This window comes from Ciceribacter lividus (genome assembly GCF_003337715.1).
Classification (GTDB): domain Bacteria; phylum Pseudomonadota; class Alphaproteobacteria; order Rhizobiales; family Rhizobiaceae; genus Allorhizobium; species Allorhizobium lividum.
The window spans coordinates 280,066-392,501 of record NZ_QPIX01000002.1 but is presented as its reverse complement, the minus strand read 5'-3'; the positions used below and the strand labels follow the sequence as shown (position 1 = coordinate 392,501).

Annotated in this window: 110 protein-coding genes, 7 tRNA genes and 1 pseudogene (2 of these 118 only partly in view); 48 read left to right on the top strand and 70 right to left on the bottom strand. The window is 62.5% G+C overall.

All coding sequences use genetic code 11. The annotated features are described in order from the left end of the window. The 9 genes from rpoC to DFR48_RS05805 all read right to left on the bottom strand — a co-directional run. Positions 1-337, bottom strand: the 5' portion of a protein-coding gene (rpoC, locus tag DFR48_RS05845; protein WP_114362256.1) for a DNA-directed RNA polymerase subunit beta'. It extends 3,878 nt beyond the left edge of the window; 337 of the gene's 4,215 nt are visible here — the first part of the coding sequence; its start codon is at positions 335-337; its stop codon lies beyond the left edge, outside the window. Positions 338-534: 197 nt separating this feature from the next. Continuing rightward, positions 535-4,671, bottom strand: coding sequence for a DNA-directed RNA polymerase subunit beta (gene rpoB, locus DFR48_RS05840; protein WP_114362255.1), 4,137 nt, complete (start codon positions 4,669-4,671; stop codon positions 535-537). Between the two features lie 262 nt (positions 4,672-4,933). Next, entirely contained in the window at positions 4,934-5,311 is a 378-nt protein-coding gene (gene rplL / locus DFR48_RS05835; protein WP_114362254.1) for a 50S ribosomal protein L7/L12, read from the bottom strand. A gap of 58 nt (positions 5,312-5,369) precedes the next feature. Further along, a complete protein-coding gene (gene rplJ / locus DFR48_RS05830) occupies positions 5,370-5,888 on the bottom strand; it encodes a 50S ribosomal protein L10 (protein ID WP_112691119.1) in 519 nt (172 codons plus the stop codon). Positions 5,889-6,230: 342 nt separating this feature from the next. Next, complete coding sequence (gene rplA, locus DFR48_RS05825) at positions 6,231-6,929, bottom strand: 50S ribosomal protein L1 (RefSeq protein WP_112691120.1); 699 nt, start codon at positions 6,927-6,929, stop codon at positions 6,231-6,233. Positions 6,930-6,931: 2 nt separating this feature from the next. Then, positions 6,932-7,363, bottom strand: coding sequence for a 50S ribosomal protein L11 (rplK, locus tag DFR48_RS05820; protein WP_099057545.1), 432 nt, complete (start codon positions 7,361-7,363; stop codon positions 6,932-6,934). A 146-nt stretch (positions 7,364-7,509) separates the two neighbouring features. Next, positions 7,510-8,040, bottom strand: coding sequence for a transcription termination/antitermination protein NusG (gene nusG / locus DFR48_RS05815; RefSeq protein ID WP_112691121.1), 531 nt, complete (start codon positions 8,038-8,040; stop codon positions 7,510-7,512). A gap of 16 nt (positions 8,041-8,056) precedes the next feature. Beyond that, positions 8,057-8,257: a preprotein translocase subunit SecE gene (gene secE, locus DFR48_RS05810; protein ID WP_112691122.1), complete on the bottom strand. Its 201-nt coding sequence runs from the start codon at positions 8,255-8,257 to the stop codon at positions 8,057-8,059. Between the two features lie 184 nt (positions 8,258-8,441). Continuing rightward, positions 8,442-8,517, bottom strand: a tRNA-Trp gene (locus DFR48_RS05805). A gap of 132 nt (positions 8,518-8,649) precedes the next feature. Here DFR48_RS05805 and DFR48_RS21755 point away from each other — a divergent pair. Beyond that, positions 8,650-9,198, top strand: coding sequence for a hypothetical protein (locus DFR48_RS21755; protein WP_147273509.1), 549 nt, complete (start codon positions 8,650-8,652; stop codon positions 9,196-9,198). Here DFR48_RS21755 and DFR48_RS05800 read toward each other — a convergent pair. The 5 genes from DFR48_RS05800 to DFR48_RS05780 form a co-directional block, all read right to left on the bottom strand. After that, a complete protein-coding gene (locus DFR48_RS05800; RefSeq protein WP_114362330.1) occupies positions 9,149-10,021 on the bottom strand; it encodes a 3-deoxy-manno-octulosonate cytidylyltransferase in 873 nt (290 codons plus the stop codon). The genes DFR48_RS21755 and DFR48_RS05800 overlap by 50 nt on opposite strands. A 3-nt stretch (positions 10,022-10,024) precedes the next feature. Beyond that, on the bottom strand, positions 10,025-10,717 hold the full coding sequence (locus tag DFR48_RS05795; protein WP_114362253.1) for a glycosyltransferase family protein: 693 nt from the start codon (positions 10,715-10,717) through the stop codon (positions 10,025-10,027). Between the two features lie 388 nt (positions 10,718-11,105). Then, the gene (tuf, locus tag DFR48_RS05790) at positions 11,106-12,281 is read right to left on the bottom strand and encodes an elongation factor Tu (RefSeq protein WP_114362252.1); all 1,176 of its coding nucleotides are present in this window, start codon (positions 12,279-12,281) and stop codon (positions 11,106-11,108) included. Positions 12,282-12,503: 222 nt separating this feature from the next. Continuing rightward, positions 12,504-12,577, bottom strand: a tRNA-Gly gene (locus tag DFR48_RS05785). 22 nt (positions 12,578-12,599) lie between these two features. Next, positions 12,600-12,684, bottom strand: a tRNA-Tyr gene (locus DFR48_RS05780). A 205-nt stretch (positions 12,685-12,889) separates the two neighbouring features. Between DFR48_RS05780 and DFR48_RS05775 the strand changes: the two genes are divergently transcribed. Beyond that, on the top strand, positions 12,890-13,774 hold the full coding sequence (locus DFR48_RS05775) for a TrmH family RNA methyltransferase (RefSeq protein ID WP_114362251.1): 885 nt from the start codon (positions 12,890-12,892) through the stop codon (positions 13,772-13,774). A 109-nt stretch (positions 13,775-13,883) separates the two neighbouring features. On the opposite strand, the gene DFR48_RS05770 is transcribed toward DFR48_RS05775, so the two are convergent. The 3 genes from DFR48_RS05770 to DFR48_RS05760 form a co-directional block, all read right to left on the bottom strand. Continuing rightward, on the bottom strand, positions 13,884-14,699 hold the full coding sequence (locus DFR48_RS05770; RefSeq protein WP_114362250.1) for an oxidoreductase: 816 nt from the start codon (positions 14,697-14,699) through the stop codon (positions 13,884-13,886). Between the two features lie 96 nt (positions 14,700-14,795). Further along, positions 14,796-15,731 carry an alpha/beta fold hydrolase gene (locus tag DFR48_RS05765; protein ID WP_210205959.1) on the bottom strand — a complete coding sequence of 312 codons (936 nt, stop codon included), beginning with the start codon at positions 15,729-15,731 and terminating at the stop codon, positions 14,796-14,798. Positions 15,732-15,764: 33 nt separating this feature from the next. Next, complete coding sequence (locus DFR48_RS05760; RefSeq protein WP_114362249.1) at positions 15,765-16,538, bottom strand: SDR family NAD(P)-dependent oxidoreductase; 774 nt, start codon at positions 16,536-16,538, stop codon at positions 15,765-15,767. Positions 16,539-16,648: 110 nt separating this feature from the next. Between DFR48_RS05760 and DFR48_RS05755 the strand changes: the two genes are divergently transcribed. Continuing rightward, a complete protein-coding gene (locus DFR48_RS05755; protein WP_114362248.1) occupies positions 16,649-17,221 on the top strand; it encodes a TetR/AcrR family transcriptional regulator in 573 nt (190 codons plus the stop codon). Positions 17,222-17,417: 196 nt separating this feature from the next. On the opposite strand, the gene DFR48_RS05750 is transcribed toward DFR48_RS05755, so the two are convergent. Further along, positions 17,418-17,493 (bottom strand) — tRNA-Thr (locus DFR48_RS05750). Between the two features lie 172 nt (positions 17,494-17,665). Here DFR48_RS05750 and DFR48_RS05745 point away from each other — a divergent pair. Together DFR48_RS05745 and DFR48_RS05740 are read left to right on the top strand one after the other, a co-directional pair. Next, positions 17,666-18,439: an NAD kinase gene (locus DFR48_RS05745; RefSeq protein WP_114362247.1), complete on the top strand. Its 774-nt coding sequence runs from the start codon at positions 17,666-17,668 to the stop codon at positions 18,437-18,439. Between the two features lie 12 nt (positions 18,440-18,451). Beyond that, entirely contained in the window at positions 18,452-18,967 is a 516-nt protein-coding gene (locus DFR48_RS05740) for a hypothetical protein (RefSeq protein WP_114362246.1), read from the top strand. A 33-nt stretch (positions 18,968-19,000) separates the two neighbouring features. Here the strand turns inward: DFR48_RS05740 and DFR48_RS05735 are convergent, their stop codons facing one another. Further along, on the bottom strand, positions 19,001-19,654 hold the full coding sequence (locus DFR48_RS05735; RefSeq protein ID WP_114362245.1) for a TetR/AcrR family transcriptional regulator: 654 nt from the start codon (positions 19,652-19,654) through the stop codon (positions 19,001-19,003). A 158-nt stretch (positions 19,655-19,812) separates the two neighbouring features. On the opposite strand from DFR48_RS05735, the gene DFR48_RS05730 reads away from it, so the two are divergent. After that, complete coding sequence (locus tag DFR48_RS05730; RefSeq protein ID WP_114362244.1) at positions 19,813-21,024, top strand: multidrug effflux MFS transporter; 1,212 nt, start codon at positions 19,813-19,815, stop codon at positions 21,022-21,024. Positions 21,025-21,084: 60 nt separating this feature from the next. Here the strand turns inward: DFR48_RS05730 and prfB are convergent. The 3 genes from prfB to DFR48_RS05715 all read right to left on the bottom strand — a co-directional run bounded on the left by prfB (position 21,085) and on the right by DFR48_RS05715 (position 26,336). Next, positions 21,085-22,216, bottom strand: a protein-coding gene (prfB, locus tag DFR48_RS05725; RefSeq protein ID WP_114362243.1) for a peptide chain release factor 2 whose coding sequence is annotated in 2 segments (ribosomal slippage) — positions 21,085-22,146 and positions 22,148-22,216 — 1,131 coding nt in all. Because the reading frame shifts where the segments join, the coding sequence is not laid out codon by codon here. Positions 22,217-22,307: 91 nt separating this feature from the next. After that, complete coding sequence (locus DFR48_RS05720; RefSeq protein ID WP_114362328.1) at positions 22,308-24,767, bottom strand: penicillin-binding protein 1A; 2,460 nt, start codon at positions 24,765-24,767, stop codon at positions 22,308-22,310. A 276-nt stretch (positions 24,768-25,043) separates the two neighbouring features. After that, positions 25,044-26,336, bottom strand: coding sequence for an N-acetylmuramoyl-L-alanine amidase (locus DFR48_RS05715; protein ID WP_114362242.1), 1,293 nt, complete (start codon positions 26,334-26,336; stop codon positions 25,044-25,046). Between the two features lie 571 nt (positions 26,337-26,907). Here DFR48_RS05715 and DFR48_RS05710 point away from each other — a divergent pair. Next, positions 26,908-29,733, top strand: a complete 2,826-nt coding sequence (locus DFR48_RS05710; RefSeq protein ID WP_114362241.1) for an Rne/Rng family ribonuclease — start codon at positions 26,908-26,910, stop codon at positions 29,731-29,733. Positions 29,734-29,882: 149 nt separating this feature from the next. Here DFR48_RS05710 and DFR48_RS05705 read toward each other — a convergent pair whose 3' ends face one another. After that, positions 29,883-30,440: a GNAT family N-acetyltransferase gene (locus DFR48_RS05705; RefSeq protein WP_114362240.1), complete on the bottom strand. Its 558-nt coding sequence runs from the start codon at positions 30,438-30,440 to the stop codon at positions 29,883-29,885. A 100-nt stretch (positions 30,441-30,540) separates the two neighbouring features. Beyond that, entirely contained in the window at positions 30,541-31,707 is a 1,167-nt protein-coding gene (locus DFR48_RS05700; RefSeq protein WP_114362239.1) for a pyridoxal phosphate-dependent aminotransferase, read from the bottom strand. A gap of 200 nt (positions 31,708-31,907) precedes the next feature. Here DFR48_RS05700 and DFR48_RS05695 point away from each other — a divergent pair, with 200 nt between their 5' ends. The 5 genes from DFR48_RS05695 to aat all read left to right on the top strand — a co-directional run bounded on the left by DFR48_RS05695 (position 31,908) and on the right by aat (position 35,711). After that, positions 31,908-32,669 carry a DsbA family protein gene (locus DFR48_RS05695; protein WP_114362238.1) on the top strand — a complete coding sequence of 254 codons (762 nt, stop codon included), beginning with the start codon at positions 31,908-31,910 and terminating at the stop codon, positions 32,667-32,669. A 130-nt stretch (positions 32,670-32,799) separates the two neighbouring features. Then, positions 32,800-33,237 (top strand): type II 3-dehydroquinate dehydratase, encoded by a 438-nt coding sequence (gene aroQ, locus DFR48_RS05690; protein ID WP_112687240.1) that lies wholly within the window; start codon positions 32,800-32,802, stop codon positions 33,235-33,237. 21 nt (positions 33,238-33,258) lie between these two features. Continuing rightward, on the top strand, positions 33,259-33,729 hold the full coding sequence (gene accB, locus DFR48_RS05685) for an acetyl-CoA carboxylase biotin carboxyl carrier protein (protein ID WP_114362237.1): 471 nt from the start codon (positions 33,259-33,261) through the stop codon (positions 33,727-33,729). Between the two features lie 5 nt (positions 33,730-33,734). Then, the gene (accC, locus tag DFR48_RS05680) at positions 33,735-35,084 is read left to right on the top strand and encodes an acetyl-CoA carboxylase biotin carboxylase subunit (RefSeq protein WP_114362236.1); all 1,350 of its coding nucleotides are present in this window, start codon (positions 33,735-33,737) and stop codon (positions 35,082-35,084) included. Positions 35,085-35,093: 9 nt separating this feature from the next. After that, entirely contained in the window at positions 35,094-35,711 is a 618-nt protein-coding gene (gene aat, locus DFR48_RS05675) for a leucyl/phenylalanyl-tRNA--protein transferase (protein ID WP_114362235.1), read from the top strand. Positions 35,712-36,197: 486 nt separating this feature from the next. On the opposite strand, the pseudogene DFR48_RS05670 reads toward aat, so the two are convergent. The 3 genes and pseudogenes from DFR48_RS05670 to DFR48_RS05660 all read right to left on the bottom strand — a co-directional run. Next, a pseudogene (locus tag DFR48_RS05670) lies at positions 36,198-36,635 on the bottom strand (DUF2155 domain-containing protein); the annotation flags it as partial. 95 nt (positions 36,636-36,730) lie between these two features. Then, positions 36,731-37,129: an NADH:ubiquinone oxidoreductase subunit NDUFA12 gene (locus DFR48_RS05665; RefSeq protein ID WP_114362234.1), complete on the bottom strand. Its 399-nt coding sequence runs from the start codon at positions 37,127-37,129 to the stop codon at positions 36,731-36,733. Between the two features lie 105 nt (positions 37,130-37,234). Next, positions 37,235-37,702 (bottom strand): GNAT family N-acetyltransferase, encoded by a 468-nt coding sequence (locus DFR48_RS05660; protein WP_114362233.1) that lies wholly within the window; start codon positions 37,700-37,702, stop codon positions 37,235-37,237. Between the two features lie 58 nt (positions 37,703-37,760). Here DFR48_RS05660 and DFR48_RS05655 point away from each other — a divergent pair, with 58 nt between their 5' ends. Continuing rightward, positions 37,761-38,198, top strand: coding sequence for a hypothetical protein (locus DFR48_RS05655; protein WP_114362232.1), 438 nt, complete (start codon positions 37,761-37,763; stop codon positions 38,196-38,198). A gap of 6 nt (positions 38,199-38,204) precedes the next feature. Here the strand turns inward: DFR48_RS05655 and DFR48_RS05650 are convergent, their stop codons facing one another. The 3 genes from DFR48_RS05650 to DFR48_RS05640 form a co-directional block, all read right to left on the bottom strand. Then, complete coding sequence (locus tag DFR48_RS05650) at positions 38,205-38,702, bottom strand: GNAT family N-acetyltransferase (RefSeq protein ID WP_114362327.1); 498 nt, start codon at positions 38,700-38,702, stop codon at positions 38,205-38,207. An 8-nt stretch (positions 38,703-38,710) separates the two neighbouring features. Then, positions 38,711-40,213, bottom strand: coding sequence for an Asp-tRNA(Asn)/Glu-tRNA(Gln) amidotransferase subunit GatB (gene gatB, locus DFR48_RS05645; protein WP_114362231.1), 1,503 nt, complete (start codon positions 40,211-40,213; stop codon positions 38,711-38,713). 113 nt (positions 40,214-40,326) lie between these two features. Then, positions 40,327-40,836 (bottom strand): GNAT family N-acetyltransferase, encoded by a 510-nt coding sequence (locus tag DFR48_RS05640; protein WP_114362230.1) that lies wholly within the window; start codon positions 40,834-40,836, stop codon positions 40,327-40,329. 410 nt (positions 40,837-41,246) lie between these two features. Here DFR48_RS05640 and DFR48_RS05635 point away from each other — a divergent pair, with 410 nt between their 5' ends. Continuing rightward, positions 41,247-41,504 carry a YjhX family toxin gene (locus tag DFR48_RS05635; RefSeq protein WP_114362229.1) on the top strand — a complete coding sequence of 86 codons (258 nt, stop codon included), beginning with the start codon at positions 41,247-41,249 and terminating at the stop codon, positions 41,502-41,504. 127 nt (positions 41,505-41,631) lie between these two features. Here DFR48_RS05635 and DFR48_RS05630 read toward each other — a convergent pair whose 3' ends face one another. The 6 genes from DFR48_RS05630 to DFR48_RS05605 form a co-directional block, all read right to left on the bottom strand. Beyond that, the gene (locus tag DFR48_RS05630) at positions 41,632-42,684 is read right to left on the bottom strand and encodes an alpha/beta hydrolase family protein (RefSeq protein WP_114362228.1); all 1,053 of its coding nucleotides are present in this window, start codon (positions 42,682-42,684) and stop codon (positions 41,632-41,634) included. Between the two features lie 376 nt (positions 42,685-43,060). Then, positions 43,061-43,543, bottom strand: coding sequence for a GNAT family N-acetyltransferase (locus DFR48_RS05625; RefSeq protein ID WP_342634911.1), 483 nt, complete (start codon positions 43,541-43,543; stop codon positions 43,061-43,063). Further along, on the bottom strand, positions 43,537-45,015 hold the full coding sequence (gene gatA, locus DFR48_RS05620) for an Asp-tRNA(Asn)/Glu-tRNA(Gln) amidotransferase subunit GatA (RefSeq protein ID WP_114362226.1): 1,479 nt from the start codon (positions 45,013-45,015) through the stop codon (positions 43,537-43,539). Before gatA ends, DFR48_RS05625 begins: the two co-directional genes overlap by 7 nt. 92 nt (positions 45,016-45,107) lie before the next feature. Continuing rightward, positions 45,108-45,395, bottom strand: a complete 288-nt coding sequence (gatC, locus tag DFR48_RS05615; protein ID WP_114362225.1) for an Asp-tRNA(Asn)/Glu-tRNA(Gln) amidotransferase subunit GatC — start codon at positions 45,393-45,395, stop codon at positions 45,108-45,110. Continuing rightward, positions 45,371-45,985: a hypothetical protein gene (locus DFR48_RS05610; protein ID WP_210205957.1), complete on the bottom strand. Its 615-nt coding sequence runs from the start codon at positions 45,983-45,985 to the stop codon at positions 45,371-45,373. The genes gatC and DFR48_RS05610 overlap by 25 nt, the downstream gene beginning before the upstream one ends. Next, positions 45,982-46,686, bottom strand: a complete 705-nt coding sequence (locus DFR48_RS05605) for a metal-dependent hydrolase (RefSeq protein ID WP_114362224.1) — start codon at positions 46,684-46,686, stop codon at positions 45,982-45,984. Before DFR48_RS05605 ends, DFR48_RS05610 begins: the two co-directional genes overlap by 4 nt. Positions 46,687-46,906: 220 nt before the next feature. On the opposite strand from DFR48_RS05605, the gene DFR48_RS05600 reads away from it, so the two are divergent. Then, positions 46,907-47,203 (top strand): alkylphosphonate utilization protein, encoded by a 297-nt coding sequence (locus DFR48_RS05600; protein WP_114362223.1) that lies wholly within the window; start codon positions 46,907-46,909, stop codon positions 47,201-47,203. A 9-nt stretch (positions 47,204-47,212) separates the two neighbouring features. Next, a complete protein-coding gene (gene ruvX, locus DFR48_RS05595; RefSeq protein WP_114362222.1) occupies positions 47,213-47,710 on the top strand; it encodes a Holliday junction resolvase RuvX in 498 nt (165 codons plus the stop codon). Here ruvX and DFR48_RS05590 read toward each other — a convergent pair. The 3 genes from DFR48_RS05590 to DFR48_RS05585 all read right to left on the bottom strand — a co-directional run bounded on the left by DFR48_RS05590 (position 47,644) and on the right by DFR48_RS05585 (position 50,038). Next, complete coding sequence (locus DFR48_RS05590) at positions 47,644-47,979, bottom strand: DUF6105 family protein (RefSeq protein WP_114362221.1); 336 nt, start codon at positions 47,977-47,979, stop codon at positions 47,644-47,646. The two genes, ruvX and DFR48_RS05590, sit on opposite strands and share 67 nt — an antisense overlap. Then, entirely contained in the window at positions 47,976-48,146 is a 171-nt protein-coding gene (locus DFR48_RS21900) for a hypothetical protein (RefSeq protein ID WP_170141805.1), read from the bottom strand. Before DFR48_RS21900 ends, DFR48_RS05590 begins: the two co-directional genes overlap by 4 nt. Positions 48,147-48,385: 239 nt before the next feature. Further along, positions 48,386-50,038, bottom strand: coding sequence for an acyl-CoA dehydrogenase family protein (locus tag DFR48_RS05585; RefSeq protein ID WP_114362220.1), 1,653 nt, complete (start codon positions 50,036-50,038; stop codon positions 48,386-48,388). 124 nt (positions 50,039-50,162) lie between these two features. Between DFR48_RS05585 and DFR48_RS05580 the strand changes: the two genes are divergently transcribed. From DFR48_RS05580 to dprA, 4 genes are read left to right on the top strand one after another with little or no spacing between them, the layout of a single operon-like run. Further along, positions 50,163-51,119 (top strand): aspartate carbamoyltransferase catalytic subunit, encoded by a 957-nt coding sequence (locus DFR48_RS05580; RefSeq protein ID WP_114362219.1) that lies wholly within the window; start codon positions 50,163-50,165, stop codon positions 51,117-51,119. Then, positions 51,116-52,414, top strand: coding sequence for a dihydroorotase (locus tag DFR48_RS05575; RefSeq protein WP_114362218.1), 1,299 nt, complete (start codon positions 51,116-51,118; stop codon positions 52,412-52,414). Before DFR48_RS05580 ends, DFR48_RS05575 begins: the two co-directional genes overlap by 4 nt. A 21-nt stretch (positions 52,415-52,435) precedes the next feature. Then, positions 52,436-53,053, top strand: coding sequence for a glycerol-3-phosphate 1-O-acyltransferase PlsY (gene plsY, locus DFR48_RS05570; protein ID WP_114362217.1), 618 nt, complete (start codon positions 52,436-52,438; stop codon positions 53,051-53,053). Positions 53,054-53,057: 4 nt separating this feature from the next. Then, the gene (gene dprA / locus DFR48_RS05565) at positions 53,058-54,212 is read left to right on the top strand and encodes a DNA-processing protein DprA (RefSeq protein WP_114362216.1); all 1,155 of its coding nucleotides are present in this window, start codon (positions 53,058-53,060) and stop codon (positions 54,210-54,212) included. Here the strand turns inward: dprA and DFR48_RS05560 are convergent. Continuing rightward, positions 54,186-54,398, bottom strand: coding sequence for a hypothetical protein (locus tag DFR48_RS05560; protein WP_114362215.1), 213 nt, complete (start codon positions 54,396-54,398; stop codon positions 54,186-54,188). The genes dprA and DFR48_RS05560 overlap by 27 nt on opposite strands. 257 nt (positions 54,399-54,655) lie before the next feature. Between DFR48_RS05560 and topA the strand changes: the two genes are divergently transcribed. From topA to rpmG, 6 genes are all read left to right on the top strand, one after another. Further along, positions 54,656-57,316, top strand: a complete 2,661-nt coding sequence (topA, locus tag DFR48_RS05555) for a type I DNA topoisomerase (protein WP_114362214.1) — start codon at positions 54,656-54,658, stop codon at positions 57,314-57,316. 93 nt (positions 57,317-57,409) lie between these two features. Beyond that, on the top strand, positions 57,410-59,671 hold the full coding sequence (rnr, locus tag DFR48_RS05550; RefSeq protein WP_245415537.1) for a ribonuclease R: 2,262 nt from the start codon (positions 57,410-57,412) through the stop codon (positions 59,669-59,671). Positions 59,672-59,699: 28 nt separating this feature from the next. Then, a complete protein-coding gene (locus DFR48_RS05545) occupies positions 59,700-60,152 on the top strand; it encodes a DUF983 domain-containing protein (protein WP_114362212.1) in 453 nt (150 codons plus the stop codon). Beyond that, on the top strand, positions 60,149-60,838 hold the full coding sequence (locus DFR48_RS05540; protein WP_114362211.1) for an NUDIX hydrolase: 690 nt from the start codon (positions 60,149-60,151) through the stop codon (positions 60,836-60,838). Before DFR48_RS05545 ends, DFR48_RS05540 begins: the two co-directional genes overlap by 4 nt. Before the next feature lie 9 nt (positions 60,839-60,847). Next, on the top strand, positions 60,848-62,032 hold the full coding sequence (locus tag DFR48_RS05535; protein WP_114362210.1) for an MFS transporter: 1,185 nt from the start codon (positions 60,848-60,850) through the stop codon (positions 62,030-62,032). A 92-nt stretch (positions 62,033-62,124) separates the two neighbouring features. Beyond that, positions 62,125-62,292, top strand: coding sequence for a 50S ribosomal protein L33 (gene rpmG, locus DFR48_RS05530; RefSeq protein WP_112687186.1), 168 nt, complete (start codon positions 62,125-62,127; stop codon positions 62,290-62,292). A gap of 573 nt (positions 62,293-62,865) precedes the next feature. On the opposite strand, the gene DFR48_RS05525 is transcribed toward rpmG, so the two are convergent. Together DFR48_RS05525 and DFR48_RS05520 are read right to left on the bottom strand one after the other, a co-directional pair. Further along, positions 62,866-64,239, bottom strand: a complete 1,374-nt coding sequence (locus DFR48_RS05525; protein WP_114362209.1) for a PleD family two-component system response regulator — start codon at positions 64,237-64,239, stop codon at positions 62,866-62,868. Between the two features lie 18 nt (positions 64,240-64,257). Next, positions 64,258-64,629 (bottom strand): response regulator, encoded by a 372-nt coding sequence (locus DFR48_RS05520; RefSeq protein ID WP_112687182.1) that lies wholly within the window; start codon positions 64,627-64,629, stop codon positions 64,258-64,260. 123 nt (positions 64,630-64,752) lie between these two features. Here DFR48_RS05520 and DFR48_RS05515 point away from each other — a divergent pair, with 123 nt between their 5' ends. After that, on the top strand, positions 64,753-65,046 hold the full coding sequence (locus DFR48_RS05515) for a DUF3572 domain-containing protein (protein WP_112687180.1): 294 nt from the start codon (positions 64,753-64,755) through the stop codon (positions 65,044-65,046). A gap of 23 nt (positions 65,047-65,069) precedes the next feature. On the opposite strand, the gene DFR48_RS05510 is transcribed toward DFR48_RS05515, so the two are convergent. After that, positions 65,070-65,651, bottom strand: a complete 582-nt coding sequence (locus DFR48_RS05510; protein ID WP_114362208.1) for a GNAT family N-acetyltransferase — start codon at positions 65,649-65,651, stop codon at positions 65,070-65,072. Between the two features lie 72 nt (positions 65,652-65,723). Here DFR48_RS05510 and DFR48_RS05505 point away from each other — a divergent pair, with 72 nt between their 5' ends. Both DFR48_RS05505 and DFR48_RS05495 read left to right on the top strand, forming a co-directional pair. Further along, positions 65,724-67,007: a DNA polymerase IV gene (locus DFR48_RS05505; RefSeq protein WP_114362207.1), complete on the top strand. Its 1,284-nt coding sequence runs from the start codon at positions 65,724-65,726 to the stop codon at positions 67,005-67,007. Positions 67,008-67,284: 277 nt separating this feature from the next. Next, entirely contained in the window at positions 67,285-68,529 is a 1,245-nt protein-coding gene (locus DFR48_RS05495) for a L,D-transpeptidase family protein (protein WP_114362188.1), read from the top strand. 30 nt (positions 68,530-68,559) lie between these two features. On the opposite strand, the gene dnaE is transcribed toward DFR48_RS05495, so the two are convergent. From dnaE to DFR48_RS05360, 27 genes are all read right to left on the bottom strand, one after another. Beyond that, entirely contained in the window at positions 68,560-72,048 is a 3,489-nt protein-coding gene (dnaE, locus tag DFR48_RS05490) for a DNA polymerase III subunit alpha (protein ID WP_114362326.1), read from the bottom strand. A gap of 432 nt (positions 72,049-72,480) precedes the next feature. Next, positions 72,481-73,170 carry an ABC transporter ATP-binding protein gene (locus DFR48_RS05485; RefSeq protein WP_114362325.1) on the bottom strand — a complete coding sequence of 230 codons (690 nt, stop codon included), beginning with the start codon at positions 73,168-73,170 and terminating at the stop codon, positions 72,481-72,483. Positions 73,171-73,184: 14 nt separating this feature from the next. Continuing rightward, the gene (locus DFR48_RS05480; protein ID WP_112687168.1) at positions 73,185-74,492 is read right to left on the bottom strand and encodes a lipoprotein-releasing ABC transporter permease subunit; all 1,308 of its coding nucleotides are present in this window, start codon (positions 74,490-74,492) and stop codon (positions 73,185-73,187) included. Positions 74,493-74,512: 20 nt separating this feature from the next. Next, positions 74,513-75,835, bottom strand: coding sequence for a proline--tRNA ligase (gene proS / locus DFR48_RS05475; protein ID WP_114362187.1), 1,323 nt, complete (start codon positions 75,833-75,835; stop codon positions 74,513-74,515). Between the two features lie 544 nt (positions 75,836-76,379). Then, positions 76,380-76,649 carry a DUF1467 family protein gene (locus DFR48_RS05470; protein WP_114362185.1) on the bottom strand — a complete coding sequence of 90 codons (270 nt, stop codon included), beginning with the start codon at positions 76,647-76,649 and terminating at the stop codon, positions 76,380-76,382. A gap of 158 nt (positions 76,650-76,807) precedes the next feature. Then, entirely contained in the window at positions 76,808-77,212 is a 405-nt protein-coding gene (mce, locus tag DFR48_RS05465; protein WP_114362183.1) for a methylmalonyl-CoA epimerase, read from the bottom strand. Between the two features lie 73 nt (positions 77,213-77,285). Next, complete coding sequence (locus DFR48_RS05460) at positions 77,286-78,953, bottom strand: ribonuclease J (RefSeq protein WP_114362182.1); 1,668 nt, start codon at positions 78,951-78,953, stop codon at positions 77,286-77,288. 17 nt (positions 78,954-78,970) lie between these two features. Next, positions 78,971-79,738: a biotin--[acetyl-CoA-carboxylase] ligase gene (locus tag DFR48_RS05455; RefSeq protein WP_114362180.1), complete on the bottom strand. Its 768-nt coding sequence runs from the start codon at positions 79,736-79,738 to the stop codon at positions 78,971-78,973. Beyond that, a complete protein-coding gene (gene nuoN, locus DFR48_RS05450; protein ID WP_114362324.1) occupies positions 79,735-81,180 on the bottom strand; it encodes an NADH-quinone oxidoreductase subunit NuoN in 1,446 nt (481 codons plus the stop codon). Before nuoN ends, DFR48_RS05455 begins: the two co-directional genes overlap by 4 nt. Before the next feature lie 18 nt (positions 81,181-81,198). Beyond that, positions 81,199-82,710, bottom strand: a complete 1,512-nt coding sequence (locus DFR48_RS05445; RefSeq protein ID WP_114362179.1) for an NADH-quinone oxidoreductase subunit M — start codon at positions 82,708-82,710, stop codon at positions 81,199-81,201. Next, the gene (gene nuoL, locus DFR48_RS05440) at positions 82,710-84,704 is read right to left on the bottom strand and encodes an NADH-quinone oxidoreductase subunit L (protein ID WP_170141804.1); all 1,995 of its coding nucleotides are present in this window, start codon (positions 84,702-84,704) and stop codon (positions 82,710-82,712) included. Before nuoL ends, DFR48_RS05445 begins: the two co-directional genes overlap by 1 nt. Before the next feature lie 7 nt (positions 84,705-84,711). Continuing rightward, the gene (gene nuoK, locus DFR48_RS05435; protein WP_112687152.1) at positions 84,712-85,020 is read right to left on the bottom strand and encodes an NADH-quinone oxidoreductase subunit NuoK; all 309 of its coding nucleotides are present in this window, start codon (positions 85,018-85,020) and stop codon (positions 84,712-84,714) included. Between the two features lie 28 nt (positions 85,021-85,048). Next, complete coding sequence (locus DFR48_RS05430; RefSeq protein WP_114362177.1) at positions 85,049-85,663, bottom strand: NADH-quinone oxidoreductase subunit J; 615 nt, start codon at positions 85,661-85,663, stop codon at positions 85,049-85,051. A gap of 157 nt (positions 85,664-85,820) precedes the next feature. Then, positions 85,821-86,312, bottom strand: a complete 492-nt coding sequence (nuoI, locus tag DFR48_RS05425) for an NADH-quinone oxidoreductase subunit NuoI (protein ID WP_112687148.1) — start codon at positions 86,310-86,312, stop codon at positions 85,821-85,823. 39 nt (positions 86,313-86,351) lie between these two features. Continuing rightward, the gene (gene nuoH / locus DFR48_RS05420; RefSeq protein WP_114362175.1) at positions 86,352-87,395 is read right to left on the bottom strand and encodes an NADH-quinone oxidoreductase subunit NuoH; all 1,044 of its coding nucleotides are present in this window, start codon (positions 87,393-87,395) and stop codon (positions 86,352-86,354) included. 12 nt (positions 87,396-87,407) lie between these two features. Beyond that, positions 87,408-89,489, bottom strand: coding sequence for an NADH-quinone oxidoreductase subunit NuoG (gene nuoG / locus DFR48_RS05415; RefSeq protein ID WP_114362174.1), 2,082 nt, complete (start codon positions 89,487-89,489; stop codon positions 87,408-87,410). A gap of 15 nt (positions 89,490-89,504) precedes the next feature. Next, positions 89,505-89,972 carry a DUF3291 domain-containing protein gene (locus tag DFR48_RS05410; protein ID WP_114362172.1) on the bottom strand — a complete coding sequence of 156 codons (468 nt, stop codon included), beginning with the start codon at positions 89,970-89,972 and terminating at the stop codon, positions 89,505-89,507. Continuing rightward, positions 89,969-90,652 carry a 5' DNA nuclease gene (locus DFR48_RS05405; RefSeq protein ID WP_114362170.1) on the bottom strand — a complete coding sequence of 228 codons (684 nt, stop codon included), beginning with the start codon at positions 90,650-90,652 and terminating at the stop codon, positions 89,969-89,971. Before DFR48_RS05405 ends, DFR48_RS05410 begins: the two co-directional genes overlap by 4 nt. Before the next feature lie 13 nt (positions 90,653-90,665). Next, positions 90,666-91,970, bottom strand: a complete 1,305-nt coding sequence (gene nuoF, locus DFR48_RS05400) for an NADH-quinone oxidoreductase subunit NuoF (protein WP_114362168.1) — start codon at positions 91,968-91,970, stop codon at positions 90,666-90,668. Positions 91,971-91,981: 11 nt separating this feature from the next. Further along, entirely contained in the window at positions 91,982-92,953 is a 972-nt protein-coding gene (gene nuoE, locus DFR48_RS05395) for an NADH-quinone oxidoreductase subunit NuoE (protein WP_114362167.1), read from the bottom strand. Positions 92,954-92,971: 18 nt separating this feature from the next. Further along, positions 92,972-93,214: a hypothetical protein gene (locus tag DFR48_RS05390; RefSeq protein WP_114362165.1), complete on the bottom strand. Its 243-nt coding sequence runs from the start codon at positions 93,212-93,214 to the stop codon at positions 92,972-92,974. Then, complete coding sequence (locus DFR48_RS05385) at positions 93,214-94,404, bottom strand: NADH-quinone oxidoreductase subunit D (RefSeq protein WP_114362163.1); 1,191 nt, start codon at positions 94,402-94,404, stop codon at positions 93,214-93,216. Before DFR48_RS05385 ends, DFR48_RS05390 begins: the two co-directional genes overlap by 1 nt. 16 nt (positions 94,405-94,420) lie before the next feature. Beyond that, entirely contained in the window at positions 94,421-95,023 is a 603-nt protein-coding gene (locus DFR48_RS05380) for an NADH-quinone oxidoreductase subunit C (protein ID WP_114362162.1), read from the bottom strand. 17 nt (positions 95,024-95,040) lie between these two features. After that, positions 95,041-95,622, bottom strand: coding sequence for a NuoB/complex I 20 kDa subunit family protein (locus tag DFR48_RS05375; RefSeq protein ID WP_170141803.1), 582 nt, complete (start codon positions 95,620-95,622; stop codon positions 95,041-95,043). Next, on the bottom strand, positions 95,613-95,978 hold the full coding sequence (locus DFR48_RS05370; protein ID WP_114362322.1) for an NADH-quinone oxidoreductase subunit A: 366 nt from the start codon (positions 95,976-95,978) through the stop codon (positions 95,613-95,615). The genes DFR48_RS05375 and DFR48_RS05370 overlap by 10 nt, the downstream gene beginning before the upstream one ends. 234 nt (positions 95,979-96,212) lie before the next feature. After that, positions 96,213-96,289 (bottom strand) — tRNA-Asp (locus DFR48_RS05365). Positions 96,290-96,374: 85 nt separating this feature from the next. Continuing rightward, positions 96,375-96,451, bottom strand: a tRNA-Asp gene (locus tag DFR48_RS05360). 340 nt (positions 96,452-96,791) lie between these two features. Between DFR48_RS05360 and DFR48_RS05355 the strand changes: the two genes are divergently transcribed. The 19 genes from DFR48_RS05355 to DFR48_RS05265 all read left to right on the top strand — a co-directional run. Further along, a tRNA-Val gene (locus DFR48_RS05355) sits at positions 96,792-96,867 on the top strand. Positions 96,868-96,959: 92 nt separating this feature from the next. Further along, entirely contained in the window at positions 96,960-98,525 is a 1,566-nt protein-coding gene (locus DFR48_RS05350) for a site-specific integrase (protein ID WP_114362158.1), read from the top strand. Between the two features lie 103 nt (positions 98,526-98,628). After that, complete coding sequence (locus DFR48_RS05345; protein WP_114362157.1) at positions 98,629-99,861, top strand: phage portal protein; 1,233 nt, start codon at positions 98,629-98,631, stop codon at positions 99,859-99,861. Then, complete coding sequence (locus tag DFR48_RS05340; protein ID WP_114362155.1) at positions 99,858-100,265, top strand: gene transfer agent family protein; 408 nt, start codon at positions 99,858-99,860, stop codon at positions 100,263-100,265. Before DFR48_RS05345 ends, DFR48_RS05340 begins: the two co-directional genes overlap by 4 nt. Then, entirely contained in the window at positions 100,262-101,791 is a 1,530-nt protein-coding gene (locus DFR48_RS05335; RefSeq protein ID WP_114362153.1) for a phage major capsid protein, read from the top strand. The genes DFR48_RS05340 and DFR48_RS05335 overlap by 4 nt, the downstream gene beginning before the upstream one ends. A 3-nt stretch (positions 101,792-101,794) precedes the next feature. Further along, positions 101,795-102,397 carry a hypothetical protein gene (locus tag DFR48_RS05330; RefSeq protein WP_114362152.1) on the top strand — a complete coding sequence of 201 codons (603 nt, stop codon included), beginning with the start codon at positions 101,795-101,797 and terminating at the stop codon, positions 102,395-102,397. Beyond that, positions 102,394-102,759 carry an HNH endonuclease gene (locus tag DFR48_RS05325; RefSeq protein WP_114362151.1) on the top strand — a complete coding sequence of 122 codons (366 nt, stop codon included), beginning with the start codon at positions 102,394-102,396 and terminating at the stop codon, positions 102,757-102,759. Before DFR48_RS05330 ends, DFR48_RS05325 begins: the two co-directional genes overlap by 4 nt. Next, positions 102,746-103,669: a hypothetical protein gene (locus tag DFR48_RS05320; protein ID WP_114362149.1), complete on the top strand. Its 924-nt coding sequence runs from the start codon at positions 102,746-102,748 to the stop codon at positions 103,667-103,669. The genes DFR48_RS05325 and DFR48_RS05320 overlap by 14 nt, the downstream gene beginning before the upstream one ends. After that, on the top strand, positions 103,666-103,968 hold the full coding sequence (locus DFR48_RS05315) for a head-tail connector protein (protein ID WP_114362147.1): 303 nt from the start codon (positions 103,666-103,668) through the stop codon (positions 103,966-103,968). Before DFR48_RS05320 ends, DFR48_RS05315 begins: the two co-directional genes overlap by 4 nt. After that, positions 103,958-104,383 (top strand): HK97-gp10 family putative phage morphogenesis protein, encoded by a 426-nt coding sequence (locus tag DFR48_RS05310; RefSeq protein ID WP_114362146.1) that lies wholly within the window; start codon positions 103,958-103,960, stop codon positions 104,381-104,383. The genes DFR48_RS05315 and DFR48_RS05310 overlap by 11 nt, the downstream gene beginning before the upstream one ends. A gap of 3 nt (positions 104,384-104,386) precedes the next feature. Beyond that, positions 104,387-104,800, top strand: coding sequence for a DUF3168 domain-containing protein (locus DFR48_RS05305; RefSeq protein WP_114362145.1), 414 nt, complete (start codon positions 104,387-104,389; stop codon positions 104,798-104,800). Continuing rightward, positions 104,800-105,120, top strand: a complete 321-nt coding sequence (locus DFR48_RS05300) for a phage head closure protein (RefSeq protein WP_114362144.1) — start codon at positions 104,800-104,802, stop codon at positions 105,118-105,120. Before DFR48_RS05305 ends, DFR48_RS05300 begins: the two co-directional genes overlap by 1 nt. Further along, positions 105,117-105,530: a phage terminase small subunit P27 family gene (locus tag DFR48_RS05295; RefSeq protein ID WP_114362142.1), complete on the top strand. Its 414-nt coding sequence runs from the start codon at positions 105,117-105,119 to the stop codon at positions 105,528-105,530. The genes DFR48_RS05300 and DFR48_RS05295 overlap by 4 nt, the downstream gene beginning before the upstream one ends. Continuing rightward, entirely contained in the window at positions 105,523-107,163 is a 1,641-nt protein-coding gene (locus DFR48_RS05290) for a terminase large subunit (RefSeq protein WP_114362141.1), read from the top strand. Before DFR48_RS05295 ends, DFR48_RS05290 begins: the two co-directional genes overlap by 8 nt. Positions 107,164-107,174: 11 nt before the next feature. After that, positions 107,175-109,856, top strand: coding sequence for a D-alanyl-D-alanine carboxypeptidase family protein (locus DFR48_RS05285; protein ID WP_114362139.1), 2,682 nt, complete (start codon positions 107,175-107,177; stop codon positions 109,854-109,856). Between the two features lie 557 nt (positions 109,857-110,413). Further along, positions 110,414-111,091, top strand: coding sequence for a hypothetical protein (locus DFR48_RS05280; RefSeq protein ID WP_114362137.1), 678 nt, complete (start codon positions 110,414-110,416; stop codon positions 111,089-111,091). A gap of 126 nt (positions 111,092-111,217) precedes the next feature. Further along, the gene (locus DFR48_RS05275) at positions 111,218-111,460 is read left to right on the top strand and encodes a hypothetical protein (protein WP_114362136.1); all 243 of its coding nucleotides are present in this window, start codon (positions 111,218-111,220) and stop codon (positions 111,458-111,460) included. A gap of 68 nt (positions 111,461-111,528) precedes the next feature. Next, positions 111,529-112,047: a hypothetical protein gene (locus DFR48_RS05270; RefSeq protein WP_114362134.1), complete on the top strand. Its 519-nt coding sequence runs from the start codon at positions 111,529-111,531 to the stop codon at positions 112,045-112,047. Positions 112,048-112,156: 109 nt separating this feature from the next. Next, a protein-coding gene (locus tag DFR48_RS05265) for a hypothetical protein (RefSeq protein ID WP_114362132.1) crosses the window boundary here: on the top strand, positions 112,157-112,436 show its 5' portion. The gene runs 239 nt beyond the window's last position; 280 of the gene's 519 nt are visible here — the first part of the coding sequence; its start codon is at positions 112,157-112,159; its stop codon lies beyond the right edge, outside the window.

The window sequence follows — 112,436 nt, the reverse complement described above, 5'->3', positions numbered from 1 at the left end:
CAACGGGTGCAGCGAGCTCGATGTGGCCCATGCGCTCGCGGCGAACGCGCGACAGCGTGACTTCGACGCCGCACTTTTCGCAGATGATGCCCTTGTACTTCATGCGCTTGTACTTGCCGCACAGGCACTCGTAGTCCTTGATCGGTCCGAAGATGCGCGCGCAGAACAGGCCGTCACGCTCGGGCTTGAACGTGCGGTAGTTGATCGTTTCCGGCTTCTTGATCTCACCGTAGGACCAGGAAAGGATCTTTTCCGGCGACGCGATCGAGATGCGGATCGAATCGAAGTGCTGGGCCGGCACCTGCGGGTTGAAAAGGTTCATGACCTCTTGGTTCATGCCTGTCTCCTTGATGGGGCAAAAGAGCCCTCAATTGGGTCACGGCGGCGGCGAAATCCCGGGTTGCCGCACCGGACCCCTAAATGACAATAACCGCGAAATGCGGCGAAACTCCCCTACCCCGGCCAGATCCGGAACGGCTGTCCCGGGAGGGAATGGCGTGCGCGGCCTTCGCCACGCACGCCCTTGTCAACCTGTTACTCGGCGGCGTCCGGAAGCTGGCTCACATCCTCGGGGCCGACCTTCGAGTTCTCGAGTTCGACGGAGAGGCCGAGCGAGCGCATTTCCTTGACGAGAACGTTGAAGCTCTCGGGAATGCCCGCCTCGAAGGTGTCGTCGCCGCGCACGATCGCTTCGTAGACCTTGGTACGGCCCGCGACGTCGTCCGACTTGACGGTGAGCATTTCCTGCAGGGTGTATGCAGCACCGTAGGCTTCGAGCGCCCAGACTTCCATTTCCCCGAAACGCTGACCGCCGAACTGCGCCTTACCGCCCAGCGGCTGCTGAGTGACGAGCGAGTACGGACCAATCGAACGCGCGTGGATCTTGTCGTCGACCAGGTGGTTCAGCTTGATCATGTACATGTAGCCGACGGTGACCTTGCGGTCGAAGGCTTCACCGGTACGGCCATCGTACAGGACCGACTGACCCGACGGATGGAGACCAGCCTTGGTCAGCATCGAGGCAACATCGCTTTCGTGCGCGCCGTCGAAGACCGGCGTGGCGATCGAAACGCCCCGCTTGGCTTCCTCGGCGAGACGAACCAGCGACTCGTCGTCGAAGTTCTTGACCTCGTCATGGGCTTCCGACGCGTAGATATCGGTCAGCTCGTTGCGCAGCTCGGTGATGTCGAGATGCTTGCGATAGTCCTCGAGCATCTGCCCGATCTTCTTGCCCATGCCGGCGCAAGCCCAGGCAAGATGGGTTTCGAGGATCTGACCGACGTTCATACGGGACGGAACGCCGAGCGGGTTCAGAACGATGTCGACATGCGTACCGTCTTCGAGGAACGGCATGTCCTCGACCGGAACGATGCGCGAGACGACACCCTTGTTGCCGTGACGGCCGGCCATCTTGTCGCCCGGCTGGATCTTGCGCTTCACAGCGACGAAGACCTTGACCATCTTCATGACGCCCGGAGGCATTTCGTCGCCACGCTGGACCTTCTCGACCTTGTCCATGAAGCGCTGTTCGAGGCGCGACTTGGATTCGTCGTACTGGCCACGCAGAGCTTCGATCTCGCCCTGGACCTTCTCGTTCTCGACGGCGAACATCCACCACTGCGAACGCGGGTATTCCGAGACGACGGCGTTGGAGAGCTCGACGCCCTTCTTGAAGCCCTTCGGACCGGCGATCGACATCTGGCCACGCAGCATGTCGAGCAGACGACCGTAGACGTTGCGATCGAGGATCGCCTGTTCGTCGTCGCGGTCCTTCGCGAGACGCTCGATTTCCTCGCGCTCGATCGCCATCGCGCGCTCGTCCTTCTCAACGCCGTGGCGGTTGAAGACGCGAACTTCGACGACGGTGCCGAACGTGCCCGGAGGCATGCGCATGGAGGTATCGCGGACGTCGGACGCCTTCTCACCGAAGATGGCGCGCAGGAGCTTTTCTTCCGGCGTCATCGGGCTTTCGCCCTTCGGCGTGATCTTGCCGACCAGGATATCGCCCGGCTGAACCTCTGCACCGATGTAGACGATACCGGCTTCGTCGAGGTTGCGCAGCGCTTCTTCCGAAACGTTCGGAATATCGCGGGTGATTTCTTCCGGACCCAGCTTGGTGTCGCGGGCCATGACCTCGAACTCTTCGATGTGGATCGAGGTGAAGACGTCTTCGCTCACGATGCGCTCGGACATGAGGATCGAGTCCTCATAGTTGTAGCCGTTCCAGGGCATGAACGCGACGAGCGCGTTGCGGCCGAGCGCCAGGTCGCCGAGATCGGTCGACGGACCGTCCGCGATGATGTCACCCTTGTTGAGCACGTCACCGACGGTGACCAGCGGACGCTGGTTGACGCAGGTGTTCTGGTTCGAACGCTGGAACTTCATCAGGCGGTAGATATCGACGCCAGACTTCGACGGATCGAGGTCTTCCGTTGCGCGGATAACGATACGGGTCGCATCGACCTGGTCGACCACGCCGCCGCGGCGAGCCGCGATCGCAGCACCGGAGTCGCGGGCGACGATCGGCTCCATGCCGGTGCCGACGAACGGTGCTTCCGCCCGCAGAAGCGGCACGGCCTGACGCTGCATGTTCGAGCCCATGAGAGCGCGGTTGGCGTCGTCGTTTTCCAGGAACGGAATGAGCGCGGCCGCGACCGAGACGAGCTGCTTCGGCGAGACGTCCATCAGGTTGATGGTGTCGCGCGGCGCGAGCATGACTTCGCCGGCATGACGGCAGACGACGAATTCTTCGACGAAGGCGCCGTCGGCGGTCATCTCGGAATTCGCCTGGGCGACGTAGTACTTCGCCTCTTCCATGGCCGACAGGTACACGACCTCGTTGGTCACCTTGCCGTCGACGATCTTGCGGTACGGGCTTTCGATGAAGCCGTACTTGTTGACCCGGGCGAAGGTGGCGAGCGAGTTGATCAGACCGATGTTCGGGCCTTCCGGCGTTTCGATCGGGCAGATACGGCCGTAGTGCGTCGGATGAACGTCGCGGACTTCGAAGCCGGCACGCTCACGGGTCAGACCACCCGGTCCAAGAGCCGAAAGACGGCGCTTGTGGGTGATTTCCGAAAGCGGGTTCACCTGGTCCATGAACTGCGACAGCTGCGAGGAGCCGAAGAACTCGCGAACGGCGGCAGCCGCCGGCTTCGCGTTGATCAGATCCTGCGGCATCACCGTGTCGATTTCGATCGAGGACATGCGTTCCTTGATCGCACGCTCCATGCGGAGCAGGCCGAGACGGTACTGGTTCTCCATCAGTTCGCCGACGGAGCGAACGCGACGGTTGCCGAGGTTGTCGATGTCGTCGATCTCGCCCTTGCCGTCACGCAGCTCGACGAGCATCTTGACGACCGCCAGGATGTCGTCCTTGCGCAGGACGCGCACGGTGTCCGGGCAGTCGAGGTCGAGACGCATGTTCATCTTCACGCGACCGACGGCCGACAGGTCGTAGCGCTCGGCGTCGAAGAACAGCGACTGGAACATGGCTTCGGCCGATTCCATGGTCGGCGGTTCACCCGGACGCATGACGCGGTAGATGTCGAACAGGGCGTCCTGACGGTTCTCGTTCTTGTCCGCGGAAAGCGTGTTGCGGATGTAGGCGCCGACATTGATGTGGTCGATGCCGAGAACCGGGATCTCGTCGAAACCGGAGTCCAGGATCACCTGCAGCGACTTCTCGTCGATCTCGTCACCGGCTTCGAGATAGATCTCGCCGGTCGCCATGTTGACCATGTCTTCGGCGAGGTAGTTGCCGTAGAGATCGTCGTCGGTGGCCTTGAGGGCCTTGAGGCCCTTTTCCTGCATCTGGCGCAGCAGACGCGGGGTAAGCTTCTTGCCCGCCTCGACGACCACTTCGCCGGTATCGGCGTCGATCATGTCGGAGATGGCCTTGGCACCTTTCAGCGCTTCCGGGCTGAAGGGAACGCGCCAGCCGCCGGCGTCACGCTGATAGACGGACTTCGAGTAGAAGGTCGACAGGATTTCTTCGCCGTCCATGCCGAGCGCCATCAGCAGCGACGTCACGGGGATCTTGCGGCGACGGTCGATGCGCGCATGAACGATGTCCTTGGCGTCGAACTCGATGTCGAGCCAGGAACCGCGATACGGAATCACGCGGGCGGCGAACAGCAGCTTGCCGGAGGAATGGCTCTTGCCCTTGTCGTGATCGAAGAACACGCCCGGAGAACGGTGCATCTGGGACACGATGACGCGCTCGGTACCGTTGACGATGAAGGTACCGTTGTTGGTCATGAGCGGCATATCGCCCATGTAGACCGACTGTTCCTTGATGTCCTTGATCGAACGGGCGCCGGTGTCCTCGTCGATATCGAACACGATGAGACGCAGCGTCACCTTCAGCGGCGCGGCGTAGGTCAGGTCACGCTGGCGGCATTCGTCGACGTCGAACTTCGGCGGTTCGAATTCGTAGGACACGAATTCGAGCATCGAAGCGCCCGAGAAGTCGGTGATCGGGAAGACGGACTTGAAAACGGCTTGAAGTCCCTCGTCGGGACGCCCCCCTTGGGGTTCGTCGACCATGAGGAACTGGTCATAGGAAGCCTTCTGAACCTCGATGAGGTTCGGCATTTCCGCCACTTCTGGAATTTTTCCAAAAAACTTGCGTACGCGCCTGCGACCATTAAAGGAAAGGGTCTGAGCCATCGTCGCTCCTTGTCAATTTGTGCATCCGGGCCTGCAACAGACGGAACCTGCTGGCCATTCAGGTCCGTCAATCAATGGGAAACGTTCAACCTCGTTCCTGTCTCCGAACGGCCGGCCGGATTGCCTGGCGGGTCGGATTGGAACCATCCTCTTGAAGAACCCATTACCCAAAAGCCGTTTTGACGGGCTTTTGGGTAATATGTTCTCGAGAAACGGCGAATGGGAGAGGACAAAACGTCCCCTCCCACAAGCTGTTCCGATATTACTTGACGTCGACCTTGGCGCCGGCTTCCTCAAGCTTCTTCTTGAGGTCAGCAGCTTCGCCCTTGGAAACGCCTTCCTTGACCGGCTTCGGAGCGCCTTCGACCAGGTCCTTGGCTTCCTTGAGGCCGAGGCCGGTGATGCCGCGGACTTCCTTGATGACGTTGATCTTGTTGGCGCCGGCGTCGACGAGGATGACGTCGAACTCGGTCTTTTCTTCTTCAACAGCAGCGGCACCGCCGCCAGCAGCAACAGCAGCAACTGCTACCGGAGCAGCAGCCGAAACGCCCCACTTTTCTTCGAGCATCTTGGAAAGCTCAGCGGCTTCCAGAACGGTCAGCGAGGAGAGGTCTTCAACGATCTTTGCGAGATCAGCCATTTTACTAGTTCCTTTTGTTCGGTTCGAACTGGTTCGATATTAACAGCGAAAAACCACCTTAGGCGGCTTCGTCCTTCTTGGCGTAGGCCGAGAACACGCGGGCAAGCTGGCTTGCCGGTGCTGCGACAACCGTAGCGACGCGGGTAGCCGGGGCGTTGAGAAGGCCCAGCAGCTTCGCGCGCAGCTCATCAAGCGAAGGCAGGGTCGCAAGCGACTTGACTGCGTCCGCGTTGAGAGCGGTTGCCCCCATGGCGCCACCGAGAACAACGAGCTTGTCGTTGGTCTTGGCGAAATCCACGACGACCTTCGGAGCCACAACCGGGTCTTCGCTGTATGCGATCAGCGTCTGACCCTTGAAGAGATCAGAGATCCCTTCCGACTCCGTACCCTGAAGAGCGATCTTGGCCAGACGGTTCTTCGCGACTTTGACGGTGCCGCCAGCAGCGCGCATCTTCGAACGGAAGTCGTTCATCTGCGCGACTGTGACACCAGCATAGTGGGCCACGACAACCGAACCGGAAGCCTTGAAGACTTCGTTCAGCTCCGTGACGAATTCGCGTTTTTCCGCTCTTTCCACTGTCTGTCTCCAGTTGGCAGGACCGATATCTCGGACCCTGCCGGTTTGCCTTTGCCTCAAGGGATCCTTCAGATCGGACCCCAAGCGACGCTTGAGGATCCTGTCCCCTCGCACTGTCACCGTTTGGTTCCAGGCACAAGGCACACTAGGCTCGAACCGACTCTTTCAAGACACAGGTGTCTTTCCAAATCCGGGTCTTACCCGTCTCATGCAGACCATGACGATTAAGGCCGAAGCCGCCTGCAATCTCGGACAGGAGTTCCGGGTTTCCCCGGAAATTCCCGGCCCTTTCGGGCCGGAAATCACTGTTTTCCGGAGCCTCTAGGGCTCCGAAAGAATTCTTTAAGCCGCAGTGACCGAAGCCGGGTCGATCTTGACGCCCGGGCCCATGGTCGAGGAGATCGCTACGCGCTTGACGTAGTTACCCTTTGCGCCAGCGGGCTTCGCCTTGATGACGGCGTCAGCGAAGGCCTTGATGTTTTCTTCGAGCGCCTTGGCGTCGAAGGAAGCCTTGCCGATACCGGCATGAACGATACCGGCCTTCTCGACGCGGAACTCGACGGCGCCGCCCTTGGAAGCCTTGACGGCACCGGCAACGTCCATGGTGACGGTCCCGACCTTCGGGTTCGGCATCATGCCGCGCGGGCCGAGAACCTTACCGAGACGGCCGACGAGCGGCATCATGTCCGGGGTAGCGATGCAGCGGTCGAAGTCGATCTTGCCGCCCTGGACGATCTCAACGAGTTCTTCCGCACCGACGATATCCGCACCGGCTGCCTTGGCTTCGTCAGCCTTGGCGCCACGGGCGAAGACGGCAACGCGAACGTCGCGACCGGTGCCGTTCGGCAGGTTGACGACGCCACGGACCATCTGGTCGGCGTGACGCGGGTCGACGCCGAGATTCATCGCGATTTCGACGGTTTCGTCAAACTTGGCGACGGCACGCTCCTTCACGAGAGCGATTGCTTCCGGCAGGGCCACGAGCTTCGACGGATCGATGCCTTCGCGGATCTTCTGAATGCGCTTTGCGAGCTTAGCCATGATCAACCTACCACTTCCAGGCCCATGGAGCGGGCGGAGCCCTCGACCATCGCCATTGCGCCTTCGACGTCGGCTGCGTTGAGGTCCTTCATCTTGCCTTCGGCGATCGCACGGACCTGAGCCTTGGTGATGGTACCGACCTTCGCACCCTTGCCCGGCGTCTTCGAGCCGGAGGTGATCTTCGCTTCCTTCTTCAGCCAGTAGGTGACCGGCGGCTGCTTCATCGCGAAGGTGAAGGACTTGTCCTGGTAATAGGTGATGACGACCGGAATCGGCATACCCTTTTCCATTTCCTGCGTGGCAGCATTGAACGCCTTGCAGAATTCCATGATGTTAATGCCACGCTGACCAAGTGCGGGACCAATCGGCGGGGACGGGTTTGCCGATCCTGCCTTGACCTGCAGCTTGAGCTGGCCTGCAACTTTCTTAGCCATTTCTCTCTGCCTTTCCTTAAGGACCGGTCGCCCGGCCCGAAAATGCCGATCTGCATCGGCGGCTGCGGTTGCGTGGTCCGTCTGAAAGACCCGGCCTCAGGTCCTCATCCTCCCACGCGGAACAGGGCGGATAACCGCCCCGACACTCAGACCTTTTCGACCTGAGAATATTCGAGCTCGACCGGGGTGGCGCGACCGAAGATCGACACTTCCACCTTGAGGCGCGAACGCTCTTCGTCGACATCCTGAACGGTGCCGTTGAACGAGGCGAAAGGACCGTCGGAAACGCGGACCTGCTCGCCGATCTCGAAGGAGACGGAAGACTTCGGACGCTCGACACCCTCCTGGACCTGACCCAGGATGCGCTCAGCCTCATAGTCCGGGATCGGAACCGGCTTATTGTCGGAACCGAGGAACCCCGTCACCTTCGGAGTATTCTTGATGAGATGATAGGCCTCGTCGGTCAGATCGGCGCGCACCAGGACATAGCCCGGAAAGAACTTGCGCTCGCTGTCGACCTTGCGACCACGCCGCACTTCGACCACCTTCTCGGTCGGCACGAGGATCTTCTCGAAAAGATGCTCGAGCCCCTTTTGCCGGGCCTTCTCCTCAATGGATTCAGCCACCTTCTTCTCAAAATTCGAATAAGCGTGGACGATGTACCAACGCGCCGCCATGTCCGTCTCCGCCCGATTAGTTACCGACGCTCAGCACCAGGCCGATAAGCCAACCGATGATCTGATCCGCCGAAAAGAAAAACAGCGCCGCAAAAAGCACCATGAAGAGGACCATGGCCGTGGAGATCATCGTCTCGCGACGAGTGGGCCATGTCACCTTGTTCGTCTCGGAGCGAACCTGCTGCAGAAACGCAAACGGATTTGTCTTGGATGCCATCTATTGCCCACGCTTTTACGGCGCGTAAAGCCGACTATATCAGCCCCACGCACCGCGTGTCTGTTTCACCCTACATAAACACCGATTCCGTATTTCACAAGAGCGAAATCGATATCATGCAAATTTTTGCCGGCCCGCCCGAAACTCTCGGGCACGCGGTTCTTCGTCCTCTTCGAAAGGGACATGGCAGGGGCAGAGGGGCTCGAACCCCCGACCTGCGGTTTTGGAGACCGCCGCTCTACCAACTGAGCTATACCCCTAGATCCGGCACCGACGCGGCGTCAAACCACGTCCTGCGCGCTGGCATGGCGCTCCCTTTAAGGTGAGCCGAAACGATTGGCAAGCCTGTTTTTTCTTTTTCGACAGGCCGAAACGATCTTTGACGCCCACCAGTGACGCTGGACGCGGGCGCCGACCGTGGCGACGGTCGCGCTGAACGGGTCGGAGAGGTCGGCGGAGAGCGTAACGCCCCTCGACCGCTTCTTTTCCACACCCAGTTTCGCATGGGCAGCGCGGCTACCTCCATCGAGGAAGCCGTCCGTTCGCAAGGACGAGCCGATGTCGGCGAGATCAAAGTTCACCGATTGCCGCGCGACGAAGCCGACCGACTGCCCGGCGATGGTATTCGCCTCCAGCGCCCGGAAAGCGGCAACGTCGACTGCGGGCGTCGCCGACCACTGCGCGCTCTACGAAAGCGAAAGCGCCTGCCGGACCAGCGCAACCCGGTCCGGAACCAGAAGGCACGATCCCCTACCCTTCGAGACATTCCAGATGAGCGGCCGGTCTTCGTCGGCACGCACCGTACCGAAAGGCAGACTTCAGCGCTGTATCCGGTTTCGCTGTCGCATCGGATTTCCGACAGTGCAGCCGGTCATACGACCGAACCGAACATCAAGCGCCGCCGTTCTGCTCGGTTGCGCGCAACTTTTCCGCCAGCCTGACTTTCCGCTTCTTTGGCTTCAGCCAACGGCTGAAGGTGTGTATGGCGCGACCGACCTTGGTGTAGGAGAATAGCCGGTCGATCTCGTGATTGGCCCCCTCCAGCCTCTCCGACAGCACCTCGACGCCGGTGAACACCGCCTCGGTCGCATTCAGTTCCGGAAAGCGCCGCGCAAGCGCCGCGTAGGGGTTGATGTCGGCCTTCTCTGAAGAAACGACGAGACCACCCCGGATCAACAGACGCAGGATCACCTGTTCCAGCGTCCAGTCGTGCTGGTGGAAGAGTTTCCATCTCGCGCTTCTACGAGCGGAAAAGCCGGTGATCATGACCGGACGGCCCAATCTAAGCTCCGCCAGCCAGACAGCCAGCGCGAAGCCGCTGGTCGGTATTCGGCCCGGAGAATAGAAGTCGGAAAAGTAGGACGCGAGATCAAGATGCCGGACGGACGCGCCTTCGAACTCGTCCGGACGGCTGAATCGCTCACCCGGATCGACGCGAAGATTGACGACACCGGCAAAGCGATCACCGGGGAAATATCCCAGAACCTCCGCCACTTCACGGCGATAGACGATATTGGCGCCGACGGAACCGCTTCGGGCGACGAGCAGCGCGTTTCCGTCAAACGGCGCATCGAGAACCTTATAGACCTTGTTGAAGAACACGAACAGCGCCGTGTCCGGCAGGCTCGCCTTCATTTTCCCGAGTTGCGCCTGGTCGCTGTTGGCGACGAGGACGATGTGCGAATATCGCGAAAAAAACGCAGGCCAGTCGGCGATTTCGGCGGCGCCGGGCGCCGCGGCGGACGAAACGGAATCAGCAGACATCAATCAGGACTCTCGCTGGCGAACGAAAAGAACACGGTCCCGCATGGCGAACCACTCTTCGGCATAGTCGCAGTTACGGTATTCGTCGAAATACGGGCCGCCATCGGTGAAATGGACAATCTTGGCATCGGGCCTGTATTCGTATTCGTTGACGAGATAGTTCCAGGTAACCGGCAGGTCGCCGATCTGGTCGTCGCTCTCCAGCCATTTGAACTGATGCAGCTGCAGACCGGTCGCCGAGTTCACATAGTCCGGCGTCAGCGCCCGGCACTTCGCATTATTGAAAAGGATGACGCTCGACCAGTTCTTCTTCTCGTACTTGGTCTGGGTCTGCCCGAGGAACTTCGTGTCGATCTTCGGCTGATAGTCGTGCTTCACGCACATCACGGTATAGCGATCGTCTCGCAAGGCCCAGAGTTCCGCGATGTCCGCGCGGGCGAGCATGTCGCAGTCGATGAACATGCTCCAGCCTTCGTAGTCGCTCAGGTAAGGAACCATGAAGCGCGAGAACGAAAACTCCGTCGACTGAAGGGAATTGCGCTCGCGCTCGAAGAGTCCGCCGAGATGGCCGAGCACGATCGGAGAGAAGACGACGGGGATCGTCGAATGCTGAATGATGCTCTGCGCCAGAACATGATAGGCGGCCACCTCGTTCGAGTCGAAACCGATATAGATGCGCGCAGTCTTATCCAGCATTCCGTTCTCCTGAAATCGAGTGAGATTGATGGCCCGCGAGATCGACATCGACTTGTCGACGGGCAGAACGATCGGGAGTCACTCTTCTACACATAATTCGCCGCCTTGGCCAATATCCGCATGCCAATGCAGCCATGCGTCCCGCAGGTGGCCTGTCGCATCATCCGCATCCAGCCGCAAAACGCCGTCGGCGTCCCATTCACTCTCAAACGCAAGAACCCCGCCGTTTCCGGCGGGGTTCTGTCGGTCCATTGCGGGAACCGAAATCTACTTGATGATCGATTACTCGATGATCGAGGCGACGATGCCGGCGCCGTGTGCAAATCGCGCTTGCGCGCCATTTGCACCACTTCAATGCGTCGGCAGCTTTCGGCCTCTCGCTCGATTATTATTCAATAATCGAGGCGACGATGCCGGCGCCGACGGTACGGCCGCCTTCGCGGATAGCGAAGCGCAGCTTTTCTTCCATCGCGATCGGAACGATCAGCTCGACGTCAACGGTGACGTTGTCGCCCGGCATAACCATTTCCGTGCCTTCCGGAAGCGTCACGATGCCCGTCACGTCCGTCGTGCGGAAGTAGAACTGCGGACGGTAGTTCGTGAAGAACGGCGTATGACGGCCGCCTTCTTCCTTCGTCAGGATGTAGGCTTCGGCCTTGAACTTCTTGTGCGGCTTGACCGAACCCGGCTTGCACAGGATCTGGCCACGCTCGACGCCGTTGCGGTCGACACCGCGAAGCAGCGCGCCGATGTTGTCGCCGGCCTGGCCCTGGTCGAGCAGCTTGCGGAACATTTCAACGCCCGTGCAGGTCGACTTGATGGTCGGACGGATGCCGACGATCTCGACTTCTTCACCAACCTTGATGATGCCACGCTCGACGCGGCCGGTCACAACCGTACCACGGCCCGAGATCGAGAACACGTCTTCGATCGGCATCAGGAACGGCTGGTCGATCGGACGCTCCGGCGTCGGGATGTAGGCGTCGACGGCGTCCATCAGCGCGCGGATCGCGTTCTCGCCGATTTCCTTGTTGGAGTCTTCGAGAGCAGCAAGAGCCGAACCCTTGATGACCGGGATGTCGTCGCCCGGGAAGTCGTACGAAGACAGGAGTTCGCGAACTTCGAGCTCGACGAGTTCGAGAAGCTCGGCGTCGTCGACCTGGTCGACCTTGTTCAGGAACACGACGATCGCCGGAACGCCGACCTGGCGGGCGAGCAGGATGTGTTCGCGCGTCTGCGGCATCGGGCCGTCGGCAGCCGAGCAAACCAGGATCGCGCCGTCCATCTGGGCAGCACCGGTGATCATGTTCTTGACGTAGTCGGCGTGGCCGGGGCAGTCGACGTGCGCGTAGTGGCGGTTCGCCGTTTCGTATTCGACGTGCGCCGTCGAGATCGTGATACCACGAGCCTTTTCTTCCGGAGCCGCGTCGATCTGGTCATAGGCCTTGAACTCACCAAAATACTTGGTGATCGCCGCCGTCAGAGACGTCTTGCCATGGTCAACGTGGCCGATCGTGCCAATGTTAACGTGCGGCTTGTTGCGCTCAAACTTACTCTTTGCCATTTGAATGCTTCCTATGATCGTAAATGGTTGACCCGGCAAACGGGTTTAGTGCCGCCGTTTAAGGCTTTCGCAGCAATTGCGCAAGACCTATTTGCTCGGTGCGACAAAGGCCGCTGCACGCGCGATGCGGAGACGGCTGGAGCCCTGCATAAACGAAAGCGGGGCAGGAACTGCGGAGGCGACAGGCCAGAGAATTCAGCGGTTTCGGTCGGGCGGTGCGGTTGGAGCGGGTAGCGGGAATCGAACCCGCGTATTCAGCTTGGAAGGCTGCTGCTCTACCATTGAGCTATACCCGCGGTGTTCGATCCGATGTCGGAATGGTGGAGGGAGTTGGATTTGAACCAACGTAGGCTGAGCCAACGGATTTACAGTCCGTCCCCTTTAACCACTCGGGCATCCCTCCAGTCTCCGACCGGATCAAGCGACCAAGCTTTCTCCAGATCCTCGGGAGCGACGCCCCGTGATCTGCGGCGGGTATATGACGGCCCTGCAGGTCGATGTCAACACGATGTCCGATGAATTTTTTCGAAATTTTTCCGCACCTCGCAAAAACACCCTCGCCGCCGGGCACCTCTATCCGCCGGAAGACTTCGTCGCTATAAAGCCGCATGGCCAAAGACACTTCCAAAGACAGAACCGCCCGCGACACCCACTACGCCACCCTGCGCCGGCAGGTGCGCGACGCCAAGCGCGAAAGGGGCGAAATCCCCACTCCGACGCCGCAGAAGCGGAAGAAATCGGCCGAAGGCTGGACACCGCCGCAGCTCGCTCCCGAGCAGGTCTATCTTTACGGCCTGCACACAGTCCGCGCGGCGATCGACAATCCGGAGCGCCGGATCATCAAGCTCTCGGTGACCCAGAACGCGCTGGCCCGGCTCGAAATCGGCCCTCCCGAGACGCTGCCCTTTCCTGTGGAAATCGTCTCGCCGCAGGAGATCGACAAGATGCTCGGCCCGGACGCCATCCATCAGGGCGTGATGATCGAGACACGTCCCCTGCCCGTCCGGCGTCTGGAAGCGCTGAGGGAAAGTCCGCTCCTCCTCGTGCTCGACCAGGTGACGGACCCCCATAATGTCGGCGCGATCATGCGGTCGGCCGTCGCGTTCAACGCCGGCGCGGTGATCACCACCCAGCGCCACAGCCCGACCGAATCGGGCGTGCTTGCGAAATCGGCCTCCGGCGCCCTCGAACTCATCCCCTATATCCAGATCACCAATCTGGCGGATGCGCTCGGCGAGCTGCACCGGCTCGGCTTCTATTCCATCGGACTCGATTCGGAAGGGCCGGCCCCGCTCGAGGGTACCTTCCGCGGCGACAAGATCGCTCTCGTGCTCGGCTCGGAAGGAAAAGGCCTGCGCCAGAAGACGCGCGAGACCGTCAATGCGCTCGCCCGGCTCGACATGCCGGGGGCGATCAAGTCGCTCAACGTCTCCAATGCCGCGGCCATCGCGCTCTATGCCTCGCGGCAGTTCCTCGCGAAGGCTGCGTCCTAAGGTCCACGACCGGTCGCGACGGATCAACGCCGGAGAAGAGGTGGTTAGCTGTGCGGTACCTTCACGCGACGAGGCGTGGGGTATTGCCTAGGCCAATTCCCACGTTGAATCACGCCCGAAGCTTCATGTGCTTCCGCAGGCTCTTGTCGAAGGCATTAGCCGGCACCAAGCGGCGCAGCAGGAAAAGCTGGCGAGCCATCTTGGTTGCGGGATTCTGCAGTTTGGGCTTCTTGTCGCTCACTGCAGCGACCACGGCCCCCGCCACGACCTGAGGCGGATCACCAGTCTTTATGGCCTGTTGCCAAACGCCGACCATCGCGTTGCGCTGCTCGTCGTAGACGGCAAGTTTCCGATCCGGACCGGTCGCATTGTGATCCAGCGACGTGCGCGTGAAAGCGGGCTCGATCAACAGAACCCGGATCCCGAGATTGCGAACCTCATGATCAAGCGACTGCGAATAGCCCTCGACGGCATGCTTAGTTGCTGCGTAAAGCGCCGAAAACGGGCTCGGCACGAAACCGACAACCGATCCGATATTGATGATCCGGCCGCTGCGCTGCGACCGCATGATGGGGAGCACCGCATTGGTCATGCGGATCACACCAAAGACATTCAGATCGAAAAGCGCCTTGGCCTGATCAACGGACGATTCCTCGGCGGCGGCTATCAGCGCTCCGCCGGCATTATTCACGAGGACATCGATCCGCCCCGCCTTTTCCACGAGCTGCGTGACCAGCGCCGCCACCGAAGCGTCATCGGTCACGTCGCAGGGCAACAGGCTGATGCCATCAATACTCGCGCCTTCGGACGCTCTTCGGCTGGTGCCGAAAACGGTATAACCGGCGCTGCGCAGAGCTTTGGCCGTCTCAAATCCGATGCCGCCGGACGCGCCCGTGACGAGCGCAACGGGAGTGTAATTTGACATAATGTGAATCCTTGGATTGTGCCGAGCCCGGTGCCAGCTACATAGATCTGGTTGTTGGGCAGCCGGTTCTCGAGCGAGAGAACCGGCCAGGGGAATCTAGCTCTTGCGGGTATTTTTGACGAAGGCTCCGATTTGAGCGGCCGCCAATTCAGGGTATTGGTGGTGTGGGCCGTGTCCGACGCGGGGATAGGTAATCAGGTGCAAAGTCGGGAGCTGATTGTTGAGCGCATACCAGTTCTCGACGGGCATCACGATATCGTGGTCGCCGCCAAGATGCAGGATCGGCGTTTTTGTGACCTTCAGCAGATCAAGGATCTGTTCAGCCGGAAACAGCGGGTTACGCGGCGTGTTGCCGATCTGCGCAATTGCCCAGTCCGCCGGCACATCCGGGCTGCGATCTTCTTTGCGAGCCATGATCCGCTCGAAGGAGCGTTTCGACGCTTCGCGGCTCACCGCATCGCTCGGCTCGAAAAACACTGTCGTGAACTGATCGAGATTGGTTCCGGGTTTTGCAGCGGTGTCATAGAACAGCTGTTCACCCGACTTGACCAAATGACCGGGAGGCGTCGTCGCAAGCAGAACGACGTGGCTTGCCTTGTCGCCCGTCATTGCCAGGACAATCTGGGCCGTAATGCCGCCGATCGACCAGCCACCAATGGCAAAATCCTCCAGCCCGAGCCCGGCGATGAGGTCGACGGTATCCTGGGCGAGAGACATCGGGTTGTAGGATTTTTCGCCGGTCGACTTGCCAAGCCCCGAATAGTCAAACGTGATGACCTGGAAACCTTGGTCAGCCAAACCGTCGATGAAGGCTGGATCCCAGAGATCGAGAACGCCACGAAAGCGATTGCAAAGAACCAAAGGCCTACCGGTACCAACTGTACGATAGGCGAGACGCCGTCCCTTGGCTTCAAGGAATTTCGTCGGGGCGGAGAGTGAACGCTCTGCCGCCTGTCCGGCGAGCGGCATGGAGAGAACAGCCGCGGTTGCTGCGGCGGTCGCGAGAACTGAACGACGAGATTGAGAGATCATGGGGTTTTCCTTTGGAGCTCGGAGCCAAAGCGATCAGGAGTGGTTGAGGTAGCGGGCTGCCGGCGAGCCCCCTAGACCGGACGGGAAGACTGCACGCGCCTGCTCAAGGGCGTCCCACAGACCGGCATCAGCGAGCGGCGGAATGGTCACAGCTTCGCGAAGATCGAAACCAACCAAGGCAGCATCGACGAGGTCGTCCACTTCCATGACATTGGGGATCTGCGACAGGTCGGCACCTGCCTTTTCCCAGATCTCCGTCCGGGTTGCCGCCGGCAATACCGCCTGGACATAAACTCCCTTCTGCCCCACTTCCGCGGAAAGCCCCTGGGATAAGGTCAGCATGTAGGACTTCGTGGCCGAGTAGATGCCGGGGAAATATTGCGGCATGAGGGAGACGACGGAACCAAGATTGATGATCGCACCGCTGCCACGCTTGACCATGCCGGGAACAACGGCGGATGCTAGAAGAGTGGGCGCGGTGACGTTGAGGGCAAGAAGACGTTCCATCGCAGCGGCATCGGCCTCCTCGAAGGTCCCAAGAAGTGCCGCGCCTGCATTGTTGACCAGAACGTCGATGTCACCCTTGGACAAGCGCTCCGAAACCGCGGCCAACTGCGCGGGATTTGTGAGGTCGGCAGAAAGGATCTCAACCTCAACCGCATGGGTGGAAGCGATTTCTGCCGAGAGATCCTCAAGCTTCTCCGAGGAACGTGCCACGAGCACGAGATTGAAGCCGCGACTAGCGAAGCGACGCGCATAGACGGCGCCGATACCGGCGGAAGCGCCTGTGATGAGAGCTGTTTGCATTTCAATTCTCCGTAACGCCTGGATAAGAGCCAGAATGTAGATGACGATCATCATCTAATTGAAAAGATGTTCGCTGTCATCTATATTTTTTGAAACAGGAGAAATTTCTTATGGCGAGAAGTCAGAAACAGAAGGCCGAGAGCCGCCAGGCCATCGTTCGCTCGGCGGCAAAACTCTTTCGCGAACGCGGCATTGATGGCGTTACCGTCGCCGAGATCATGGAGGGCGCAGGCCTCACTCATGGCGGTTTTCCGCGCCATTTCAGTAGCAAGGATGAACTGGTTAAGGAGGCACTGGCCGACGTGTTCGAGGCGAACGCACGCGCCCCTCTGCTCCCGGCAAACGATCTGCAAACCCTTGCGAAGGCTTATCTCAGCACCAGCCATCGTAACACGCCCGGCAGCGGATGCGTTTTCGCCGCACTTGGAACAGAGATGGCACGCTCCTCCGAGCCGACGCGTCGCATGCTGACACAGGCGATTGCCGATCAGATCGAGGACTTCACACAAAAAGCAGGGAATGACGACCCTGAAGGGAAGCGGATAGAGGCCATCGGCACCTGGGCGACCATGATCGGTGCGATGCTGCTATCGCGCATCGTTGACCAACCGGAACTGGCGGAGGACATCCTGAAATCTGCGCGGCTTCATATTCAGCGTTGTAACGCAGGTTCGAAACGGTAGAGCGGGAGTGATGCTCGGTGGGTAAGAGGCTGCCTCAAGACGAGTTGGGTGGCTTCAGTCAGCTGCGCGTCCTTCGGATCTGCGAAGCTTCGACGGAGAACACGATTGCCTGAACTGCTCCCCCGACGGCAACATGTCCATCGAGCGGGCCGATATGCAAGCGACGACACGAATCGCGACTCGGAAAGAAGGAAAGTGGTGCCCCCGGCAGGATTCGAACCCGCGACCCCCTGATTACAAATCAGGTGCTCTACCAACTGAGCTACAAGGGCATCATGAGCCGTCGGATAAGCAGATTTTGCCCGGCTGTAAAGCAATTTCTGCGCCGTGGCGAGCAACGGGCGCGTCGCATTCCACCGTGACACCCGGCGGGTGGGGCAGCGAAACACCTTGTCGCTCTCGACCTTTTTCATGTACCACATTGCCCGTCACCGAGGGCCCCCGATGTCTCGTTCCTTCCAGTCGCTTTCCTTCATAGCTTCCAGCGCGCCCGAAGCGCAGGCCGCCCGGCAGGAGCTGATTCGCGTCTATGGAAACGTCGCGGCAGAGGAGGCCGACGTGATCGTGGCGCTCGGCGGCGACGGCTTCATGCTGCAGACGCTGCACGATACGATGAACACGGGCAAGCTCGTCTACGGAATGAACCGCGGTTCGGTCGGCTTCCTGATGAACGATTTTCACATGGAGAAGCTGCGCGAGCGAATCGAAGCCGCCGTCGAAAATGACTGTCATCCTTTGAAGATGACGACCGAGAGCGACGACGGAACGAGGTCGGTGGCGCTGGCGATCAACGAGGTCTCGCTGTTTCGACAGTCCTATCAGGCGGCTAAGCTTCGCGTCATGATCGACGGCAAGGTCCGGCTCGACGAGCTCATCTGCGACGGCTTGATGGTCGCGACGCCCGCGGGATCCACAGCCTACAATCTTTCGGCTCACGGGCCGATCCTGCCGCTGGAAGCCCCCCTGCTCGCGCTGACGCCGGTGAGCGCCTTCCGTCCGCGGCGCTGGCGCGGCGCCCTGCTTCCGAATAAAGTGAGCGTCGACATCCGTGTGCTCGAAGCCGACAAGCGGCCGGTGAACGCGGTCGCCGACCACACCGAGGTAAAATCCGTGACCAGGGTGCAGATCGCCCAGTCCGAGGACACGACAGCGCGGATCCTCTCCGATCCCGACCGCTCCTGGTCCGACCGTATTCTGGCCGAACAGTTTTCCAACTAGGGAGGTTTCCGGATGGCTGTCCACATCTTCTCCCGACTGGCCCTCGCCGCACTGGCAATGGCCGCCGCCCCTGCTTTCGCCGGGGACATCGACGAGCTTCCAGTCACGGCGACCTTCGTCGTCAGCACGGGATTCTGGGAGGAGGCCGGCGGCGAGCCGAGTGGCAAGGCCGAAGCCAAGAGTGCGACCGGCACGGACAGCACCGCAGCCGGCACAGCAACGCGCCGCGGCTATTACAAGCTCGTCGCCATTCGCCAGCCGGATCGCACCGCCAAGGTCTACCTGCAGCAGATCGCGCTCGACGAGACGGGCCCGCAAGTGGTCGAGAGCGTCGAACTCGAAGAATTCACGGCGATCAAACCCTATGTCACCGACATCCGGCCGGAGGATTCGACCGGCATCAGCCGGCAGCCCGGGCTCTTTGCCACCGTCTACCTGAAGACCGATCCGGCAGCGACCGAACCGGAGAGCTGGACGGTGCTGATCGACGAGTTCGGCGAGATCAAGATCGAGAAGGCCACGAACTGACCGGCCGCGAATAGCGCGGCAGGCGCCTCGCCCTCAGCGCTTTGCGAACGCCTTGAGGAAGGTCTGCACGGCATTGCGTGCGAGCCCGTCCAGCTTGCTTTCCGCGATCGGCAGGCCGAGCTGCAGGTCGGCGCGCACGTCGGCCATGACGAGCGCCATGAACTGGCGCGCCGCGAGCGACGGATCATCGAGCTGGAGATAGCCGCCGTGGGCGAGCTGCGCGAAACGGGCGGCAAGCGCGGGGTACTTGCGTCCGGGCCCATATTCCTTCCAACTCGTGAAAAGCTCCGGGTGGCGCGCGCCCTCGAGCGACAGGATGCGGAAAAGCCAGCGCCCGCAGTCCTCGCAGATCGCAACCTTCAGCAGCCGCTTGGCGAAGGCGGCGAGATCCGCCTCGATGTCCGTCGGCGCGTCGGGGAAGCTATCGAGAACGGCGAAAAAGCGGGCGCTGGAGCGCTGCGTGACGTCCTCCACCACTGCCTTGAAAACCTTATCCTTGTCGCCGATCTGATTGTAGACGGTCTGGCGGGAGACCTTGGCGCGGGCCGCGATCGCATCGATGCTGGCGCTCGAATACCCGCTGTCGGCAAAAATCGCCGCCGCCGCGTCGATAATTGCGGCGCGCTTGCCCGGCGCGCCGGCGCGGTGCCCATCCGATGATTTTCGATGATCCGAGATCTGATCCATGCCTCACCATAAGGGGGCTTGACGAATTGGACAATTGTGTCCAACAATTTATACATTACAGTAATCGCTCGGCATAGCCCGACGCGCCTCATTCATTCATTCCGCATCCGATTCAACCTCCTCGCGGCGCATGCCGCGGAGCAACGAAGGTTTTTTCCATGCAGCAGAACATCAAGGCATCCTTCCCCGTCGTCCTCGGCCTGCTCACCGCCATCGGCCTTTTCGCGATCGACATGTATCTTCCGGCACTTCCCGAGATTGGCGAAGGGCTCCACGCCGGCAGCGGCGCCGTGCAGGCGAGCCTCGTCTCCTTCTTCGTCGCCATGGCGCTCTCCCAGCTCGTCTACGGCCCGGTCTCGGACATGATCGGCCGCAAGAAGCCGCTTTATTTTGGCCTTTCGCTCTTCTCCATCGGGGCGGTCGGCTGCGCGCTTTCCCCCTCGATCGAATGGCTCGTCGGCTTCCGCGCGCTTCAGGGCGTCGGCGCCTGCGCCGGAGCCGTCATCTGCCGCGCGATCGTCCGTGACCTCTTCACCGGCGTGGCGGCAGCCCAGCTGATGTCGCGATTGTTGCTGGTCTTCAGCGTGTCGCCGATTCTGGCGCCGCTCGCCGGCAGTGGCGTGACGCTCGCAGCAAGCTGGCGCGCCATCTTCTGGGTGATGGTCCTCGCCGCCGCCCTCGGGGCCGTGCTTGTCACACTACTGCTCCCGGAAACCCGCTCCGAAGAAGCCCGCAGCCAGAGCAGCATCGGCAGCGCCCTCGCCTCCTACGGAACTCTTCTGCGCGATCCTTATTACCTCGGGCTCGTCCTCATCGCCTCCTTCGGCATGGCGAGCTACATGATCTACGTCGCCAACTCGTCCTTCGTGCTGATCGAGCACTATGGGCTCTCACCCAGCCTTTACAGCGTCGTCTTTTCGATGAACGCCGTCTCCTTCATCGGCGCATCGCAGATGAACGGCCGGCTCTCGCGCCGGTTCGGCCTGAGGCGGCTGATCCGCTTCGCGGTCGCCGGCTTCGCGCTCGCCTCGACAGCGCTCTTCGCGGCCTTTGCCTCCGGCTTCGGCGGCCTGCCAGTTCTCTCCGCGTTGCTCTTCGTCGCCTACGGCTTCCTCGGCATGGTGATCCCGACCTCGGCGGTGCTCGCGCTCGAAAGCCACGGACGGATCGCCGGAACCGCCTCGGCGCTCATGGGGACGCTGCAATTCGTCACGGCATCAAGCGTGATCGGGGTGGCGAGCCTGTTCTTCGACGGCACGGCCCTGCCGATGGTAACCACCATCGCCGCCTGCTCGCTCATGGTGCTCTTCCTTGCCGCACTGACATTGCGGCCGGCAGCAGCTGCCCAGCCGGCAGAAGAACGCCCCTGAAACGCAAAGGCGGCGGGATTTTCGTCCCGCCGCCTCTTCATTTCTGCAAACTGCCGAACCTCAATCGATGTCCGCGACTTCGACGTCGGCGCCACCCGAGATACGATGGGCGAGTGCCGCCTCCATGAACTCGTTGACGTCGCCGTTCAGCACTGTGTCCGGATCGGTGCTCTCGACGCCGGTGCGCAGGTCCTTGACCAACTGGTACGGCTGCAGCACGTAAGAGCGGATCTGGTGTCCCCAGCCGATATCGGTCTTCGACGCGGCTTCGGCGTTCGCCGCTTCTTCCCGCTTCTTGAGTTCCGCTTCGTAAAGACGGGCACGCAGCATGTCCCAGGCCTTGGCGCGGTTCTTATGCTGCGAGCGTTCCTGCTGGCAGGCAACAACAATGCCGCTCGGAATGTGCGTGATGCGCACCGCCGAGTCGGTGGTGTTGACGTGCTGTCCGCCGGCACCCGAGGAGCGGTAGGTATCGATGCGGCAATCACCTTCATTGATGTCGATCTGGATCGAATCGTCCACCACCGGATAGACCCAGACAGACGAGAACGACGTGTGGCGCCGTGCGTTCGAATCATAAGGCGAGATGCGCACCAGGCGGTGCACACCCGATTCCGTCTTCAGCCAGCCATAGGCGTTATGGCCCTTGACGTGGATCGTCGCCGACTTGATGCCCGCTTCTTCGCCTTCGTGCACTTCGAGGACCTCGACCTTGAAGCCCTGCTTCTCGGCCCAGCGGATATACATGCGCAGCAGCATGTTGGCCCAGTCCTGGCTCTCCGTGCCGCCGGCGCCCGAATGGACTTCGAGATACGTGTCGTTGCCGTCGGCTTCGCCCGACAGCATCGCCTCGACCTGGAGCCGGCCGGCCTCGGTCTTCAGTGCCTTCAGCGCGTTCTCGGCCTCGGTGACGATCTCCTGATCGCCCTCTTCCTCACCCATTTCGATGAGTTCGACGTTGTCGGTGAGCTGCCGCTCGAGCGCCTTCACGCCGTTGACGCTGTCGTCAAGCTGCTGGCGCTCGCGCATCAGCTTCTGTGCCTCGGTGGCGTCGTTCCAGAGGTTCGGGTCCTCTGCCCTGTTGTTCAACCAGTCCAGTCGTCTTATCGCCTGGTCCCAGTCAAAGATGCCTCCTCAGCAGGCTTATGGCCTGCTTGATTTCGTCGACGACGTTCTCGATTTCCGTACGCATGTGCTTGCTTTTTCACCTCGCTGAAAAGGAGCCCCGTGCATAGTTGCGGCCGCCGCTCCTGTAAAGGGGCGGCGAGCACGCGTCCAGCATCTTAGAAGAGACCGCCCGAGCCAGAGGTCACTGCCTCGTTCGCCTGCGGCGACGTGCGAAGGATTTCCTCGGGCGCCATGTATTCGTCCATGCCGATGACCGAGAAGCTGTCGGCCGGGCCGGTGCCGGGCTTGAAGGCTTCGATGATGGTATCCGGCTCGCCCTGAACCGCCGCCATGCCGGTCTTGCGGTTGATCGCAATCAGACTCATGCCTTCCGGAATGTGGAACTTGCCCGGCGGCGTGCCAGCGACGGCCGCCTGCATGAATTCGTTGAAGATCGGGGCCGACAGCGAGCCGCCGGTCGCGCCGCGGCCGAGCGGAGCCGGATTGTCGTAGCCGATGTAGAGACCCGCGACGAGATCTGGGGTGTAGCCGACGAACCAGGCATCCTTCTCGTCGTTCGTGGTGCCGGTCTTGCCGGCAACGGGGCGGTCGAGTTTGACCTTGCCGGCTGCGGTGCCGCGCGTGATAACCCCCTCCATGATCGAGGTGATCTGGTAGGCCGTCATCGGATCGAGCACCTGTTCGCGATTGTCGACCACCGTCGGCTCTTCCTGATTGTTCCAGCCGTCGGCATTGCAGCCTTCGCAGACGCGCTCCTCGTGACGGAAGATCGTCTTGCCGTAGCGATCCTGGATGCGGTCGATCAGCGTCGGCTTGATCTGTTTGCCGCCGTTGGCAAGCACCGCATAGGCCGAGACCATGCGCAGCACCGTCGTTTCGCCCGAGCCGAGGGACATCGCCAGAACCGGGTTCATCTTGTCGTAGACGCCGAAGCGTTCGGCATACTCCGCGACAAGGTTCATGCCCATGTCGTTGGCAAGGCGCACGGTCATCTGGTTACGCGACTTTTCGATGCCGAGCCGGAGCGTGGACGGGCCGGCCGAACCGCCGCCGTAGTTCTGCGGGCGCCAGACCTGGCCGCCCTGCACGATCTCGATGGGAGCGTCCATGATGACCGAAGCCGGGGTATAGCCGTTGTCGAGCGCGGCGGCATAGACGAACGGCTTGAACGACGAACCGGGCTGGCGCATCGCCTGGGTGGCACGGTTGAATTCCGACTGTGCGTAGGAGAAGCCGCCGACCATGGCGAGGACGCGGCCGGTATGCGGGTCCATCGCCACGAGGCCACCCTGTACCTTCGGCGGCTGGCGCAGGCGATAACGATCCTTGTTCCCTTCCCCTTCGAGCGCTTCGACGTAAACGACATCGCCGGACTTCAGCACGCCCTCGGGAGACTTTGCCGTCTTGCGATCGCCGGTCGCGGAGCGATAGGCCCAGTCCATGTCCTCGGCCATGATCTTGCCCGTCTGGCGCTCGGTCGCCACCTTGCCGCCGGCTTCGGTCGCCGGCTGCAGGCCGATGTCCACGCGATCACTGGAGACCGCCAGCACGACGGCCAGCTTCCATTCCGGAACGTCGCTCAAGCCCGCCACCTTGGCGAGCGGCGCACCCCAGTCGGCCGAAATGTCGATCTGGCTCACGGGGCCGCGATAACCGCGGCGCTCGTCATAGGTGATCAGCCCCTTCTGCAAGGCCTTGCGTGCAAAGACCTGCATCTTCGGATCGAGCGAGGTGCGGACAGAGAGCCCGCCTTCGTAAAGTGCCTTGTCACCGTAACGTTCGATGATCTGTCGACGGACCTCTTCGGCGAAGTAGTCCGACGCGAAAAGATGGGAGCCGGTACGGCGCAGGGTGACGCCGAGCGGCTGCTTCTTCGCCTCCGCACCATCCTCCTGCGAGACGAAACCGTTCTCGACCATGCGGTCGATGACCCAGTTGCGGCGCTCGAGTGCGGCGTCGGGGTGGCGGAACGGATGATAGTTGGACGGGCCTTTCGGCAGTGAGGCGAGATAGGCCGCCTCGGCGACCGTAAGCTCGGTCACCGACTTGTCGAAATAGGTGAGCGCCGCCCCGGCAATGCCGTAGGCGTTCATGCCGAAGAAGATCTCGTTCAGATAGAGTTCGAGAATCTTGTCCTTCGAATAGGCCTGCTCGATGCGGAAGGAGAGGATTGCTTCCTTCACCTTGCGGTCGATCGTCTGGTCCGAACTCAGCAGGAAGTTCTTCGCGACCTGCTGGGTGATCGTCGAGGCGCCGACGGGACGGCGGCCGGAACCGAAGTTCTGCAGGTTGACCAAGATCGCGCGGCCGAGACCGTAAATGTCGACGCCCGGGTGATTGTAGAAATTCTTGTCTTCAGCCGAAAGGAACGCTGCCTTCACACGGTCCGGTATCGCCTGGATCGGCAGGAAGAGGCGACGTTCACGCGCATATTCGGCCATCAGCGAGCCGTCGTCGGCATGGATGCGCGTTGCGACCGGCGGCTCGTAACTCGACAGGACCGCAAAGTCCGGCAGATCCCTCGTGAGATTGGTCAGATAGATGGCGACCACCACCGCCACGGCGAGCGCGAGCACGGAGGCAAGTCCGAAGAAGTATCCAATCAGTCTGATCATAATCGAGCTACCGGCGTTCGCTTTCGGTTCGGCGCGCAATGGCAAACATCGCACATGTCGTCGCGTTTTGCACGTCGGGCGCCCATTGGCAAGGCTTCGGGGACGGACAGGCGGCCGCTATGGCCGCACTCCTCGAAACCTCCCCGGAGTAAAGGTGCGATTGTGAGGAAAATAGGGCCGGGCGCCTTCCGTCCCGCATTCATTCCGCATGGAGGGCAGCAAATTTCGCCACCACCCGCGCCGTGCCGTATAGCCGCGGCGCGGCGAGTGTTCACCTCAGCCACCGTTTGCGAGCACCGGCTCGCGATATCGCCTGATCGCCGCGGTCAGCAGTTCGGCGATCTTCTCCCGCCAGCTCTCGTCGAGAAGCACCTTCTCGTCCTCCTTGTTCGAGAGGAAACCGAGCTCGAGCAAGATCGACGGGACGTCGTGGGCCTGCAGGACGCGGAAACCGGCGAAACGATGCGGATTGTTGATGAGGGCGACCTGTCCTTCGAAGGACGACACCACCGAGTCGGCCATCGCGACCGAGAAGGCCTGGGTTTCGCGTCGGGTGAAATCGAGAAGGATGTCGGTGACTTCGGCCGGCTCGCTGGCGAGGCCGACGCCGCCGATCGCGTCGGCGAGGTTTTCCCGCTCGGCGAGTTCGGCGGCCATACGGTCGGAAGCCTTGTCGGAGATCGTGTAGACCGTCGCGCCACGGATGTTGTCCTGCCGCAGCTTGTCGGCGTGGAGCGAGACGAAGAGGTTCGCGTGGTGCTGACGGGCGATCGTCACCCGCTCGGACAGCGACAGGAACTCGTCGCCCTCGCGCGTCAGGAAGGCGAATATCCCCGGCTCCCTGGCGAGGCGCCGCTGCAGAGCCTTTGCGAAGGCGAGCGTGATGTCCTTCTCCGGCGTCTTGGTCTCGCTGGCGATCGCACCGGTATCAATGCCGCCATGGCCGGCATCGATCGCGATCACGAAGGCGCCGCCCGGCTCCGGGCTCGACGTTCCGAGCCGGTCCCCGCGCGCGGCCGCGACCGCCGCCTCGGAGGCTTCCGCGCCGACTGCCGCCTTGCCGCCGCTCCAGGCCTGACGCTTCACGAGATTGTCAAAGACTTCCCTCTTCACCATTTCGGCATCGAGGACGAGGCGAAAGCCCTTGCCTGCCTCGTCGGCCTGGACTTCCGCGAGCGCGAGTTGCGCCGGACGTTCGGTCGTCAGCACGATTCGTGCGGAGTGAGCGTCGACCGCGCCGAAGCGGACGTCCTTGAAGAGACCGCGCGCCTTGAGGTCGTCCGCGGCGAAGGCGAAGGTGAACGCCGGCAGATCGACGACGATCCGGTCCGGTCTTTCCAGATAGCGAACCTCGAAGGTCGGCTTGCGGTCGAGATCGATGACGATGCGGGTCCGGGCACGGTCGCCGGCGATCCTCGCGGCGTAGGCAAGCACGGGCGGCTCCCGGTCTTCGTCGGCGGCAGGCGCCCGCTGCGGCACCGTCAGCGACAGCAGCGCCGCGACCAGGAACCAGAACAGCGACGCACTCCGGCGCGACCATCGTCCACCGATTCCAGACTGACGCAACACCCACCCCTTTCGATGATATGGCAGAGCCCGCCGCCCATCCTCCACAAGAGAATCACCTCGGCGTGCTAAACACTACTAATCCATGGGTATTATGGCACAAATGGGTTTTCCCTTGCTATTGCGGTGGAGAAAACATACAACGCAACCGAGGGATAGAGATGCCCACGGGATAGAATCATCGCCGCGGCTGCCAACCACAAAAGGTTTGGCGCCAGCTTGCCGGACATTCATCCGTCGTCTCTGCAGCTTTGTCCTGAAACTGGATCACAAGCCGGCATTCGGCCGGTTTCGTCTACTGGTGGGTAACCACCAAACGCTCTTTGTGAGCATTCATCGGGCCCAAGGGCCTATGGCATTGTCGTTTTTGTTCGGTCTTTGATGTCGTTGCAGCAGGTAGTCAGAAACATCAGCGGATTTGGAGCGCTCGGCGCCCCGGAAGCTGTTCAGTTGCTGCTCGCTCACCCCACCGGACGAAGACATCTATATCCGGCGCATCCCCAAGATATCTCTCGCCCGTTCCAGCAACGTGCGACTCGATCTTGCCGCGAAGGCGCCGAGGAGCACAACTTACATGGCAGACAGAATGCTTATCGACGCGTCTCACGAGGAAGAGACTCGCGTTGTCGTCGTTCGTGGTAACCGGATAGAAGAATTCGACTTCGAGTCCCAGCATAAGAAGCAGATCAGGGGCAACATCTATCTGGCAAAGGTTACGCGGGTCGAGCCCTCCCTGCAGGCCGCCTTCGTCGATTACGGCGGCAACCGCCACGGTTTCCTGGCTTTCGCCGAAATCCATCCCGATTACTACCAGATCCCGCTCGCGGATCGCCAGGCGCTCCTGAGCGCCGAGGCAGAAGAGCACCGCCGCGCCGACGAAGGCGATGCGGAACAAGAAGCGCCGGCCGCAGCGCAAGCCGCGGAAGCCTCCTCTTCGGCCGAAGAGGCGGAACTCGCCGCTGAACCGGCCGCGGCGGAAGAAGCCCCGGCCGAGGCCGCCGAGGAGCCTGCCGCCAAGCCGAAGGCGCGGCGTGCCCGCAAGCCGCGCGGCAAGAAAGCCACGGAGGCCGCAGCCGAGCAGCCGGAAGAAGCCGGTGCGCAGGCGACGGACGAAGACGGCGGCAGCGAAGGCGGCAACACCATGGCCGCCATGGTCGACATGGACGAAATCTCCGAAGAAGCCGGCGGTCGCCGCGGCCGTGACGATTTCGACGATGACGATGACGGCGACAACGACGGTGAAAAGGAAGAAATCGAATCCGTCGGCGCCGAGGACGCGATGGAAGAGGTTCCGGATCGCGTCGTGCGCAAGCCCCGCAAGCTGTACCGCATCCAGGAAGTCATCAAGCGCCGGCAGATCCTGCTCGTGCAGGTCGCCAAGGAAGAACGCGGCAACAAGGGCGCGGCCCTCACCACGTACCTTTCGCTCGCCGGTCGCTATTCCGTGCTGATGCCGAACACCGCACGTGGCGGCGGCATCTCCCGCAAGATCACCAACCCGGCCGACCGCAAGCGGCTGAAGGAAATCGCCCGCGGTCTCGAAGTGCCGCAGGGCATGGGCGTCATCCTGCGCACGGCCGGCGCCAACCGCACCAAGGTCGAGATCAAGCGCGACTTCGAATACCTGATGCGGCTTTGGGAAAACGTCCGGACGCTGACGCTGAGTTCGACCGCGCCCTGCCTCGTCTACGAGGAAGGCTCGCTCATCAAGCGATCGATCCGCGACCTCTACAACAAGGATATCGGCGAGATCGTCGTCGCCGGCGAAGACGGCTATCGTGAAGCGAAAGACTTCATGAAGATGCTGATGCCGAGCCATGCAAAGGTCGTACAGCCCTATCGCGACATTCACCCGATCTTCTCGCGCTCCGGCATCGAGGCCCAGCTCGACCGCATGCTGCAGCCGCAGGTGACGCTGAAGTCCGGCGGCTACATCATCATCAACCAGACCGAAGCGCTGGTAGCGATCGACGTCAACTCCGGCCGCTCGACGCGCGAGCACTCGATCGAGGACACTGCTCTGCAGACGAACCTCGAAGCGGCCGAGGAAGTCGCGCGTCAGCTCCGTCTGCGCGACCTTGCCGGCCTCATCGTCATCGACTTCATCGACATGGAAGAAAAGCGCAACAACCGCGCCGTCGAGAAGAAGCTGAAGGATTGCCTGAAGAACGACCGTGCCCGCATCCAGGTCGGACGGATCTCGCATTTCGGTCTGCTCGAGATGTCGCGCCAGCGCATCCGCGCCTCGGTTCTCGAATCGACGACGCAGCTCTGCCCGCACTGCGGCGGCACCGGCCTCATCCGGTCGCAGTCCTCCGTCGCGCTGCATGTCCTGCGCGGCATCGAGGAATACCTCCTGAAGAGCACGACGCACGACATCACCGTGCGCACGACGCCGGAAACGGCGCTCTACCTCCTGAACCACAAGCGCGGCACCATCGTCGATTACGAACACCGCTTCGGCGTTTCGATCGTGGTTGACTCCGACGACAGCGTCGGATCACAGCATTTTGCGATCGACCGTGGCGAGCCGGTTCTCAATCCCGTCAAGATCGAAAGCCTGATGCCGGTGATCTCCGAACCCGAAGAGGAGGAGGAAATCTACATCGAGCCGGAGGAAGAGGAAGAAGAGGAAGCTATGGAAGCGGCCTCGGCCCCGCAGGCAGGCGCCGGCGAGGAGCAACAGGGCCGCAAGCGCAAGCGCCGTCGCCGCCGGCGTGGCCGCAACGGAAACGGTAACGGTGAAACGGCCTCTGCATCCGCGCACAACGGCCTCGACGAGGACGAAGACGAGGATGAGGGCGAAGAGGAAGGCGCCGTAGCCGCCTCCGCCGAGGTTGATGAGCAGACCTCCGAAGAAGGTCAGAAGCGCAAGCGTCGCCGCCGCGGCAAGCGTGGTGGCCGCCGCAGCCGTCCGGGCGAGGAAGGCGCGGCGGAAGCCGCAGGCGCAGAAGGCGACGAAACGGAGGCGGAGGATGAAGAAACCACCGCCGAAGTGAGCGAGGCGATCGCCGAAGAAACGGTGACCGAAGAATCGTCCGCCATGGCGGCGATCGAGTCGGTCGAGGAGCCTGCAGCCCGCAAGCCGCGCCGCACCCGCAAGGCCAAGGTCGCCGTCTCGCCGGTCGAGGAGCCGATCCTCGCCGAAGCGGCGCCGGTCGAACCCGAGGTCGCGGAGAAGAGCGCAGCGCTCGCCGAGGAACCTGTTGCCGAAGAGGCAGTCACCGAGGAACCTGTCACCGAAGAGGCTGCGGAACCGGCAAAGCCGGCTCGTGCCAATCGCCAGTCGAACGTCGCCTCCTCCGAACCAGTCGTCACATCGGTGAAATCGTCGACGCCGGAAGGCGAAGGCGAAAAGCCGAAAAAGGGTGGCTGGTGGCAGAAGCGCGGCTTCTTCTGAGATAGCCGCTCCCAGGTCTGAACACGAAACGGCCGCCCATTGGGCGGCCGTTTCGCATTTCCGGCGAGGCCAGCGTCGCTTGCGAGAGGCTCTTTGTCGGGCGTATTCCTATCGACAACTCCCCCAGCAAGGCCTTCCGGCTGGCGCGATCAGCCGTCTCTCTCCCTTTCCATCAGAAGAACCGGTGCGGTCCCGATTGTTGCGCTTCCGCATGACACGAACCCGCATTTCTCCGCGACACGGACGGATGCTGTATGATCCGGATTGAGAATGCACGCTGTCTTGCTGCCGACGAAATGGGCGTCGGCCCAGCCGAGGGCGGCGCGCACCGCCTCGGTCGCAATCCCCTTGCCGTGGATATCGGGAACGAGCGCCCAGCCGGCCTCGGGAATTCCGTCGAGGGACGGTTCCATATCCCGCTTGAAGTCCGCAAATCCCACCTCGCCGAGATAGGCACCCGTCTCGCGATCCTCCACCACCCAGTAGCCGAAGGCGAGCGCTCGCCAGTGACCGATATAGCGGAGCAGTCGCGACCAGGTCTCCGCGGGTGTCGACGGCCTGCCCGAGATGAAGCGAACCACCGCTTCGTCACTCCACATGCGCACCATCGCATGGAAGTCGTCCACGCGGTGGCCGCGCATGCGGGTGCGTGGCGTCAGGAGTTCCGGCGCGGAGAAGACCGGGTCACACACGAGATAATCTGACATTCTCAGGTCCTTGTGCTGCAAATAGGTGGATGCTTCTTCCGGCCGTAGGTCTTGCAAATTGATTGCGCAAACCTCCGGAAGCGTTGTTCTCCAGCCGTTTTCACGACCTGGCCTTCAGCCAGTGCTCGATGCGGTCGAGCGCTTCGACCATTTCCGCCATGGTGCCGGCATAGGAGAAACGCATCGCGCGGTGGCCCTCCACCGGATCGAAGTCGAGGCCTGGCGTTGCCGCGACGTCGATTGCCGAAAGCATCTCGCGGGCAAAGGCCATGCTGTCATTGGTGTGACGGCTGACGTCGACATAGGCGTAGAAGGCTCCGTCCATCGGCGAAAGCAAGGGCAGTCCGAGCGTCGGCAGCCTCTCCATGAGATAGTCGCGATTGGCGCGGCAGCTCGCCTTGTAGTGCTCCAGTTCTTCGCCGGCGCCCAGAGCCGCAACCGCCGCGATCTGCGAGAGCTCTGGCGCCGAAATATACAGGCTCTGCGCCAGGCATTCGAGCGGGCGGACGAGTTCCGGCGGAACCACCATCCAGCCCACGCGCCAGCCGGTCATGCAGTAGTATTTCGAGAAGGAGTTGATGATGACCGCGCGGTCGCCGATCTCCAGCGCGCTCGCCTCGTCGCCGGAGAAGGTCAGGCCGTGGTAGATCTCGTCGGAGATGAGACTGATCCCCTCCCCCTCGCAATAGCGCGCCAGGTCTCCGAGCTGCGCCTTGCCGGTCACAGTCCCGGTCGGATTGGCGGGGCTTGCGAGCAGAACGCCCTTCAGCCGCAGCCCCGCTTCGCGCTGCGCGTTTTCGAGGCTTTCGGGCGTCAGGGTGAAGTGCGTTCCGGCATTGACCGGCACTTCAACGACAGTCAGGCCGAGCGCCTTCAGGATGTTGCGGTAGGCAGGGTATCCGGGCCTTGCAATCGCCACTGCATCGCCCACGTCGAAAAGACCGAGAAAGGCGAGATTGAAGGCGGCCGACGAGCCCGTCGTGACGATGATCCGTCCGGCATCGACGGCAACACCGTGCCGCCGGCGATAATAGTCGGCAAGCGCCTGCCGCAGTTCGCCGGTGCCGAGCGCGTCGGTGTAGCCGATCCGGCCATGATCGAGGGCTGTCCGGGCCGCGGCAAGAGCCGCTTGCGGAGCAGGATGACCGGGTTGGCCGACGGCCATGGAGATGACCGGCTTGCCGGCCTGCCGGCGCCTGGTGGCTTCGGCGAGCACATCCATGGCGTGGAAGGGTTCGACGGCACTGCGTTTGGAGATGGTGACCACGGGCAATTCTCTCGCATCGGGAGGGGCGCCCGACATTTGCCGTATTATTGCAGTGTTCACAATGGTGAGATTGGTGCGGAGGGGCCATTTTTCGACCTTCCATTCCGTGCTCCAGACACTACATTGATGACGAATCCAATCGGTTCCGATGGAACCAGCCGGCTGTCGGCAGCGCCCCGACGGTCCTTACGAGGAATGACATGCCCCTGACGTTCAAACATCTCGCTGTTGCGGCCCTCGCCCTCCTGCCCGCAGCACTGCCGACGACGGTGAATGCGCTCGACGAACAGCAGAAGAAGGAATTCGGCGAGTTCATCAAGGAATACCTGATCGAGAACCCCGAGATCATGCTCGACGTGCAGGACGCGCTCGAAAAGAAGCAGCAGGAGGCGCGGCAGCGGCAGGCTTCGGCCGCAGTCGACAGCAACAAGGAGGCGCTCTTTGCCTCGAAGTACGATCTCTCCCTCGGTAATCCGCAGGGTGACATCACGATCGTCGAGTTCTTCGACTACAATTGCGGCTACTGCAAGCGCGCCCTTTCCGACATGGACTCGATCATTGCCGGCGACAAGAACGTGCGCTTCGTGCTGAAGGAATTCCCGATCCTCGGGCCGGATTCGGAAGCCGCGCACAAGGTCTCGGATGCCTTCCGGAAGATCGCGCCGGAAAAGTACGGTGAGTTCCACCGCGCGCTGCTCGGTGGCGAGGGCCGCGCCAATGAGGCGCGCGCGATCGAAGTCGCCGCCTCGCTCGGTGTCGAAGAGGCCGATATCCGCAAGAAGATGGCCGAGAGCCCGAACGACGAATCCGTCCGCGAGGCCTATCAGCTCGCGACCAGCCTCGGCATCACCGGCACCCCCTCCTACATCGTCGGCAACGAAGCGGTGTTCGGCGCCATCGGCTCGAACGCGATCGAGGAGAAGGTCGCGAACGTCCGCAGCTGCGGCCGCACCGCCTGCTGAGTGCCGGAGAGACGTCTCAGCCCCTCTCTCCCCCGCAAAGTCGGGGGAACTCCAGCGTCTGGCCCGCAGGGGGCTTTCCCTTGCGGGCCTCTCAGTCTATAGGAGGCGGTTGAAGAGAGACGGACCCCTCATGAGCAAAACGATCTTCGTGCTGAACGGCCCCAATCTGAACATGCTCGGCAAACGCGAGCCCGGCATCTATGGCGGCAAGACCCTCGTTGATATCGAGGCCGACTGCAAGGAAGCGGGTGACGCGCTCGGCTTCCATGTCGACTTCCGCCAGAGCAACCACGAGGGCAGGCTCGTCGACTGGCTGCACGAGGCCAATGACGCGGCGGTCGGCGTCGCGATCAATCCCGGCGCCTACGGACATACCTCGATCGCACTGCACGACGCCATCCGCGCGATCTCTGTGCCGGTCGTCGAAGTGCACATCTCCAATATCCACGCGCGGGAAGAATTCCGCCACAAGTCGATGATCGCGCCGGCCGCCAAGGGCATGATCTGCGGCTTTGGCCCCCACAGCTACATCCTGGCGCTGCACGCGCTGAAAAACATCACGCAATAACAAGAATATAGGACCTCATCCATGGCTGAAAAGAAATCGGGAATCGATCAGGCGCTGATCCGTGACCTCGCGAACATCCTCAACGAGACCGATCTGACCGAGATCGAAGTCGAACAGGACGACCTGAGAATCCGCGTCTCGCGCTCCGGTCCACAGATGGTCGCCATGCAGCAGGCCCCGGCCTACCAGGTTCCCGCGGCCGCCCCGGCCCCGGTTGCCGCCGCTCCGGCAGTTGCCGCCGAGCCGGCACGCAATCTTGCGAATGCGGTCACCGCGCCGATGGTCGGCACCGCCTATCTCTCCCCCGCCCCGGGCGCCCGTCCCTTCGTCGAGGTCGGCTCGATCGTCAAGGAAGGCCAGACACTTCTCATCATCGAAGCGATGAAGACGATGAACCAGATCCCGGCCCCGCGTTCCGGCAAGGTCGTGGAAATTCTGATCGAGGATGCCCGGCCCGTCGAGTACGGCGAGCCCATGCTGATCATCGAGTGAGGCCCATGAGCGGTATTTCGAAGATCCTGATTGCCAATCGCGGCGAAATCGCCCTGCGCGTCCTGCGCGCCTGCAAGGAGCTCGGCATCGCCACGGTGGCCGTACACTCGACGGCGGATGCGGACGCAATGCATGTCCGTCTCGCCGACGAGAGCGTCTGCATCGGCCCGCCGCCCTCGCGCGAAAGCTATCTCAACATCCACCAGATCGTCGCGGCCTGCGAGATCACCGGTGCCGACGCTGTCCATCCGGGCTACGGTTTCCTTTCGGAAAACGCCAAGTTCGCCGATATCCTCGATGCGCACGGCATCACCTTCATCGGGCCGACGGCCGAGCACATCCGCCTGATGGGTGACAAGATCACCGCCAAGCAGACGGCGATGGAACTCGGCATTCCGGTCGTTCCGGGTTCCGACGGTGAGGTGACCGAAGACAACCTGATGGCCACCGCGCACCGGATCGGCTTTCCGGTTCTCATCAAGGCGACCGCCGGCGGCGGCGGCCGTGGCATGAAGGTCGCCAAGACCGAAGGCGAGCTCGAAGAAGCCTTCAACACCGCCCGGAGCGAAGCGGCGGCTGCCTTCGGCAACCCGGCCGTCTACATGGAAAAGTACCTCGGCAAGCCGCGGCACATCGAGATCCAGGTGCTCGGCGACGGTGAAGGCAACGCGATCCACCTCGGCGAACGCGATTGCTCGCTGCAGCGTCGCCACCAGAAGGTCTGGGAAGAGGCGAATTCTCCGGCCCTCAACGTCGAGCAGCGCATGAGGATCGGCCAGATCTGCGCCGACGCCATGAAGAAGATGAAGTATCGTGGCGCCGGCACGGTCGAATTCCTCTATGAGAACGGCGAATTCTACTTCATCGAGATGAACACCCGTCTGCAGGTGGAGCATCCGATCACCGAAGCGATCACCGGCATCGACCTCGTGCACGAGCAGATCCGCATCGCGTCGGGCGCCGGTCTCTCGGTGACGCAGGACGAGGTCACCTTCTCCGGCCACGCCATCGAATGCCGTATCAACGCCGAGGATCCGCGCACCTTCGTGCCCTCCCCCGGCACGATCACGCACTTCCATGCACCGGGCGGTCTCGGCGTGCGCGTCGATTCGGGTGCCTATCAGGGCTACAAGATCCCGCCCTACTACGACAGCCTGATCGGCAAGCTGATCGTGCACGGGCGTACCCGCGTCGAATGCATGATGCGCCTGCGCCGCGTGCTCGACGAATTCGTCATCGACGGCATCAAGACAACCCTGCCGCTGTTCCAGGACCTGATCGCCAATCAGGACATCGCGAATGGCGACTACGACATCCACTGGCTGGAGGACTATCTGGCCAGAACCTCCGCCTGAAGAACGCCAATGGCAGGGCCGCGCAGCAGAGACCATTCGATCACTCCGGAGATCCTGCTGCGCGCCTATTCCATCGGCCTCTTTCCGATGGCGGAATCGGCGGACGATCCGGAAATCTTCTGGGTCGAGCCGGAACTCCGCGGCATCATTCCCCTCGACCAGTTCCACGTTTCGAAGAGCCTTGCGAAAGCGATCCGCCACAGGCCCTTTGACATCCGTTACGATACCGCCTTCGACCTCGTCCTGGACAAATGCGCCGAAGCGGCCGAAGACCGGCCGAGCACCTGGATCAACCAGACGATCAAGGATCTCTACCGCGCGCTCCACCGGATGGGCCATGCCCACAGCGTCGAAGCCTGGGAGGGCGACGAACTCGTCGGCGGGCTCTACGGCGTCTCTCTCGGCTCTGCCTTCTTCGGTGAGAGCATGTTCGCCCGGCGCACCAACGCCTCGAAAATCTGCCTCGTCCACCTCGTCGAACGCCTGAAGGAACGTGGTTTCACGCTGCTCGACACGCAGTTCACCACAGAGCACCTGAAGACCTTCGGCGCGATCGACGTGCCGAAGGACCAGTATGGGCAATTGTTGGAAAAGGCGGTGGCCGGACCGGATATCGCGTTCGTCTAACGCGGCGACGCGGGCATCAGGACGTCAGAACAGCCCGACACTTCCCGGCTTCGTCACCGGGGCCTGCGGCACGGGCTGCCCCTGCGGCATCTCTTCGGCACCCTGCGGAATATCGAGCGGCGGCAGGAGGTCTCCCGGCGCATTGTCCGGCACCGGTCGGAGTTCTTCGAGCGACGGCAACGCTTCGTCCGGCGCGACACCCTGTATCTGCTGAGAATCATCGAGCGGCGGCAAGGCGTCGCCGGGTGCGTTGTCCGGGATTTCCCGCGGGGCACCGAGCGGCGGAATGGCGTCCTGCTGCGGCGGTTGCAGCGTGCCGCTGTCCTGCGGGGCGGGCGCAGTTTCTGCTGGCGCTACGGCACTTTCGCCTGCCGGCTGCGGCTGTTCGCTCACCGGCGCAACCGCCTGACTTTCAGAGCTTGCGGTCGCCTTCTGCGTCTCGTTGGCCTTCTGTGCCTCCGAAACCGGCACGGGAGCGGGATGAGCAGCCTCGACGCCCTCTGGCGCCGGAACGTCCGACGACGACTTGCAGCCGGTCAGCCACACGTCGTAGATCGCGTGCTCGACGGCGTTCAGCGCCGGGCTGTCGGCAAACATCCAGCCGGAAAAAATGCGACGAATCTTGCGGTCGAGGGTGATCTCATCGACCTCGATGAACGCATCGATCTTCTGGGCCTCCGCGTCGTCACGGGAATAGCAGACCTTCGGCGTCACCTGCAGTGCACCGAACTGCACGGTCTCGTTGACGTAGACATCAAACGAGGTGATGCGCCCGGTGATCTTGTCGATGCCGGCGAACTGCGCAACCGGATTGGCGATACGCTCCGCTCTCGCCGCACTTGCGGCCGACAGCAGGGAAACGGCGGTCGTCAGCGCAAGAAAGGAGGCCGCGCCAAGCCCGATGCCGTTTCCGAAAAGCTTCATATCTCCAGTCTCCAGCCGTCCTGCCGACGCTGCTCCTCCGGGAGAAGGCAACGCCCACCAAAGCGGCTAAACGTCAATTGTGGCCAAAACCGGTGTCAGTTGCCGGGCGTCCAGGCGTCGTAGTCGCCGGTGACGCGCGGACGCTCGCCCGGAACGGCGATCGAGCCCTGCGGACGATAGGCGAGCGAGGAACCGGTGTAGTTCGGGCGATGGGGCTTCTGCCACTCGCGCGCCTTGTAGTCCTCCTTGGTCGGAGGAACGTCGGTGCGGTGATGCATCCAGCCGTGCCAGTCGGCCGAAATCGTCGAAGCCTCGGCATAGCCGTTGTAGATGACCCAGCGGCGCGGAAGACCGAAAGAGGTCATACCGCCCTCGTAGTAGACATTGCCGAACTCGTCTTCGCCGACGCGCTTGCCATTGCGCCAGGTGAAGAAGCGCGTGCCCAGGGTCTGGCCGTTCCACCAGGTGAAAATTTGCAACAGAAGCTGCTTCATGTCTCGTCCTTCGGCTCCGACGCCCGAACGGCGCTCGGGTTCAACAGTTCCCCGCTTATGCCGCCTCGGGGACCGATTGTCCAGTGTTTCGCGGCTCGTCAACCGTCATTTCAGCGTCAACTTGAAGCCGAGATGGCTCGCCTCGAAACCGAGCCGCCCGTAGAAGCGGTGGGCGTCCGTTCGCTTGGCGTTGGAGGTCAGTTGAACCTTCCGCAAGCCTTGCCGGCGCGCCTCGTCGAGGCAGAAACGGATCATCACCTCGCCGATCCCCTGCCCCCGGCAATCCGTGCGCGTATGCACCGCCTCGATGATCATCGAGGAGCCACCGCGCCCGGTCAGGGTCGTGGTGATCAGGGTCTGGCAGGTTCCGACCACCTCCCCGTCTTTCATGGCCACGTAGAGGGTCTCGTTCGGGGACTGCTCGATGCGGCGGAAAGCCGCCATATAAGCGGGGAGCGCCGCCGGGTCCGTCGTATCGCCGTGGCCACCCAGCGAATCGCTTGCGAACATCGCGACGATCGCCGGCACATCCCCGTGCACGGCCTTCCTGATGGTGACAGACTCGGTATCCATGTATGGTCCTTCGCGTGCGGGACTTCCTGCAAATCAGTGGAACGGGGGGAAGACTTACATGATCTGTCGCAGCGCTTGCACGCTCTTTCTTGCGCTAGTTTTGTCCATGCCGGCGGCTCTTGCGGAGGAAGGCGGCCGCATGGGGATCGCCTTCGTGCAGGCGCCGGAAATGAGTAGCGGCGTCTGCACCGGAGCGGATGCCGACGCGGCCTTTGCCTGCGCCCGGAAGCAGTGCGTCGACGGCGGCGGCACCGAAGAAGATTGCGTCGCGATGACCTACTGTTTCCCGGCGCTCTACAGCGTCCAGGTCTCGATCCTGCACACCGAAGGCCTCCATTGGCAGGAATTCTATTGCGGTTGGGAGAGCAAGGAGGCGGCGCTCGCCGCCGCCAAGGTCGCCTGCGACCGGGAGCGGCGTCCCGATCTTTCCGAATGCTCGGCCGTCCTCCTCTATGACGAGGATGGCAACAGCGAGGACGCGCCTTCCGAACAGTGACGTCGCTCAGCCGAGCGGCTTTTCCATAATGATCGCCGGCAGTCCCGAATCGGGGCCGCCGCAGCTCGTCGTGCGGTCGACCTCGACGAAGCCGTGCGCCTCGTAGAAGGCGATCGCCGCAGCGTTTCGCGGTTCGACCTCCAGACGCATGATCTCGGCATCCGGAAAGCAGGTTTCCAGCTCGGCAAAGAGATCGCGGCCAATCCCCGCGCGCTGGCAGGACGGACGCACGTAGAGCTGGTGCAGCATGGCGGTCTTGGTCATCGTCTTCGACATGGCGGCATAGGCCATGCCGCCGAGCCGCCGGCCATCGTCGGCGACGAGGAACTCGCCTTCCTTCTGGGCGACGCGGGCTCTCAGCGCCGGCAGCGAATGCCAGGCATCGACGAGCTGCTGCACCTTCTCCGGCCCGTAGAAGCCGTCATAGGTGGCATGGAAGGTCTCGGCCAGCAGGCCGCGTAGCGCTTCGACATCGCGCTCGCTGGCCGTGCGGACGAAGAACATCGCTGCCATCACTCCTCGATTCCGAGCTTCAGCTTGACGAGCGCCTGCACGGCCTGCGGATTGGCCTTGCCGCCGGTCGCCTTCATCACCTGGCCGACGAACCAGCCGGCAAGTGTCGGCTTGGCGAGCACCTTGGCAACCTGGTCAGGGTTGGCGGCGATGATCTCGTCGACCGCCTTCTCGATCGCTCCGGTGTCGGTCACCTGCTTCATGCCGCGGCTCTCGACGATCGCCGCCGGGTCACCGCCCTCGTTCCAGACGATCTCGAAGAGATCCTTGGCGATCTTGCCGGAGATCGTGCCGTCCCTGATGAGGTCGATGATGCCGCCGAGCTGGGCGGGCGAGACGGGCGTCTCCTCGATGCCCTTGCCGGCCTTGTTCAAAGCACCGAGCAGGTCGTTGATGACCCAGTTGGCAGCGGCCTTGCCGTCGCGGCCCTCGGCCACGGCCTCGAAATAGTCGGCGATCGCCTTTTCCGAGACGAGCACAGAAGCGTCATAGACCGAGAGGCCGAGGTCGGCGACGAAGCGAGCCTTCTTGTCGTCGGGCAGTTCCGGCAGGTCCTTCTTCAGGGCCTCGACGAAGGCATCGTCGAATTCGAGCGGCAGGAGGTCCGGATCCGGGAAGTAACGATAGTCATGCGCCTCTTCTTTCGACCGCATGGCGCGGGTTTCGCCCTTGCCGGGGTCGAAGAGGCGGGTTTCCTGGTCGATCTCGCCGCCGTCCTCGAGGATGGCGATCTGGCGACGGGCCTCGTATTCGATCGCCTGACCGATGAAGCGGATGGAGTTGACGTTCTTGATCTCGCAGCGCGTGCCGAAGGCGCCGCCCGGCTTGCGCACGGAAACGTTGACGTCGGCGCGCATCGAGCCTTCGTCCATGTTGCCGTCGCAGGTGCCGAGGTAACGCACGATCGAGCGCAGCTTGGTCATGTAGGCCTTGGCCTCGTCGGAGGAACGCATATCGGGCTTCGACACGATTTCCATCAGCGCGACGCCAGAGCGGTTCAGGTCGACATAGGACATGGTCGGATGCTGGTCGTGCATCGACTTGCCGGCATCCTGCTCGAGATGCAGGCGCTCGATGCCGATCTCGATATCCTCGAAATTGCCCTGACGGTCGGGGCCGAGCGAGATCACGATCCTGCCCTCGCCGACGATCGGGTCCTTGAACTGCGAGATCTGGTAGCCCTGCGGCAGGTCCGGATAGAAATAGTTCTTGCGGTCGAAGATCGAGCGGTTGTTGATCTTGGCCTTGAGGCCAAGGCCGGTGCGGACCGCCTGCTTGACGCATTCCTCGTTGATCACCGGCAGCATGCCCGGCATCGCCGCATCGACGAGCGAGACATTGGAATTCGGCGCATTGCCGAAGGTGGTCGAGGCCCCCGAGAAGAGCTTGGCGTTGCTGGTCACCTGGGCATGGACTTCCATACCGATCACCACTTCCCAATCGCCGGTGGCGCCGGGGATCAAGCGTTTCGGGTCAGGCGTGCGCGTGTCAACAATGGTCATCTGGAGCTCTTGTCATGCTTGGGATTTCTGACCCCGTTGGGTAGAGCAAATGGCGCGGCGGCGCAAGGCTCGACGCGGTCGCGACCGTCGTTAAGCGACGCCTCGGGGCAAGTTCAGAATTCCTGGCCGTAGCCGACCGGGTCGGGCGCGACAAAGAGCTTTGCTAGACCGACCGTCTGAATGTCGCGATCGAGCTTGGGGTTGTAGGCGACCGTCAGCCAGTGCACGGAATAGCCGTGTTTCTCGAAGAAATGCAGCCCCTCGCGGTTCATCGCGTGGGTCTCGAGCGTCGCCTTTTCGAAGCCGAGGTGACGAATTTCCTTCTCGACGGCTTCGAGCAGTGCCGTGCCGAGGCCCTGCCCCTGGAAGACCGGATCGATCCAGAAGTCCGTGATGTCCTCGTCCAGGTTTTCGCGCGCTGCCCAGCCGGCGACGTCGCCGTTCTGCTCGATCACGGTGATCGTGAGCCAGTCCGAGCTGACGAAGTTCCAGAAGGCGGCGCGCGCATTCTCGACCATGGCTTTCGTTTCGCCGACGGGGATCATCGCCTTTTCCCAGGCGCGCAGCCCCACATCGGCAAGGATCGCCGCCTCGTCCTGCCGTGCACTGCGGATCGTGATCATGAAGTGCCCCCCGCTTTGCATCAGTAGAACACCGCCGATGCAGATTTACCAGTCCACCGCCAGTGGCTGATGTTGAGTTAGCGAATATCCTTTATAAACAATTCTCTACGCTCCCTTTTGCATCCGTGCATTACGTTACGGGATCCTTGGAAGAGCGATTGCCTGATTCGCCAAAGGATTGAGAGGCGGATGTCGCCGTGCGCTTGACGTGCCCATAGGCATGCGGCAAAAACAGCTCCGCACGATGGAGTGTTGATGTACGGTTTGTCACAGACCCGGTGAAGGCCCTGCCCGCGATCGATTACGATCTGCGCGCATGGGCCCGACGAGAACAGAACCCCGATGCCTGACCGGCACCGGATACGTTTTCGTGCGTCCTTCCGAAGGACGCGAACACCGGATCAACGACAATGGACATTTCGCGCACCGAACAGCGCATCCTTCACCTGCTCGCCCAAGGCGGGCGGATCGAAATTTCCCGCAATGACAGCCGCAAGATCGAGAACGCCCGGTGCTTCTCGCGCGACGGCTGGCTCTATCCCGGCTTCGATCTTCTCCTCTTCCGAAAACTGAAGCGCCTGAAGGCGATCAGTTCGAAGGCCGGACGCCCCTACCGGATCACCGAAAGAGGTCTGCAGCTGGTGAGGGCGGAACTGGACAACAGGTGACTATAAACTCAAAGCGGCGCCTTCCGGCGCCGCTCTCCAACCTGAGTATTGAACGCGCTCGACAGCAGAGATCCGACGCACCCTGGCGAAAGTGTGAAATAACGTCCGGCAAGCGCGCTTAAGGACCCTATTTCAATGCTCGGCTGAAAGCGGCAACGACCATATCGATGAGCTGCACGTGGATTTCGCGGCGTGAGCGTCCCCCGCCATCCGAGCAGATTGGATCGCCTATCTTTTCGGATTCGGCTATCTCGGCCGCCCCGGGTCTGCATTCGGCAAACATGCTGTAATGGCTTGCATCCTCGATCGTGGAATATTTTGCGTTTGGAATGACATTTGCGATTTCGTCCGCCCGCAGGGTGGGAGGGATTTTGCCCGGCTGACCCAGATTCACGAGCGCGACGGGAATTGAGATTCGAGAAAGGCTGTCGATTTCGAAGACATCGGCAGGCGCCGGATCAATTGCCATGGCAAATCCGATGCGCGCGTCATGGTTATCCCGTCCGGCCGATCGCAGATCCATCGCGTGCAGATCGACACCACTTTGCCTGACCCAATCGCAAAGCGAAGGGTTGAGAGCATCCGTATCGCAATAGCTTGCCAAGCGTTCAGGGTCGATACGAGCACCGGCGATCGCCAACGCCGTGCCGCCTCCCATCGAGAGCCCGAGGATACCTGTCTTATCGAACTCGAGATGTTCTTTGAAGAGAGGGGCGTCCTCCATCGCATTCAGTGTTTCGGTGATATCGGCTGGGCGCAGCCAGAGCTTCATCGTTTCCGCCGCAGACCTGCTGGCACCTGAGTTTCCGGGGTGCGTGGGAGCCGCCACGATGAAACCCTGCTGCGCCAAGGGCACAGCAATCCAGCTCAAGGCTTGCGCGTTTCCCGCGAGGCCGGCACCGTGGGAAAGCAGTATCAAAGGAAATCTTCCATCCGAGATCGGACCGTCGAGCCAGGCGGGCGTCCCCACAAAGAAGATGCTCTCGCCAAGCGTCACAGGATCGCCCTCCGCGTTCGCAGGATACCAGACGGTAACGGCAAGATCGCGGCCCCGTTCCCTGGAGGGAACCGCAATCTCACGCACCCCGACATAGTCGCCGGCAACGGCCGGATAGTACGTCATCAGCGTCGAAGAAACGATGGTGCAAAGCGCTATCACCATTGTCGTCAGTTCTTTCATAGCCGTCCTCCTATGACGTTCACGCTCGAACAATCCCCTGCCGCGCCGCAACCCGGATCAAGGCCGATCGGATCGTTCGTGTTCAGGCTCACAATCGATAGGAAAACAGCCAGGTTCGCCCTGGAACGCGATTCAGGACGTCCGAGATCGCGTTCGAGGGGGCGGAGATCTACGCCGAACGCGGAGGACTGCGAACAAGTGGGTGGTGGCGTGCCGTCCGCGCTCTCCGGACCGCAGCCAGAAGGCGTTTCAGGCGGTCACGATAGCATGCGGGTCAGGGGCTTTGCCTTCCGGCGCCGGCGCTTATTCAGTCAGTCAGTCACCGCCACTACGCCGGGAGGAAGGTGTCTCCGGCCTTCCTCGCGAAGGCCGGCAGCTACAGCGCCTTTTCCAGGTGGACCTTTTCGACGTCCATCTGCATTGCCTCCGACCGCTCCATACCACGCCAGACGAGGACGAAGCCGCAGCGCTCGTACAGTCGAATGGCGCCGATGTTGCGGGCATGGGTGGCGATGCGCGCGCGCTCTGTTCCCTCGCTCCGCATCAAGGAGAAGACGTGTTCGAGAAGCGCCCTGCCGGCGCCCTTTCCCTGATGATCGGGACGAACCCACAGGTCCGAGACATAGTCGGGCCCGCCATCGCGGGCGGTCCAGCCGACGATCTCGCCTTCACATTCGGCAACAAGAATGACCGGCGAACCGGTCGCGGCGAAATCACAGAAGGCACGGTGTACGCGCTCCGGCATCTCGGTGCCGAAGTCGTTCAAGATGCGGTTTGCCGCCCATGCGGCAAATCCGACTTCGCCGACGCTCTCGGCGTCAGCCTCGGTCATCGGCCGGATCAGGACCCGGCTTACCACCACTTCGCCGGGCGGAAGGTGCCGGCGGCCTGTTCGATAACGTGGGCGGCCTTGAAGAGCGTGCTTTCCTCGAACGGCCGGCCGATGAGCTGCAGGCCGAGCGGCAGGCCCTTGGCGTCGAGGCCGGCGGGAACGGAAAGGCCCGGAAGCCCGGCCATGTTCACCGTGACCGTAAAGACGTCCTGCTGGTACATCTTGACCGGATCGGCGGCGAGTTCCTTGTCGCCGATGGCAAAGGCGGACGACGGCGTGATCGGCGCGAGCACGGTGTCCACCTTGTTGAAGGCGAGTTCGAAATCGCGCTTGATCAGCGTGCGGACCTTCTGGGCCCGGAGGTAATAGGCGTCGTAATAGCCGGCCGACAGCACATAGGTGCCGATGAGGATACGCCGCTTGACCTCGGTGCCGAAGCCCGCGGCGCGGGTCTTTTCATACATGTCGGCAATGTCCTTGCCGTCGACGCGCAGGCCGTAACGGACGCCGTCATAACGGGCGAGGTTCGACGAGGCTTCCGCCGGCGCGACGATGTAATAGGCCGGCAGCGCGTATTTGGTGTGCGGCAGGGAAATGTCGACGATCTCGGCACCGGCGTCCTTCAGCCAGGCCACACCCTGGCTCCAGAGTTTCTCGATTTCATCCGACATGCCATCGACACGATATTCCTTCGGAATGCCGATCCGCATGCCCTTGAGCGACTGACCAAGCGAGGCTTCGTAGTCCGGAACCGGAATATCCACCGAGGTCGTGTCCTTGTCGTCGACGCTCGCCATCGACTTCAGCAGGATCGCGGCATCGCGCACGTTGCGGGCGATCGGGCCGGCCTGGTCGAGCGAGGAGGCGAAGGCCACGACGCCCCAGCGCGAGCAGCGGCCATAGGTCGGTTTGATGCCGACGGTGCCGGTCAATGCTGCAGGCTGGCGGATCGAGCCGCCGGTGTCGGTGGCCGTCGCGCCGGCGCAGAGATGGGCCGCGACCGCAGCCGCCGAGCCGCCCGAGGACCCGCCGGGAACGAGCCGCTGATCGGAGCCGCTCGCCTTCCACGGGTTGGTCACCGGCCCGTAGTGGGAGCTCTCGTTCGACGAGCCCATGGCGAATTCGTCCATGTTGAGCTTGCCGAGCATGACGGCACCGTCGTCCCAGAGGTTCTGGGTGACGGTCGATTCATACTTCGGCTTGAACCGGCTGAGGACCGCACTGCAGGCCTGGGTATGGACGTCGCGGGTCGCGAACAGGTCCTTGACGCCGAGCGGAATGCCCTCGAGCGCCCCGGCCTTGCCGGCGGCGATGCGTTCGTCGGAGGCCTTCGCCATCTCCAGCGCCTTTTCCGGCGTGACCGTCACATAGGCGTTGATCGCATCGTTCGCGGTCTCGATCGCCTGCAGATAGGCTTCGGTCAGCTCGACGGCTTTGAATTCCTTCGCCGCCAGTTTGGCGCGGGCTTCGGCAATGGTCAGGCTGGTCAGTTCGCTCATGATCGGTTCACTTCAAAAATGAAAGGCGCCTTGGCAGCGCATCAATGCAGGGTGCGGCGTCCGCAGACACCACCTCGAGACTGGGACCGCGGTTATTCCACGACCTTCGGCACGAGGAAGAAATTGCGATCGGTCTCCGGCGCATTGGCGACGATATCGTCCGCCTTGCTGCCGTCGGTGACCTCGTCCTTGCGCTTCTTCATCGTCATGGGGGTCACCGAGGTCATCGGCTCGACGCCGCTGACATCGACTTCGGAAAGCTGCTCGACGAAGCCGAGAATGCCGTTCAGCTCACCCATCATCCGCTCCGCTTCCTCATCGCTGAGGGCAATGCGGGCAAGATGCGCAACACGCTTCACGGTGGCGAGATCAACGGACATGGGCATTCTCCAGACAGACTGTTTCCCCCGCTATAATGGCCGCGGGACGCATGCGCAACGGTCAGAATTTCCGATCCGAGCAGCCGATGCAGCAAATCGTCCAGATTCTCGACTGGAGTGAATACGCCGGCCTTCACGCTACGCTGACCTAGCCGCACCGCTTTGATACCCTTCGCGTCACCTTTGGTATGCTTGACTGCGCCCATTTCAGCCACCTGCGACAACGGCCGACCCGGCTCATTGCCGAACCAGCGGTATTTCTTCAGGTTCAACTCGTCGTCCACAGCGATCCAAACCACGCAGCCACTTGGCTTTTCGGAGAGCCTCAAGTTGACATTGATCTTCGACCGGGCACCGCCGACGCGAGTCACCTTGAGCTGGATGTGGCGTGTGACGCCCCGGCAGGTGAGCACGAGATCATAGCCGCCGGCATCGAACTCGCTTTTCAGGACTTCGGCGTCGAGAATACCGCATTGCCAGAGGCGCCGTAGCAGATCGCCAACGAAAAGGTGTTCGACAATGGTTTCCCGCAGGACGGAGTTCTCCGCGTGACGCCGTCGCAAGTCCTCCTCGGAAAGCGTTTGAATCATAGCGAGAGGCTCTCGCCGGGCTTCGGCGTGGCGACCCTGGTCTTCGTTCCCTCCATGCCGGCGACGAACTTCTCCGGCGTCTGGTCGATGATCGGGAACGAACCGTAATGACAGGGTAGCGCGACCTCGAAGTTGAAGAAGCGCTGGCAGGCGAGCGCGGCCACGGCACCGCCCATGGTGAAGCGGTCGCCGATCGGCACGATGCCGATGTCGGGGCGGTGCAATTCGTTGATCAGTGCCATGTCGGAGAAGATGTCGGTATCACCCATATGGAGCAGCGAGGCGCCGTCGTCGAAGTGCAGCATCAGCCCGTTCGGATTGCCGAGCGAGTGAGAGACGCCGTCCTCGGTGATCGAGGCGGAGGAATGCAGCGCGTTGGTGAAGGTAACGGTGAAGCTATCCATGTCGATGGTGCCGCCGGTGTTGCCCGGCGAATAGTCTTCGAGCCCCTTGTGGGCGAGCCACATGCAAAGGTCGAAATTGGCGACGACGGTCGCACCGCTCTCCTTCGCGATCGCAAGCGTATCGCCGACATGGTCGCCGTGGCCGTGGGTCAACAGGATATGGGTGACGTCGGCAGCGGCCTCCTTGAGATCGAGACCCCCAAAGCCCGGATTGCCGGTGAAGAAGGGGTCGATGAGGATGCGGGCCTTGCCTGTTTCGATGCGGAAGGCGGAATGTCCGAGCCAGGTGATTTTCATTGTCGTCTCTTCCTTTCGAATCTTCTGCGGTATGGCCGACGATCTCATTAGTGTATTTTGACCGACGGCGGCAGCAGGGCAAGTCCGCCGACGCCTTCCGCGCTCGTATTGCGCTGCCCTGCCCGGTAGGATATGCGACATCATCCCCCGATGGACGGACTTTGCGGCGCAAGCGGCGCCATTCATCGGGTTTTCGCGTGATGGCCGCAAGGAGGCAAGAATGTCCGACGATGATTATGTATACGACGAAGTAACCGGCGAATGGCGGCCGGCCTCCGAAATGGCGGCGCAGGCCGCAGCCGCGGCCGAGGTTCGCGACAGCGCCGGCAACGTGCTCGCCGACGGTGATTCCGTCACCCTCATCAAGGACCTCAAGGTCAAGGGCACCAGCACGACCCTGAAGCAGGGGACCGTCATCAAATCGATCCGCCTCACCGACAATCCGGAGGAGGTCGACTGCCGCCACGACGCCATCAAGGGCCTCGTGCTGCGCACCGAATTCTTGCGCAAGCGGTAAGAGAACAGCATGGCCACGCTGACGATCGAGGAACTCGCAGGCTTCCTGAAGCCCGGCCAGGCGATTGCCGGCCTCGATCTCGGCACCAAGACGATCGGGGTCGCGATGTCGGACCTCGGTCGCCGCTTCTCCACACCCCGTCCCGTCATCAAGCGCGTCAAGTTCACCAAGGACGCCGAGGTGCTGCTCGATTTCGCGGCGCGGGAAAAGGTGGCCGCCTTCGTCATCGGCCTGCCGATGAACATGGACGGCTCGTCGGGACCACGCGTTCAGGCAACACGGGCCTTCGTGCGCACGATGTCGGAGAAGACGGATATTCCCTTCATCCTGTGGGACGAGCGGCTTTCGACGGTCGCGGCGGAACGTGCGCTTCTCGAAATGGACGTCTCACGGGCCAAGCGCGCCGAGCGCATCGACTCGGCCGCCGCCGCCTTCATTCTTCAGGGTGCCCTCGACAGGCTTTCCGCGCTATCGAGAATGGGCGCTTCCGACACGGACGCGCCCTGACGCGCCCGCCACCAGCCGGCAATCGCGCGACGCTTGCGCAAGGCGATGATCGCGAAGACGAACAGGCTATCGAACACGATCGCGCGTGCGACCAGCGGCGGAATGGTTTCCGGCGGGATGCCGAGGATGCTCCCGTAGATCTGGAAGACCATGTCATGCGCCTGACGGGTCAGCATGAAGTAGCCGAAGCTGATGTCGTTGTAGGAAAGGCCGTACCAGCCTCCGAGCAGCACGATCGGCGTCGCCCAGAAAATCAGGAACGTCTTCATGCGGGCCTCCCCCTCCACTCTTGCGGCGGCGCCCAGTTGCGAACGAGCCATGTCACCAGAGCCATCGCGCTGAGCACTACGGCAGGCACGGCGATGTCGAGCGCCAGGCCGGCGAAGAACATCATCACCATCAGCATTCTCGCAATTCGTGCGACGCTGTTAACCATCTTGCCATCGGCTCCGGCATTATCCGGCCCGAAACTGGCGCGTTAACCGGCCTCGCGCAACGTAAACCATTTGTTAAGGTTAACGCGCCCTGGGGATAACAGGAGTATCGCCTCCCGCACGGCCCTCCAGCGAGATCGGCACGAGGTGAAATTAATTATTTAGCTGCAAAGCTAATTACCAATTTGACGAAACGTATCCCGCCACCCAGCCATCGTGAGCATGGCCGCCGACCGCGGTCCTACCCTGCTGCCGGATAGAGGAGGTCGAGGACATAGCGGGCGTCGAAGCGGGCATCGATGACGCCATAGGTGTGGCGCCAGCCGCCAGCGAGGCGCGTCTCAAGGAAAGCGTCGGCGATCTTGCCCGCGCCCAGCCGGTAGAGTTCCGCCGCTGCGGCCGCGAGCGCCAGTTGCTCGACGAGCAGCCTTGCCGCGGCCTCGTCGCGCTCAGCCAGAGCCGTCGCCGCCCGCAGCACCTCGACGGTCTTCCTTCCCGAAGCGCCGAGATCGCGTTCAAGCCCGGCAAAGATCGTCTCGAAGAGATCCTTGCCGCGGTTCAGCACCCGCAGCACGTCGAGCGCCATGACATTGCCCGACCCTTCCCAGATCGCGTTGACCGGGGCTTCGCGATAGTGGCGGGCGATCGCTCGCTCCTCGATGTAGCCGCTGCCGCCGATGCATTCCATCGCCTCGTAGATCAGCGCCGGCGCCATCTTGCACACCCAGTACTTGACGACCGGCGTCATCACCCGCGCATAGGCGGCATCGGCCGGGTTGTCGCGGGCCTGGTCGAAGGATTGCGCGAGCCGGAAGACGAGTGCGGTCGCGCCGGCGACGTCGAGCGCCATGTCGGCGAGCACACGGGTCATGATCGGCTGGTCGATCAGCATCTTGCCGAAGACGCTGCGGCCGCGCACATGGTGGACGGCTTCCGCCATCGAGGCGCGCATGATGCCGGCGGATGCGACGGCGCAGTCGAGCCGGGTCAGCGTCACCATGTCGAGGATCGTACGGATGCCGTCGCCGGGCTGGCCGAGGATATAGCCGAACGCGCCTTCGAACTCGACCTCCGAGGAGGCGTTCGAGCGGTTTCCGATCTTGTCCTTCAGACGCTGGAACTGGAGCCCGTTGGCCGAGCCGTCTTCAAGAAGGCGCGGCACAAGGAAGCAGCCAAGCCCCTCCGGCGTCTGCGCGAGCATCACGAAGGCATCGCTCATCGGCGCGGACATGAACCACTTGTGACCGGAAAGGCGATAGATGCCCTCGCCCGCCCGCTCGGCGCGCGAAGTGTTCGCGCGGACGTCTGTGCCGCCCTGCTTCTCCGTCATGCCCATGCCGAGCGTGATTCCGGTCTTCTGCATCGGCGGCTTGTTGGAAGAGTCGTACTTGCGGGAGAGGATTCTTGGCACCCACTCTTTCTGCACCTGCGGCGAAGCCATCAGGGCAGCGACGGAAGCGCTCGTCATCGTCAGCGGGCAGAGGTGCCCGCATTCGAGCTGGGCTGTCAGAAAGAAACGGACCGCGCGGGCCCTGTGCTCGTTCCCGCGGGTATCGGGATGGCTCTCCCAGGCCGACGAATGCAACCCGTTCGCCATCGAGCGGCGCATCAGCGCATGCCAGGCGGGATGGAACTCGACGACGTCCAGCCGTTCGCCGCGCACGCCGTGGGTGCGCAATTGCGGCACGTTCTGGTTCGCCATGCGCGCCAGTTCCTGCGCCTCCGGCGAGGTTACATAACGGCCGAGCGCGTCATATTCTTCCCGAAGCGAACGATGAAGCCCAGAGCTCAGATCGACGATCAGCGGATCCGACCGGTAGGCGTTGACGCCGGACCAGGGTTTCGGCTGGTTCAGTTCAGCGAGTTTGTCTTCTGTCCGGCTCATTTCGCTCATTTTTGTCTTTTGGAAGATGTGATTCGTTTAACATGGGGAACAAAGTCCGATCCACATAGCACATGCTTGCCCCCCCGGCTGGCAATCTTTATAGACCGCGTGACTATCTCAGGAGGACAGTCCCATGGTCTTCTTTCCCCACCGCCACCTCCTTGGCATCAAGGGCCTCACCGAGCAGGATATCACCTACCTGCTCGACAAGGCCGACGACGCCGTCAAGATCAGCCGCCAGAGGGAAAAGAAGACCTCGACGCTGCGTGGCCTCACCCAGATCAATCTCTTCTTCGAAGCCTCGACGCGGACGCAGTCCTCGTTCGAGCTTGCCGGCAAGCGGCTCGGCGCGGACGTCATGAACATGTCCGTCAGCACGTCCTCGGTCAAAAAGGGCGAGACGCTGATCGACACTGCGATGACACTGAACGCCATGCGGCCGGACGTGCTGGTCATCCGCCACTCCACCGCCGGTGCCGCCGCTCTCCTCTCGCAGAAGGTCGCATGCTCGGTGGTCAACGCCGGCGACGGCCAGCATGAGCACCCGACGCAGGCGCTCCTCGACGCGCTGACGATCCGTCGCGCCAAGGGCAAGCTTTCGCGCATCATCGTCGCGATCTGCGGCGACGTTCTGCATTCGCGCGTCGCCCGCTCCAACATCCTGCTGCTGAACGCCATGGGCGCCCGCGTGCGGGTCGTGGCGCCGGCGACGCTGCTGCCCGCCGGCATCGCCCAGATGGGCGTCGAAGTCTTCCACGACATGAAGGAAGGCCTGAAGGATGCCGACGTCGTGATGATGCTGCGCCTGCAGCGCGAGCGCATGTCGGGCGCCTTCGTGCCGTCGATCCGCGAATATTTCCACTTCTACGGGCTCGACGCCGAAAAGCTGAAAGCCGCGAAGGAAGACGCGCTCGTCATGCATCCCGGACCGATGAACCGCGGCGTCGAAATCGCTTCGGAAGTCGCCGACGGCCCCCAGAGCGTCATCGAGCAGCAGGTGGAAATGGGCGTCGCGGTGCGCATGGCTGTGATGGAGGCCCTGCTCGTCTCCGGCAACCAGGGTCCGAGAACGGAAGGAATGGGCGCATGAGCACGACCACGCCCCTCGTCTTGAAGAATGTCCGGATCGTCGATCCGTCCCGCAGCATCGACGAGGTCGGGACGATCATCGTCGGGGCCGACGGCCGCATCGCCGCGGCCGGCGCAGACGCGCTGAACCAGGGTGCACCCGACGGCGCGGAGGTGCGCGACTGCCGCGGGCTCACCGCAGTTCCGGGTCTCGTGGACGCGCGCGTCTTCACCGGCGAACCGGGCGCGGAACACCGCGAAACCATTGCCTCGGCCAGCCGTGCGGCGGCCGCGGGCGGTGTCACCTCCTTCATCGTGATGCCGGACACCGACCCGGTGATCGACGACATTGCTTTGCTCGAATTCGTACGCAAGACCGCCCGCGACACCGCCCTCGTCAATGTCTATCCGGCGGCGGCCCTGACGAAGGGGCTTGATGGCGTCGAAATGACCGAGATGGGCCTCCTGCAGGAAGCAGGCGCCGTCGCCTTCACCAACGGTCGTCACGGGCTCCACGACACGCAGGTCCTGCGGCGCGCTATGACCTATGCGCGGGAATTTTCCGCCGTCATCGCACTCGAGCCGAAGGACAAGTATCTCGGTGCCAACGGCGTGATGAACGAGGGCCTGCTTGCGAGCTGGCTCGGGCTTTCCGGCGTTCCCAAGGAGGCCGAGATCATCCCGCTCGAACGCGACCTCAGGATCGCGACGCTGACCCGCGCGAAATATCATGCGGCAAAGATCTCCGTCCCCGAGTCGGCCGAGGCGATCCGGGTTGCCCGCGAGCGCGGGGCGAATGTTACCTGCGCCGTCTCGATCAACCACCTGTCGCTGAACGAGAACGACATCGGCGAGTACCGCACCTTCTTCAAGCTGTCGCCGCCGCTGCGCTCGGAGGACGACCGCATGGCCATGGTCGAGGCGATTGCCGACGGCACCGTCGACATCATCGTTTCCTCGCACGATCCGCAGGACGTCGACACCAAGCGCCTGCCGTTCTCCGACGCCGCCGACGGTGCGATCGGGCTCGAAACGATGCTGTCCGCCGCCCTTCGCCTGCACCATAGCGGCCAGGTGTCGCTGATGCGGCTGATCGATGCCATGTCGACGCGGCCGGCCCGTATCTTCGGGCTCGAAGCGGGCACACTGAAGCCGGGAGCTCCGGCCGACATCACGCTCATCGACCTCGACGAGCCCTGGCTCGTCTCCAAGGAAGCGATCGTTTCGCGTTCCAAGAACACGCCGTTCGAGGACGCGCGCTTTTCCGGACGGGCAGTGTCGACCTATGTCCGCGGTCGGTGCGTGCATTCGCTCTAAAACAAAAGACGGGGGGACACCGTGGCGAACGTTAATTTCCTGCAAATCGGCCTGCCGGCGCTGATCGCGGTGCTGAGTCTGGGCTATCTCCTGGGCTCCATCCCCTTCGGCCTCATCCTCACCCGTATGGCGGGCCACGGCGACCTGCGGCAGATCGGGTCCGGCAATATCGGCGCCACCAACGTGCTCAGGACCGGCAACAAGAAGCTCGCGGCGGCGACCCTGCTGCTCGACGCGCTGAAGGCGACCGCGGCCGCAGTGGCCGCCCAGGCGGTGTTCGGCGCCAATGCGGGGCTCCTCGCCGGTTTTGCCGCCTTCATCGGGCACCTCTTCCCGGTGTGGCTCGGCTTCAAGGGCGGCAAGGGTGTCGCAACCTATATCGGCACGCTGCTCGGAGTCATGCCGTTGATGGTCGCCGTCTTCGCGGTCGTGTGGCTGTCGATCGCCTTCCTGACTCGCTACTCCTCGTTGTCCGCCTTGGTCGCAACCCTTGTCATTCCGGTTGTATTGTGGATTACTGGCGCCGAGGAAGCCGCCATCGTGACCGCGATCATGACCGTCGTTTCCTGGTGGCGGCACAAGGCCAATATCGAGCGCCTGATCGCGGGAACGGAAAGCCGGATCGGACAAAAGGGATAGGCGCATGCCCGAGCGCAGCGCAAGACGGAACGGGATTGCGCTGACGGAAAGACAACGGATCGCCTGGCTGCGGCTGATCCGAAGCGATAATGTAGGGCCCGCGACCTTTCGCGACCTCATCAACCATTTCGGAAATGCCGAGGCGGCGCTCGCCGCCCTGCCGGAGCTGTCACGCCGCGGCGGCTCGGCGCGGCCTATTCGCATCGCCAGCGAGGCCGATGCAGTCCGCGAACTCGAAACGGCCCGGCGCCTCGGCGCCACCTTCATCGGCATCGGCGAGCCGGACTATCCGCCGGCACTGCGACAGATCGACGGCGCACCGCCCCTCCTTGCGGCACGCGGCGACCTTTCGGCGACCCGGCTTGCCTATGTCGGCATCGTCGGCTCGCGCAATGCCTCGATCGCCGGCGTCAAGTTCGCGAGCCTGATCGCGCGTGAACTCGGCAGGGCGGGCTACGGCATCATTTCCGGACTGGCGCGCGGCATCGATACCGCCGCCCATCGCGCAAGCCTCGACACGGGAACGATTGCCGCCATGGCCGGCGGGCTCGATCGCCCCTACCCTCCCGAAAACGCCGCTCTTCTCGACGAAATCTGTAACGGCCGCGGGCTCGCCATCAGCGAGATGCCGTTCGGCTGGGAGGCGCGGGCGCGCGACTTCCCCCGCCGCAACCGCCTGATAGCCGGCGCAGCGCTCGGCGCCGTCGTCATCGAGGCGGCGAGCCGCTCCGGCTCGCTGATAACGGCACGGCTTGCCGGCGAGTTCGGTCGGCTCGTCTTCGCAGTGCCCGGTTCCCCCCTCGATCCTCGATGTCACGGCACCAACGGGCTTCTCAAGGATGGAGCAATCGTCACCACCGGCCCCGAGGACATCCTGCAGGCGCTCGCGCCGATCGCGGGCGTGGAGAACGCCACGCCGCCACGAGCCGACGAGCCGGAAGGAGATGGAGAGGAGAAGGCGTTGCAGCCGCCACCGACCGAGAACGAACGGACACGCATCATCGACGCCTTGGGCCCGACACCTGTCGAGATCGACGACATCATCCGCCACACCGGGCTATCGGCGTCATCCGTCTATCTGGTGCTGCTGGAACTCGATATCGCCGGACGGCTTCATCGCCATGCCGGCGGTCTAGTCTCCCTGGCCATGACGGACTGAAAGGCCCCTTCGCCCGGCCTGAATGTCGCCCGCCTCCAGATAGGCCATCTCGATCAGGTAGCAAAGCATGTCTGCACCTTCCCGCTGCGCCACGTTGCGCAGTTCGCCAAGTATCTGGCGGACATAGGCCATATTTTCGCGTACCCGCAAGCCGTCCCCGTTGCCGTCAAGAAAATTCGGAACCATTGTCCTATCCCCCAGATCCAAAAATGCCCGGTCACGCCGGACGGCTGCACATCAACAAAGACGAGGATAGACAATTTATCTAGAATTGCAACTTTAACGATTGCTCCCTTTGGTTGCACTGCGTTGAACTTGAGAAAATGACACCTCCCCCTTGACCGGAGGCGAATCCCTGTCCATGTCGGGGAGCCTATAACGCAACGTACCGGTTTCAGCCGTGCTGAAGATCAAAGGTCCGCTGGCTTGTACAGAGAAAAAGCATGAATGTCGTAGTCGTTGAATCTCCAGCCAAAGCCAAGACGATCAACAAGTATCTCGGTTCCGGATACAAGGTCCTCGCCTCTTTCGGTCACGTCCGCGACCTGCCGGCCAAGGACGGTTCTGTGCGACCGGACGACGACTTCGAAATGGTGTGGGAGGTTGACGGTGCCTCCGCGAAGCGAATGAAGGACATCGCCGACGCGGTCAAGAACTCCGACGGCCTCTTCCTCGCGACCGACCCGGATCGCGAAGGGGAAGCTATTTCCTGGCATGTTCTCGATCTTCTGAAGAAGAAGAAGGTGCTGAACGGCAAGCCGGTCAAGCGCGTCGTCTTCAACGCGATCACCAAGAAGGCCGTGCTCGACGCGATGGCGCAGCCGCGCGACATCGACGAGGCACTGGTCGATGCCTATCTCGCCCGCCGGGCGCTGGACTATCTCGTCGGCTTCAACCTGTCGCCGGTTCTCTGGCGCAAGCTTCCGGGCGCACGTTCGGCCGGCCGCGTGCAGTCGGTGGCGCTTCGCCTCGTCTGCGACCGGGAAACGGAAATCGAGCGCTTCGTCGCCGAGGAATACTGGCAGATCTCGGCGCTCCTGAAGACGCCGCGCGGCGACGAGTTCGAGGCGCGCCTCGTTTCCGCCGACGGCAAGCGCATCCAGACGAACTCGATCAAGAACGGCGAAGCCGCCGGACGGATCAAGGACCTGCTGGAAGGCGCCCGCTACGTCGTCGAAAGTGTCGAGGCAAAGCCCGTCAAGCGCAATCCGGGACCGCCCTTCACGACCTCGACGCTGCAGCAGGCTGCCTCATCCCAACTCGGCTTCTCCGCCTCGCGTACCATGCAGGTCGCCCAGAGACTCTACGAGGGTATCGACATCGGCGGCGAGACGGTCGGTCTCATTACTTATATGCGTACCGACGGCGTGCAGATGGCACCGGAAGCGATCGACGCGGCACGCCACGCGATCGGCGACCAGTTCGGTCCCCGCTACCTGCCCGAGAAGGCCCGCTTCTACTCGACCAAGGCGAAGAATGCGCAGGAAGCCCACGAGGCGATCCGTCCGACCGATTTCAACCGGATTCCGGCCAAGGTCCGCAGCCATCTCGATTCCGACCAGTTGCGGCTCTACGAACTGATCTGGAAACGCGGCATCGCCAGCCAGATGGCTTCGGCCGAGATCGAGCGCACGACCGCGGAAATCCTCGCCGACCGCAACGGCGAGAAGGCGGGCCTGCGCGCCGTCGGCTCCGTCGTCCGCTTCGACGGCTTCCTGGCCGCCTATACCGATCAGCGCGACGAGAACGAGACCGGCGAGGACGACGACGAAAGCGGTCGCCTGCCGGAAATCAATGCCCGCGAAATGCTGGAAAAGCGCAAGGTGAATGCCAGCCAGCACTTCACCGAGCCGCCGCCGCGCTATTCGGAGGCCTCGCTGATCAAGAAGATGGAAGAGCTCGGCATCGGCCGCCCGTCGACCTACGCGGCGACGCTCGCCACGCTCCGCGACCGCGACTATGTGACGATCGACAAGCGCAAGCTCATCCCCCAGGCGAAGGGCCGGCTGGTGACGGCCTTCCTAGAGAGCTTCTTCACCAAGTATGTCGAGTACGACTTCACCGCCGATCTCGAAGAGAAGCTGGACCAGATCTCCGCCGGCGAGCTGAACTGGAAGGACGTGCTCCGGGACTTCTGGCGCGATTTCTTCTCCCAGATCGAAGACACCAAGGAACTGCGCGTCACCAACGTACTCGACGCGCTGAACGAGGCTCTCGCGCCGCTGGTCTTCCCGAAGCGCGACGACGGTTCGGACCCGCGCATCTGCCAGGTCTGCGGTACCGGCCAGCTGTCGCTGAAGCTCGGCAAGTATGGCGCCTTCGTCGGCTGCTCCAACTATCCGGAGTGCAACTACACCCGCCAGCTCTCCTCCGAGGGTGGTGCCGACGCCGAGGCTTCGGGCGTGCCCGAGACGAAGAACCTCGGCAAGGACCCCGTTACCGGCGAGGAGATCACGCTTCGCAGCGGTCGCTTCGGCCCCTACGTCCAGCGCGGAGAAGGCAAGGAGGCCAAGCGTTCCTCCCTGCCGAAGGGCTGGACTGCGGCAGCCATCGACTACGAGAAGGCGCTGGCCCTGCTTTCGCTCCCGCGCGACGTCGGCAAGCATCCCGAGAGCGGCAAGATGATTTCGGCCGGCCTCGGCCGCTACGGACCGTTCGTCCTGCATGACGGCACCTACGCCAATCTCGACAGCATCGAGGACGTGTTCTCGATCGGCCTCAACCGTGCGGTCACAGTTTTGGCGGAAAAGCAGAGCAAGGGACCCGGAGGCCGCGGACGAACCGCCCAGGCGGCACTCAAGGAGCTCGGCGAGCATCCCGATGGCGGCGCGATCACCGTCCGCGACGGACGCTATGGTCCTTACGTCAATTGGGGTAAGGTGAATGCCACCCTGCCGAAGGGCAAGGACCCGCAGTCTGTCACCGTCGAGGAAGCGCTGGTGCTGATCGCCGAAAAGGCCGGCAAGTCCGGCGGCAAGGCCGGCACCAAGGCGAAAAAGACCTCGACCAAGGTGGCAAAGTCCGAAGGCGGCACCAAGGCCACCAAGACGAAGACAGCGGCGAAACCGAAGGCCAAGACGGCCTCGAAAGCGAAGAAGAGCTGACGATTGAAGAAGCCAACGCGCGACACGAGCCGCTCCGCAACCACCCGCCGAGGCAAGACCCAGCGGGGAGAGACTGAGACGTCAGGCGATGACCTGCCGATCATCCACGGAGCCGTTCCCTCGCGCGAAGTGCTGCTGCGCTTCATCGCGGAGAACCCGGATCGTGCCTCCAAGCGCGAGATCGCCAAGGCCTTCGGCCTCAAGGGCGAGGCGCGTGTCGAGCTGAAGGACGTGCTGCGCGCGCTCGCGGACGACGGCCTCGTCGAGAAGAACCGCAAAACGCTGATGCGTCCCGGCGCCCTGCCCTCGGTCGCGGTTCTCGACATCACCACCCGCGACAAGGACGGCGAGCTGATCGCCCGGCCCGCCGAATGGGCGGACGAGCTCGGTGTCGCACCTGCCGTCGCAATCCGCCAGTCGAGCTCCGATCGCGCCAAGGGCAAGGCGCCCGTCGGCGGGCTCGGAGACCGGGTTCTCGCCAAGATCTTTCCGGCGAAGGATCGTGCAGGCCCCGCCTACACCGCACGGGTCATCAAGATACTCGACAAGCGTCGCAACGCCATGCTCGGCGTCTTCCGCGAAACGCCGGGCGGCGGCGGACGGCTGATGCCGATCGACCGGCGCGACGCGGAAATGCTGATCGACAGTGCCGACCGGGCCGAGGCAAAGGACGGCGATCTCGTCGAGGCGGAAATCGCCCGCAGCAGCCGGTTCGGCCTGCCGCGCGGCCGTGTGCTTTCGGTGATCGGCTCCGTCGCGTCCGAAAAGGCGATCTCGATGATCGCGATCCACGCGCACGGCATCCCGCACATCTTTCCGCCCGCCGTCCTCACCGAGGTCGAAACGGTGAAGCTCGCCGGCATGTCGCATCGGGAGGACTGGCGCGATCTGCCGCTGATCACCATCGACCCGGCCGACGCCAAGGACCACGACGATGCGGTCTATGCCGAGCCCGACACCTCGCCGGACAATCCCGGCGGCGTGATCGTCACCGTCGCGATCGCCGACGTCTCCTGGTACGTGCGACCGAAATCGCAGCTCGACCGCGAGGCGCTGAAGCGCGGCAATTCGGTCTACTTCCCCGACCGGGTCGTTCCGATGCTGCCCGAACGCATCTCGAACGATCTCTGCTCGCTCAGGGAGGGTGTCGACCGGCCGGCACTCGCCGTCCGCATGGTCTTCTCGAAGGAAGGCCGCAAGGCCGGCCACACCTTCCACCGGATCATGATGAGAAGTGCGGCCAAGCTCTCCTACGCGCAGGCGCAGGCGGCGATCGACGGCGCGCCGGACGACAAGGCCGGACCGCTTCTCGACACGATCCTGAAGCCGCTCTGGCACGCCTACGAGGTGCTGAAGCGCGGTCGCGACCGCCGCCAGCCACTCGAACTCGACATGCCTGAGCGCAAGATCCTGCTGAAGCCCGACGGCACCGTCGATCGCGTCTTCATTCCCGAACGGCTCGATGCGCACAAGCTCATCGAGGAGATGATGATCCAGGCGAACGTGGCCGCGGCCGAGACGCTCGAAAAGAAGCGCCAGCCGCTCGTCTACCGTATCCACGACGCGCCGGCGCTTTCCAAGCAGGAGGCGCTTCGCGAATTCCTGGCGACCATCGGCATCAACATGGCGAAGGGCGGGCAGCTGCGCTCCAACAGCTTCAACGGCATCCTGGCGAGCGCCCTCGACACGCCGCACCAGACCATGGTCAACGAGATGGTGCTGCGCTCGCAGAGCCAGGCGATCTACAGTCCGGAAAATATCGGACATTTCGGCCTCAACCTGTTGAAGTATGCGCACTTCACCTCGCCCATACGGCGCTATGCCGACCTCATTGTGCATCGTGCGCTGATCGGTTCTCTCGGTCTCGGCGAAGGGGGCATCAGCCCCGACGAGGAGGCTGCGCTCGACGATATCGCCGCCGAGATCTCCACCTTCGAACGGCGGGCAATGGCGGCGGAGCGCGATACCGTGAACCGGCTCATTGCCCACCACCTCGCGGGCCGCATCGGCCAGGAATTCGACGGCCGCGTCTCGGGTGTGACCAAGGCGGGCCTATTTGTCACATTGCCGCAGTTCGGCGCCGATGGTTTCGTGCCGGTGTCAACGCTGGGGCGGGACTACTATATCTACGACGAGGCACACCAGGCGCTCTCCGGTGAGAAGACCGGTCTCGGCTACCGGCTCGGAGACGCAGTCCTGGTGAAGCTCGTCGAAGCGGTGCCGCTCGCCGGCGCGCTGCGATTCGAAATGCTGAGCGAGGGTCGCGAAATGCCGACGGCAATCCGCTCGTTCCACAAGACCACCCGTCGCGGCAAGAAGCAGCCGGGCACGCGGGCACGGCGCGGGCGGCACTGACGGCGCCCGACGAGAAAGGAAGCTCGACATGCAAGACAACGCGGCCGATACGGTGCTTCACCTCGGCGGACAGGAAGCGAACCGCCCTGTCGGACAATCGATCATGCGCGGAATGCTGAACACCTGTCCCGCCTGTGGCGGCGGCAAGCTCTTCCGGGCCTTCCTGAAGCCCGTCGACCGCTGCGCCGCCTGCCAGGAGGAGATGTTCCATCATCGCGCCGACGACTTGCCGCCCTATCTGGCGATCCTCGTTCTCGGCCACGTGCTGCTCGGTGGCTTCATGATGACGGATCTCATCTTCCCCGCCTCGGACTGGGTGCACCTTGCCATCTGGGCGCCTCTCGGCATCATCACCACGCTACTGGCCATCCAGCCGATCAAGGGCGGCGTCATCGGCCTGCAATGGGCGCTGCGCATGCACGGCTTTGGTGGCGAGAGTGACGATCCGGCCGAATACGATCCGCTGCCGAAGGATCAATGAGCCGTACCGCATTTCCCGACCCGACTGCCGCCGTTTCGCCGGCGCCGCGCCTGACGCCCAAGGACGCGGCGACCCTGATCGTGGTCGACCGCACGGACGGACGCCTGCGCGTGCTCTTCGGCAGGCGTGGCGAGCGCCACGTCTTCATGCCGAACCTTTACGTCTTTCCGGGGGGACGGAGGGATCGGGGTGACCACGCCCTCCCCTACACCCACGATCTCCATCCGCAGGTGCTTGCAAGGCTCGCCGCCGGCCGTACCGATCCCGCGGCACTGCGGCGTGGCCGTGCGCTCGCGCTCGCGGCCGTACGCGAGCTCCGGGAAGAAACGGGGTTGCACATAGGGAGGCTGTCGGATGGCGATACCGCCGCCGATCTCGCTAGCCTGCGCTACGTCGCACGCGCCATCACGCCCCCCGGCAATGTCCGCCGTTTCGACACACGGTTCTTTCTGACCTTCACGGACGAGGCGGGTATCGACCCGCAGCATGTTCGCGACTCGGCCGAACTGCACGACCTCACATGGCTTGACATCGAGGCGTCATCGGGTCTGAACATGCCGCTGATCACCAGGACCATTCTCGAAGACGTCGTCGGCCGGATCAAAGCCGATCCGTGCTTGCCATTCGGAAGCCCGGGTCCCTTCTACTACAGCCGCCGCGGACACACGTTCCGCGGCGACATCTGAGGAAATGCCATGTCCAAGCCGAAGAACGGCGCCAACGGTCACCGCGAAGACATTCACTGGCCCTCGCTGGTCGCCGCCATCTCGGCCATCACGGCGGTCGGCATCGCGATCGGCCTCGGTCTTCCGCTCCTCAGCATCATCCTGGAGAAACGGGGCATTTCCTCGACGCTGATCGGGCTCAACTCCGCCATGGCGGGCATCGCCGCCATGGTTGCGGCACCGGTGACGACCAAGCTCGCCCACGATGTCGGCGTCGCCCGCACCATGCTCTGGGCGGTGGTGCTCTCCGCTGCGAGCGCGCTCGGCTTCTACTACGCAGAGGCCTACTGGATGTGGTTTCCGCTGCGCCTCGTCTTCCATGGCGCAACGACCACGCTTTTCATCCTGTCCGAATTCTGGATCAATGCGGCAGCCCCGCCCTCCCGCCGCGGTCTCGTTCTCGGGATCTATGCGACGGTGCTTTCGGTCGGCTTCGCCTGCGGCCCCCTGCTCTTCTCCGTGCTCGGCAGTGAGGGCGTACTGCCCTTCGTCGTCGGCGCGCTGGCGATCCTCGTCGCCGCCGTGCCGATCTTCATCGCCCGCCGCGAGAGCCCGGTCCTCGACAGCAAGCCGGAACAGCACTTCTTCCGCTATATCTTCCTGGTGCCGACAGCAACCGTCGCGGTCTTCGTGTTCGGCGCCGTGGAAGCGGGTGGCCTGTCGCTCTTCCCGATCTATGCGACGCGCACCGGCTTCACCGAGGCCCAGGCAGCCCTGCTGCTGACGGTGATGGGGATCGGCAACATGGTGTTCCAGATCCCGCTCGGAATGCTCTCCGACAAGCTGAAGGACCGCCGGCTCCTGCTCTCGATCATGGCGGTCATCGGTCTCTGCGGATCGCTGGCGCTGCCCTGGCTGTCACAGAGCTGGGCACTGATGGCGCTCGTGCTGCTCTTCTGGGGTGGCTGCGTCTCCGGTCTCTACACGGTCGGTCTCAGCCATCTCGGCTCGCGACTCACCGGCGCGGATCTGGCAGCCGCCAACGCCGCCTTCGTTTTCTGCTATGCCGTTGGCACTGTCGCGGGGCCGCAGGGAATCGGCGCCGCCATCGATCTCGCCGGAAACCACGGTTTCGCATGGGCGATTGCCGGCTTCTTCGGCCTCTATGTCCTCGTTTCGGTGGCGAGACTGCTTTTTAAACCGAAACAGGCTTGACTTTTCGGGCGTGATTTGTAGTTTCGCGCCAGAATTTGCCGTGGGCTGCTCTGGTCGTCCACGGCTTGATTGTTATTAAAGGCAGGACGACCATGGCGAAAGCGACCACGATCAAGATCAAGCTGCTGTCGACAGCCGACACCGGTTTCTTCTACGTTACCAAGAAGAACAGCCGCACGATGACCGACAAGATGACGAAGACGAAGTACGATCCGATCGTCAAGAAGCACGTCGAATTCAAGGAAGCCAAGATCAAGTAAGACTTGATCCCTTCCGTACCTTAGAAGGCGCGCGGCTCCGGCCCCGCGCCTTTTTCGTTTTCCGTTATCTCGACGTTCCCTTTCCGCCAGCAAAAAAGCACCGCTCCGTAACCGGATCGCGGTGCTTTCTCGTTCGATTGGGGGTCGGCCAGCATGCCTGCGGTACGAGGAACCGCGTTTGTAGCATGCCAACCGACCGACCCCACGACCCAGGAGATGCGGCGGACCTGAGCATCATGGGGTATATCCGGCCTCTCCCGAGGCCTTGTTCTTCGGTGACGTCAAACTCGCGCAACTCGAAAAAAAAAGCAACATTTTCTTAACCGTTTCCTTCTTTGTCGGAAACTATGGTTAAAACCTGCAAATTCACGTGGGGCAAATAATAGCAGTGAGTTCGACTATACCGGGCGCGGCACAGAACAACAAAAGACGAATACTTCCATTGTCTTGATCCCCGGTTGATGCGGCAATCATGTGCGGAAGCGGGTCAGATTTCGCAGTCGTCCCGGATATGCATACGGCCGGAGGCAATGCCTCCGGCGCCCGGTGACCACTTATCGAGGTGCTGTGAAATCAGGCGGCGGCAGCGACCACCCGGTTGCGGCCGGCGCTCTTCGCCTGATAGAGGGCACGATCCGCCTGCTTCAGGAGCTGCTCCGGCGTATCGGTGCCCGGGGTCAGCGTTGCGATCCCCATCGATGCGGTCACGTCGAGGAACGACCCGTCGGCTTTCAGGGCAAAGGGGCGGTGCTCGATCATACCCCGCAGGCGTTCAGCGATGAGCGCGGCCGCGTCTGCGGCGGTATCCGGCATCACCACCACGAATTCCTCACCGCCATAGCGACAGGCGAGATCGGCCCCGCGCACCGTCGAACGGATGCGGGTTGCGAATTCGCGGATCACATCGTCTCCAGCATCATGCCCGTAGGTGTCGTTCACCTGCTTGAACCGGTCGATGTCGGTGATGCAGATCGAGAGTGGACGCCCCCTCGCCTGCGCACGGTTGAAGAGGACCTTCAGGTGGCTGTCGAGATAGCGGCGGTTGTGGAGACCGGTGAGCCCGTCGGTGACGGCAAGCTCGATGCTCTCCCTGACGCTCGTGCGGAGCCGGTCGTTGTAGCGTTTGCGGCGGATTTGGGTAAGCGTGCGCGCCACCAGTTCGTTCGGGTCGATCGGGCGTACCAGATAGTCGTTCACGCCAAGATCGAGCGCACGGATGATCATCGGCTCATCGCCGCTGTCGGTGACAAGCAGGATCGGGATGAAGCGCGTGCGTTCGAGCGAGCGCAGTTGCGAGCAGAGGCGCAGCGGGTCGTAATCATCGAAGTTCGCATTCACGATCACCAAGTCGAAGGCATTCTCCGCCGCCTCGAACAGGGCGGCCTGCGGATCGGAGCTCGCCGTCACTGCCGCCACCGGCTTCAGCGCCTTGATGATACGCTCCTGGCTGTTGGCACGCCCGTCGACGAGCAGGACCTGGGCGATCTCATCGATCCGGCCGTCCCCGGTCCGCAGCATGTCCTCCACGCCCATGTTGCGCGCCGCCTCGGTGCGGATACGCAGTTCGTCCGTCAGCGTCTTGAGGCGCACGAGGCTCTTCACGCGCGAAATGAGCTGCAGGTCGTTGACCGGCTTCGTAAGGAAGTCGTCGGCACCCGCCTTCAGGCCGCGGACGCGATCGGACGGCTGGTCGAGCGCCGTCACCATCACGACGGGAATATGCGATGTCCGTGAATTTGCCTTGAGGCGCTCGCAGACCTCGAAACCGTCGATGCCCGGCATCATCACGTCGAGCAGGATGACGTCGACATGGGTTTTCTCGCAAAGATCGAGTGCGGCATAGCCGTTGTCGGCGGTCAGCACATCGAAATATTCGGCAAGCAACCGCGCTTCCAACAGTTTCACGTTGGCGGGAATATCATCGACGACAAGAATTCTGGCGGTCATGACAATTTGTCCGGTGTTTCAGGCATCACCGAGATAGACTTTGATCGTCTCGATAAATTTTGGCACAGAAATGGGTTTTGATACATAGGCTTCGCAGCCACCCTGGCGAATGCGTTCCTCATCCCCCTTCATGGCGAAAGCAGTAACGGCGATGACGGGAATGACATGGAGTTCCGGATCGTCCTTCAGCCACTTGGTGACTTCGAGGCCGGAGACTTCGGGCAACTGGATATCCATCAGGATGAGATCGGGCCGGTAGCGGCGCGCAAGATCAAGCGCTTCCATGCCGTTGCGGGTCTGGATGGTCTCGTAGCCGCAAGCCTCGATGAGATCGCGGAAGAGCTTCATGTTGAGCTCGTTGTCTTCGACGATCATGACCTTCTTCGGCATACGATACGACCCTTCAGTCCCGGCGGTCCCAGCCGCCGCGGTAAATGCGGTTGGCTGTTGCACCTTCCCCTCGATGGCATATTAAGTTCATTTGGTTGAGAAAAAGGTAACTCGGAACACGACATGAAACCTCTCGAACTGCCGCCCGGCCCGGAAGAAACCGCGATTGCCGTCCTCGCCTGGCTGGCGGGCGAACCGGAAATGCTCGGTCGCTTCCTGGCGCTGACCGGAACAAGAGCCGATCAGCTTCGCCAGGCGGTCGACGATCCCGGCTTTCTCGCCGGTATGCTGGACTTCCTCATGGGCCACGAGCCCACGCTCATTGCGTTCTGCGAGGCCTCCGGCATCGCGCCTGAGACCGTCGTGAAGGCGTGGCGGCACTATTCCGGCCCCGGACTTGATTCGGGCGAGTATTGAGACGGCACCCGAAGTTGAGACCTTCAGAGCACCAGCCGCATCAGAGGCCTTCCCTCCTTTCGCGATGCCACCTCCGCAAATCCGGCGGCTTCGAAAATTCGCCTTGATCCGACATAAAGCCCGACCGACTTCGATTGTTTCGTTCGGTCGATCGGACAGGCGTCGACGACACGCGCCGCAGCAGCACGGGCATGGACAACGGCGGCGGCCAGCATCTGATGGCTCAAGCCCTTGCCGCGCTCCTTCGACACGATGAAGAAGCAGCTCACCGCCCATATGGTCCGGTCTTCCGCGTCCGCCTCATCGAGCGGGCGCGAGACGGTGCGCGGCGAATTCCAGTTCGGCACGTCGGCGCGCGGCCCCACCTGCACCCAGCCGACAGGCCGATCACCGAGGTAACCGATGAGGCCCGGCGCCGGCCCTGCGCTCACGCGCCGGTGCATGAAATCCTTCTTCTCGCTGCCGGCGAAGCTCTTCCGCTCGGCAGGCGACAGGCGAAAATAGGTGCACCAGCAATCGTAGCAGGCGCCTCGTGGCCCCATGACGGCCTCGAAGTCGTCCCAGCGGTCGGTGGTGAGAGGTTGGGCACGGAATCGTTCATACATCGCATTTCCCTTGCCAGCCGAGTCGGGGAAGAGTAACGCTAAGCGTGCGAATGTTCAACATTTGTTCCAGCGATGACAACCGACCCGACCGCGTATCCAGGCTTCTGCCGCGACTGCTTCAGAGGGCAGCCGCAGGGCAATCGTCGCTGCAGCGGCTGCGGCAGCCCCCGGCTCGTCTATCATCCGGAACTCTACAGGCTCACGCTCGCCCACATCGATTGCGACGCCTTCTATGCCTCCATTGAGAAGCGGGACAATCCGGAACTCGCCGACAAGCCGGTGATCATCGGCGGCGGCAAGCGCGGCGTGGTTTCGACCGCCTGCTATATCGCGCGCATCCATGGTGTGCGTTCCGCGATGCCGATGTTCAAGGCGCTGGAGGCCTGCCCGCAGGCCGTCGTCATCAAGCCGGACATGGAGAAATACGCCCGCGTCGGACGCGAGGTGCGGGCGATGATGGAGGAACTGACCCCGCTCGTTCAACCCCTCTCGATCGACGAGGCCTTTCTCGAGCTTTCCGGCACCGAGCGGCTCCACCACGATCCGCCGGCACGCGTGCTTGCCCGTTTTGCCCATCGTGTCGAGCAGGAGGTCGGCATAACCGTCTCCGTCGGCCTCTCCTACTGCAAGTTTCTGGCGAAGGTCGCCTCCGACCTGCAGAAGCCGCGCGGCTTTTCCGTGATCGGCCAGGCGGAGGCGCTGGATTTCCTCGCCCCGCGCCCGGTGACGACGATCTGGGGCGTCGGCAAGGCCTTCGCGGCGACGCTCGAAAGCGACGGCATCCGCACCGTCGGGCAGTTGCAGACCATGGAGGAAACCGATCTCATGCGCCGCTACGGCTCGATCGGCCAGCGGCTCTACAGGCTTTCCCGCGGTATCGACGATCGCGATGTCCACCCGAACGAGGCGGCGAAGAGCGTCTCCGCCGAAACCACATTCTTCGAGGACATCAGCCGCCACGACGATCTCGTCATCCACCTGCGGGCACTCTCGGAAAAGGTCGCCTGGCGGCTGAAGAAGCACGGAATATCGGGGCAAACCGTCGTCCTGAAACTCAAGACGGCGGACTTCAAGGGCCGCACGCGCAACCGGCGCCTGGAGGATCCGACCCAGCTCGCCGACCGCATCTTCCGCACCGGCCTGACGCTGCTCGAAAAGGAGACGGACGGCACGCGCTTCCGGCTGATCGGCATCGGCGTCACCGACCTCAAGGAAGCCTCTGTCGCCGACCCGCCGGACCTCGTCGACGAGCAGGCCGGCCGACGTGCTGCCGCCGAGGCTGCAATGGACACGCTGCGCGACAAGTTCGGCAAGTCGACGGTCGAGACCGGCTACACCTTCGGGCGGCGAAAGTAGGATACCCAGGCGCGCAGGTGCCGGGGAATGCCGAACGTTCCCGAACGCCGCGCGGGCCGCTGCAGCACCGGCTTCTGCGGCTGCGGAAGTGCGGTTCCGTCGGTCGGGCGATAACGACCGGCATTCGCCCCGGACATCGTGTCATGCGACGACCGGAGCCACACAAACTTGTGATCGGCACCTTCCAAGGAAGAAAACCTTCCTTAAACTTCGGCCGTTATTATAGAGACCTGCATCAATACTCGCCCGGTCAGTTTCGCGTTGAGGACGAAATCGCATGCTGAAGTTCCTGCACGTCGCGTGTCTGCTTTCCGCGACAACGCTTGCCTCCCAGAGTCTCGCCGGGGACGGCGGCTCGCTGCAGATCTATGTGTCCAAGGCCGAACAGAGCCTGACGGTCTATGACGGCGACCAGGTGGTCGCCACCTCCCATGTCTCGACCGGCAAACCCGGACACTCGACGCCATCCGGCATCTTCTCGATCCTGGAGAAGCAGCGCTACCACGAGTCCAACCTATACTCGAGCGCTCCGATGCCGTGGATGCAGCGACTCACCTGGTCCGGAGTCGCGCTCCACGAATCGAACAGTGTGCCGAACTATCCGGCCTCGCACGGCTGCGTCCGCCTGCCGCGCGCCTTCGCCAAAGCGCTCTACCAGATGACCGAGCGCGGCGCCCACGTGATCATCACCGACGAACCGGTCACCCCGGCGCCTGTCCGGCACGCAACGCTCTTTCAGCCGCGCAGGGCGATCGATGAAGGACAGCTGCTTTCCGACGCCGAACTGCGGCCATCCACCATAGAGGCGGGACGGAGGCCTGTGCAGGTCGCCATGGTCGAAAAGGAGGCGACGAGCCCGGTGCAGTCAGCCGACGTCTTCGCCGACATTCCGCCGGTGCGCATCCTCATCACCCGGCGCGGCCAGCGCGAGACCTTGATGGACGTGCAGGCGATGCTCACCGAGCTCGGTTTCGACGCCGGTCCCGTCGACGGCTATCTCGGCCGACAGACGATCTCGGCCATTGACGGCTACAAGCGGTGGAAGGGACTGGAAACCAGGGGCGAAATCCTGTCGCCCGAATTCCTGACTCGGATCTATGCAAGCGCCGGAAAGGGTGCACCGCCGCTCGGCCAGATCATGGTGCGGCAGAAATTCAAACCGGTCTTCGAGGCTGCGGTCTCGATCGCCGATCCGCAGAAGCCGCTCGGCACCCATTTCATCGAGGCGACGCATGTCGACATGCTCGCCGGCAGCGCCGAATGGCGTGGTGTCACGCTCGAGAACCATCTCTCCAGTCAGACGATGAAGCGCCTCGGCATCGAAGCCCCCGTGGCCGCTGAGCTCACGCCGACGCTTGCGGAGACGCTCGACCGCATCTCGATCCCCGACGCGGTGCGCCGCAAGATCGAGCCGATGCTCGGCGAAGGCAGCTCGATCACCATTTCCGACGCAGGCGTTGGGCCGGAGACCGGCGACGGAACCGACTTCATCACCGTGACGCGCGAGGTACCGCGCGGCTGACCCAGTCACGCTGTCGCCAAACAGCGGCGGCTACACCAGCTCGACGTCGACGATGCCGGGCGCCGAGCGCAGCGCTGCCGCGATCTCGGGCGAGATGCGATATCTTTCCGAAAGCTCGACCTCGATCTCGCGCTGGCCGTCTTCCTTGATGACGACGAAGGAGACGAGACCGTCGCCTTTCGTGTTGAGATGGGCGGCGACCGCCTTCAGCGGACCGGAATCGCGGACATAGACGCGTAGCGCCTTCTGCATCTGCAGCGACTTTTCTTCGAGCGACTGCGCCGTCTGGATCCTGAGCCCGATACCCTCGGGCCGCTCTTCCGCGGCGACCGTGATGACCACCGATTTGCCGGATTCCAGGAGGTCGCGGTACTGGTTCAGGCCTTCGGAAAACAGGACGGCCTCGAACTGGCCGGAGGAATCCGAAAACGTGACGATGCCCATCTTGTTGCCTGTGCGGGTCTTGCGTTCCTGGCGCCCCGTCACCGTGCCGGCGAGGCGTCCGGCGGTCGCCCCCTGTTTCACCGAAGCGGAGAAATCGGCAAAGGTCTGGACGCGCATCTTCTCGAGGAGCGACCGGTAGGTGTCGAGCGGATGGGCGGAGAGGTAGAAGCCCAGCACCTGGAATTCGCGGTGCAGCTTCTCCGAGGCGAGCCAGGGGGTGTAGGCCGGGAAGACGATCTTCTCCGGTCCTGTCGCGCCACCGGCGCCGAACATGTCGGACTGGCCGCTGACGGCATTCTCCTGCGCGCGCTGCGCATAGCCGAGAATGCGGTCGAGCCCGCCGATCAGTTCCGCCCGGTCGTGACCGAAGCAGTCGAAGGCACCGGCGCAGATCAGGCTTTCGAAGACGCGGCGATTGATCTGCTTCGGATCGATCCGCAGGCAGAAGTCTTCGAGGCTCTCGAAGGGTTTGTCGCCGCGGACCTCGACGATGTGGTCGACGGCCGACTCGCCTACGCCCTTGATGGCGGCGAGTGCATAGTAGATGCAGCGGTCGCCGGTCTGGAAATGACGGAACGAGGTCTGGACCGACGGTGGGACGACCTTGATGCCGAGGCGCCCCGCATCCTGGCGGAAGTCGTTGAGCTTCTCGCTGTTGGCCATATCGTAGGTCATGGTCGCGGCGAGGAACTCGACCGGGTAATGCGCCTTCATGTAGGCCGTCTGATAGGAGACGATCGCGTATGCGGCGGCGTGCGACTTGTTGAAGCCGTAGTTCGCGAACTTGGCGAGCAGGTCGAAGATCACGTCCGCCTGGTTCTTGGACACGCCGTTCTTCACCGCGCCGTCGACGAAGCGGGCGCGCTGCTTGTCCATCTCCTCCTTGATCTTCTTGCCCATGGCACGGCGCAGGAGGTCGGCTTCGCCGAGCGAATAGCCCGACAGGACCTGGGCGATCTGCATCACCTGCTCCTGGTAGACGATGACGCCCTGCGTTTCCTTCAGGAGATAGTCGATCTTCGGATGGATCGACTCGATCTCTTCCTCGCCGTGCTTGCGGGCATTGTAGACCGGGATGTTCTCCATCGGGCCTGGGCGGTAGAGCGCCACCAGCGCGATGATGTCCTCGATGCAGTCCGGCCGCATGCCGATCAGCGCCTTGCGCATGCCGGCACTTTCAACCTGGAACACGCCGACCGTCTCGCCGCGCGAGAGCATCGCGTAGGTTTCCTTGTCGTCGAGCGGAATCGATGCGAGATCAACGGTGACGCCGCGCTGGCGGGCGACGAAATCGACCGCCGTCTTCAGAACCGTCAGCGTCTTCAGGCCGAGGAAGTCGAACTTGACGAGGCCCGCCTGCTCGACCCACTTCATGTTGAACTGCGTGACCGGCATGTCGGAGCGGGGATCACGATACATCGGCACCAGCTTCGACAGCGGCCGGTCGCCGATCACGATACCGGCGGCGTGGGTCGAGGCGTGACGGTAGAGGCCCTCGATCTTCTGGGCGATGTCGAGAAGGCGCGCGACGACCGGCTCGGCTTCCGCCTCCTCGCGCAGCTTCGGCTCCTCCTCGATCGCCTTGGAGAGCGGCGTCGGGTTCGCCGGATTGTTCGGAACCAGCTTGCAGATCTTGTCGACCTGTCCGTAGGGCATCTCCAGAACGCGGCCGACGTCGCGCAACGCCGCGCGCGCCTGCAGCGAACCGAAGGTGATGATCTGCGCCACCTGTTCGCGGCCGTACTTTTTCTGGACGTAGCGGATCACCTCTTCGCGCCGGTCCTGGCAGAAGTCGATGTCGAAGTCCGGCATCGACACGCGCTCCGGATTGAGGAAGCGTTCGAAGAGCAGCGAGAAGCGCAGCGGGTCGACGTCGGTGATGGTGAGGGCATAGGCGACCAGCGAGCCCGCACCTGAACCACGGCCCGGGCCGACCGGAATGTCATGCTGCTTGGCCCACTTGATGAAGTCGGAAACGATCAGGAAGTAACCGGGGAACTTCATGCGCTCGATGATCGAGAGCTCGAATTGCAGCCGCTCGCGGTAATCCTTCTCCTCATAGCCCGGCGCCATTCCGAGCGCTGCGATCCGCCGGTCGAGGCCCTCGACCGCCTGCCGCCTCAGTTCCTCCGCCTCGGCCTTCTCCGCCTCCTCCGGATCGGCACCGACGCCGGCAAAGCGCGGCAGGATCGGCTTGCGCGTGCCGAGCACGAAGGAGCAGCGCATGGCGATCTCGACGGTGTTCTCGATCGCCTCCGGCAGATCGTCGAAGAGCGCCTGCATCTCGGCCCGGCTCTTCAGATAGTGGTCAGGTGTCAGGCGGAAGCGGTTGTCGTCGGAGACGATCGCATTGTGGGCGACCGCCATCAGGGCGTCATGCGCGTCGTAATCCTCCCGCGTCAGGAAGAAGGCTTCGTTGGTCGCAACCAGCGGCAGGCCATGGCGGTAGGCGAGCTGAACCATCCTGATCTCGTGCCGACGATCGTAGTCGCCGTGGCGCTGCAGTTCGACATAGAGCCTGTCGCCGAAAAGCCGCTTCAGCGTCAAAAGCCTCGTTTCCGCCTGCGCGCTGTGTCCTTCCAAAAGCGCGACGTCCACTGGTCCGCCCGAAGCTCCGGTCAGGGCAATCAGCCCCTCCGTCCCGCGTTCCTCCAGCCATGACGCAGCGACATGCACCGCCTGGTGCCCCTCGCCTTCCAGATAGGCCCGGCTGACGAGGTCGACGAGCCGCTCGTAACCGGCCGCGTTCGCCGCGAGCAGCACGATCGCCGGATATCTGGCGGGAGCATGAGACGACCGCTTGTCGTCCCTTGCATCCTCCATGTCGATCGACACCTGACAGCCGATGATCGGCTGCAGCCCGTCGCCGACGGCATACTGCGAGAATTCGAGCGCGACGAAGAGATTGTTGGTGTCCGTGATCGCGATCGCCGGCTGGCCGTCGGCGGCAGCCTTCCGGAGGATCTTCTTCAGCGGCAATGCGCCTTCGAGAAGCGAATAGGCCGAATGCAGGCGCAAATGCACAAAACCCGGCGAACTTGCCTCGCGCCCGCCCTCGTCAACTGCTTCGCCCATATCCGTCATTGCCCGCATCCGATGAATCGGCGCGATTTTCGGTCGCCCCGACAGGGAAGTCCAGCCTTGTCGGCCGGATACGGGTCACTCTCTACAGGATAGGCGCAGGAACCTCAAATCGCCGAGACGATCACCGACAAGCCGGTGACGAACATGAGGATCGAGGCGAATGCGGCGACATCACGGAAAACATCAGTCATGGCTCACTCCTTACTCGTTATGTTTTTATTTTGTTCCCTCTTTGTTCCTTTGTCAACCCAAAAAGGGTCATATGGTTCGATCAACGACGCGAATGCGCGCGAACATAGGGGCAACGCGACTACGGCGCGCCCCTGCAGGGGCTCTCGCCGGGCGAAGACAAAGGAGCGGGAACGTTGGCGGCAGTTTGCGCCGGCACCGCGGCTGTCGTCGCCGCGGCCGTCCGGAAGCGTCTCAGACCGCGTAATCGACGATTTTGCCGTCGACGATCGTCACGCAGCGGTCCATGCGCTGGGCCAGTTCGTGATTATGGGTGGCAATCAGCGCGGCGAGCCCCGACTGGCGGACCAGCGCACGCAAAGCGGAGAAGACGTAGGATGCCGTCTCCGGGTCGAGATTGCCAGTCGGCTCGTCGGCGAGCAGCACGAGCGGCGCGTTGGCGACGGCGCGGGCAATCGCCACGCGCTGCTGTTCGCCGCCCGATAGCTCCGCCGGCCGATGGTCGGCACGGTGGCCGATCCGCATGTAGTCGAGAAGCTGCGTGGCCCGCTCCTTGGCCTCGGCCATGGAAAGCCCGGCGATGAGCTGCGGCATCATGATGTTCTCGAGCGCGGAGAATTCCGGCAGCAGGTGATGGAACTGGTAGACGAAGCCGATCGAGCGCCGCCGCACGGCGGTACGGCGGTCCTCGGAGAGCCCCGAACAGGCTTCCCCGCCGATCACGACTTCGCCGGCGTCGGGATGCTCGAGCAGGCCAGCGACGTGCAGAAGCGTCGACTTGCCCGTTCCCGACGGGGCGACAAGCGCCACCGTCTCGCCGCTCTCGAGGCTGAATTCGGCACCCTTCAGGATGCTCAGCAGCGTCTCGCCCTGCCCGTAATTGCGATCGATCCCGGTAAGCGCGAGGACTTTGTCGGTGGCCATGGAAAGCGGCATCCTTATTCGTAGCGGAGGGCCTGTACGGGGTCGAGCCGCGAGGCGCGCCAGGCGGGGAAGAGCGTCGCCAGGAAGGAGAGCGTCAGCGCCATGATGACGACGGACATCGTCTCGCCGACGTTCATATCGGCCGGAAGCTGGCTCAGGAAGTAGAGTTCAGGATCGAAGAGCACCGTGCCGCTGACCCAGGAGAAGAAGCCGCGGATCGATTCGATGTTGAGGCAGACGACGACACCGAGGGCCACCCCGGCGAAGGTGCCGGTGACGCCGATCGCCGCGCCGGTCATGAAGAAGATGCGCATGATCGAACCGGCGGTCGCACCCATGGTGCGCAGGATCGCGATGTCGCTTCCCTTGTCCTTCACCAGCATGATGAGGCCCGAGATGATGTTGAGCGCGGCGACGAGCACGATCAGCGTCAGGATCATGAACATCACGTTGCGCTCGACCTGCAGGGCCGAGAAGAAGGTCTGGTTGCGCTGGCGCCAGTCGGTGATGAAGATCTGTCGCCCGGCCGCTTCCTCGACCTTCGGCCGCAGCTCGTCGACGAGGTCCGGATCGGCGACGAAAAGTTCGATCGACTGGACGATGCCCTCGGCATTGAAATAGAGCTGCGCCTCCTCGAGCGGCATGTAGATGATCGAGGCGTCGTATTCCGACATGCCGATCTCGAAGATGCCGGAGACGGTATAGGATTTTACCCGCGGATTGACCCCGAGCGGCGTGACATCGCCTTCCGGCGAGACGAGCGTGATCGTATCGCCGGCCGTGAGCCCGAGTTCGTTCGCCATGCGCGAGCCGATAAGGACGCCCTGCCCCGCCGCAAAGCCGACCATGTCGCCGGCACGGATGTTGTTCGAGACCGTCTTGAGCTTGGTGAGGTCGTCGGCGCGGATGCCACGCACCAGCGCACCGGTTCCCGCCCCGCCACGGCCGGAGGCAAGCGTCTGCCCCTCGACGAGCGGCAGCGCCATCGTGACACCGGCGATGCCGGAGAACTTGTCGGCAAGCTCCGCATAGTTGTCGAGCGGTCCGTCGACCGGCTGCACGATCATGTGGCCGTTGATGCCGAGGATTCGCGAGATGAGTTCGGTGCGGAAGCCGTTCATCACCGCCATGACGATGATGAGCGTCGCGACGCCGAGCATGATGCCGACGAAGGAGAAGCCGGCGATCACCGAAATGAACGCCTCCTTCCGCCGGGCGCGCAAATAGCGCCAGGCGACGATGCGCTCGAAGGCGGAGAACGGCCGCGCCGACGGGCTCGGGGTGACCTTGTCCGCCTCGCGGCCTTCGACTGCGCTTGTCATCTCGCCTCCTCGACCGGCAATCAGCCGACCAGCTTGTTGATGGCCGCTTCTACCGTCATTGTTTCACGCGCGCCGGTCTTGCGGTCCTTGAGCTCGACCTCGCCGTTGGCGACAGAGCGCGGGCCGGCGATGACCTGGACGGGAACGCCGATGAGGTCCGCGGTGGCGAACTTGGTACCGGCGCGGTCATCGGTGTCGTCGAGCAGCACGTCCGTGCCGGCGTTCGAAAGCGCAGCATAGATCGCGTCACAGGTGGCGTCGCAGGCCGTGTCGCCGGCCTTCATGTTGATCACGACCGCATCGAAGGGCGCGACCGAGGCCGGCCAGATGATGCCGGTGTCGTCGTGCGAGGCTTCGATGATCGCCGGGACGAGGCGCGTCGGGCCGATGCCGTAGGATCCCATGTGCACGGTATGCTCCTTGCCGTCGGGGCCCTGAACCTTCGCGCCCATCGGCTCGGAATACTTGGTGCCGAAGTAGAAAATATGGCCGACCTCGATGCCGCGCGCGGAAAGGCGCTCGCCTTCCGGAACGGCGGCGAAGGCCGCCTCGTCATGCATCTCGGAGGTCGCGGCGTAGAGCGAGGTCCACTTGTCGAAGATCGCCTGCAGGCCCCGGACATCGTCGAAGTCGGTGTCTACGCCCGGAATGTCGAAATTGACGAAATCCTTGTGGCAGAAGACTTCCGACTCGCCGGTCTCGGCGAGAATGATGAACTCGTGGCTGTGATTGCCGCCGATCGGGCCGGTGTCGGCGCGCATCGGGATCGCCCGGAGGCCGAGCCGGTCGAAGGTGCGCAGATAGGCCGCGAACATCTTGTTGTAGGAGTGCACGGCCGCTTCCATGGTGAGGTCGAAGGAATAGGCGTCCTTCATCATGAATTCGCGCGAGCGCATGGTGCCGAAGCGCGGACGGATCTCATCGCGGAACTTCAACTGGATATGGTAGAGGTTCAGCGGCAGGTCCTTGTAGGACTTGACGTAGGAGCGGAAGATGTCAGTGACCATCTCCTCGTTGGTCGGGCCGTAGAGCATCGGCCGGTCCTGCCGGTCCTTGATGCGCAACATCTCCTTGCCGTAATCATCATAGCGACCGCTCTCCTGCCAGAGTTCGGCCGACTGCAGCGTCGGCATCAGGATCTCGATGGCGCCGGCGCGGTTCTGCTCCTCGCGGATGATCTTGTTGACCTTGTCGAGCACGCGCTTGCCCAGCGGCAGCCAGGAATAGATCCCCTGGCTCTGCTGTCGGATCATGCCGGCACGCAGCATCAGGCGGTGCGAGACGATCTCCGCTTCCTTCGGATTTTCCTTGAGGATGGGCATAAAATAGCGTGACAGACGCATAACGAATTCCAGACAGGTAGTGGCGCCCGCGCATTTTCGCGGAATCAGCCGTGACAACGGTTGGTGTGGCTGCGTTCATAGCTGTTTCCGGATGGGATGAAAACCCGCAACCCGCCTGCCATCCGACGCGCCTGCCCGTCGGCACCTGCACCCGCCACATCGCCTGTCTGCGCGGCGTCCACAGGCTGTCGGCGGGCCTGTTTTGCCCGCTCGGCCTGCGACATTTGGGCATCATCGAATTTTTTCACGGACTGTAGCAAAAATACAAAAATTGGACGTGACAACGTTCAAACTTTGGGCTAGCGTGAGCCCACAAAACAGGCAAGGAGCTTAAATTCTTGCCGTACTCGCGGTTAAATCTTGGGAGGATCAGATCTTTGGCGCGCCCGTTCGCTGCCCCGTAACAGGTTAAGGATCACGCGATACTTTCAAACAAGGTCATACGACCTTGTTTTTTTTTGCTTTCCAGACAACGAGCACGAGCCGAAGATGCTCGAAAGCACGCTTCCAGGGCTGTCAAGCTCGCCCTCGGACGCCAGACACCTCAATCGAAACGCGGCATGATCTGCGGCAGGCTGTCGACACTGATCCCGAAATAGGTCGAGGCGATGAACCACCCCGCGTAGATGACGCCGGAGATCACCGTCGTCAGAAGGACGACACGGCCACCGCGGAACCGGGCCGGCGCACTCCCGACGCTGCCGGGCACCACATCCTTCTCTTCGTCCTGCGTCTTCAGCCCGATCGGCAGAACAGCGAACAGGGTGATCCACCAGATGATGAAATAGACGGCAAAGGACGAGAGAAAGGGCATGTCGAGAACTCCGGGACACCCGCCCGGGTGTCGTCATTTTTTCGAGCCGCGGCACGCCGCGTCGGCACCTTATAGGCCGAACGGATCGCCGGCACAAACCCCCGAGGCAATGATCGCCGGGGCGCTTCGCGCGGCCGGAAGGCACAAAAGCAGAAAGGTCAGAGCTGTTCGAGCTCGATCAGCGTTCCGTTGAAATCCTTCGGATGAAGGAAGAGTACTGGCTTTCCGTGAGCGCCGGTTTTCGGTTCGCCGCCACCGAGCACGCGCGCACCGCTTTCCGTCAGCCGGTCACGCGCGGCGAGAATGTCATCGACCTCGTAACAGATGTGGTGCATGCCGCCGGCGGGGTTCTTCGCGAGAAAGGCCGCGATCGGCGAGTCGGCGCCGAGCGGCTCGAGCAACTCGATCTTGGTGTTCGGCAGTTCCACGAAGACGACGGTGACGCCATGTTCCGGCAGGGACTGCGGCGCGGAGACGGTAGCGCCCAGCATGTCGCGATAGGACGCCGTCGCGGCCTCGAGATCCGGTACGGCGATGGCGACGTGATTGACCCGTCCAAGCATGGAATACTCCCTTCGAACGAAACAGAGATTGCGGACGCGGCGGACCCTATACCGGGAACCGTTCGCCCGTCACTCAGACTTTCGTCACGAAAACGGTCACCACCGGCTTCTTGCCCCAGGCTTCGTTGGCGGCGGCACGAACGGCGCGACGGATGCTCTCGCGCACGACATCGAGGTCCTTGCGCCGGACCCGCGGGATGCTTTCCACCGCGCCGAGGATGGCGTCATAGAGGGTGTCTTCGATGTCCTCACCCTCCTCGTCCACTTGCGGCAGCCCGCAGGCGACAACGTCCGGATCGCCAAGGAAGTCGTAACGGCTGTCGAGCAGCACGTTGACCGAGACATGGCCGACATAGGAAAGCTTGCGGCGTTCGCCGATCCCCATCTCTTCGAAGTCGCCGACGAGCTTGCCGTCCTTGTAGACGCGGCCGAACGGCGCCTGGTCGACGACCTCGGCCGGACCGGGTGCCAGGCGAAGCATGTCGCCGTTGCGCACTTTCGGAACTGTCTTGACGCCAGACTGCAGGGCAAGCTCGGCCTGCGCCGTCAGGTGCGCTGCCTCGCCATGCACCGGCACGACCATCTGCGGCCGGGTCCATTCGTACATCTGCAGCAATTCGTTACGCCGCGGATGGCCGGAGACATGGACCAGCGCCTCGCTGTCGGTGACGATGTGGAGGCCCTGGTCGACCAGGCCGTTCTTGATGTCCTGGATCGCCTTCTCGTTGCCCGGAATGGTCCGCGAGGAGAAGACGATCGTATCGCCGGCGGCGAAGGCGACATTGCGCATTTCGTCACGGGCGATCCTTGCGAGCGCCGCCCGCGGTTCGCCCTGGCTGCCGGTCAGGATGACCACCACCTTGTCGCGCGGAATATAGCCGAACTCGTCTTCGGCGATGAAAGGCTTCACACCCTCCATGAGCCCGATATCGGCGGCGACGGCGACGACGCGCTTCAGCGAACTGCCGAGCAGGAGAACCTCGCGGCCAGCCGCTTCCGCGGCCTGCGCGATCGAGCGGATGCGCCCGACATTCGACGAGAAGGTGGTGATCGCGACGCGCCCTTCCGCCGTCTCGATGATCTGGCGGAGACCGTCGGACACCTGCTGCTCGGACGGCGATACGCCGTCGCGCATGGCGTTCGTGCTGTCGCACATCAGCGCCAGCACGCCCTCGTCGCCGAGCTCGCGGAAACGCGTCTCGTCGGTCAGCGGCCCGAGCGAGGGCGCATGGTCGATCTTCCAGTCGCCCGTGTGGATCACATTGCCGAGCGGCGTGCGGATCACCAGCGACATCGGTTCGGGAATGGAATGGTTGACGCCGACCGCCTCGATGCTGAACGGCCCGACATTGATCCGGTCGCCCGCCTTGAAGGGCGTTACCGGAATATCAGCGCGGCTACCCTCGTAGTCGCGCTTGGCTTCCAGCATCCCGGCGGTGAAGGCAGAGGCATAGACCGGAACGTTGAGGCCCGGCCAGACGTCGTTCAGGCCGCCGTAGTGGTCCTCATGGGCATGGGTGATGATGATGGCCTTGAGGTTGCGCTTCTGCGCCTCGATGAAGCGTATGTCGGGAAGCACGAGGTCGACGCCCGGCAGGTCCGGCCCGGGGAAAGTGACCCCGCAGTCGACCATGATCCATTGGCGGTTCGACGGCGTTCCATAGCCGTATAGTGCGAGGTTCATGCCGATCTCGCCGACGCCGCCGAGCGGCAGGAACACCAGTTCTTCTTGCTTTGCCATTCTTCCCTTGTACCAGTTCAACCAAAGAATACGTCACCGGCCGCGATCGCCATCTGCCCTTCCGGGCCGCGATCGAGCAGGAGATAGCCTTTATCATCAATTCCTGCAAAGTAACCGGAAATCGACCGGTCCGGCAGGTTCACGGTGATTTTTTCGCCGATCCCGCAGGCATGCCGGCGCCAGCGTTCGACGACCGCCGCCGTTCCCCGTCCCGCGTTCCAGAGGTTCAGCACCTCGGCCATAGAAGAGAACAATCGCGCGAAGAGTTCTTCCGGGGAAACCGCCACCCCGTGCTCCGAAAGCGAGGTGACGGGATAGGCCGTACCCTCCGGTTTCCGGACAATGTTGATGCCGATCCCGATCGCGATCGCATGGCGCCCGTCGGGCAGCGCCTCCCCTTCCAGCAGGATGCCGCAGGTCTTCGCCCTGCCGATCAGGATGTCGTTCGGCCACTTGATCTCGAGCGGCAGCGCATCCGCCGGCAGCACGGCACGGATTGCGTCGTGCACGGCAAGGGCAACGGCAAGCGGCAGTGACGAGATATGCTCCATCGGTGCCGCATCGACGAGAAGCAGCGAGGCGTAGAGGTTTCCCGGCTCGGAGACCCATGCCCTGCCGCGCCGGCCGCGTCCGCCCGTCTGGCTTTCGGCGGTCAGCCACAGAAAACCGGAATCGCCCGCGCGAGCGCGGGCGAGACATTCACTGTTGGTGGAGGCGAGGACGCGATGCGCCTCGTGCCGGAAGTCGTCGACCGACAACCGACGGCACGTGCCGTTCCCGCTCAATAGAAGAGGGTCTTGGCTGCAGCCTCGGCCATGACGTCGAGCGGACCGCCGACCAGCAGATAGCCGACGACGAAGAGACCCGACAGACCGAAGACCAGGCGAAGCTCGCCGGCGATGCGGGTGAACTCGACCTTCGCATCATCGAACCACATGACCTTCACGACGCGCAGGTAGTAGTAGGCACCGACGACCGACGAGAGCACGCCGATGATGGCGAGACCATAGAGCTGCGCCTCGACCGCTGCGACGAAGACGAAGTACTTCGCGAAGAAGCCGGCCAGCGGCGGGATGCCGGCGAGCGAGAACATCAGCGCACTCAGCACCACGGCCATGAACGGCTTGGTGGTGGAAAGGCCAGCGAGATCGTCGACGTTCTCGACATTGCCGCCTTCCTTGACGCGCATCGCCATGATGCAGGCGAAGGTGCCGAGCGTGGTGATGAGATATATCGCCAGGTAGACGATGACGCCCGTCACACCCGTCTTCGAGCCGGCGGCAAGACCAACGAGCGCGTAGCCCATGTGACCGATCGAGGAATAGGCCATCAGTCGCTTGATGTTGCGCTGGCCGATCGCGGCGAACGAACCGAGCAGCATCGAGGCGAGCGAGATGAAGACGACGACCTGCTGCCATTCGACGAAGACCGGCTGGAAGGCACCGATGACCAGACGGACGAAGATCGCCATCGCACCGATCTTCGGGGCGGCGGCGAGGAAGGCGGTGACCGGCGTCGGCGCGCCTTCGTAGACGTCCGGCGTCCACATGTGGAACGGCACGGCGGAAATCTTGAACGCGAGGCCGGCGAGGATGAAGACGAGGCCGAAGATCAGCCCGAGCTGCGGCTTGCCCGCCATCAGGACCTTGGCGATCTCGTCGAAGCCGGTGTTGCCGGTGAAGCCGTAGACCAGCGACATGCCGTAGAGCAGCATGCCGGACGACAGTGCGCCGAGGACGAAATACTTCAGGCCGGCTTCCGTCGAGCGCAAGCTGTCACGGTTGATCGCCGCAACGACGTAGAGCGCCAGCGACTGCAGTTCCAGCGACAGGTAAAGCGAGATGAGATCGTTCGCCGAAATCATCAGCATGATGCCGAGCGTCGCCAGCACCAGGAGGACCGGGAATTCGAAACGGTCGAGATGGTCGAAGCGGGCGTGGCCGACCGCCATGATCATCGCCGTCACCGAACCGATCAGCGCGAGAACCTTCATGAAGCGGGCATAGCCGTCCGCCAGATAGGCGCCGCCGAAGGCAGAACCTTCCGCGGGTACCAGCACCATCCACAGGCCCGAGGCGATCAGCAGCGCCACGGCAAGTCCGGTCACCGTCGGCGTGGACTTGTCTCCGGAGAATACGCCAATCATCAGCAGCACCAGGGCACCGACCGCGAGGATCAGTTCCGGTGTGACGAGATGCAGGCTTGCAACGAGTGTTTCAGCGTTCATGTCCAAAGGGTCCTGTCGTCAATTCACCGTGAGCGCAACGTTCTGCGCCGCCTGCAATGCTGCCGAATAGTTGTTCACCAGAAGCTCGACCGAAGCGGCCGTGGCATCGAAGATCGGAGCCGGATAGACGCCGAAGAAAATGGTGAGCGCAATCAGCGGATAGAGAATGAACTTCTCGCGGAGCGAGAGGTCGAGCATGGCCTTCAGGCTTTCCTTCTCGAGCGCGCCGAACACGACCCGGCGATAGAGCCAGAGCGCGTAAGCGGCCGAGAGGATGACGCCGGTCGCAGCGAAGAGCGCAACCCAGGTGTTGGCGCGGAAGACGCCGATCAGGGTCAGGAACTCGCCGATGAAGCCCGACGTGCCCGGAAGGCCGACATTCGCCATGGTGAAGACCATGAAGGCGACGGCGTATTTCGGCATGTTGTTCACCAGCCCGCCATAGGCCGCGATCTCGCGGGTATGCAGGCGGTCGTAGATCACGCCGACGCAGAAGAAGAGCGCGGCCGATACGAAGCCGTGGCTCAGCATCTGGAAGATCGCGCCCTGCACGCCCTGCACGTTCGCCGCAAACGTACCCATGGTGACATAGCCCATGTGCGCGATCGACGAATAGGCGATCAGCTTCTTCATGTCCTCCTGCATCATCGCCACCAGCGAGGTGTAGATGATCGCGATCACCGACATGGTGTAAACGAGCGGCGCGAAATAGTCCGACGCCAGCGGGAACATCGGCAGCGAGAAGCGCAGCAGGCCGTAACCGCCAAGCTTCAGCAGGATGCCCGCCAGGATCATCGAGCCGGCCGTCGGGGCCTGCACGTGCGCATCCGGCAGCCAGGTGTGGACCGGCCACATCGGCATCTTCACCGCGAAGGAGGCGAAGAAGGCGAGCCACAGCCAGGTTTGCATCTGCGCCGGGAACTTGTGGGCGAGCAGCTGCGTGATGTCGGTCGTGCCGGCATCCCAGTACATCGCCATGATGGCGATCAGCATCAGCACCGAGCCGGCGAGCGTGTAGAGGAAGAACTTGTAGGACGCGTAGACGCGATCCTTGCCGCCCCAGACGCCGATGATGATGAACATCGGGATCAGGCCTGCCTCGAAGTAGACGTAGAACAGCACGATGTCGAGCGCCACGAACACCCCGATCATCAGGGTTTCGAGGAGCAGGAATGCGATCATGTAGTCCTTCAGGCGCTTCTCGACCGAGACCCAGCTCGCGAGGATGCAGAAGGGCATGAGCAGCGTCGTCAGGATGACGAACAGCATCGAGATGCCGTCGACGCCGACATGGTAGGAAATGCCGGTTCCGAGCCAGGCGTGCTTTTCCACCATCTGGAAGCCGGGGTTCGAATTGTCGAAGCCGATCCAGATGAAGAGCGAGACGACGAAGGTGAAGACCGTCGTCAGCAGCGCCACGTTGCGGATATTGCGGCGGCCGAGGGCGGTATCCTCCCGGGTCAGCAGGAGAAGTGCCACGCCGACCAGCGGCAGGAAGGTGACCGTTGAAAGAATGGGCCAATCGGTCATCAGAAGGAACTCCCGAGCATCATCCAGGTAATGAGGGCCGCAACGCCGATCAGCATCGCGAAGGCATAGTGATAGAGGTAACCCGACTGCAGGCGGACAACCCTCTGGGTCACGTCGACGACGGCCGCGGCGACGCCGTTCGGGCCGTAGGTGTCGATGACACCGACGTCACCCTTCTTCCACAGGAACCGGCCGAGGGCCTTCGCCGAACGGACGAAGAGCAGATCGTAGAGTTCGTCGAAGTACCACTTGTTGAGCAGGAACTGGTAGAGCACGCGGTGCTGCTCGGCCAGGACCTTCGGGGTCGAGGGCGACTTGATGTACATGTACCAGGCGGTCACGAAGCCGGTCAGCATGGCGACGAAGGGGCTCCACTTCACCCAGGTCGGGACGCCGTGGAACTGTTCGAGGATCTCGTTTTCCGGCAGCGTGAAGAGCGCGCCCTTCCAGAACTCGCCGTATTCGTGGCCGAAGAAGTAGCCCTCGAAGGCAACGCCGGCAAAGACCGCACCGAGCGCGAGCAAGGCGAGCGGCGCCAGCATCACCATCGGCGATTCATGCACGTGGTGCATGACGTCGGCGGACGCCCGCGGCTTGCCGAAGAAGGTGAGGAAGGCAAGGCGCCAGGAATAGAAGCTGGTGAACAGCGCCGCGATGACGAGCAGCGTGAAGGCGAAGCCCGAGACCGCCGAATGCGAGGCGTAGGCCGACTCGATGATGACGTCCTTCGAGAAGAAGCCGGCGAAACCGATCATCGTTCCCGGGATGCCGACGCCCGTCAGCGCCAGCGTGCCGATGGTCATCGCCCAGAAGGTGAGCGGAATGTGCTTCCTGAGGCCGCCCATGTAGCGCATGTCCTGCTCGCCGTCGACGGCATGGATGACCGAGCCGGCGCCGAGGAAGAGCAGTGCCTTGAAGAAGGCGTGCGTGAAGAGGTGGAAGATCGCCGCGCCATAGGCTCCGACGCCGAGGGCCACGAACATGTAGCCGAGCTGCGAGCAGGTCGAATAGGCGATGACGCGCTTGATGTCGTTCTGCACGAGGCCGACGGTCGCCGCGAAGAAGGCGGTGATCGCACCGATCAGCGTGACGAAGGTCAGAGCGTTCGGCGAGAGTTCGAAAAGCGGCGACATGCGGGCGACGAGGAAGACGCCGGCGGTGACCATGGTGGCGGCATGGATGAGGGCCGAAACCGGGGTCGGGCCTTCCATCGCGTCCGGCAGCCAGGTGTGCAGCAGGAACTGCGCCGACTTGCCCATCGCGCCCATGAAGAGCAGCAGACAGACGGCGGTCATCGCATGTGCCTTGTCGAGGCTCATGCCGAAGAGATTGATGACGGCTTCGCCGCCTTCCGCACCCTCGGCCGGCAGATAGCTCTGCGCGGCGGCGAAGATCGTCTCGAAGTTGATCGAGCCGAACAGCACGAAGATGCCGGCGATGCCGAGGATGAAGCCGAAGTCACCGACGCGGTTGACGATGAAGGCCTTCATCGCCGCGGCGCAGGCCGACGGCTTCTTGAACCAGAAGCCGATGAGCAGGTACGAGGCGAGACCGACGCCTTCCCAGCCGAAGAACATCTGCAGCAGGTTGTCGGAGGTCACCAGCATCAGCATGGCGAAGGTGAACAGCGACAGATAGGAGAAGAAGCGCGGCCGGTCCGGATCGTGGTGCATGTAGCCGATCGAGTAGACGTGGACCAGCGTCGAGACGCTGTTGACGACGACCAGCATGACGGCGGTCAGCGTGTCGATCCGCAGCGACCATTCGACGTCGATGCCGCCGGACTGGATCCAGCGCAGCACGGAGACCTTGATGACCTCGTGCCCCTCGCCGAAGCCGACGTTGACGAAGACGACCCACGAGAGAACCGCCGTGACGATCATCAGGCCGCTGGTGATGTATTCGGAGGCCTTGGCGCCGATCTGGCGACCGAGCAGGCCGGCGATCAGCGCGCCGATCAGTGGAAGAAAGACGATAGCCTTATACAAAATCATAGCTTTATCAGCCCTTCATCATATTGATGTCTTCGACGGCGATGGAGCCGCGGTTGCGGTAGAAGACAACGAGAATAGCAAGACCGATCGCCGCTTCTGCCGCAGCGACGGTCAGGATGAACAGGGCGAAGACCTGGCCGACCATGTCGTTGAGGAAGGCGGAGAACGCCACCATGTTCAGGTTGACCGCGAGCAGGATGAGCTCGATCGACATGAGGATGACGATGACGTTCTTGCGGTTCAGGAAAATGCCGAACACGCCGAGGGTGAAGAGAATGGCACTGACCGTCAGGTAATGGGAAAGACCGATTTCCATGTTTTCTGTTCCTTGACCTCGTGCTGCCTCAGACGCCCTGCCCCGGCTTGACCTTGACCACCTTGACGGCGGTCGCGGGCGTGCGGGCAACCTGTCTGGAAATGTCCTGCCGCTTGATGTTGGTGCGGTGACGCAGCGTCAGCACGATCGCGCCGATCATCGCCACCAGCAGCACCAGGCCGGCAATCTGGAAGAAGTAGACGTAGTTCGTATAGAGCACATCGCCGAGGGCTGCGGTGTTCTGGCGTTCGGCAAGCGCCGGGATCGGCATGGTGACTGCGTTCATCGCTTCCGGCGAAATGACGCTGCCGCCGATGACGAGCACCAGTTCCGCCGCCACGACCACACCGATGAGCGTGGCGATCGGCGCATATTTCAGCGCTCCGGACCTGAGCTCGGTGAAGTCGATGTCGAGCATCATGACGACGAAGAGGAAGAGCACCGCCACGGCGCCGACATAGACGACCAGCAGGATCATCGCCAGGAATTCCGCGCCCGTCAGAAGGAACAGGCCGGCGGCGTTAACGAAGGTGAGGATGAGGAACAGAACCGAGTGGACCGGGTTCCGTGCCGAGATCACCATGAACGCCGAAGCCACGGCGACAAAGGCAAAGAGATAGAAAAAAAGAGCCTGAAGACCCATGTTGCTGCCTTTTCATCTTCCCCGGGACGCGCGTCCGCGCCGCCGTCCGATGGGACGCTGCCGGTAATCCCCTACCGGCTGGACGCCCCTGTTCAAAACTCATGTGCCGCGACGACGCCTGCTTGCCGGCGTCGCCACGATCGATGTCGCCCGCCGATCAGCGGTACGGAGCATCCAGCGCGATGTTGCGCGCGATTTCCCGTTCCCATCGATCGCCGTTGTCGAGAAGCCGCGCCTTGTCGAAGTAAAGTTCCTCGCGCGTCTCGGTGGCGAACTCGAAATTCGGCCCTTCGACGATCGCCTCGACCGGGCATGCTTCCTGACAGAAGCCGCAATAGATGCACTTCACCATGTCGATGTCGTAGCGCACCGTACGGCGGGTGCCGTCGTTGCGGCGCGGACCGGCCTCGATGGTGATCGCCTGGGCCGGACAGATCGCCTCGCAGAGCTTGCAGGCGATGCAGCGTTCTTCGCCGTTCGGATAGCGGCGCAGTGCGTGCTCGCCACGGAAGCGCGGCGACAGCGGCCCCTTCTCGAAGGGATAGTTGATCGTGGCCTTGGGCGCGAAGAAGTAGCGCATCGACAGGAAGAAGGCGCCGACGAACTCCTTCAGGAACAGGGAATTGATAGCCTGGGAGAGACCAGCCATCTTAACCTCCAAATCTGCCGAGGGACGGAACGGACATCATCATGCCCATCCCATCAGCTTCAGCACGAATGCAACGATGACGACCATGGCGAGCGAGAGCGGCAGGAAAACCTTCCAGCCGAGACGCATCAGTTGGTCGTAGCGATAGCGCGGCACGAAGGCCTTCACCATCGCGAACATGAAGAACACCATCGAGGCCTTGAGCACAAACCAGACGATGCCGGGTACCCAGTTGAGGATGGCGATATCGACCGGCGGCAGCCAGCCACCGAGGAACAGGATGGTCGTGAGCGCGCACATCAGCACGATCGCAGCGTATTCGCCGAGCATGAACATCATGTACGGGGTCGAGCCGTATTCGACCATGAAGCCGGCCACCAGTTCCGATTCCGCTTCCGGAAGGTCGAAGGGCGGGCGGTTCGTCTCGGCGAGTGCCGAGATGAAGAAGACGATGAACATCGGGAACAGCGCCAGCCAGTGCCAGTCGAGGAAGGAGCTCGGCATGCCGAACATGGTTCCGAGGCCGTCCTTCTGGGCGTTGACGATGTCCGAGAGATTGAGCGAACCGACGCAGAGCAGGACGGTGACGATCACGAAGCCGATCGAGACTTCATAGGATACCATCTGCGCGGCCGAACGCAGCGCGCCGAGGAACGGGTACTTCGAGTTCGAAGCCCAGCCGCCCATGATGATGCCGTAGACCTCGAGCGAGGAGATCGCGAAGACGTAGAGGATGCCGACATTGATGTTGGCGATCACCCAGCCGTCGGCGAGCGGCACGACCGCCCAGGTGGCGAGTGCCAGCATCACCGCGACGAGCGGTGCGAGCAGGAAGACGCCCTTGTTGGCGCCGGCCGGAATGACCGGTTCCTTGAAGACGAATTTCAGCAGGTCGGCGAAGGACTGGAAGAGACCCCACGGGCCGACGACGTTCGGACCGCGGCGCATCTGCACCGCCGCCCAGATCTTGCGGTCGGCAAGCAGGACATAGGCGATGAACAGCAGCAGGGCGACCAGCAGCAGCAGCGACTGGGCGATCATGATGGCCGCCGGCCAGACATAGGTTGAAACGAAAGAATCCATGTTCCCCTGCCCTTACTCTGCCGCAGCCTTGAAATTGTTGCGGGCCAATGCCGAGCATTCGGCCATCACGGCCGAAGCACGCGCGATCGGGTTCGTCAAATAGAAGTCTTTGATCGGCGACGCAAACCCGGATTTGGTCATCTGCCCGGCTTTTTTCGCAAGCGCGGCAATTTCGTCACCCGAACCTGCGGCGATCTCGTCGATCTCCGCGAAGTGCGGGTAAGCGGCATAGAGTTTCGCGCGAAGAGCCTGCAGCGAATCAAACGGCAGCTTCTTTCCGAGCACGTCGGAAAGGGCGCGGATGATCGCCCAGTCCTCGCGGGCCTCACCCGGCGCGAAGCCGGCGCGGTTGCCCATCTGGACACGTCCTTCGGTGTTGACCCAGGTGCCGGATTTTTCCGTATAGGCGGCGCCCGGCAGGATGACATCGGCGCTGTGAGCGCCGGCATCGCCGTGGCTGCCGATGTAGACGGTGAACGTCGAACCCTTCCTGGCGAAGTCGAGTTCGTCCGCGCCGAGCAGGAAGAGCACGTCCATGGAGCCCAACATTGCGCCGGCCGATGCACCGTTCGCACCCGGCACGAAACCGAGGTCGAGCCCGCCGACGCGCGCGGCTGCGGTGTGCAGGACGGCAAGGCCGTTCCACTCGGGCGAGACGGCTCCGACGGAAACCGCGAGCTTGGCGACATTCGCGAGAACGGCCGCGCCGTTTTCGCCGGCGAGAGCCCCCTGCCCCACGATGATCATCGGGGCCTTGGCATTCTTCAGTACGTCGACGAAGGCACCCTTGCCGGCGACGAGGTCGGCGAGCGTCTCGGAGCCAGCGCCGAGATAGTCGTACTGGTAGCGCAGTTCACCGCCTTCGCCGATCACGCCGATCGGGAAGCCGCCGCGGCGCCAGCGCTTGCGGATGCGGGCATTCAGGACGGCCGCTTCAAAGCGCGGATTGGCGCCGACGATGAGCAGCGCGTCGGCAGCTTCGATGCCTTCGATCGTCGGATTGAAGATATAGGTCGAGCGGCCGAGCGACGGATCGAGAGCGGCGCCGTCCTGGCGGCAGTCGATATTGGCCGAGCCGAGCGCGGAAACGAGTTCCTTCAGCGCATACATTTCCTCGACTGAGGCAAGGTCGCCGGCAATCGCGCCGATCTTGTCGCCCTTGGTCGCGGCAACGGCGGCCTTGACGGCGGCGAAAGCCTCGCCCCAGGTCGCTGGCTGCAGGCGGCCGTCACGGCGAACGTAAGGCCGGTCGAGACGCTGGGTCTTCAGGCCGTCCCAGATGAAGCGGCTCTTGTCGGAAATCCACTCTTCGTTGATCGCCTCGTTGACACGCGGCATGATGCGCATGACTTCGCGACCGCGGGTGTCGACACGGATGGCCGAGCCGACGGCGTCCATGACGTCGATCGATTCGGTCTTGCCGAGTTCCCACGGACGGGCGGTGAAGGCAAAGGGCTTCGAGGTCAGCGCGCCGACCGGGCAGAGATCGACGACGTTGCCCTGCAGCTCGGAGGTCATTGCCTGCTCGAGATAGGTGGTGATCTCGGCATCCTCGCCGCGGCCGATCAGGCCGAGCTCGGCAATGCCGGCGACTTCGGTCGTGAAGCGGACGCAACGCGTGCAGTGGATGCAGCGGTTCATCACGGTCTTGACGAGCGGGCCGATATACTTGTCCTCGACGGCGCGCTTGTTTTCCGTATAGCGCGAGCTGTCGACACCAAAGGCCATTGCCTGGTCCTGCAGGTCGCATTCGCCGCCCTGGTCGCAGATCGGGCAATCGAGCGGATGGTTGATCAGCAGGAACTCCATCACGCCTTCGCGGGCCTTTTTGACCATCGGCGTATTGGTGAAGACTTCCGGCAGTTCGCCGTTCGGGCCGCCGCGGATATCGCGCACGCCCATGGCGCAGGAGGCAGCCGGTTTCGGCGGGCCGCCCTTCACTTCGACGAGACACATGCGGCAATTGCCGGCGACCGACAGCCGCTCATGAAAACAAAAGCGCGGGACTTCGGCACCGGCTTCCTCGCACGCCTGCAACAGCGTGAAATGATCCGGAACTTCGATCTCTTTACCGTCGACTTTCAGCTTTGCCATATTCGCCTTCCTGCCTCACGCACACCGCGCTTGTTGCCAGAGTTTCACCTCCGGCAAGTGCGACCACCCGAAGGCTCTGTCGCTGTTGCCGTGCTTGTTCAATTCGTCGAGCCGCCCTTTCGCCTCGGCCACCGTGGGGATCTCTCCCGCAGCGACATGCCACATGACGAAATGCTGCTTTTCCATGATCTCGAACCATTCCGCGCGGCGGGCATAGAACTGCCGGTGAACGGTCTTCCATACGAAATTCTCGAATGACGCGACGTCGCGCCAGACACTCATGTTGACGATCACCAGCGGATCGTCGAAACCGTCGATCGCGGTCGCATTGCCGCTCTCGCCCTTCAGCCGCCAGACGAAGCCTTCGGACCGCTCGGCGATGCCGTTGACGAGGTCGAGCGCCTTGACGAAGGCTGCAACCCGCGGGTCCTCCAGCGGGTAGCGCAGCCGCGCGATGTTGAGTTCGGCGAGGTGCTGCGTCACGCCCCGCCCTCCTTCAGTGCCTTCGCCTGTGCCACCCAGCCGTCGCGGACGATGCGGCCACCGAGACCGATCTCGGTGTCGATGCGCGCCACGTCCTCGTCGCTCCAGCCGGCGATGTCGGCAAAGCGGGTGATGCCCATGCCGTTCAGGATCTGCTCGAGCTTCGGCCCGACGCCGGAAATCTTCTTCAGGTCGTCGGCCTTGCCGCGTCCCTTCGAGACTACCCTGGCAGGCTTCTTCGGCGTTGCAGCCTTCGGAGCGACAGACGCTGCAGCGGCGGGCGCTGCCTTCACGGGTTTCGTCGCAGCCGTCTTCCTTACCGGAGCGGCCGAAGCCTTGGCGGTGCGCTTTGCCTTCACAGCAGGCTCTTGGGTGACCGTCTTCGCAGCCGGCTCAGACGGCCCTGCCGGACGCTTATCCTGCGCCCTCTCGTCCTCGGCCTTGCGGGCGAGCGTCTCGGTCGCCTCCAGCGCGCCCTGGAGCGAGCCGAGGAAGGCGCTCGCCATCTGGGTCGCGAAACCGAAGCCGACCGCCGTCATCGCCGCAAGCGCTGCGGCGGGATGCGCCATCAGCGGGTGCAGCGGCAGACCGGACGCTTCCGGCACGGCATAGGACGCACGGCCGAAGTCGGCCGGCTTTGCCGCAACTTCCTCCCGTGTATTGTCCTTTGCCTTTGCCATCGTCCGGTTATCCTTACTCGGCGGCTTCCATCACAACGCCGTGGGCCATGGCGTTGCGGGTGTACTGATCGATGCGGGCTTCCATTTCCGGGCGGAAATGCTTGATGAGGCCCTGGATCGGCCAGGCGGCGGCGTCGCCGAGCGCACAGATGGTGTGGCCCTCGACCTGCTTGGTCACCTGGAACAGCATGTCGATCTCGCGCTTCTGGGCGTTGCCCTTCACCATGCGTTCCATGACGCGCATCATCCAGCCGGTGCCTTCGCGGCACGGCGTGCACTGGCCGCAGCTCTCGTGCTTGTAGAAGGCCGAGAGGCGCCAGATCGCCTTCACGATGTCGGTCGACTTGTCCATGACGATGACCGCTGCCGTGCCGAGCGAGGAACCGACTTCGCGCAGGCCGTCATAGTCCATGATGGCGTCCTTCATCTGGGCGCCCGGTACGCAAGGCACCGAGGAACCACCCGGGATGACGGCGAGCAGATTGTCCCAGCCGCCGCGGATGCCGCCGCAATGCTTTTCGATCAGTTCGTGGAACGGGATCGACATGGATTCCTCGACCGTGCACGGCTTGTTGACGTGGCCGGAGATCGAATAGAGCTTGGTCCCGGTGTTGTTCGGGCGGCCGAAGCTGGAATACCAGCCCGCACCGCGGCGCAGGATGGTCGGGGTCACGGCGATTGACTCGACGTTGTTGACCGTCGTCGGACAGCCGTAGAGGCCCATATTGGCCGGGAACGGAGGCTTCAGGCGCGGCTGACCCTTCTTGCCTTCGAGGCTTTCGAGCAGCGCGGTTTCCTCGCCGCAGATATAGGCGCCGGCACCGTGGTGGACGATGACGTCGATGTCGTAGCCGAGCTTGTTGTTCTTGCCCAGCAGACCGTATTCGTAGCACTCGTCGATCGCAGCCTGCAGCGCTTCACGCTCGCGCATGAACTCGCCGCGCACGTAGATGAAGGCGTGATGGGCACCCATGGCGAAGGAGGCGACAACACAGCCCTCGATCAGCGTATGCGGATCATGGCGCATGATATCGCGGTCCTTGCAGGTGCCGGGCTCGGACTCGTCGGCATTGACCACGAGGTAGTGCGGACGACCGTCGCTCTCCTTCGGCATGAAGGACCACTTGAGGCCGGTCGGGAAGCCGGCGCCGCCACGGCCGCGCAGGCCGGACGCCTTCACCTCGTTGATGATCCAGTCGCGGCCCTTTTCGAGCAGCTGCTTGGTTCCGTCCCAATGACCACGGCTCATGGCGCCCTTCAGGGACTTGTCCTTGAGGCCGTAGATGTTGGTAAAGATGCGATCCTGATCCTTCAACATATTCTAACCTCTTACCGCGGCTTCTTGCCGAAGACCTTGATGTATTCGGCCTCGCCGCCCTTGGCGAGCGCCTTGGCCTGCTTGACCCAGTCGTCCCGCTCGATGCGGCCGCCGAACTTCAGATAGCCGTCGACCCATTCGCGCTCGGCCTTCTTCCAGGAGGCGATCTGCGCGAAGGTGTAGATGCCGAGTTCGTGAAGGGTGGCTTCGATCTTCGGACCGACGCCGGAAATCATCTTCAGGTCGTCCGGGGTGGCCGGCTTCTCGATCCCGGCCGGACGGTTCTTGTCGCCGGCGGCGCTGGCCGGAGAAACGACTTCCTTGACTTCGTCGCTGACCGGAGCGGCCTTTGCCGGTGCTTTCCTAGCGGATGCGGCATCAAGCAGCGTGGTCGGGCCACCGGCCGGCGCCGAGTAGACGCGGTCGATCTGCGGACCCGGCTTCACCTCGGCACCCCTTCCCGCTTCGAAGCGGTCGATGATGTCTTCGAGCTGTTCCGGGGTCAGGTCTTCGTAGGAATCCTTGAAGATCATCACCATCGGCGCGTTGACGCAGGCGCCCTGACACTCGACCTCTTCCCACGACAGCGTGCCGTCGGCATTGAGCTCGAAGGGATCGTGGTGGATCTTGTGCTTGCAGACCTCGATCAGCTCCTCGGCGCCACGCAGCATGCACGGCGTCGTGCCGCAGACCTGGATGTGGGCGCGGGTGCCAACCGGCTTCAGCTGGAACTGGGTGTAGAAGGTGGCCACTTCCAGCACGCGGATATACGGCATCGCGAGCATGTCGGCGACGTGTTCGATCGCCGCGCGCGTCACCCATCCTTCCTGTTCCTGTGCCCGCATCAGCAGCGGGATGACCGCCGATTGCTGGCGGCCCTCAGGATATTTGCGAATGGTCTTCTCGGCCCAGGCCGCATTCTCCTCGTTGAAGGAGAAGCTGGCGGGCTGGACGCGATCTTCGGCTAGTCGACGAACGGACATTCTTCCTCACGCCTTGTCTCAGTTTATGGATCCACACCTGGAATTCTGCAAAGACGCGAATTCACAGGCGTAGGCCGAGTTCTCTTTCTGCAGGAACACGATGAACTTCGAGCCGTTCGGGACGGCCGCCTTGATCTCGTATCCCTGCTTGATGAGTTCCGCCATGGTCGTCGACGAGCCCTGCGACGAGACCGCTGCGTCCTGGGCGAAAACGCCCGGAGCAACGGCCAGAAGAGCAAGCGTCAACAAACCACGGCGCATTACCGATCCACCTCTCCGAACACGATGTCGAGCGAACCGATCAGCGCCGCCATGTCGGCGAGCATGTGACCGCGGCCAAGGAAATCCATGGCCGAGAGATGGGCGTAACCCGGAGCGCGAATCTTGCAGCGGTACGGCTTGTTGGAGCCGTCCGACACCAGGTAGACGCCGAACTCGCCCTTCGGCGCTTCGACCGAAGCATAAACTTCGCCTGCCGGAACGTGATAACCTTCGGTGTAGAGCTTGAAGTGGTGGATCAGCGCTTCCATAGAACGCTTCATTTCGCCACGCTTCGGCGGCACGACCTTGCCGTCGAGCGAGGAGACCGGACCGTTCCTCGCTTCGCCCTTCAAGCGCGCGAGCACCTGCTTCATGATCCTGACGGACTGGCGCATCTCCTCCATGCGGACGAGATAGCGGTCGTAACAGTCGCCGTTCAGGCCGACCGGAACGTCGAAGTCGAAATCGGCATAGCATTCGTAGGGCTGCGACTTGCGCAGGTCCCAGGCGGCGCCCGAACCGCGGACCATGACGCCCGAGAATCCCCAGGCCCAGGCATCTTCCAGCGACACGACGCCGATATCGACGTTGCGCTGCTTGAAGATACGGTTGCCGGTCAGAAGCTTGTCAATGTCGGCAAGCCGGGCGGGAAACTGGTCGCACCACTTGTCGATATCGTCCACGAGCTCCGGCGGCAGATCCTGATGGACACCGCCCGGACGGAAATAGGCCGCATGCATGCGCGCGCCGGAGGCGCGCTCGTAGAACACCATCAGCTTTTCGCGCTCTTCGAAGCCCCAGAGCGGCGGCGTCAGCGCACCGCAGTCCATGGCCTGCGTCGTAACGTTGAGCAGGTGATTGAGAATGCGTCCGATTTCGGAATACAGAACCCGGATCAACTGTCCGCGGATCGGAATTTCGATCCCCAGAAGCTTCTCCACCGCCAACGCGAATGCGTGCTCCTGGTTCATCGGCGCGACGTAGTCGAGCCGGTCGAAGTAGGGAACGGCCTGCAGATAGGTCTTGGTTTCGATCAGCTTTTCCGTGCCGCGATGAAGCAGGCCGATATGCGGATCGACGCGCTCGACAACTTCACCGTCGAGTTCGAGCACGAGACGCAGAACGCCGTGAGCAGAAGGGTGCTCCGGGCCGAAATTGATCGTAAAATTGCGGACGTTATGTTCGTTCATGGCACTAACCTTCCGCTTACTTGTCCGCCTTCTCGTCGCCCGGCAGCACGTAATCCGTGCCCTCCCAAGGCGAGAGAAAGTCGAAGCTACGGAATTCCTGTTTCAGTTCGACCGGCTCGTAGATCACGCGCTTGGCCGAGTCGTCATAACGCACTTCGACGAAACCCGTCGTCGGGAAGTCCTTGCGGAGCGGATGCCCCTCGAAACCGTAGTCGGTCAGGATGCGACGCATATCCGGATGACCGGAGAACGGAATTCCATAGAGATCCCAAGCCTCGCGTTCGAACCAGTCGGCGCCAGGATAGACCGCCGTCGCCGAGGGAACCGATTCGTCCTCGGCAACCGCCAACTTCACCCGAATGCGGACATTCTGGCGCGGCGACAGCAGATGATAGACGACATCGAATCGCTTTTCGCGCTCCGGGTAATCGACACCGCATATATCAATGAAACAGACAAAACCGCACTGCACGTCGTCGCGCAGGAACGCCAGCAGATCAATGATGGAATCCGGCGTCGTGACCAGCGTCAGTTCGTCGTACGCCACCTCAGCCGAGGAAATCAGCGAGCCTCGCACTTCCTTCAGGTAGGACGCAAGCTCGTTCAGGGCTTCACTCATCTTGTTGTCCTTTGCCCTTAGCGCTCGATCGTTCCAGTGCGGCGGATCTTTTTCTGCAGCAGGAGAACGCCATAGATCAGGGCCTCCGCCGTGGGGGGACAGCCCGGCACGTAGATATCCACCGGCACCACACGGTCACAACCGCGCACGACGGAATAGGAATAGTGATAGTAGCCACCGCCATTGGCACACGAGCCCATGGAAATGACGTAACGCGGCTCCGGCATCTGGTCATAGACCTTGCGCAGCGCCGGCGCCATCTTGTTGGTGAGCGTGCCGGCGACGATCATCACGTCCGACTGGCGCGGACTGGCGCGCGGCGCGAAACCGAAGCGCTCCATGTCGTAGCGCGGCATCGAGGCCTGCATCATCTCGACGGCGCAACAGGCCAGGCCGAACTGCATCCACATCAGCGAGCCGGTACGGGCCCAGGTGATGAGCTCGTCGGTCGAGGTGACCAGAAAGCCCTTGTCGGCCAGTTCGTTGTTGATCTCACCGAAATAGGCATCGTCGCTACCGATCGGCTTGCCGGTCGCGGGATCGACGATACCCTTGGGCTGAGGCGCGACCAGGGTCGACTTGTCCTGCACTAATCCCATTCGAGCGCCCCCTTCTTCCATTCATAGATAAAGCCGACAGTCAGAACGGCGAGGAACACCATCATCGACCAGAACCCGAACCAGCCGAGATCGCCGAAGGACACCGCCCAGGGAAAAAGGAAGGCAACTTCCAAGTCGAAGATAATGAACAGAATCGACACCAGATAGAAGCGGATGTCGAATTTCACGCGGGCATCATCGAAAGCGTTGAAGCCGCATTCAAAGGCCGAAAGCTTTTCCGGATCGGGCGCCTTGAAGGCCACGGCAAACGGCGCGATCAACAGCGCCAGGCCGATAACGAGGGCGATGCCGATAAAGATTGCGATCGGAAGGTAGGAACTGAGCAGTTCAGTCATCATATCCATCCCTGCTTGCTGTGTAATGCCGGGAGGCACCGTGCCCGAAGGCGGACAAGCCGAAAAGAGAGTTGTAACGCGCCGTGGTTAGCGCAGGTGCCGCCCCAGTGCAAGACCGCAAAGGCCTTTTCACGTGCCGCATCCCGACTTTCTGAGCCGACTTTAGAACGACAAAAACGAAACGCCCGATCACACCTTCGTGTTTCCGGCAAACGCATTTCTGAGAGAAAAAAGTGGCGCGAGTGACGGGGCTCGAACCCGCGACCTCCGGCGTGACAGGCCGGCACTCTAACCGACTGAGCTACACCCGCGCATATGCTCCGCAACGAAAGCGGAACCCGACATCACAACTGGCAATCTACCACATCGCGACGTCATCAGAAACATGTCCAGGAATGGCGCGAGTGACGGGGCTCGAACCCGCGACCTCCGGCGTGACAGGCCGGCACTCTAACCGACTGAGCTACACCCGCACTTCCTAGCACGACCGGCGAACCGGCCCGACCGAGCGGCCTCGGCCGTTCGATGAGCGGCTAACTAAGGGGTTCGCGAATGGGTGTCAAGCGCGTTCGAAGACAAAACAATGACGGAACGAAAATTGTTCGGCCCGCCGGTCGCGGCCCCAAAATCCACAGGCTCACGCGCCACGCGCCCTCCGCCGCCGCAGCCCCGCAAATCCGGGCCTTTTGCCGGAAGGAACCACGGCACGCAGAAAAAAAGACAAAAAAACTTCGAAAATCCTCTTGCGGATTTTCCGCGATCCGCATAGATCACGGCCACCGACGCGGCGGGCACTGACCCGCGTTCGCGAAAGGGCGATTAGCTCAGTTGGTAGAGCGCCTCGTTTACACCGAGGATGTCGGGAGTTCGAGTCTCTCATCGCCCACCATTCTATCCCTTTGATTTCATTCAGACCCCTTGCGCCATAAGGCTTTTCGCCCATATTGACGTCACAAATCGCGTCACAAAATTGGGTTTCGAATGGCTGGCAAACTCCGGCACTGGAAAGAGCGCAATGGTCGGTTCTCGGCCCGACTCGTTATTCCTCCCCACCTCCGGCCCTACCTCGACAACAAGGTGGAACTTGAAATCCAGCTAGGCGGCGACCGCCGAACGGCTCTTCGGAACCACGCCGCCGCCGTCGCTTCGATCCAAAGACAGATTGGACTTGCCCGGCAGAAGCACGAGGCCGCGACCGGGCGGCAGGTGAAGCCAGCACCCTACCCGCTCACGGCCCAACAGATCGCCTTGCGCGACTATGAAAGCCAGATCACCTTTGATGCGGAGATAAGGGCGCACGACCCCCGCTATTCACAGATGGGTGTGGATGCCGCCGAAGGCCGCAGGTTCCGGGACGGCTTTGCGGGGAAACTCACAGACGAAGAGCTAGACGATCTTGTCGGCGCACGGGTGGAGCGCGCCCGGCTCGCCGGTAACACCGATGCCGTCCGGGGGACGCCAGCTTGGCGCGTGCTGGCACAAGCCCTTTGCGTGGCAACCTATGAGGCGATGCTTCGGCAGGACGAACGGGACGAAGGCAACTTCACCGGCTCGCCGGTCCATCCCGTGCTTGCCCAAGCGCCGCCATTATATAATGACGGGCCGGACCCGATCACGTTCGATACGATCATTGACGAAGAGGTGAAGCGCAGGGCGCGCGGGAAGAACGCCAAGCCCCTGCCAGATCGCACCGTGAAGAAGTATCGCGATCATTGCGCGGCCTTTGCCAAATGGCGCAAGAGCGATAACGCCCTGACTGTCACCGCCGCCGAAGGCAAGGGGTGGATCGAATCCTTGCAGGACGCTGGCGAACTCAGCAACCGCACCGTCAAAGCGATGCTTCAGAACCTCCGCACGGTCATGAATTGGGGAAGGCAGAACGACCCCGAAACGTTCTTCCCGGCTGGCAATCCGCTGAACGGCATCAAGGCCCCGGACTACACTACCCTTCCCTCATATCTCCGCGCCTTCACCATGGACGAAGCCAAGCTTGTTCTTTCCGCCGCCCGGAAGGAAGAGAAAGCCATGTTCCGTTGGATACCCTGGCTATGCGCATATTCAGGGATGCGCGTTAGCGAAGCCGGAAACCTTCGCAAGGAAGACTTCTTCGAACTCAATGGCCGTTGGTATTGGAAAGTCACGACCGTTGGCGCACGCTCTTTGAAGACAGCCAGCAGTGAGCGGCGCATTCCGGTTCACAAGGCCCTTTCCGACGAGGGCTTGATTGAATTCGTCCGTGCCGCGAAGCCGGGCCGCCTGTTCAAGGGCGACACCAAGGACGCCGTCCTTATTCAGCCAAGAATCAGCACATGGGTTCGCGGCTTCATCCCCTTCGACAAGCGCCCCGAGCTATCCCCAAATCATGGCTGGCGTCACCTGTTCGAAGACCTTTGCCGCCGTGACCATGTCCCGGAGGACGCCCGGAACTACATCACCGGGCGCACCGATGGCGGCTCACAAGAGCTTTACGGTCGAAGCGAGGTAATGCTTCCCGGATTGGCAAACGCGATTGATCGAATCACGCCCCTCCCAATAGACAACAAATAGTCATCAATTCTCGAAAATCATCACTTTTCGTGATTTAAGGGATTCACACCAGATTCTTCGTATGAGACAATATTCCTAGATCGAAATAGGAATAGCGTCCCATATGGGTTTTCTTGACGACGTGAAGCGAAAGATTGGCTGGACGGAAACGAAATCCGTCGCCCTTTCCGATCCGGGCATTTACGACCTCTTCGGCATTCGCTCGACTGTTAGCGGCGTGAACGTCGGCGGCATGTCGGCACTCAACATTCCCGCCGTCCTTCAGGCCGTCCGGTTGATTTCCGAAAGCGTCGGCTCACTGCCGATCAAGCTTTACCGCGACGGCACGGACGGCAAGGAAGTCGCCAAGGAACACACGGCCTATAAGATCGTCCGCAAGCGCGCGAACGAATGGACCGGCGCGGGAAAGCTCCGCACCGAACTTACCGCCGACGCCCTGATTTATGGCAACGGCTTCGCCCGTGTCGCCCGGTATCCCGATGGACGCCCGTTCGAATTGATCCGGCTGAAGCCGGGCACCGTGTCCGTTGTCGAAGACCCCTATGCCTCCGCGCCGCCGGTCTACCGCGTTTCGGAAAATGGCGGCTCGACGGACTACCCCCACACCGAAATTCTTCACATTCCGTCCTTCCTTGGCCGCTCGCCGGTTTCGTTCGGCAGGGAAGCCATCGGCCTTACCGCCGTCCTTGAACGCGATGCCGCACAACTGTTCGGCAGCGGTCGGCGACCGTCCGGCGTGATCTCAAATGAGAAAGCCCAGATGGGCGAAGCTGGCGCAAACGCCATCACCAACATTCGCAAGAGCTTCCGGGAGTGGCAGCGCAGCGCCTCCGGCGATCCCCTGATTATGGATAGCGGGTGGAAGTATGACACCCCGGCCATGACCTCGACCGATGCCCAATTCCTTGAGCATCGCCTTGAACAGGTCCGGGAAATCGCCCGTGTCTTCGGCGTCCCGCCGACAATGCTTTTCGAGCTTACACGCGGCACTTGGTCGAACACGGAACAGATGGGCGCGCAATTCCTTCAGCTTTGCCTTCGCCCGTGGCTGGACACATGGCAGGACGCCCTTGCGACCGTCCTTCTCAGCGAGGACGAACAGGACGCCCATTATTTCGAATTCGTGACAGACGACCTTATGCGCGCCGATGCGGCGAGCCGCACCGCGAACATGACGGCGCTTGTTGCCGCCCGTGTCCTTTCCCCGAACGAAGCCCGCGCGATCCTCAACCTTCCGCCGCTTCCCGGTGGCGATGAACTGATCAACCCCCACACCACCAGCAGCGCCGAGCCTGTCCAAAGTCTGGACACGGCCCCGGCGAAGGAACCCGCATGATCGAACACCGCGCATTTTTCGGCGACGGGGAAAAGGTCTTCGCCTTCCCGACCCTCGAAATCATCCGGGAGCTTGAAGCCGCGACCGGCCACGGCATCGGCGCGCTTCATCGCCGTTTCCGGTTCGAAGACTTCAGCCTGTCCGACATTGAACACGTCATCCGGCTTGGCCTGATCGGCGGCGGCACCACGCCCGCCGACGCCGCCCGCCTTGTGACCGTCTACCTTGTCGGTCGCCCGTTGCGGGAAACGCTGGACCTCGCCAGCGACGTAATTTCCGTCCTGTTCTACGGCAACGACGCCGACGACACGACCGACCAGACAACCGACTCCGTCAAGGATGCCGCCAAGACCGGCGACCTCGCCGCCGCCCTGAATGACGCCCTGAAGCAGGTGGCCGAATGACCGCCGCCACGCTCGAAAACCTCGAAATCAAAGCGGAAGTCTCGATTGACGACACCGGCACCGTGACCGGCATCGCGTGGCCGTTCGGCAAACCGGACAGCTACGGCGATCTTATCGAGCCGTCCGCTTTCAACTTCGCACCGGAAGTCCCGATGCTCATGGAGCATGACGGGCGGAAGGTTGTCGGCATCTGGAATTCTTATGCCGTCACGGACAAGGGCCTTGAGGTGAAGGGCCGCTTGTTTGTCGAAGGCGTGGACCCTGCCAAGCAAGCCCGCCGCCACATGAAGGCGGGCGTCATGTCTGGCCTGTCCATCGGCTACCGGCTCCACGAGCACAAAGCCCGACCTGAAGGCGGGCGCGTTCTTACCAGCCTCACCATCACCGAAATCAGCCTTTGCCGCCGCCCGGTCCACCCGGACGCCCGGACCATCGAAGTCAAATCCATCATCGAAGGAAACAGCATGGAAAACGAACTGCAGAACGAGCCGGAACAGAAATCCGACCCGGTTGTGAGCGCCGACGAAATCAAGGCCCTCAAGGACGAAATCGCCACCATCAAGGCGAAGATGAACCGCCGCCCCGTCGCCGCCAACAACAATCACCCGGACGCCAGCAACGACAACAGGACCGAAGTTAAGGCATTCGCCGACTTCGTTCGCACTGGCGATGCCAGCGAATACAAGTCGCTTGGCTACGCCTCACCGTCCACGGGCGGCATTCTGGCACCGGAAGCGGTTGCCACCACCATTCTGGAAAAGGTCGCCGAATTCTCCCCGGTTCGCGGCCTTGCGCAGGCCATCGCCATGTCCGGCCCGCTGCTTCAGCTTCCGCGCCTTGTGAACGAAGTGACGCCGCAGTCGGTTGCCGAAACGGCCCCGCGCCCGGAAGGCGAACCGACGTTCGAACAGATCGACCTCAAGGCCTTCGAAATGGCCGTGACGATCCCGGTCACGCGCATCCTTCTGGAAGATGCCCAGATCGACCTTTCTTCCTACCTGTCCAACCATCTCGCACGTCGCTTCGGCCAGACGGAAGCCGCATGGTTCGTCAACGGCAATGGCACGACGCAGGCCGAAGGCGTTCTGAATTCGGCGGAAGTCATCGAGAAGGCAGGCGCAGTTGCCGCCGATGACCTGATCGATCTCTTCTATGCGATCAAGACCGCCTATTCGGCAAACGGTTCCTGGCTCATGAACCGCAAGACGATGGCGGCGGTTCGCAAGCTGAAGGACACGGACGGTTCCTATATCTGGCAGCCTGCCCTTTCCGCAGGTCAGCCCGCCACCCTGCTTGGCCGCCCGGTCTATGAAGGCGTGGACATGCCGGACGTTGCCGCCGACGCCACGCCGATTGTCTTCGGTGACTTCGCCAGCGGCTACGCCATTGCTGACCGTGTCGGCTTCGAACTTACCCGCGACGACCTGACCGGCGCTGATAACGGCATCGTCAAGCTTCGTGGCCGTCGCCGTGTCGGTGGCCGTGTCGTCATGGGCGAAGCGCTCGCAAAGCTGAAGATCGCCTAAGCCATGATCAAGCGGCGCGCATACGAAGAGATTACGATTGCGCACGGCGTGACCCTTCGCCCTTCCTTGCGCGCCGCTACCGTCCTTGAAGAGCGTTACGGCCTTCCGAACCTGTTCCGGGCGCTGGACGACCTCAGCCTTACGATCATTTCCGAAATCATTCTGGTATCCTTTAGCAGCGGCAACCAGAATGCAGCGGCCTTCCTGTCTTCACTCCGGGGAAGGCCGCTTCTCCCCTTTTTCCTGTCCGTTCGCGCCCCGCTCGCCGAACTCGTTTCCATGCTCACCCCGGCACCCGATCCGAAGGCGAAGCACAAGCCGACGACCGGCAAGCCCGTGACATGGTCCGAAGTCTTCGCCGCCCTCTATGAGCGCGCAACCGGCTGGCTTGGCTGGACGCCTGAACAGGCTTGGAACGCCACCCCGACCGAAATCGACCGGGCCTATAGGGCGCACCTCGGAAAGCTGAAGGCCATCAACGGCGGCACGGACGACGACAAGGAATCCGACCCCGAACAGGCAGAGCGCAACGTTGCCGCTGGCCTCGATCCCGAATTTGACCGTGCCGGACTTCACGCCCTTAAAGGCATGGGGAAGAAGGCATGAACAAGCCGCCCCGCCTTTGCGCTTGTGGCGCAATCGTTCCCCACGGCCTGCTTTGCGAATGCCAGCAGAAGGCCAAGCGCGAACGCAATGCCCGCCACGACGCCCGCCGCCCTTCAGCCCGTGCGCGTGGCTATGATCATGAATGGCGCAAAGCCCGCCTCGAATACCTGGCTTCGCACCCGCATTGCCGTGAGTGCAGCAAGCAGGGCGTCACGCGCCTTGCTACCGTCGTTGACCACATCATTCCGCACCGTGGCGACAAGCGCCTCTTCTGGCACCGGGCGAACTGGCAACCCCTTTGCCAGCCCTGCCATGACAGCGTGAAGCAGCGTGCCGAAAGGACGCTTCATGTCCAACGGTAGAAAGCGCCGCGAAATCAACACTGATAACAGGAACGGCGAGCGCGGCCTTTGGGTCGCCGTCGTCCTTCAGGCCATTGAGGACGCAACGGCGAACGGAAAGGCTCATTCCCTTGCCCGTCAACAGGCCCGCTCTTGGTTCCGTCGTGGCAATCCCGACTTCATCGAAGTTTGCAATCTTGCTGGCTTGGACCCGGAAGCGACCTATGAAAAGGCCATTGCGGCAATCGAGCGCCATGACGCCCGTGGCGATAACAGTATCCCCCGGAAGCAGGGCGCACCCCTTCGGATTTACACACTGAACGGCGTCAGCAAGACGATTGCCGAATGGTCCGAACAGAGCGGCATTCCCACCACGATCATTCGTAACCGCCTCACAAATGGCTGGACGCTCAACGACGCACTAAACCGGAAGGTGGAACCTAAAAGGGGCGTCACCTACACCGTGAACGGCGAAACCCGAACGCTTCCGGAATGGGCCAAAGCCCTTGGCGTGCCTACTTCCACGCTTACCGCGCGTCTTGGCAGTGGACGCACACCGGAAGAAGCATTCACCCGCGACTTCAAACGGATGCCCCGCAGCGTCCCGCCCGTCGGACGGCGGAAGGCAAAGCCCCACACCCTGAACGGCGTATCCAAAACCATTGCCCAATGGGCAGCATCGCATGGGCTGAAGGAACACACCCTTGCGCAGCGACTTCGCGACGGCATGACCTTGGCCGATGCCCTTTCCGTTCCTGTTCGCCAGCGTGTCGCCAAAGCAACTGTCCCGATCTCACCAGACCAGCCGCCAAAGCAACCCAAGCCCCGCCCGGGGGTGGTCTTCGACTTTGGGGCGTTTGAGGGGACCGGCGCGGGGAGCACCGCACAAGAGACACCGAATTTAGAATTTTCAAAGGAAGCAGCCGAATGACAGGCATCACGCCGGAACTGGCGAAGCAGCACATGCGCATTGATCACGGCGACGAAGACGCCTTGATCATGCTCTACATCGAAGCCGCCGAACAGTATGCCGCGAACTACATCGGCAAACCCCTCGCCGACCTTGACCCGTTCCCGGCGGACCTGAAGCTCGCCATTCTCCGGCTTGTCGCCTTCTATTACGAGTGCCGGAACATCGCCACCTTCGGCCTGTCTTCCCAGATCGCGCCGCAGGGCGTGGCCGTCACCCTCGATAGCTACCGTGAGAAGTGGTTTCACGATGGCGCATGACGGCCTCGAAAACCTCATGGCGGCGTTTGATCGCGTGAAGGCAGCACCCCGGAAGGGCATCAACAAGGCGCTTATGTCGGCGGCGGAAGACCTCGCCTCGATGCAACGGCATCTTGCTCCCGACGATCCGGCGACCGGCGCGCCCGATCTCAAAACCTCCATCGCCGTCACCGGCCCCGGCGAACAGACCCCGCCTTATAGCCAGCCGGGCGGCTCCCGCGTGGCCGGTGAACATGAGGTGATCGTGACCGCTGGCAATACGGAAGTTCGATACCCCCACCTTGTCGAATACGGGACCAGCAAGACCGAAGCGCAACCGTTCTTTTGGCCTGCCGTTCGCCTTCTCCGCAAAAGCCTTCAGCAGCGCATTGACCGTGCCGGGCGCAAAGCCGTCCGGGACGCATGGAAAGGATAGCCCATGGAACCCGTCACCGCCCTTCAGATTGCCATTCGCGCCCGGCTTCTCAGCAAGCCGGAAGTCACGGCGCTTGTGCCCGCCGATCATATCCGGGCGGGCAGCACCCGGCCCGACAAGACGCCGTGCATCATCATGAGCGATGGCAACACGACCCTTCACGGTAACGACTACCGTGCGCAGAGCGCCGCGTGGGTTTACCTCGACCTGCACATTTGGACGCTGGACGCCGGACAGGATGCCGCCAAGGAAATCGCCGGAACCGTCGCCGCCGCCCTGTCAAAATACAATCTGCCAATCGACGGCGGCTATTGCGACCATTTCAAAGTGACCGGAACCCGGTTCCCGCGCGTCCCGGACCCGGCCTATGGGCATGGCGTCCTGTCCGTCGAAGCGCTCATTCGTTGGGTGGCCTGATGCTCAACATTGGGAACATGGATCGCCGCATTACCATCGAGCGGGAAACCGAAACCGTGAAGCCGTCCGGCGACGTGGTGAAGGCGTGGGCACCCATCGCGCCGCCCGTTTGGGCCGAAGTGCTTCAGCAGACGGCAACCGAATTCTTCACCGGCTACGGCGAGGCCGAAACCGGGACCATGATTTTCCGTGTCCGTTATCGCCCTGGCATCACGACCGCCGACCGTGTCACCTACAACGGGACGGCCTACGGCCTGAAGGAAATCAAGGAACTCGGCAGGTTCGAAGCCCTTGAGCTTCGCGGCGAGGCCCTGAAATGACGCACCTTCGCGGCGTGAAGCCCGCCGCCCAACCCGCCGCCGATCCGCTGAAGAAGGCACCGGCAGCGCCGAAGCACTTTTCGGAATATGCCCGTGCGGAATGGAAGCGCATCATCCCGGACGTGATCGCCCGTGGCATCGTGACGAAAGCCGATCTTGGCGGCATCGAAGAACTTTGCATGGCGCGCGGCCTTGCCCGAGAGCTGGAAACGAAGCTTCGCGATCCGGCAACCGGCGACATTGACCTGAAGATTGCCCGTGCGCAGGACAAGGCCGTCCAGACGGCCCGGCAGCTTGCGGCGGAATTCGGCTTGTCGCCCGTGTCCCGTTCGCGTGTTGCTAGCGCCGGACCCGCCGACGATGACGACGACAACCCGCTTGTGATCGGCAGGAACCGCCCGGTTGTCTAAGAGCGCTTTCCCCGAATGGCTTATCGACGGTAGCACCATTTCCGACCCGTTCGGCTATGGGCGGGACGCCGTAGATTTCATCCGGGCACTGAAGCACCCGGCCAGCACCGCGCCAAAGGGCCGCTTTCAGCTTTACGACTTTCAGGAACGCATGACGCGCCGCATCTATGGCCCCCGAAACCCGGACGGCTCCCGGATCGTGCGCACCGTTTTCCTGATGCTTCCCCGTGGCAACCGCAAGACCAGCATCGCCGCCGCGTGGGCGCTTCTCCATACCATCGGCCCGGAAGCGCGTCCGGCAGGACAGGCAATCTTTGCCGCGTCGGATCGCGAACAGGCTGGCATTGGCTTCAAGGAAGCCGCGAACATCGTCCGGGAAGATCGCCGCCTTGTCGCGGCGACCCGTATCTATGACGCGCACAACAGCGTCAAGAAAATCTTCGCCAAGCACAACAAGGCCGAACTCTTGGCCGTTTCCAGTGACGGCGCGGCGCAACACGGCAAGACGCCGTCCTTTGTCCTTGTCGACGAAATCCACGCTTGGAAGGGCCGCGACCTTTGGGAAGCCCTCAAGTCCGGCATGGCGAAGGTTCCCGACACGCTCATGATCATCGCCACGACTGCCGGGCGTGGGCAAGAGAATATCGGTTTCGAGCTTTACGAATACGCCCGGAAGGTCGCGACCGGCGAGATTGACGACCCCGCCTTTCTGCCGATCATCTTCGAAGCAGACCCCGGCGACGATTGGCGCGACGAAGCGGTTTGGCACAAGACCAACCCCGGCCTTGTGCACGGCTTCCCCGATCTTGGCGGCTTGCGCACCATGGCACGCGAGGCCGAACACCGCCCCGCCGAAAGGTTCGCATTCCAGCAGTTCCATTTGAATGTGTGGATGGCGGCAACCCGCGACCCCCTCTTTGATATGGCCGTCTATGACGCCGGGCGCGACCTCCATTTTGACCTTGCCGAACTTGAACACCTGCCGTGCTGGCTTGGCGTTGACCTGTCCCGCTCCGGCGACCTGACCGCCATCGTTGGCGCGTGGCGGCACAACGATGGGCGCGTGTCCGTCCACCCGTGGTTCTTCCTGCCGTCCGATGGATTGGAAGACAAAGCCAAGGTTGAACAGGTTCCCTATCCCCGGTGGCGCGACGACGGCCTCTTGAACGTCATCGATGGCCCCGTGATCGAACCCGACGCCATTGCCGACAAGATCATTGACCTTTGCGGCACCTATGACGTTCGCGAGGTGGTCTTTGACCCGTCGCTTGCCGGGCCGATCATGGGCAAGCTCATGGATCACGGCATCAACGTGCTTCAGGTCCGACAGACGCCCGTCAACATGCACGGCCCGATTTGCGACCTTGAGCGCGTCGTGAATGGCCGTCGCATCCGCCACGGCGCGCACCCCATCCTTCGCAATCATTTTGACAGCGTCGTGGTGAAGCGCGCCGCCAACGCGGGGGAGCTTGTCACGATGCACAAGGGCACCCGGCATTCAAACCATATCGACGGCGCTATTGCATCGGCCTTGGCCGTGTCCCGTGCCGCCGCGAACGACAACACCCGATCCATTTTCGATCTTTCCCCGGAAGAATTCGACAGGCTCCGCGAGGAAGCCGAAGCAGCATAGGAGCCTAACAGATGGCAGACGACGAACAGCGCCTTTTGGTCTCGTTTGAGGCCCGCCTGACAAAATTTGAACGCGACCTTGAGCGCGGCAAGAACCGGACCCGCCGCGACTTCCGGCAGATGCAGAAGGACGCCGAACAAGCCGGTTCCGGCATCACCAAGGCCATGAACGGCGCAATGAAGACCGTTGGCGCATTCGGCAAGGGCTTGGCCGGCGGCATCGTCGGCGGGCTTGCGATTGGTGGCCTCGACCAGATCATTTCGCGCGTCGGCGACATTGCCAAGGGCGTCGCGAACATCGCCAACGAAGCCAAGCGCGCCGGTCTTGGCACCAAGGCGTTTCAGGAACTCGGCTATGTCGCCGAACAGAACCGCATCCCGGTTGACGCTCTTGTTGACGGCATGAAGGAACTGAACATTCGCATTGACGAGTATGCGAACGAAGGGACCGGGGCGGGCGCTGACGCCTTCCGCCGTCTCGGCTTCTCTGCCGACGAACTGAAGCGGAAGCTTGCCGACCCTTCGGCGTTGCTCGTGGAAATTCTCGACCGTCTCCGCACCCTCGACCGGGCCGCACAGTCCCGCATCCTTGAAGACGTATTCGGTGGCGAAGGTGGCGAGCAGTTTATCCAGCTTCTCGACCGTGGGGCGGATAGCATCCGGGCCACGGTCAAGGAAGCCAATGACCTTGGCCTTGTCATGAGCGACGAGCTCATTGCGCGCGCCGACGAATTTAACCGCAAGTGGGCCGCGATCGGCGGAACGATCGGCACCTACGTAAAGGAGGCCGTGCTTGGCCTCGCCTTTGCCGCCGACGACTTCCTTGACCGTTTCAACGCTCTTGAGGAACAGGCAACGCGGAATGTCGAGCGGGCACTTTCCGGCACCTATGACAAGTTGACCGCAGCCAAGGCCCGCTTTTCCGATCTTCAGCTTGATAAGGGCATCTATCCCGACGACCCGACCATTGACCTCAACATTGAACGCCAGAAGCAGCTTATCGAAGAACTGTCCGGCGAGGCCCTGAAGCTTCGCGACATTCTCGACCGGCGCAACGGCTATTCCGAAGACTTCATCTACAAGACCGGCGAGGACGCGAAGGGCGCGAAGCCGCCCCTCGACAATCTCAACAACGCCCTTTCCGGGACCGGCAGCGCCGCCGACAAGGCCGTTTCCGGTATCAACAGCTATACGGACGCCATTCGCGCCCTGAAGAATGAAGTCCCGGAACTCGCCGCGTCCCTCAAGGATTTGGACGCCAAGGCCAAGATTGAAGCGATCTATCAACAGGCCCTTGCCCGTGCGCAGGGACAGCGGGAAATCGCCCTGGCCAACGAGATGCGCGGCAAGGCGCTTTCGTCGCTCAACCTCAAGAGCGCGACCGACGACCCGACCACCTACCTCTCTTCAGTGCTGGCTTCCGGCAAGGGGCGAAGCCATATCGACGGCATGGCCGATGCCTTCGCGTCGAAGCTGGCGAAGATGCTGGCATCCATGCCCGATAACTTGAAGGGCAGCGTCACCATCACGTCGGGCTATCGTTCGATTGAACGCCAGCAGCAGATTTGGCTTGAAGCCCTGAAGAAGTATGGATCCCCGGAAGCCGCCCGGAAGTGGGCGGCACCGCCCGGCAATAGCCAGCACAACAAGGGCAACGCCGCCGATCTCGGCTATTCGTCCGACGCCGCCCGGCAGTGGATGCACCAGAACGCGGGAAGCTTCGGCCTGTCCTTCCCGTTGTCGAACGAGAACTGGCATATTGAGGACGCCGACGCCCGGAACGGACAGGTTGCCGCCGAAATCGACCGCCTGACACAAGCCGCCACCCGGCAGGCCGACGCATATAGCCAGATCACGCAAGGTGCCAAGCAATACACCAACGCCCAGCAGTTCGAACAGCAGGCCCTTGGCATGACCGCCCAGCGGGCGGCGGCGCTTCGATTCGAACAGGACATGCTCAACGAAGCGCAGCGGGCCGGTATCCAGCTTTCGCCCCAGCAGCGGCAACAGATCGCCCAGCTTGCGCAGGGGATGGCACAAGCTGAAATGGCAACCGAAGGGCTTCGTCAGAAGCAGGAAGGCCTTGCCGAAGCCGGGCAGTTCTTCGGCACCCAAATCACCGACGCTTTGACCGGGCTTCTCACGGGCACCATGACGGCGGAACAGGCGTTGCAGTCCATGCTGCAAACTCTGATCAAGGTCGGGCTTCAGGCCGTGCTCATGGGCGAAGGCCCCTTGGCTGGCCTCTTCGGTGGCCTTCTCGGCGGCTTGTTTGGTGCGCTCTTCGGTTTCGCCGATGGCGGTTGGACCGGCCCCGGCTCGAAGCATCAACCGGCGGGTGTTGTCCATGCCGACGAATTCGTCTTCTCGAAGAAGGCCGTCAACCGGATCGGCGTTCGAAACCTCGCCGCGATGCACAGTGGCGCGCTGAAGGGCTATGCAGAAGGCGGGCACGTCACGGCCACGCCGACGCTTTCCACGCCCGACGTTCGCAGCGTGGTTGCCGCCCCGGTTCAAGCGATCTCGATTAGCGCGCCGATCACCGTCAATGGCTCGGCAGGCACGCCCGAACAGAATGCCGACCTTGCCGCGAAGATGGCCCGGCAGATGGAAGCGACCATGCGCGGCGTCGTGTCCGACGAGCTTCGTCGCCAATCGCGTCCCGGAAATTGGGGGAATTCGCGCTCCCGCTAACCCTCCGCTCCGTGTCCAGACTTTGGACACGGCATATTCCGCCGCAGCGAGTCACCGACGCGCGTTCAGGGTGCGGGATAGGGAAAGACACCCGGAAGAACCGGAAGGCTCTCCAGGACTCTTTATGAGTCTTTTAGTAGAGGTGGGCCAATTTTCGGACCGGGGAAGGGTTATTGCGTCAAAAAGCTCCCGGCTTACTATTCTTAGTAATATAACAAACTAAATAATAGACATAATAGTATGAAGCACCCATTTTGACGCCAAAACTCTCCCGGCCCGGAAAGGGAGTTACCCGGAGGACTATTGAAGCCAAGACCCTCCCGGAACCCGAAGACCTTCCGCCGCCCATGCGATACCTTCCGCGCTCCCGGATCGGGCCTGAACCTTCCGCCTCCCAAAAAGTTCGCCAGCCATTCATTTTCCCCGAGTGTGCGATTTCCGGAACGCTATAGGCCCGGACGTGCACAGCGTGTCACCACGCGAAGGCCGGGCGGTTCTTTCATCCTTTCTTGCCGCCCGGCCTGTCTTTGAGAAAGGGCGGTAGCAAAGGAACTGCGATGGCGAGACCTCGCAAATACAAGACAGAGGCAGAGGCCAAGGCCGCCAAGGTTGAGCAACGACGCCAGCAGCGAGCCGCCGAACACGCCCGCAAGATTGCCCCCACGAAACGTAAGGACGCCGCCGTGAACTATCCCGCCGCACCGATCAACGCCGAAACCCTCGAAATCATCGAAGCGATTTGTGCGATAGCTGGCGAACTCAGTTTCTCCGGCAGGCCGATGAAGAGCGACAATCTCCACGCCGCCGCAAAGATCATGGCGCAATGGGAACGCGAGAACCGGCAGACGCTTCCGGTCCTTCCCGACGACGCCCCGGTCTATGCCGCCGTAAAGGGCCGTTCGGTGAAAGAGCGCGTTGACCTGCCTTACAAGTGGGGCAAGCTCCGCACCCACGTCCGCTATGACGCCGCCATTGCGCTTCCCCGTGCGTCCCGCAACTCGACTGCGAACAAGAGCCGGGACGCGAAAGACCAAGCCGCCGCCGATGCTGCCGGGCTTTCCCTTGCCGACTACCGCGCCCGCCGCGAGGCCGCAGCGATTTCCGCATGGAACGACAAGGCCGCGACCGCCGCACTCAAGGTCAAGGGCGAAACCACCCTCGCCAAGCGTAAGGCGCGGATCGACCGGCAGGACGCTCGCCGCATGAAGGAACATGAGACGTTTGGGCGCTTCTAGTGCTCAATAAGTAAGCGCTTACTTAGTCTAAGTATCTGATTTATATAATAAATATTTCAGACCACCCCTAGACATGCGATTCGGCGCGCCCTAAGATTCTGTCAACCCAAACAGAAAGGATGCCCCATGAAAAATGTCTACATTCCCGCCGACGTGTTCGATGGCCTGACCCAGGGCCTCGCCAAGCGCCTCAATGACGGCCTGATGCCGCATATCTCCGGCCATATCGAGCCGCACCAGATCGCCGAAATCCTCGCCGACTCTTGCCTGCTACCTGCCGACGTGATGCGGCAAGTCATCATCGATCAGAACGCCGAAGCCTACCGACAGGCGGAAAGCATGGTTCCGGCGGTGGCGCGGCCCGCCTGATCGCCATTGATTTTCCCCGTTGACTTTCAATTACTCTTACTGTCTAAACAGTAATGAAAGGAGACGCCATGCCTATTTCGAACGCAGAAGCGCAACGCCGTTGGCGACAGCGCCAAAAAGAAAAGCGACAAGACAACCGTAAGCAGTCGGAAGCCTCGCATTGGTATGTGAAGGGCGATTTCCAGACTTTCCTTGACGAACATCCAGCTTGGTCGGAATTCGAGCTTCCCCTCGACCTGATGGGATTGAATTCGCCCGACTTCCGGGATGGGACACCGACAACAGCCACGGGTTTAGAAATCGACCCGGAAGACCCACACCACGCAGCCCTCTTCAAGAGCATGGGCCGTGCAGACGTTTTCGTCGGCTTGTTGCTTGAGGCGGCGACGGTCCTCGCTCGGCGCGTCAACGAATTCAAGTTGAAGGAAATCGGCGAACGGATTCAGGAAATCGAGGCGTCGGAATGGACGGACCCGGCAGCGAAGAAGCAAGCCCTCAGCGACATGGTGCGGCTTACGAAGATGCGCGACCAGCTTTCCAAGCAAGTTCGCATAAACCTTCCACAGTGGAAGGTTACGGGAGAATAGCCAGTGAATACTGCCGGAACGGGCGTCGATTGGACCCGCACCCGATCCGGCAGGAGCATGAGCGAGGCAGGCGCTTCCACCTGCCATCACAAAGCAAAGGAACCTTATCATGAATACCGAAGAAAAGCAGCCCCAGACATCCGCCGCCACACTCTCGGAACGGGAGCTTTTTGAAGAATGGGCCGCACGCGAGATTTCATTCTTCGATGAATTGGGGAGGCACCAGCACACCACCTACGGTGCAGAGTTGGTCACACCTTCCAACGAAACGATCATCATCGATTTTCTCTTGGATGGTTGCGACGATCCGGCAGACTGTATGCAAGCCGCCGAGGATGAGCTTGAGAACGCGCTGGAACTCCTCAGACTCGCCCGCAAGTCTTTCGAAG

Bases quoted from the DNA above. Each gene is read 5' to 3' on its own strand.
- rpoB (WP_114362255.1), bottom strand. From the start codon at position 4,671: ATGGCTCAGACCCTTTCCTTTAATGGTCGCAGGCGCGTACGCAAGTTT.
- rplL (WP_114362254.1), bottom strand. From the start codon at position 5,311: ATGGCTGATCTCGCAAAGATCGTTGAAGACCTCTCCTCGCTGACCGTT.
- rplA (WP_112691120.1), bottom strand. From the start codon at position 6,929: ATGGCTAAGCTCGCAAAGCGCATTCAGAAGATCCGCGAAGGCATCGAT.
- rplK (WP_099057545.1), bottom strand. From the start codon at position 7,363: ATGGCTAAGAAAGTTGCAGGCCAGCTCAAGCTGCAGGTCAAGGCAGGA.
- nusG (WP_112691121.1), bottom strand. From the start codon at position 8,040: ATGGCGGCGCGTTGGTACATCGTCCACGCTTATTCGAATTTTGAGAAG.
- secE (WP_112691122.1), bottom strand. From the start codon at position 8,257: ATGGCATCCAAGACAAATCCGTTTGCGTTTCTGCAGCAGGTTCGCTCC.
- DFR48_RS05800 (WP_114362330.1), bottom strand. From the start codon at position 10,021: ATGTCTGCTGATTCCGTTTCGTCCGCCGCGGCGCCCGGCGCCGCCGAA.
- DFR48_RS05795 (WP_114362253.1), bottom strand. From the start codon at position 10,717: ATGCTGGATAAGACTGCGCGCATCTATATCGGTTTCGACTCGAACGAG.
- tuf (WP_114362252.1), bottom strand. From the start codon at position 12,281: ATGGCAAAGAGTAAGTTTGAGCGCAACAAGCCGCACGTTAACATTGGC.
- DFR48_RS05775 (WP_114362251.1), top strand. From the start codon at position 12,890: ATGGCCAAAGACACTTCCAAAGACAGAACCGCCCGCGACACCCACTAC.
- DFR48_RS05770 (WP_114362250.1), bottom strand. From the start codon at position 14,699: ATGTCAAATTACACTCCCGTTGCGCTCGTCACGGGCGCGTCCGGCGGC.
- DFR48_RS05765 (WP_210205959.1), bottom strand. From the start codon at position 15,731: ATGATCTCTCAATCTCGTCGTTCAGTTCTCGCGACCGCCGCAGCAACC.
- DFR48_RS05760 (WP_114362249.1), bottom strand. From the start codon at position 16,538: ATGCAAACAGCTCTCATCACAGGCGCTTCCGCCGGTATCGGCGCCGTC.
- DFR48_RS05755 (WP_114362248.1), top strand. From the start codon at position 16,649: ATGGCGAGAAGTCAGAAACAGAAGGCCGAGAGCCGCCAGGCCATCGTT.
- DFR48_RS05745 (WP_114362247.1), top strand. From the start codon at position 17,666: ATGTCTCGTTCCTTCCAGTCGCTTTCCTTCATAGCTTCCAGCGCGCCC.
- DFR48_RS05740 (WP_114362246.1), top strand. From the start codon at position 18,452: ATGGCTGTCCACATCTTCTCCCGACTGGCCCTCGCCGCACTGGCAATG.
- DFR48_RS05735 (WP_114362245.1), bottom strand. From the start codon at position 19,654: ATGGATCAGATCTCGGATCATCGAAAATCATCGGATGGGCACCGCGCC.
- DFR48_RS05730 (WP_114362244.1), top strand. From the start codon at position 19,813: ATGCAGCAGAACATCAAGGCATCCTTCCCCGTCGTCCTCGGCCTGCTC.
- DFR48_RS05720 (WP_114362328.1), bottom strand. From the start codon at position 24,767: ATGATCAGACTGATTGGATACTTCTTCGGACTTGCCTCCGTGCTCGCG.
- DFR48_RS05710 (WP_114362241.1), top strand. From the start codon at position 26,908: ATGGCAGACAGAATGCTTATCGACGCGTCTCACGAGGAAGAGACTCGC.
- DFR48_RS05705 (WP_114362240.1), bottom strand. From the start codon at position 30,440: ATGTCAGATTATCTCGTGTGTGACCCGGTCTTCTCCGCGCCGGAACTC.
- DFR48_RS05695 (WP_114362238.1), top strand. From the start codon at position 31,908: ATGCCCCTGACGTTCAAACATCTCGCTGTTGCGGCCCTCGCCCTCCTG.
- aroQ (WP_112687240.1), top strand. From the start codon at position 32,800: ATGAGCAAAACGATCTTCGTGCTGAACGGCCCCAATCTGAACATGCTC.
- accB (WP_114362237.1), top strand. From the start codon at position 33,259: ATGGCTGAAAAGAAATCGGGAATCGATCAGGCGCTGATCCGTGACCTC.
- accC (WP_114362236.1), top strand. From the start codon at position 33,735: ATGAGCGGTATTTCGAAGATCCTGATTGCCAATCGCGGCGAAATCGCC.
- aat (WP_114362235.1), top strand. From the start codon at position 35,094: ATGGCAGGGCCGCGCAGCAGAGACCATTCGATCACTCCGGAGATCCTG.
- DFR48_RS05665 (WP_114362234.1), bottom strand. From the start codon at position 37,129: ATGAAGCAGCTTCTGTTGCAAATTTTCACCTGGTGGAACGGCCAGACC.
- DFR48_RS05660 (WP_114362233.1), bottom strand. From the start codon at position 37,702: ATGGATACCGAGTCTGTCACCATCAGGAAGGCCGTGCACGGGGATGTG.
- DFR48_RS05655 (WP_114362232.1), top strand. From the start codon at position 37,761: ATGATCTGTCGCAGCGCTTGCACGCTCTTTCTTGCGCTAGTTTTGTCC.
- DFR48_RS05650 (WP_114362327.1), bottom strand. From the start codon at position 38,702: ATGTTCTTCGTCCGCACGGCCAGCGAGCGCGATGTCGAAGCGCTACGC.
- gatB (WP_114362231.1), bottom strand. From the start codon at position 40,213: ATGACCATTGTTGACACGCGCACGCCTGACCCGAAACGCTTGATCCCC.
- DFR48_RS05640 (WP_114362230.1), bottom strand. From the start codon at position 40,836: ATGATCACGATCCGCAGTGCACGGCAGGACGAGGCGGCGATCCTTGCC.
- DFR48_RS05635 (WP_114362229.1), top strand. From the start codon at position 41,247: ATGGACATTTCGCGCACCGAACAGCGCATCCTTCACCTGCTCGCCCAA.
- DFR48_RS05630 (WP_114362228.1), bottom strand. From the start codon at position 42,684: ATGAAAGAACTGACGACAATGGTGATAGCGCTTTGCACCATCGTTTCT.
- gatA (WP_114362226.1), bottom strand. From the start codon at position 45,015: ATGAGCGAACTGACCAGCCTGACCATTGCCGAAGCCCGCGCCAAACTG.
- gatC (WP_114362225.1), bottom strand. From the start codon at position 45,395: ATGTCCGTTGATCTCGCCACCGTGAAGCGTGTTGCGCATCTTGCCCGC.
- DFR48_RS05610 (WP_210205957.1), bottom strand. From the start codon at position 45,985: ATGATTCAAACGCTTTCCGAGGAGGACTTGCGACGGCGTCACGCGGAG.
- DFR48_RS05605 (WP_114362224.1), bottom strand. From the start codon at position 46,686: ATGAAAATCACCTGGCTCGGACATTCCGCCTTCCGCATCGAAACAGGC.
- DFR48_RS05600 (WP_114362223.1), top strand. From the start codon at position 46,907: ATGTCCGACGATGATTATGTATACGACGAAGTAACCGGCGAATGGCGG.
- ruvX (WP_114362222.1), top strand. From the start codon at position 47,213: ATGGCCACGCTGACGATCGAGGAACTCGCAGGCTTCCTGAAGCCCGGC.
- DFR48_RS05590 (WP_114362221.1), bottom strand. From the start codon at position 47,979: ATGAAGACGTTCCTGATTTTCTGGGCGACGCCGATCGTGCTGCTCGGA.
- DFR48_RS21900 (WP_170141805.1), bottom strand. From the start codon at position 48,146: ATGGTTAACAGCGTCGCACGAATTGCGAGAATGCTGATGGTGATGATG.
- DFR48_RS05585 (WP_114362220.1), bottom strand. From the start codon at position 50,038: ATGAGCGAAATGAGCCGGACAGAAGACAAACTCGCTGAACTGAACCAG.
- DFR48_RS05580 (WP_114362219.1), top strand. From the start codon at position 50,163: ATGGTCTTCTTTCCCCACCGCCACCTCCTTGGCATCAAGGGCCTCACC.
- DFR48_RS05575 (WP_114362218.1), top strand. From the start codon at position 51,116: ATGAGCACGACCACGCCCCTCGTCTTGAAGAATGTCCGGATCGTCGAT.
- dprA (WP_114362216.1), top strand. From the start codon at position 53,058: ATGCCCGAGCGCAGCGCAAGACGGAACGGGATTGCGCTGACGGAAAGA.
- DFR48_RS05560 (WP_114362215.1), bottom strand. From the start codon at position 54,398: ATGGTTCCGAATTTTCTTGACGGCAACGGGGACGGCTTGCGGGTACGC.
- topA (WP_114362214.1), top strand. From the start codon at position 54,656: ATGAATGTCGTAGTCGTTGAATCTCCAGCCAAAGCCAAGACGATCAAC.
- DFR48_RS05545 (WP_114362212.1), top strand. From the start codon at position 59,700: ATGCAAGACAACGCGGCCGATACGGTGCTTCACCTCGGCGGACAGGAA.
- DFR48_RS05540 (WP_114362211.1), top strand. From the start codon at position 60,149: ATGAGCCGTACCGCATTTCCCGACCCGACTGCCGCCGTTTCGCCGGCG.
- DFR48_RS05535 (WP_114362210.1), top strand. From the start codon at position 60,848: ATGTCCAAGCCGAAGAACGGCGCCAACGGTCACCGCGAAGACATTCAC.
- rpmG (WP_112687186.1), top strand. From the start codon at position 62,125: ATGGCGAAAGCGACCACGATCAAGATCAAGCTGCTGTCGACAGCCGAC.
- DFR48_RS05525 (WP_114362209.1), bottom strand. From the start codon at position 64,239: ATGACCGCCAGAATTCTTGTCGTCGATGATATTCCCGCCAACGTGAAA.
- DFR48_RS05520 (WP_112687182.1), bottom strand. From the start codon at position 64,629: ATGCCGAAGAAGGTCATGATCGTCGAAGACAACGAGCTCAACATGAAG.
- DFR48_RS05515 (WP_112687180.1), top strand. From the start codon at position 64,753: ATGAAACCTCTCGAACTGCCGCCCGGCCCGGAAGAAACCGCGATTGCC.
- DFR48_RS05510 (WP_114362208.1), bottom strand. From the start codon at position 65,651: ATGTATGAACGATTCCGTGCCCAACCTCTCACCACCGACCGCTGGGAC.
- DFR48_RS05505 (WP_114362207.1), top strand. From the start codon at position 65,724: ATGACAACCGACCCGACCGCGTATCCAGGCTTCTGCCGCGACTGCTTC.
- DFR48_RS05495 (WP_114362188.1), top strand. From the start codon at position 67,285: ATGCTGAAGTTCCTGCACGTCGCGTGTCTGCTTTCCGCGACAACGCTT.
- dnaE (WP_114362326.1), bottom strand. From the start codon at position 72,048: ATGGGCGAAGCAGTTGACGAGGGCGGGCGCGAGGCAAGTTCGCCGGGT.
- DFR48_RS05485 (WP_114362325.1), bottom strand. From the start codon at position 73,170: ATGGCCACCGACAAAGTCCTCGCGCTTACCGGGATCGATCGCAATTAC.
- DFR48_RS05480 (WP_112687168.1), bottom strand. From the start codon at position 74,492: ATGACAAGCGCAGTCGAAGGCCGCGAGGCGGACAAGGTCACCCCGAGC.
- proS (WP_114362187.1), bottom strand. From the start codon at position 75,835: ATGCGTCTGTCACGCTATTTTATGCCCATCCTCAAGGAAAATCCGAAG.
- DFR48_RS05470 (WP_114362185.1), bottom strand. From the start codon at position 76,649: ATGCCCTTTCTCTCGTCCTTTGCCGTCTATTTCATCATCTGGTGGATC.
- mce (WP_114362183.1), bottom strand. From the start codon at position 77,212: ATGCTTGGACGGGTCAATCACGTCGCCATCGCCGTACCGGATCTCGAG.
- DFR48_RS05460 (WP_114362182.1), bottom strand. From the start codon at position 78,953: ATGGCAAAGCAAGAAGAACTGGTGTTCCTGCCGCTCGGCGGCGTCGGC.
- nuoN (WP_114362324.1), bottom strand. From the start codon at position 81,180: ATGAACGCTGAAACACTCGTTGCAAGCCTGCATCTCGTCACACCGGAA.
- DFR48_RS05445 (WP_114362179.1), bottom strand. From the start codon at position 82,710: ATGACCGATTGGCCCATTCTTTCAACGGTCACCTTCCTGCCGCTGGTC.
- nuoL (WP_170141804.1), bottom strand. From the start codon at position 84,704: ATGATTTTGTATAAGGCTATCGTCTTTCTTCCACTGATCGGCGCGCTG.
- nuoK (WP_112687152.1), bottom strand. From the start codon at position 85,020: ATGGAAATCGGTCTTTCCCATTACCTGACGGTCAGTGCCATTCTCTTC.
- DFR48_RS05430 (WP_114362177.1), bottom strand. From the start codon at position 85,663: ATGGGTCTTCAGGCTCTTTTTTTCTATCTCTTTGCCTTTGTCGCCGTG.
- nuoI (WP_112687148.1), bottom strand. From the start codon at position 86,312: ATGGCTGGTCTCTCCCAGGCTATCAATTCCCTGTTCCTGAAGGAGTTC.
- nuoH (WP_114362175.1), bottom strand. From the start codon at position 87,395: ATGGATTCTTTCGTTTCAACCTATGTCTGGCCGGCGGCCATCATGATC.
- nuoG (WP_114362174.1), bottom strand. From the start codon at position 89,489: ATGGCAAAGCTGAAAGTCGACGGTAAAGAGATCGAAGTTCCGGATCAT.
- DFR48_RS05405 (WP_114362170.1), bottom strand. From the start codon at position 90,652: ATGGCAAAGGCAAAGGACAATACACGGGAGGAAGTTGCGGCAAAGCCG.
- nuoF (WP_114362168.1), bottom strand. From the start codon at position 91,970: ATGTTGAAGGATCAGGATCGCATCTTTACCAACATCTACGGCCTCAAG.
- nuoE (WP_114362167.1), bottom strand. From the start codon at position 92,953: ATGTCCGTTCGTCGACTAGCCGAAGATCGCGTCCAGCCCGCCAGCTTC.
- DFR48_RS05390 (WP_114362165.1), bottom strand. From the start codon at position 93,214: ATGCGCCGTGGTTTGTTGACGCTTGCTCTTCTGGCCGTTGCTCCGGGC.
- DFR48_RS05385 (WP_114362163.1), bottom strand. From the start codon at position 94,404: ATGAACGAACATAACGTCCGCAATTTTACGATCAATTTCGGCCCGGAG.
- DFR48_RS05380 (WP_114362162.1), bottom strand. From the start codon at position 95,023: ATGAGTGAAGCCCTGAACGAGCTTGCGTCCTACCTGAAGGAAGTGCGA.
- DFR48_RS05375 (WP_170141803.1), bottom strand. From the start codon at position 95,622: ATGGGATTAGTGCAGGACAAGTCGACCCTGGTCGCGCCTCAGCCCAAG.
- DFR48_RS05370 (WP_114362322.1), bottom strand. From the start codon at position 95,978: ATGACTGAACTGCTCAGTTCCTACCTTCCGATCGCAATCTTTATCGGC.
- DFR48_RS05350 (WP_114362158.1), top strand. From the start codon at position 96,960: ATGGCTGGCAAACTCCGGCACTGGAAAGAGCGCAATGGTCGGTTCTCG.
- DFR48_RS05345 (WP_114362157.1), top strand. From the start codon at position 98,629: ATGGGTTTTCTTGACGACGTGAAGCGAAAGATTGGCTGGACGGAAACG.
- DFR48_RS05340 (WP_114362155.1), top strand. From the start codon at position 99,858: ATGATCGAACACCGCGCATTTTTCGGCGACGGGGAAAAGGTCTTCGCC.
- DFR48_RS05335 (WP_114362153.1), top strand. From the start codon at position 100,262: ATGACCGCCGCCACGCTCGAAAACCTCGAAATCAAAGCGGAAGTCTCG.
- DFR48_RS05330 (WP_114362152.1), top strand. From the start codon at position 101,795: ATGATCAAGCGGCGCGCATACGAAGAGATTACGATTGCGCACGGCGTG.
- DFR48_RS05325 (WP_114362151.1), top strand. From the start codon at position 102,394: ATGAACAAGCCGCCCCGCCTTTGCGCTTGTGGCGCAATCGTTCCCCAC.
- DFR48_RS05320 (WP_114362149.1), top strand. From the start codon at position 102,746: ATGTCCAACGGTAGAAAGCGCCGCGAAATCAACACTGATAACAGGAAC.
- DFR48_RS05315 (WP_114362147.1), top strand. From the start codon at position 103,666: ATGACAGGCATCACGCCGGAACTGGCGAAGCAGCACATGCGCATTGAT.
- DFR48_RS05310 (WP_114362146.1), top strand. From the start codon at position 103,958: ATGGCGCATGACGGCCTCGAAAACCTCATGGCGGCGTTTGATCGCGTG.
- DFR48_RS05305 (WP_114362145.1), top strand. From the start codon at position 104,387: ATGGAACCCGTCACCGCCCTTCAGATTGCCATTCGCGCCCGGCTTCTC.
- DFR48_RS05300 (WP_114362144.1), top strand. From the start codon at position 104,800: ATGCTCAACATTGGGAACATGGATCGCCGCATTACCATCGAGCGGGAA.
- DFR48_RS05295 (WP_114362142.1), top strand. From the start codon at position 105,117: ATGACGCACCTTCGCGGCGTGAAGCCCGCCGCCCAACCCGCCGCCGAT.
- DFR48_RS05285 (WP_114362139.1), top strand. From the start codon at position 107,175: ATGGCAGACGACGAACAGCGCCTTTTGGTCTCGTTTGAGGCCCGCCTG.
- DFR48_RS05280 (WP_114362137.1), top strand. From the start codon at position 110,414: ATGGCGAGACCTCGCAAATACAAGACAGAGGCAGAGGCCAAGGCCGCC.
- DFR48_RS05275 (WP_114362136.1), top strand. From the start codon at position 111,218: ATGAAAAATGTCTACATTCCCGCCGACGTGTTCGATGGCCTGACCCAG.
- DFR48_RS05270 (WP_114362134.1), top strand. From the start codon at position 111,529: ATGCCTATTTCGAACGCAGAAGCGCAACGCCGTTGGCGACAGCGCCAA.